At 65.0% G+C, this 112,425-nt stretch carries 108 protein-coding genes (1 of these 108 only partly in view); 77 read left to right on the forward strand and 31 right to left on the reverse strand.

Annotated features, from left to right (window positions below; translation table 11 throughout):
• Window positions 1–123: 123 nt before the first annotated feature.
• Window positions 124–831, reverse strand: a complete 708-nt coding sequence (locus GGD67_RS34135; protein WP_179738911.1) for a type 1 glutamine amidotransferase — start codon at window positions 829–831, stop codon at window positions 124–126.
• A 23-nt stretch (window positions 832–854) separates the two neighbouring features.
• On the reverse strand, window positions 855–1,781 hold the full coding sequence (locus GGD67_RS34140) for a LysR family transcriptional regulator (RefSeq protein WP_179738912.1): 927 nt from the start codon (window positions 1,779–1,781) through the stop codon (window positions 855–857).
• Window positions 1,782–1,932: 151 nt separating this feature from the next.
• On the opposite strand from GGD67_RS34140, the gene GGD67_RS34145 reads away from it, so the two are divergent.
• The 9 genes from GGD67_RS34145 (at window position 1,933) to GGD67_RS34185 (ending at window position 10,913) form a co-directional block, all read left to right on the forward strand.
• A complete protein-coding gene (locus tag GGD67_RS34145; protein ID WP_179738914.1) occupies window positions 1,933–2,889 on the forward strand; it encodes an N-carbamoyl-D-amino-acid hydrolase in 957 nt (318 codons plus the stop codon).
• Window positions 2,890–2,929: 40 nt separating this feature from the next.
• Window positions 2,930–3,757, forward strand: coding sequence for an ABC transporter substrate-binding protein (locus GGD67_RS34150; RefSeq protein WP_179738916.1), 828 nt, complete (start codon window positions 2,930–2,932; stop codon window positions 3,755–3,757).
• Window positions 3,754–4,611, forward strand: coding sequence for an amino acid ABC transporter permease (locus GGD67_RS34155; RefSeq protein WP_026201902.1), 858 nt, complete (start codon window positions 3,754–3,756; stop codon window positions 4,609–4,611). The genes GGD67_RS34150 and GGD67_RS34155 overlap by 4 nt, the downstream gene beginning before the upstream one ends.
• Window positions 4,608–5,372 (forward strand): amino acid ABC transporter ATP-binding protein, encoded by a 765-nt coding sequence (locus tag GGD67_RS34160; RefSeq protein WP_179738918.1) that lies wholly within the window; start codon window positions 4,608–4,610, stop codon window positions 5,370–5,372. The genes GGD67_RS34155 and GGD67_RS34160 overlap by 4 nt, the downstream gene beginning before the upstream one ends.
• 14 nt (window positions 5,373–5,386) lie before the next feature.
• Window positions 5,387–6,202: an ABC transporter substrate-binding protein gene (locus GGD67_RS34165; RefSeq protein WP_179738920.1), complete on the forward strand. Its 816-nt coding sequence runs from the start codon at window positions 5,387–5,389 to the stop codon at window positions 6,200–6,202.
• On the forward strand, window positions 6,189–7,073 hold the full coding sequence (locus GGD67_RS34170) for a polysaccharide deacetylase (protein WP_179738922.1): 885 nt from the start codon (window positions 6,189–6,191) through the stop codon (window positions 7,071–7,073). Before GGD67_RS34165 ends, GGD67_RS34170 begins: the two co-directional genes overlap by 14 nt.
• Before the next feature lie 8 nt (window positions 7,074–7,081).
• Complete coding sequence (locus GGD67_RS34175) at window positions 7,082–7,732, forward strand: aspartate/glutamate racemase family protein (RefSeq protein WP_179738923.1); 651 nt, start codon at window positions 7,082–7,084, stop codon at window positions 7,730–7,732.
• 227 nt (window positions 7,733–7,959) lie between these two features.
• A complete protein-coding gene (locus tag GGD67_RS34180; protein WP_179738925.1) occupies window positions 7,960–9,543 on the forward strand; it encodes an ABC transporter substrate-binding protein in 1,584 nt (527 codons plus the stop codon).
• Window positions 9,540–10,913 carry an amidohydrolase family protein gene (locus GGD67_RS34185; protein ID WP_179738935.1) on the forward strand — a complete coding sequence of 458 codons (1,374 nt, stop codon included), beginning with the start codon at window positions 9,540–9,542 and terminating at the stop codon, window positions 10,911–10,913. Before GGD67_RS34180 ends, GGD67_RS34185 begins: the two co-directional genes overlap by 4 nt.
• Before the next feature lie 177 nt (window positions 10,914–11,090).
• On the opposite strand, the gene GGD67_RS34190 is transcribed toward GGD67_RS34185, so the two are convergent.
• Window positions 11,091–11,990: a LysR substrate-binding domain-containing protein gene (locus tag GGD67_RS34190; RefSeq protein WP_179738937.1), complete on the reverse strand. Its 900-nt coding sequence runs from the start codon at window positions 11,988–11,990 to the stop codon at window positions 11,091–11,093.
• A gap of 271 nt (window positions 11,991–12,261) precedes the next feature.
• Here GGD67_RS34190 and GGD67_RS34195 point away from each other — a divergent pair, with 271 nt between their 5' ends.
• The 10 genes from GGD67_RS34195 (at window position 12,262) to GGD67_RS34240 (ending at window position 22,296) form a co-directional block, all read left to right on the forward strand.
• Window positions 12,262–13,296, forward strand: a complete 1,035-nt coding sequence (locus tag GGD67_RS34195) for an ABC transporter substrate-binding protein (RefSeq protein WP_179738939.1) — start codon at window positions 12,262–12,264, stop codon at window positions 13,294–13,296.
• A 26-nt stretch (window positions 13,297–13,322) separates the two neighbouring features.
• On the forward strand, window positions 13,323–14,363 hold the full coding sequence (locus GGD67_RS34200; protein ID WP_179738942.1) for an ABC transporter ATP-binding protein: 1,041 nt from the start codon (window positions 13,323–13,325) through the stop codon (window positions 14,361–14,363).
• Window positions 14,360–15,235 carry an ABC transporter permease gene (locus GGD67_RS34205; RefSeq protein WP_179738944.1) on the forward strand — a complete coding sequence of 292 codons (876 nt, stop codon included), beginning with the start codon at window positions 14,360–14,362 and terminating at the stop codon, window positions 15,233–15,235. The genes GGD67_RS34200 and GGD67_RS34205 overlap by 4 nt, the downstream gene beginning before the upstream one ends.
• The gene (locus GGD67_RS34210) at window positions 15,232–16,038 is read left to right on the forward strand and encodes an ABC transporter permease (RefSeq protein WP_091956396.1); all 807 of its coding nucleotides are present in this window, start codon (window positions 15,232–15,234) and stop codon (window positions 16,036–16,038) included. Before GGD67_RS34205 ends, GGD67_RS34210 begins: the two co-directional genes overlap by 4 nt.
• 8 nt (window positions 16,039–16,046) lie before the next feature.
• The gene (locus GGD67_RS34215; RefSeq protein WP_179738946.1) at window positions 16,047–17,183 is read left to right on the forward strand and encodes an FAD-binding oxidoreductase; all 1,137 of its coding nucleotides are present in this window, start codon (window positions 16,047–16,049) and stop codon (window positions 17,181–17,183) included.
• Window positions 17,184–17,211: 28 nt separating this feature from the next.
• The gene (locus GGD67_RS34220) at window positions 17,212–17,508 is read left to right on the forward strand and encodes a (2Fe-2S)-binding protein (protein ID WP_018317731.1); all 297 of its coding nucleotides are present in this window, start codon (window positions 17,212–17,214) and stop codon (window positions 17,506–17,508) included.
• Entirely contained in the window at window positions 17,505–18,923 is a 1,419-nt protein-coding gene (locus GGD67_RS34225; RefSeq protein ID WP_179738948.1) for an NAD(P)/FAD-dependent oxidoreductase, read from the forward strand. The genes GGD67_RS34220 and GGD67_RS34225 overlap by 4 nt, the downstream gene beginning before the upstream one ends.
• The gene (locus GGD67_RS34230; protein WP_179738949.1) at window positions 18,920–20,047 is read left to right on the forward strand and encodes an FAD-binding oxidoreductase; all 1,128 of its coding nucleotides are present in this window, start codon (window positions 18,920–18,922) and stop codon (window positions 20,045–20,047) included. Before GGD67_RS34225 ends, GGD67_RS34230 begins: the two co-directional genes overlap by 4 nt.
• Before the next feature lie 124 nt (window positions 20,048–20,171).
• Window positions 20,172–20,519, forward strand: a complete 348-nt coding sequence (locus GGD67_RS34235) for a RidA family protein (RefSeq protein ID WP_027545617.1) — start codon at window positions 20,172–20,174, stop codon at window positions 20,517–20,519.
• A 163-nt stretch (window positions 20,520–20,682) separates the two neighbouring features.
• Window positions 20,683–22,296 carry an ABC-F family ATP-binding cassette domain-containing protein gene (locus tag GGD67_RS34240; protein WP_179738951.1) on the forward strand — a complete coding sequence of 538 codons (1,614 nt, stop codon included), beginning with the start codon at window positions 20,683–20,685 and terminating at the stop codon, window positions 22,294–22,296.
• Between the two features lie 186 nt (window positions 22,297–22,482).
• Here GGD67_RS34240 and GGD67_RS34245 read toward each other — a convergent pair whose 3' ends face one another.
• A complete protein-coding gene (locus GGD67_RS34245) occupies window positions 22,483–23,817 on the reverse strand; it encodes a dicarboxylate/amino acid:cation symporter (protein ID WP_179738953.1) in 1,335 nt (444 codons plus the stop codon).
• 140 nt (window positions 23,818–23,957) lie between these two features.
• Here GGD67_RS34245 and GGD67_RS34250 point away from each other — a divergent pair, with 140 nt between their 5' ends.
• The 10 genes from GGD67_RS34250 to GGD67_RS34295 all read left to right on the forward strand — a co-directional run bounded on the left by GGD67_RS34250 (window position 23,958) and on the right by GGD67_RS34295 (window position 36,265).
• The gene (locus GGD67_RS34250; protein WP_179738955.1) at window positions 23,958–25,277 is read left to right on the forward strand and encodes a solute carrier family 23 protein; all 1,320 of its coding nucleotides are present in this window, start codon (window positions 23,958–23,960) and stop codon (window positions 25,275–25,277) included.
• Between the two features lie 74 nt (window positions 25,278–25,351).
• The gene (locus tag GGD67_RS34255; RefSeq protein WP_179738957.1) at window positions 25,352–26,188 is read left to right on the forward strand and encodes an SDR family oxidoreductase; all 837 of its coding nucleotides are present in this window, start codon (window positions 25,352–25,354) and stop codon (window positions 26,186–26,188) included.
• A 116-nt stretch (window positions 26,189–26,304) separates the two neighbouring features.
• Window positions 26,305–28,104 carry a cation:proton antiporter gene (locus tag GGD67_RS34260; protein ID WP_179738959.1) on the forward strand — a complete coding sequence of 600 codons (1,800 nt, stop codon included), beginning with the start codon at window positions 26,305–26,307 and terminating at the stop codon, window positions 28,102–28,104.
• 74 nt (window positions 28,105–28,178) lie between these two features.
• On the forward strand, window positions 28,179–29,000 hold the full coding sequence (locus GGD67_RS34265) for an NAD-dependent protein deacetylase (RefSeq protein ID WP_179738961.1): 822 nt from the start codon (window positions 28,179–28,181) through the stop codon (window positions 28,998–29,000).
• 141 nt (window positions 29,001–29,141) lie between these two features.
• Complete coding sequence (locus GGD67_RS34270; protein ID WP_179738963.1) at window positions 29,142–31,226, forward strand: hydantoinase/oxoprolinase family protein; 2,085 nt, start codon at window positions 29,142–29,144, stop codon at window positions 31,224–31,226.
• A gap of 2 nt (window positions 31,227–31,228) precedes the next feature.
• Complete coding sequence (locus GGD67_RS34275; RefSeq protein WP_179738965.1) at window positions 31,229–32,887, forward strand: hydantoinase B/oxoprolinase family protein; 1,659 nt, start codon at window positions 31,229–31,231, stop codon at window positions 32,885–32,887.
• Between the two features lie 33 nt (window positions 32,888–32,920).
• A complete protein-coding gene (locus GGD67_RS34280; protein WP_179738967.1) occupies window positions 32,921–33,922 on the forward strand; it encodes a TRAP transporter substrate-binding protein in 1,002 nt (333 codons plus the stop codon).
• 11 nt (window positions 33,923–33,933) lie between these two features.
• Window positions 33,934–34,527 carry a TRAP transporter small permease subunit gene (locus GGD67_RS34285; protein WP_179738969.1) on the forward strand — a complete coding sequence of 198 codons (594 nt, stop codon included), beginning with the start codon at window positions 33,934–33,936 and terminating at the stop codon, window positions 34,525–34,527.
• Between the two features lie 31 nt (window positions 34,528–34,558).
• Window positions 34,559–35,863, forward strand: coding sequence for a TRAP transporter large permease (locus GGD67_RS34290; protein ID WP_179738971.1), 1,305 nt, complete (start codon window positions 34,559–34,561; stop codon window positions 35,861–35,863).
• 117 nt (window positions 35,864–35,980) lie between these two features.
• Window positions 35,981–36,265, forward strand: a complete 285-nt coding sequence (locus tag GGD67_RS34295) for a hypothetical protein (RefSeq protein ID WP_179738973.1) — start codon at window positions 35,981–35,983, stop codon at window positions 36,263–36,265.
• Window positions 36,266–36,743: 478 nt separating this feature from the next.
• Here GGD67_RS34295 and GGD67_RS34300 read toward each other — a convergent pair whose 3' ends face one another.
• Complete coding sequence (locus tag GGD67_RS34300; protein WP_092254634.1) at window positions 36,744–37,388, reverse strand: glutathione binding-like protein; 645 nt, start codon at window positions 37,386–37,388, stop codon at window positions 36,744–36,746.
• Window positions 37,389–37,491: 103 nt separating this feature from the next.
• Here GGD67_RS34300 and GGD67_RS34305 point away from each other — a divergent pair, with 103 nt between their 5' ends.
• A complete protein-coding gene (locus tag GGD67_RS34305; protein WP_179738975.1) occupies window positions 37,492–38,172 on the forward strand; it encodes a TetR/AcrR family transcriptional regulator in 681 nt (226 codons plus the stop codon).
• Between the two features lie 176 nt (window positions 38,173–38,348).
• Here GGD67_RS34305 and GGD67_RS34310 read toward each other — a convergent pair whose 3' ends face one another.
• Both GGD67_RS34310 and GGD67_RS34315 read right to left on the reverse strand, forming a co-directional pair.
• Window positions 38,349–40,316, reverse strand: a complete 1,968-nt coding sequence (locus GGD67_RS34310; RefSeq protein WP_179738977.1) for a methyl-accepting chemotaxis protein — start codon at window positions 40,314–40,316, stop codon at window positions 38,349–38,351.
• Between the two features lie 206 nt (window positions 40,317–40,522).
• The gene (locus GGD67_RS34315; RefSeq protein ID WP_018317749.1) at window positions 40,523–41,488 is read right to left on the reverse strand and encodes a glyoxylate/hydroxypyruvate reductase A; all 966 of its coding nucleotides are present in this window, start codon (window positions 41,486–41,488) and stop codon (window positions 40,523–40,525) included.
• Window positions 41,489–41,628: 140 nt separating this feature from the next.
• Here GGD67_RS34315 and GGD67_RS34320 point away from each other — a divergent pair, with 140 nt between their 5' ends.
• The 4 genes from GGD67_RS34320 to GGD67_RS34335 all read left to right on the forward strand — a co-directional run bounded on the left by GGD67_RS34320 (window position 41,629) and on the right by GGD67_RS34335 (window position 44,408).
• On the forward strand, window positions 41,629–41,997 hold the full coding sequence (locus GGD67_RS34320; protein WP_028138414.1) for a YciI family protein: 369 nt from the start codon (window positions 41,629–41,631) through the stop codon (window positions 41,995–41,997).
• A complete protein-coding gene (locus GGD67_RS34325) occupies window positions 41,994–43,286 on the forward strand; it encodes an RNA polymerase sigma factor (protein WP_179738979.1) in 1,293 nt (430 codons plus the stop codon). Before GGD67_RS34320 ends, GGD67_RS34325 begins: the two co-directional genes overlap by 4 nt.
• Before the next feature lie 138 nt (window positions 43,287–43,424).
• Window positions 43,425–43,964 (forward strand): SRPBCC family protein, encoded by a 540-nt coding sequence (locus GGD67_RS34330; RefSeq protein WP_179738981.1) that lies wholly within the window; start codon window positions 43,425–43,427, stop codon window positions 43,962–43,964.
• A 30-nt stretch (window positions 43,965–43,994) separates the two neighbouring features.
• Window positions 43,995–44,408 carry a VOC family protein gene (locus GGD67_RS34335; RefSeq protein WP_179738983.1) on the forward strand — a complete coding sequence of 138 codons (414 nt, stop codon included), beginning with the start codon at window positions 43,995–43,997 and terminating at the stop codon, window positions 44,406–44,408.
• Window positions 44,409–44,517: 109 nt separating this feature from the next.
• Here the strand turns inward: GGD67_RS34335 and GGD67_RS34340 are convergent, their stop codons facing one another.
• The 4 genes from GGD67_RS34340 to GGD67_RS34355 form a co-directional block, all read right to left on the reverse strand.
• A complete protein-coding gene (locus GGD67_RS34340) occupies window positions 44,518–44,880 on the reverse strand; it encodes a hypothetical protein (RefSeq protein WP_179738985.1) in 363 nt (120 codons plus the stop codon).
• A gap of 537 nt (window positions 44,881–45,417) precedes the next feature.
• Entirely contained in the window at window positions 45,418–45,855 is a 438-nt protein-coding gene (locus GGD67_RS34345) for a hypothetical protein (RefSeq protein WP_018317756.1), read from the reverse strand.
• Window positions 45,856–45,944: 89 nt separating this feature from the next.
• Window positions 45,945–46,733, reverse strand: a complete 789-nt coding sequence (locus GGD67_RS34350; RefSeq protein WP_179738987.1) for an SDR family NAD(P)-dependent oxidoreductase — start codon at window positions 46,731–46,733, stop codon at window positions 45,945–45,947.
• 184 nt (window positions 46,734–46,917) lie between these two features.
• Window positions 46,918–48,582: a PAS domain-containing methyl-accepting chemotaxis protein gene (locus GGD67_RS34355; protein ID WP_179738989.1), complete on the reverse strand. Its 1,665-nt coding sequence runs from the start codon at window positions 48,580–48,582 to the stop codon at window positions 46,918–46,920.
• 314 nt (window positions 48,583–48,896) lie between these two features.
• Between GGD67_RS34355 and GGD67_RS34360 the strand changes: the two genes are divergently transcribed.
• The 7 genes from GGD67_RS34360 to GGD67_RS34390 all read left to right on the forward strand — a co-directional run bounded on the left by GGD67_RS34360 (window position 48,897) and on the right by GGD67_RS34390 (window position 53,820).
• Complete coding sequence (locus tag GGD67_RS34360; RefSeq protein ID WP_018317759.1) at window positions 48,897–49,262, forward strand: nuclear transport factor 2 family protein; 366 nt, start codon at window positions 48,897–48,899, stop codon at window positions 49,260–49,262.
• Between the two features lie 126 nt (window positions 49,263–49,388).
• The gene (locus tag GGD67_RS34365; protein ID WP_179738990.1) at window positions 49,389–49,793 is read left to right on the forward strand and encodes a YciI family protein; all 405 of its coding nucleotides are present in this window, start codon (window positions 49,389–49,391) and stop codon (window positions 49,791–49,793) included.
• 58 nt (window positions 49,794–49,851) lie between these two features.
• Window positions 49,852–50,217, forward strand: a complete 366-nt coding sequence (locus GGD67_RS34370) for a YciI family protein (protein WP_018317761.1) — start codon at window positions 49,852–49,854, stop codon at window positions 50,215–50,217.
• Window positions 50,218–50,346: 129 nt separating this feature from the next.
• Window positions 50,347–51,099: a TetR/AcrR family transcriptional regulator gene (locus GGD67_RS34375; RefSeq protein ID WP_018317762.1), complete on the forward strand. Its 753-nt coding sequence runs from the start codon at window positions 50,347–50,349 to the stop codon at window positions 51,097–51,099.
• 121 nt (window positions 51,100–51,220) lie between these two features.
• Window positions 51,221–51,712, forward strand: coding sequence for a DUF2852 domain-containing protein (locus GGD67_RS34380; RefSeq protein WP_018317763.1), 492 nt, complete (start codon window positions 51,221–51,223; stop codon window positions 51,710–51,712).
• Window positions 51,713–52,117: 405 nt separating this feature from the next.
• Entirely contained in the window at window positions 52,118–53,011 is an 894-nt protein-coding gene (locus GGD67_RS40015; RefSeq protein ID WP_179738998.1) for a peptidoglycan-binding protein, read from the forward strand.
• 107 nt (window positions 53,012–53,118) lie between these two features.
• The gene (locus tag GGD67_RS34390) at window positions 53,119–53,820 is read left to right on the forward strand and encodes a peptidoglycan-binding protein (protein WP_179739000.1); all 702 of its coding nucleotides are present in this window, start codon (window positions 53,119–53,121) and stop codon (window positions 53,818–53,820) included.
• Between the two features lie 91 nt (window positions 53,821–53,911).
• On the opposite strand, the gene GGD67_RS34395 is transcribed toward GGD67_RS34390, so the two are convergent.
• Window positions 53,912–55,075 (reverse strand): acyl-CoA desaturase, encoded by a 1,164-nt coding sequence (locus GGD67_RS34395; RefSeq protein WP_018317766.1) that lies wholly within the window; start codon window positions 55,073–55,075, stop codon window positions 53,912–53,914.
• Between the two features lie 325 nt (window positions 55,076–55,400).
• On the opposite strand from GGD67_RS34395, the gene GGD67_RS34400 reads away from it, so the two are divergent.
• Together GGD67_RS34400 and GGD67_RS34405 are read left to right on the forward strand one after the other, a co-directional pair.
• Entirely contained in the window at window positions 55,401–56,165 is a 765-nt protein-coding gene (locus GGD67_RS34400) for a serine acetyltransferase (protein ID WP_179739002.1), read from the forward strand.
• 128 nt (window positions 56,166–56,293) lie between these two features.
• Window positions 56,294–56,551 carry a hypothetical protein gene (locus tag GGD67_RS34405; protein WP_018317768.1) on the forward strand — a complete coding sequence of 86 codons (258 nt, stop codon included), beginning with the start codon at window positions 56,294–56,296 and terminating at the stop codon, window positions 56,549–56,551.
• 112 nt (window positions 56,552–56,663) lie between these two features.
• On the opposite strand, the gene GGD67_RS34410 is transcribed toward GGD67_RS34405, so the two are convergent.
• Window positions 56,664–57,182, reverse strand: a complete 519-nt coding sequence (locus GGD67_RS34410; protein WP_092254683.1) for a DUF2231 domain-containing protein — start codon at window positions 57,180–57,182, stop codon at window positions 56,664–56,666.
• A 412-nt stretch (window positions 57,183–57,594) separates the two neighbouring features.
• Here GGD67_RS34410 and tolQ point away from each other — a divergent pair, with 412 nt between their 5' ends.
• The 11 genes from tolQ to GGD67_RS34465 all read left to right on the forward strand — a co-directional run bounded on the left by tolQ (window position 57,595) and on the right by GGD67_RS34465 (window position 71,654).
• Window positions 57,595–58,311: a protein TolQ gene (gene tolQ / locus GGD67_RS34415; RefSeq protein WP_018317771.1), complete on the forward strand. Its 717-nt coding sequence runs from the start codon at window positions 57,595–57,597 to the stop codon at window positions 58,309–58,311.
• Between the two features lie 43 nt (window positions 58,312–58,354).
• On the forward strand, window positions 58,355–58,804 hold the full coding sequence (tolR, locus tag GGD67_RS34420; RefSeq protein WP_018317772.1) for a protein TolR: 450 nt from the start codon (window positions 58,355–58,357) through the stop codon (window positions 58,802–58,804).
• A gap of 4 nt (window positions 58,805–58,808) precedes the next feature.
• Complete coding sequence (locus GGD67_RS34425) at window positions 58,809–59,768, forward strand: protein TolA (RefSeq protein ID WP_179739004.1); 960 nt, start codon at window positions 58,809–58,811, stop codon at window positions 59,766–59,768.
• A 41-nt stretch (window positions 59,769–59,809) separates the two neighbouring features.
• Window positions 59,810–61,156, forward strand: a complete 1,347-nt coding sequence (gene tolB / locus GGD67_RS34430; RefSeq protein WP_179739102.1) for a Tol-Pal system beta propeller repeat protein TolB — start codon at window positions 59,810–59,812, stop codon at window positions 61,154–61,156.
• A gap of 252 nt (window positions 61,157–61,408) precedes the next feature.
• Window positions 61,409–63,739 (forward strand): putative bifunctional diguanylate cyclase/phosphodiesterase, encoded by a 2,331-nt coding sequence (locus tag GGD67_RS34435; RefSeq protein WP_018317775.1) that lies wholly within the window; start codon window positions 61,409–61,411, stop codon window positions 63,737–63,739.
• 190 nt (window positions 63,740–63,929) lie between these two features.
• Window positions 63,930–64,655 (forward strand): N-acyl amino acid synthase FeeM domain-containing protein, encoded by a 726-nt coding sequence (locus tag GGD67_RS34440; protein WP_179739006.1) that lies wholly within the window; start codon window positions 63,930–63,932, stop codon window positions 64,653–64,655.
• 320 nt (window positions 64,656–64,975) lie between these two features.
• Window positions 64,976–65,464: a peptidoglycan-associated lipoprotein Pal gene (gene pal / locus GGD67_RS34445; RefSeq protein ID WP_018317777.1), complete on the forward strand. Its 489-nt coding sequence runs from the start codon at window positions 64,976–64,978 to the stop codon at window positions 65,462–65,464.
• 201 nt (window positions 65,465–65,665) lie between these two features.
• Window positions 65,666–66,712: a tol-pal system protein YbgF gene (gene ybgF, locus GGD67_RS34450; protein WP_018317778.1), complete on the forward strand. Its 1,047-nt coding sequence runs from the start codon at window positions 65,666–65,668 to the stop codon at window positions 66,710–66,712.
• A 77-nt stretch (window positions 66,713–66,789) separates the two neighbouring features.
• Window positions 66,790–67,848, forward strand: a complete 1,059-nt coding sequence (gene tilS / locus GGD67_RS34455; RefSeq protein ID WP_179739014.1) for a tRNA lysidine(34) synthetase TilS — start codon at window positions 66,790–66,792, stop codon at window positions 67,846–67,848.
• Window positions 67,849–68,112: 264 nt separating this feature from the next.
• Window positions 68,113–70,038 (forward strand): ATP-dependent zinc metalloprotease FtsH, encoded by a 1,926-nt coding sequence (ftsH, locus tag GGD67_RS34460; RefSeq protein WP_018317780.1) that lies wholly within the window; start codon window positions 68,113–68,115, stop codon window positions 70,036–70,038.
• Between the two features lie 170 nt (window positions 70,039–70,208).
• Window positions 70,209–71,654: a hypothetical protein gene (locus tag GGD67_RS34465; protein WP_179739017.1), complete on the forward strand. Its 1,446-nt coding sequence runs from the start codon at window positions 70,209–70,211 to the stop codon at window positions 71,652–71,654.
• 2 nt (window positions 71,655–71,656) lie between these two features.
• Here the strand turns inward: GGD67_RS34465 and GGD67_RS34470 are convergent, their stop codons facing one another.
• From GGD67_RS34470 to GGD67_RS34485, 4 genes are all read right to left on the reverse strand, one after another.
• Window positions 71,657–72,340 (reverse strand): class I SAM-dependent methyltransferase, encoded by a 684-nt coding sequence (locus GGD67_RS34470; RefSeq protein ID WP_210286741.1) that lies wholly within the window; start codon window positions 72,338–72,340, stop codon window positions 71,657–71,659.
• Between the two features lie 8 nt (window positions 72,341–72,348).
• Window positions 72,349–73,344: a glycosyltransferase family 2 protein gene (locus tag GGD67_RS34475; RefSeq protein WP_091956434.1), complete on the reverse strand. Its 996-nt coding sequence runs from the start codon at window positions 73,342–73,344 to the stop codon at window positions 72,349–72,351.
• Between the two features lie 164 nt (window positions 73,345–73,508).
• Window positions 73,509–75,071, reverse strand: a complete 1,563-nt coding sequence (locus GGD67_RS34480; protein ID WP_179739021.1) for a hypothetical protein — start codon at window positions 75,069–75,071, stop codon at window positions 73,509–73,511.
• Between the two features lie 96 nt (window positions 75,072–75,167).
• Window positions 75,168–76,658, reverse strand: a complete 1,491-nt coding sequence (locus GGD67_RS34485) for a hypothetical protein (protein ID WP_179739023.1) — start codon at window positions 76,656–76,658, stop codon at window positions 75,168–75,170.
• Window positions 76,659–77,064: 406 nt separating this feature from the next.
• On the opposite strand from GGD67_RS34485, the gene GGD67_RS34490 reads away from it, so the two are divergent.
• Window positions 77,065–77,229: a Flp family type IVb pilin gene (locus GGD67_RS34490; RefSeq protein ID WP_018317786.1), complete on the forward strand. Its 165-nt coding sequence runs from the start codon at window positions 77,065–77,067 to the stop codon at window positions 77,227–77,229.
• Here the strand turns inward: GGD67_RS34490 and GGD67_RS39595 are convergent.
• Window positions 77,222–77,512, reverse strand: coding sequence for a phosphatase PAP2 family protein (locus GGD67_RS39595; RefSeq protein WP_246790887.1), 291 nt, complete (start codon window positions 77,510–77,512; stop codon window positions 77,222–77,224). The two genes, GGD67_RS34490 and GGD67_RS39595, sit on opposite strands and share 8 nt — an antisense overlap.
• Before the next feature lie 535 nt (window positions 77,513–78,047).
• Here GGD67_RS39595 and GGD67_RS34500 point away from each other — a divergent pair.
• Window positions 78,048–78,728, forward strand: a complete 681-nt coding sequence (locus tag GGD67_RS34500) for a TetR/AcrR family transcriptional regulator (protein WP_026201906.1) — start codon at window positions 78,048–78,050, stop codon at window positions 78,726–78,728.
• A gap of 151 nt (window positions 78,729–78,879) precedes the next feature.
• Here GGD67_RS34500 and pyk read toward each other — a convergent pair whose 3' ends face one another.
• Both pyk and GGD67_RS34510 read right to left on the reverse strand, forming a co-directional pair.
• Window positions 78,880–80,316 (reverse strand): pyruvate kinase, encoded by a 1,437-nt coding sequence (gene pyk, locus GGD67_RS34505; protein WP_018317789.1) that lies wholly within the window; start codon window positions 80,314–80,316, stop codon window positions 78,880–78,882.
• On the reverse strand, window positions 80,313–80,906 hold the full coding sequence (locus GGD67_RS34510) for a DUF1036 domain-containing protein (protein WP_018317790.1): 594 nt from the start codon (window positions 80,904–80,906) through the stop codon (window positions 80,313–80,315). Before GGD67_RS34510 ends, pyk begins: the two co-directional genes overlap by 4 nt.
• A gap of 177 nt (window positions 80,907–81,083) precedes the next feature.
• Between GGD67_RS34510 and GGD67_RS34515 the strand changes: the two genes are divergently transcribed.
• From GGD67_RS34515 to GGD67_RS34525, 3 genes are all read left to right on the forward strand, one after another.
• A complete protein-coding gene (locus GGD67_RS34515; RefSeq protein WP_179739025.1) occupies window positions 81,084–81,395 on the forward strand; it encodes a DUF1244 domain-containing protein in 312 nt (103 codons plus the stop codon).
• A 196-nt stretch (window positions 81,396–81,591) separates the two neighbouring features.
• Entirely contained in the window at window positions 81,592–81,864 is a 273-nt protein-coding gene (locus tag GGD67_RS34520) for a DUF2312 domain-containing protein (RefSeq protein ID WP_014492426.1), read from the forward strand.
• A 148-nt stretch (window positions 81,865–82,012) separates the two neighbouring features.
• On the forward strand, window positions 82,013–82,438 hold the full coding sequence (locus tag GGD67_RS34525; RefSeq protein WP_179739027.1) for a DUF1801 domain-containing protein: 426 nt from the start codon (window positions 82,013–82,015) through the stop codon (window positions 82,436–82,438).
• Window positions 82,439–82,564: 126 nt separating this feature from the next.
• Here GGD67_RS34525 and GGD67_RS34530 read toward each other — a convergent pair whose 3' ends face one another.
• The 3 genes from GGD67_RS34530 to GGD67_RS34540 all read right to left on the reverse strand — a co-directional run bounded on the left by GGD67_RS34530 (window position 82,565) and on the right by GGD67_RS34540 (window position 88,465).
• Window positions 82,565–84,181: a DUF882 domain-containing protein gene (locus GGD67_RS34530; RefSeq protein WP_179739029.1), complete on the reverse strand. Its 1,617-nt coding sequence runs from the start codon at window positions 84,179–84,181 to the stop codon at window positions 82,565–82,567.
• Window positions 84,182–84,449: 268 nt separating this feature from the next.
• Window positions 84,450–86,621, reverse strand: a complete 2,172-nt coding sequence (locus GGD67_RS34535) for a murein L,D-transpeptidase (protein WP_018317794.1) — start codon at window positions 86,619–86,621, stop codon at window positions 84,450–84,452.
• Window positions 86,622–86,968: 347 nt separating this feature from the next.
• On the reverse strand, window positions 86,969–88,465 hold the full coding sequence (locus GGD67_RS34540; RefSeq protein ID WP_018317795.1) for a sigma-54 dependent transcriptional regulator: 1,497 nt from the start codon (window positions 88,463–88,465) through the stop codon (window positions 86,969–86,971).
• Between the two features lie 127 nt (window positions 88,466–88,592).
• On the opposite strand from GGD67_RS34540, the gene GGD67_RS34545 reads away from it, so the two are divergent.
• The 12 genes from GGD67_RS34545 (at window position 88,593) to GGD67_RS34600 (ending at window position 99,468) form a co-directional block, all read left to right on the forward strand.
• A complete protein-coding gene (locus GGD67_RS34545; protein ID WP_018317796.1) occupies window positions 88,593–90,500 on the forward strand; it encodes a M3 family oligoendopeptidase in 1,908 nt (635 codons plus the stop codon).
• Between the two features lie 99 nt (window positions 90,501–90,599).
• Window positions 90,600–90,824 carry an AbrB family transcriptional regulator gene (locus GGD67_RS34550; protein ID WP_179739031.1) on the forward strand — a complete coding sequence of 75 codons (225 nt, stop codon included), beginning with the start codon at window positions 90,600–90,602 and terminating at the stop codon, window positions 90,822–90,824.
• Between the two features lie 12 nt (window positions 90,825–90,836).
• A complete protein-coding gene (locus GGD67_RS34555; protein ID WP_179739033.1) occupies window positions 90,837–91,232 on the forward strand; it encodes a type II toxin-antitoxin system death-on-curing family toxin in 396 nt (131 codons plus the stop codon).
• 97 nt (window positions 91,233–91,329) lie between these two features.
• Window positions 91,330–91,482 (forward strand): aa3-type cytochrome c oxidase subunit IV, encoded by a 153-nt coding sequence (locus GGD67_RS34560; RefSeq protein WP_018317799.1) that lies wholly within the window; start codon window positions 91,330–91,332, stop codon window positions 91,480–91,482.
• Window positions 91,483–91,619: 137 nt separating this feature from the next.
• On the forward strand, window positions 91,620–92,747 hold the full coding sequence (locus GGD67_RS34565) for a Re/Si-specific NAD(P)(+) transhydrogenase subunit alpha (protein ID WP_179739035.1): 1,128 nt from the start codon (window positions 91,620–91,622) through the stop codon (window positions 92,745–92,747).
• Window positions 92,748–92,758: 11 nt separating this feature from the next.
• Window positions 92,759–93,076, forward strand: coding sequence for a proton-translocating transhydrogenase family protein (locus tag GGD67_RS34570; protein WP_018317801.1), 318 nt, complete (start codon window positions 92,759–92,761; stop codon window positions 93,074–93,076).
• Between the two features lie 38 nt (window positions 93,077–93,114).
• Window positions 93,115–94,512, forward strand: coding sequence for an NAD(P)(+) transhydrogenase (Re/Si-specific) subunit beta (locus GGD67_RS34575; protein WP_179739037.1), 1,398 nt, complete (start codon window positions 93,115–93,117; stop codon window positions 94,510–94,512).
• A 217-nt stretch (window positions 94,513–94,729) separates the two neighbouring features.
• Window positions 94,730–95,527 carry an alpha/beta hydrolase gene (locus GGD67_RS34580; protein ID WP_179739106.1) on the forward strand — a complete coding sequence of 266 codons (798 nt, stop codon included), beginning with the start codon at window positions 94,730–94,732 and terminating at the stop codon, window positions 95,525–95,527.
• Between the two features lie 97 nt (window positions 95,528–95,624).
• A complete protein-coding gene (locus GGD67_RS34585; RefSeq protein ID WP_246784510.1) occupies window positions 95,625–96,959 on the forward strand; it encodes a sodium:proton antiporter in 1,335 nt (444 codons plus the stop codon).
• Window positions 96,960–97,009: 50 nt separating this feature from the next.
• Window positions 97,010–98,107 (forward strand): calcium:proton antiporter, encoded by a 1,098-nt coding sequence (locus GGD67_RS34590; RefSeq protein WP_179739039.1) that lies wholly within the window; start codon window positions 97,010–97,012, stop codon window positions 98,105–98,107.
• Window positions 98,108–98,134: 27 nt separating this feature from the next.
• Window positions 98,135–98,419 (forward strand): cupin domain-containing protein, encoded by a 285-nt coding sequence (locus tag GGD67_RS34595; protein ID WP_179739041.1) that lies wholly within the window; start codon window positions 98,135–98,137, stop codon window positions 98,417–98,419.
• Between the two features lie 92 nt (window positions 98,420–98,511).
• Window positions 98,512–99,468, forward strand: a complete 957-nt coding sequence (locus GGD67_RS34600; protein ID WP_179739043.1) for a hypothetical protein — start codon at window positions 98,512–98,514, stop codon at window positions 99,466–99,468.
• 23 nt (window positions 99,469–99,491) lie between these two features.
• Here GGD67_RS34600 and GGD67_RS34605 read toward each other — a convergent pair whose 3' ends face one another.
• Both GGD67_RS34605 and rpsU read right to left on the reverse strand, forming a co-directional pair.
• Complete coding sequence (locus tag GGD67_RS34605) at window positions 99,492–100,142, reverse strand: tetratricopeptide repeat protein (RefSeq protein ID WP_179739045.1); 651 nt, start codon at window positions 100,140–100,142, stop codon at window positions 99,492–99,494.
• A gap of 271 nt (window positions 100,143–100,413) precedes the next feature.
• Window positions 100,414–100,710, reverse strand: coding sequence for a 30S ribosomal protein S21 (gene rpsU / locus GGD67_RS34610; protein WP_008546194.1), 297 nt, complete (start codon window positions 100,708–100,710; stop codon window positions 100,414–100,416).
• Between the two features lie 261 nt (window positions 100,711–100,971).
• On the opposite strand from rpsU, the gene aqpZ reads away from it, so the two are divergent.
• On the forward strand, window positions 100,972–101,694 hold the full coding sequence (gene aqpZ, locus GGD67_RS34615) for an aquaporin Z (RefSeq protein ID WP_018317810.1): 723 nt from the start codon (window positions 100,972–100,974) through the stop codon (window positions 101,692–101,694).
• 37 nt (window positions 101,695–101,731) lie between these two features.
• Here the strand turns inward: aqpZ and GGD67_RS34620 are convergent, their stop codons facing one another.
• A complete protein-coding gene (locus GGD67_RS34620; RefSeq protein WP_018317811.1) occupies window positions 101,732–102,838 on the reverse strand; it encodes a 5-(carboxyamino)imidazole ribonucleotide synthase in 1,107 nt (368 codons plus the stop codon).
• On the reverse strand, window positions 102,835–103,323 hold the full coding sequence (gene purE, locus GGD67_RS34625; protein ID WP_018317812.1) for a 5-(carboxyamino)imidazole ribonucleotide mutase: 489 nt from the start codon (window positions 103,321–103,323) through the stop codon (window positions 102,835–102,837). The genes GGD67_RS34620 and purE overlap by 4 nt, the downstream gene beginning before the upstream one ends.
• Before the next feature lie 141 nt (window positions 103,324–103,464).
• Here purE and GGD67_RS34630 point away from each other — a divergent pair, with 141 nt between their 5' ends.
• The gene (locus GGD67_RS34630; RefSeq protein ID WP_179739047.1) at window positions 103,465–104,190 is read left to right on the forward strand and encodes a GGDEF domain-containing protein; all 726 of its coding nucleotides are present in this window, start codon (window positions 103,465–103,467) and stop codon (window positions 104,188–104,190) included.
• Here GGD67_RS34630 and GGD67_RS34635 read toward each other — a convergent pair.
• The 3 genes from GGD67_RS34635 to GGD67_RS34645 all read right to left on the reverse strand — a co-directional run bounded on the left by GGD67_RS34635 (window position 104,187) and on the right by GGD67_RS34645 (window position 105,001).
• Window positions 104,187–104,438, reverse strand: a complete 252-nt coding sequence (locus GGD67_RS34635; RefSeq protein ID WP_018317814.1) for a hypothetical protein — start codon at window positions 104,436–104,438, stop codon at window positions 104,187–104,189. The genes GGD67_RS34630 and GGD67_RS34635 overlap by 4 nt on opposite strands.
• Window positions 104,439–104,461: 23 nt before the next feature.
• Window positions 104,462–104,680: a hypothetical protein gene (locus GGD67_RS34640; protein ID WP_026201909.1), complete on the reverse strand. Its 219-nt coding sequence runs from the start codon at window positions 104,678–104,680 to the stop codon at window positions 104,462–104,464.
• Window positions 104,681–104,794: 114 nt separating this feature from the next.
• Window positions 104,795–105,001 (reverse strand): YdcH family protein, encoded by a 207-nt coding sequence (locus tag GGD67_RS34645; RefSeq protein WP_008546179.1) that lies wholly within the window; start codon window positions 104,999–105,001, stop codon window positions 104,795–104,797.
• A gap of 329 nt (window positions 105,002–105,330) precedes the next feature.
• On the opposite strand from GGD67_RS34645, the gene GGD67_RS34650 reads away from it, so the two are divergent.
• Window positions 105,331–105,510: a YdcH family protein gene (locus GGD67_RS34650; RefSeq protein WP_026201910.1), complete on the forward strand. Its 180-nt coding sequence runs from the start codon at window positions 105,331–105,333 to the stop codon at window positions 105,508–105,510.
• Window positions 105,511–105,683: 173 nt separating this feature from the next.
• Here the strand turns inward: GGD67_RS34650 and GGD67_RS34655 are convergent, their stop codons facing one another.
• Entirely contained in the window at window positions 105,684–106,787 is a 1,104-nt protein-coding gene (locus GGD67_RS34655; RefSeq protein WP_179739049.1) for an NAD(P)/FAD-dependent oxidoreductase, read from the reverse strand.
• Window positions 106,788–106,989: 202 nt separating this feature from the next.
• Between GGD67_RS34655 and GGD67_RS34660 the strand changes: the two genes are divergently transcribed.
• The 3 genes from GGD67_RS34660 to GGD67_RS34670 all read left to right on the forward strand — a co-directional run.
• Window positions 106,990–109,677, forward strand: a complete 2,688-nt coding sequence (locus GGD67_RS34660; RefSeq protein ID WP_179739051.1) for an EAL domain-containing protein — start codon at window positions 106,990–106,992, stop codon at window positions 109,675–109,677.
• A gap of 139 nt (window positions 109,678–109,816) precedes the next feature.
• Window positions 109,817–111,295, forward strand: a complete 1,479-nt coding sequence (locus GGD67_RS34665; protein WP_179739108.1) for a glycerol-3-phosphate dehydrogenase — start codon at window positions 109,817–109,819, stop codon at window positions 111,293–111,295.
• 52 nt (window positions 111,296–111,347) lie between these two features.
• Window positions 111,348–112,425 carry the 5' portion of an ABC transporter ATP-binding protein gene (locus GGD67_RS34670; protein ID WP_179739053.1) on the forward strand. The gene runs 92 nt beyond the window's last position, so 1,078 of the gene's 1,170 nt are visible here — the first part of the coding sequence; it begins with the start codon at window positions 111,348–111,350; its stop codon lies off the right edge, out of view.

A 112,425-nucleotide genomic window follows, 5' to 3' on the forward strand; every position in this document is an offset into this window, starting at 1 on the left:
GAGACCTCGCTGGCAATTGCCGTGACCGCGCCCCTCTCTCCTCATGTCCTCAGCCTCCAAGACCGATAACGCAACAGGCCCACAAGGGGAGAAGGGAAGAATCTACGTGGCGACGATTGCGAACTACGTGCGCCTTGCCAAAAACCGCGTGATCGCCCCACCGAGCTTCGCATTATCCATTGGCTCGGTCAGCGATGCGCGTGCCGTCGCCACCACGTCGTCCGGCGCCTTGCCGTCGCGGAGATCGCAGCACACTTGCGCGAACGCCACGTCGAACTCCGGATGCGGCTGCACGGTCAGCGTGGTGCCGTTGGCGTAGAGCAGGCCGGCATGCGGGGTAAAGTCGGACGACAGGATCGTCAGCGCATCGTTCGGCGGCTCGATCACCTGGTCCTGATGCGAGGCGGCGATGGCGACGGCTTCGCCCTCGACGACGCCGTTCTCCGGCAGCACCTGATAGACATGCCGGCCGATGCCCCAGCCCTTCTCGGATTTGCGCACGGTGCCGCCGAGCGCCTGCGCGATCAGCTGATGGCCGAAGCAGATGCCGACCATCGGCGTCTTGTTGGCGTAAGCGGTGCGGACGAAATCTTCCAGCGGCGCGATCCAGTCGAGCCCGTCATAGACGCCGGCCGCCGCGCCGGTGATCAGCACGGCCTCGAGCTTGCCCGGATCAGGAAGCGCGTCGCCATTCGGGATGCTGACGACGTCCACCGTAGCCGTCGGGTCCTCGGTGCGGACCATGCGTTCGAACATGTCCGGGAACGAGCCGTGCTGCTCCCGATATTTTTGCGGGACCTGCCCGGTCTCGATGATCGTGATGCGTGCCATGTGCCCCCGGAAGGTTGCGAAGCTCAGTCGCTTTCTGCCCGATATTGCTGGTGTGACGCTGTACGCTCCAGCAGTGCGCTTTCCTTGCGGACCTCGTTGAGAAAGGCCTTGGCGAGGCGCGACAGCGGCTCGGCCTCCGACCATAGCATATAGGCGACCGCGTGCGTCGTCGGCGTGAACGGGCGGACGACGAGGCCGCTGCCGCCGTTCTGCCGCGGCGAGTAGGGATCGACCACGGCGGCGCCGACGCCGGCGGCAGCCAGCACGCAGGCCGTGTTGCAGTAGCGCACCTCGACGGTCGGCCGAAACGGCGCGCCGGCGCGGGCAAAACTGTCGCGCACGGCTTCACCCAGCCGCGTGCCGCGTTCGAGCCCGATGAAAGGCAGGCCGGACAGATCCGAAGCCGAGATCACGGGCCTGTCGGCCAGCGGGTGCTGCGGCGGCAGCACGCACACCATCTCGCCGGTATGCACCACCTCGTGCGCGATGCCGGGATGATGCGTCAGGCCGAGCGCGAAGCCGAGTTCGGCGACGCGGCTGAGCACACCTTCGATGATCCCCTCGTAGCGCCGCACGTCGAAGAACACGCGCGTCTCCGGGCGGCGCCGCAGGAATCCTGAGAGCGCGGAGGGAATGATGCTGTAGGCCAGCGGCGGCGTCGCCACGATGGCAAGATGCCCGGAGCGGTTCTCGCGCAGATCGCGCACGCGGTTCTCGAGTTTTGCGTGCAGCGCGAAGATCGCCTCGCTCTCCTTGTACAGCGCCATCGCTTCCGCGGTCGGAAACAGCCGGTTGTTGACACGCTCGAACAAGGCGAAGCCCGCCTGCGCCTCCATCGTCTTCAGCGCATTGCTGACCGCGGGTTGCGACAGGGCCAGCTGGTCCGCGGCGGCGACCGTGGTGCGATGGCGGATGACGGCGCGCAGGATTTCGAGCTGACGCAGGTTCATATCACTGCCGATTATACTCAGGGCCAAAACATCATAGCAGAACGAATTGATTTTGCAGCCCCGCTCGCCCGTAATGGCAGCGGATTTGCACGTCGCATCAAAGGGTTCATTCGCCCATTGAGGCAGCACTGCGCACAGATTGGAGGCAAACTTGGTTCGTGTCCTTCGCGCCGCCGCCGCTCAAATGGGGCCGACGCAAAAAGCCGATACGCGCGAGCATACGCTGTCGCGGATGCTTGCATTGCTTGAGGAGGCGGCCGGCCGCGGCGCGAGCCTCGTGGTGTTCCCCGAGCTTGCCTTCACCACCTTCTTCCCGCGCTGGCTGCTCGAAGGCGAGGCGCTCGACCGCTATTTCGAGCGCGGAATGCCGAACCCTGCGGTGGCAAAATTGTTCGATCGTGCGAGGGCGCTGCGCGTCGGCTTCTATGTCGGTTATGCCGAGCAGACCGCGGACGGCCGCCGCTACAATTGCGCGATCCTGGTCGATCGCGACGGCGAGATCCTGGGCCGCTATCGCAAGGTTCACCTGCCGGGTTCGGTGGAGCCGCGGCCGGGCGCACGCTACCAGCAGCTCGAGAAACGTTATTTCGAATATGGCGATCTCGGCTTTCCCGCCTTCCGCGCCGGCTCGGCCTGGGCCCACGCCATCATGGGCATGATGATCTGCAACGATCGGCGCTGGCCGGAATCCTGGCGCGTGCTCGGTCTGCAGGGCGTCGAGCTCGTCTGCATCGGCTACAATTCGGCGGCCTACGATCCCAATGGCGGCACCACCGAAGACGGCGCCCTGCGCACCTTCCACTCGACGCTGGTGACGCAAGCCAACGCCTACATGAACGCGACCTGGGCAATCTCGGTGGCGAAGGCGGGCGAGGAGGACGGCTCCGGGCTGATCGGCGGCTCCTGCATCGTTGATCCCATTGGGCGTATCGTCGCGCAGGCGCAGACGCTCGCCGATGAAGTGATTGTCGCCGACATCGATCTCGATCTGTGCCGCCAGGGCAAGGACAAGATGTTCAACTTCGCCGCCCACCGGCGGCCGGAGCAATACAGGGTGATCACTGAACGTGCCGGGGTCATCGAGCCGGCCGTTCTCGACGCGGATTGATTTCAAACGGCCGGTCGCGGCGCCAGCCAAAGGAGCTGACATGACACGCCTTTCGCATTTCCTCGCCCTTGCAACCCTGGTTGCCGCGACGTCGGCACAGGCGGCCGAGCTTCCGGCCGAGATCAAGCAGGCGGGCACGCTGAAGCTCACGGTCAACTCCACCTACGCGCCGATGGAATATCGCGATCCCGCGACCAATGAGCTGGTCGGGCTCGACATCGATCTGGCGAACGAGCTCGCCAAGCGGCTCGGCGGCCTCAAGATCGTCTGGAGCGAGACGCCGTTCGCCGAGCTGATCCCCTCGCTTCAGACCAAGCGCGCAGATTTCATCATCTCCGGCATCTCGGACCGCGCCTCGCGGCGCGAGACCGCCGATTTCGTCGATTACCTCGCTACCGGCCCGCAGTTCTTCGTGATGGCGGACAATGCGGCCAAGGACGCGACCGATCTCTGCGGCAAGAAGGTCGGCACCACCCGAAGCACCAGCTTCCCGGTCGAGATCGAGAAGTGGAGCAAGCAGAATTGCGAGCCGGCCGGCAAACCTGCCATCCACTACGTTCCGGGCGAGAACTCGATCGACGTCCGCAACCAACTCAAGCAAGGCCGCATCGACGCCGCCGTGCAGGGCAGCGAGACGCTGCCTTACGCGCAAACGCAGGAGCCCGGAAAATACCGCGTCGTCGGCGAGCCCTTCGCCAAAGGTTACCAAGGCATCATGTTCCGCAAGGACGATGCCGCCCTGCGCGAAGTCGTGACGGAGAAGCTCGCCGCCATGATCGCCGACGGTGCCTACAAGGCGGTTCTCGACAAATGGGGCTTAGGTGCGAACGCTGTGGCCCAGCCCATGCTCAACGCGGCGCCGCAATGAAGCCGGCGCCGGCACTCGCGGAAGGTTTCCCCGATCTGTCGGGGCTGAGCATCGCGCGCGAGCCGCATTGGTTTCGCTGGCTCAGCGCCGCGCTGATCATTCTCGTGCTTGCGGCCATTGCGCGCGCGTTTGCGAACGGGCAGATCGAATGGTCCTATGTCAGCCGCTTCCTGACCGCAAAAGTCATCCTCGAAGGCATCGTCAACACCATGGTGATGGCGGTGCTGGCGATGGCGCTCGGCATCGTGCTCGGCATCGTCGTGGCGATCATGCGGCTGTCGCCCAATCCGGTGCTGAAGACGGTCGCCGCCGGCTACACCTGGCTGTTCCGCGGCACGCCGCTGATCCTGCAACTCTTGCTGTGGTTCAACCTCGCGCTGGTGTTTCCAACCATCGGCATTCCCGGCCTGTGGAGCGCGCGCGCCGTCGACGTCATGACGCCCTTCCTTGCCGCGCTGCTCGGGCTCGGCATCAACCAGGGCGCCTACACCTCCGAGGTGATGCGCGCGGGAATGTTGTCGGTCGACATCGGGCAGTATGAAGCGGCGCAGGCGATCGGCATGGGACGGTTGCGCGCGCTGCGCCGGATCGTGCTGCCGCAGGCGATGCGCGTGGTGATCCCGCCGCTTGGCAACGAGTTCATCGGCATGGTGAAGGCGACCTCGCTTGCGAGCGTCATCCAGTATCCGGAACTGCTGCACAACGCCGAAAACATCTACTACGCCAATTCCCGCGTGATCGAGCTCTTGATTGTCGCCGGGCTCTGGTACCTGCTCGTGGTCTCGATCCTGACCCCGCTCCAGATGCTGCTCGAACGCCGTTTTGCGCGCGGCACATTGCGGCTCGCGCGATGACAAAGCCCCTCGTCGCGATCCGCTCCGTCGCCAAGAATTTTGGCGAGTTCCAGGCTCTCAAAAGCGTCTCGCTCGACGTCTGGCCCGGCGAGGTGATGTGCCTGATCGGCGCCTCCGGCTCGGGCAAGACCACGCTGCTCCGCTGCATCAACCAGCTGGCCACGATCGATGCCGGCGGCATCTGGCTCGACGGCGAATTGCTCGGGGTGCGCGAGCAAAGCGGACGGCTGCATCGCCTCAGCGAGCGCGAGATTGGGCGGCAGAGGCTGAAGACTGGTATGGTGTTCCAGCGCTTCAATTTGTTTCCGCACAAGACGGCGCTGGAGAACATCACCGAAGGTCCGCTCCAGGTTCAGGGCCGCAAGCTAGATGAGGTACGCACTGAAGCGCTCGAGCTGCTGCGCCGCGTCGGATTGTCTGCCAAGGCGGACTCGTATCCCGCACAGCTCTCGGGCGGCCAGCAGCAGCGTGTCGCGATCGCGCGGGCGCTGGCGATGAAGCCGATGCTGATGCTCTTTGATGAACCGACCAGCGCGCTCGATCCCGAGCTCGTCGGCGAGGTGCTCGCCGTCATGAAGGAGCTGGCGCGGAGCGGCATGACCATGATGGTGGTGACGCACGAGCTCGGCTTCGCGCGCGAGGTCGCCGACCACGTCGTCTACATGGACCAGGGCGCGATCGTCGAACAGGGCCGCGCATCGGACGTGTTGGGCGCCCCGCGCGAGGAGCGTACCAGGGCATTTCTTTCGGCTGTGATCTGAACGGGAGCGTGTTGATGAAAAGATTTTTGGTTGCGGCGGTGTTCCTCGGCGTCATCAGTTTGCCCGCGATGGCGATCGATCTGCCCGCGGAGATCGCCAAGCGGGGCAGCATCAAGGTGGCGCTGGTGCCGAACTATCCGCCGATGGAGTTCCGCGATCCCGCGACCAATGCGCTGTCCGGCTTCGACATCGATCTCGGCGAAGCCATCGGCCGCAAGCTCGGCGTCAAGATCGAATGGCAGGAGACGAGCTTTGCCGAGTTCATGCCGTCGATCTCGACCGGGCGCGTGGACGCCATCCTGTCCGGCTTCACCGACTATGCCAGCCGGCACGAGATCGCGTCCTTCGTCGATTATCTGCGCAGCGGTCCGCAGTTCTTCGTGCAGCAGTCGCTCAAGGCGGAGTTCAAGGACGCCGCATCACTCTGCGGCAAGAAGGTTGGCGCCAGTCGCCGCACCATGTTCCCGGCGCAGATTGCGGCGTGGAGCGAAAAGAATTGCGGCAGCAGTCCGATTCAGTTCGTCGGCACCGACGGCTCGGCCGACGCCCGCACCCAGCTGAGGCAAGGCCGCATCGATGCCGCCGCCCAGGGCAACGAGACGCTGCCCTACATCATGGATCTCGAGCCCGGCACCTATGCAACGGTGGGCGAGCCCATCGCACAGCAATTCACCGGCATCGCCCTGCCGGTCAAGGAAAAGGCCTTGCAGCAGGCCATGCTGGAGGCGGTCGACGCGCTGATCGCCGACGGCACCTACAAGACCCTGCTTGCCAAGTGGAAACTCACCGACAACGGATTAGAGAAGGCGACCATCAATGCTGGACAGTAAGGCACTCCAGAGCATCCCGCTCGTCCCGGCCAACACCGCAGATCCCGCGCCGGACTATCCGTGGCCGAAGCCGTACAAGTCGGCGATGTTCCTGTCGTTCGACGTGGACGCCGAGAGCGCGTGGACCAGCAAGGACGCAGTGCACGCCCAGCGGCTCATCACCATGAGCTATGGCGGCTATGAGGCCCGCGTCGGCACGCCAAAACTGCTGGAGCTGCTCGACCAGCTCGATCTCAAGGCCACCTTCTTCGTCACGGGATGGTCGGTCGATGCGCATCCCGCGATGGCCGAGTCCATCCTCAAGGCCGGTCACGAGATCGGACATCACGGCTATCATCATCTGCTGCCCGATCCCGGCGATCCCTGGATCGAGGAGGAGCTGGAGCGCGGTTTCGAGGCGCTGAAGCGCCGGCTCGGCGTCAAGCCGACCGGCTATCGCGCGCCCTACGGCGAGTTCACCGAGGAGCTGCGTGTGGCGCTGGTCCGTCATGGCATCGTCTACACCTCCTCGTTCCGCGACGATGTCAGGCCCTATCGCCACCGTCTCGCCGACGGCAAGCCCGGCACGATCGAGCTGCCGGTCACCGCGAGCTATGACGACTGGATGCATGGTCTCTCCGCCCGCTTCAGCCCGCGCTCGATCTTCCCCAAAGAACATGTGCTCTCGATCTGGAAGGACGAGCTCGACGAGGTCCGCGACTGGGGCGCGATGGTGACGACGGTGCTGCATCCGCAGTGCAGCGGCCGCCCGATGCGGCTGCGGCTGCTGCGCGAATTTCTGACTTACGCAAAGTCGTGCCCGGATGTCTGGATCACCACCGGCGAGAAGATCGCGGAGAATTTTTTGCGCCACGAGGCCGGTAACCGCTAGGGAGCGCCATGACCCGTATCCTCGTCATCAACCCGAACTCCTCGGCCTCGGTAACGGCGGCGATCGACGAGGCGGTCGCGCCGCTGCGGATCGCCGGCGGGCCTGAGATCGAAGTGGTCGGCCTCGCCGAGGGGCCGCCGGGCATCAGCTCGCAGCGCGATGCCGACAGCGTCGTCATGCCGCTGGTGAATCGCGTCGCGCGCGAGGATGCCGATGCCTTCGTGCTCGCCTGCTTCAGCGATCCCGGCCTGCATGCGGTGCGCGAGGCGGCCGGCGGTCGTCCCGTGATGGGCATTGCCGAATGCGGCATCTTTCGCGCGCTGATGCTGGGTGAACGTTTTGGCATCATCGCGCTGTCGCCCTCGAGCATCCGGCGCCAGCAACGGATGGTGCGGCTGATGGGCGTCGACGGCCGCTATGCCGGAAGCTGGTCGGTCGGCGCGAGCGCAGCCGAGACCGCAGCTGCAGATATCCGGGGACGGTTGATCGACGCCGGCCGCGCCCTGGTCACGCAATGCCGCGCCGATGTCGTGGTGATGGGCTGCGCCGGCATGGCCTCGCACCGCGCGGCAATTGCGGAGGCGATTGGCGTGCCAGTGGTCGAGCCAGCGCAGCAGGCGGTCGCCGCTGCGATCGGTGCGGTCCTGCTCAACACGTAGAGCGCAATTATGGGACCCCGCTTTGTGACATCGCTCTGGCCGCGCGCTCGCTGCAACCTCTCCCGCTTGCGGGGGAGGTCGACGCGCGAAGCGCGGCGGGTGGGGGCTCTTTCCTCTCGGGGTCATCGCCTGCGGAGACACCCCCAACCCCAGCCCTTCCCCGCAAGCGGGAGAGGGAGCACACCGCGGCCGCGGCTGCATGTCACCGCACTCAGGAGCCTCTCGTAATGTCTATCTCCCGCCGTTCGCTCCTTAGGGCTGCCGCAGCCATGCCGGCGCTTTCGCTGCCGGGCATCGTGCGCGCCGAATCCCAATCCACGCTGCGCTTCATCCCCGTGATCGACCTCGCTTTCGTCGATCCCATCTACTCGACCGCGCAGGTGTCGCGGAACCACGGCTTCATGGTCTACGACACGCTCTATGGCATGAGCGCCTCGCTCCAGGTCTCGCCGCAGATGCTGTCGGGTCATGTCATTTCCGGTGACGGGCTGCAGTGGGACCTCAGCTTGCGCGACGGCCTGTTCTGGCACGATGGCGAGCGCGTGCTCGCGCGCGACTGCGTGGCGAGCATCCGCCGCTGGGCCGCACGCGACGGTTTTGGCGGTGAGCTGATGGAGGCGACCGACGAGCTGTCCGCCGCCGACGACCGCATCATCCGCTTTCGTCTCAAGCGTCCGTTCCCGCTGCTGCCGCAGGCGCTCGGCAAGGCCGCAATCAATGCCTGCTTCATGATGCCGGAGCGGCTGGCGAGCCAGGATCCGTTCAAGCCGCTGACCGAGGTGATCGGCAGCGGCCCGTTCCGCTACCTCGCTGACGAGCGCGTGCAGGGGGCGCGCAACGCCTACGCCAAATTCGAGCGCTATCAGCCGCGAACCGACGGCAAGCCGGATTGGACCGCGGGTCCGAAGATCGTGCACTATGATCGCGTGGTCTGGACCACCACGCCCGACGCCGGCACCGGCGTCGCTGCGCTGCAGACCGGCGAGCAGGATTGGCAGGAGACCACCCCGCACGATCTGCTCCCGATCATCAAGGCCGCCGGTGACATCGAGACGCGCATCCTCGATCCCCGTGGTTACGCCTGCATGCTGCGCCTCAATCACCTGCAGCCGCCGTTCGACAATCCCGCCATCCGCCGCGCACTGCTCGGCGCGATCGACCAGTCCGCGTTCATGACGGCGGTGGCCGGCGTCGATCCCGCCTTCCAGGTCTCGCCGATCGGCTACTTCGCGCCTGGTACCCCGATGGCGAGCGAGGTCGGGCTCGACGTGTTCCGCGGGCCCCGCGACTACGCCAAGGTCAAGGCCGATCTGAAGGCGGCCGGCTATAATGGCGAGAAGATCGTGGTGCTCGTGCCCACCAATTCGCTGGCGCAGAAGCCGCTCGGCGAGATCGCGGTCGATAGCTTGCGCAAGGCCGGCATGAACGTCGAATATGCCGGGCTCGACTTCGCCGTCGTGTTGCAGCGCCAGCTCAAGAAGGATCCGATCGGGCAGGGCGGCTGGAGTGCGGCGGTCGGCAATTGGCAGGGCATCGACTGGCTCAACCCGGCCGGCAACACCAACATCCGCGGCGAAGGCAAGGTCGCCGGCTGGTATGCGAGCGAGAGGATGGGGCCCTTGCGCAGCCAGTGGCTGGCGGCGTCCGAGCTCGCCGAGCAGCAGCGCATCTGCCGTCAGGTCCAGGCGGTGGCGTTCGAGGAGATTCCCTACATCCCGATCGGCCTGTACAAGCAGCCGACCGCCTATCGCAAAGCCATCACCGGCATTCTCGACGGCACCGCCGTCTTCTGGAACGTACGCCCCGCATGAGCACCATCGCAATCTTCGGCAGCTATGTGCTGTCACGGAAAGACGGCGCGCAGGATGTGCTGCGCGACCATTGGGTCCTGATCGAAGGCAAGAAGATCGCCGCGGTCACGCGCGACAAGCCGCGTGCCGATGAGGTCTACGATCGCCCCGGCCGCTTCGTGCTGCCGGGCCTGCTCAATCTGCACAATCACTGTTTTAGCGAGGCGGTAGCGCGCAGCCACACTGAGGACGGCAACGGCCGCAAGAACAACCAGAGCATCGTCTACACGGTGCTGTTGCCGCTGACCAAGCGTGGCGCCGATATCTTGTCGGCGGAAGAACGTATGGCGGTGGCGCGGCTCGGCATCCTCCAGCTGCTCAAGGGTGGCGCCACCACGGTGATGGAGCCGTTCCGGAATTCGATTCCGGAGATGTTCGACGCCGCCGAGGAGATGGGCATCCGCTTCTACGGCGCGCCCTATCTGTTCTCGACGTCGGATGCCAAGGCGGGCCCGGACGGCGTGGTGCGTTATTCCGGCGATGACGGCGCCGCCGACATGGCGACCTGGGATGCGCTCTACCAGCGCTGGAACAAGCGCGGCGATGGCCGCATCGGCCTCGCCATGAGCCCGCACGCCACCGACACCTGCGGCCCCGATCTCCTGAAAGCTTGCGCCGCGCGAGCGCGCGAGCTCGGCGTGCCCATCACGACGCATATGGCGCAGAGCCGCGCCGAGGTCGAGACCATCGGCAAGCGCTATGGCGGCCGCACGCCGGCGGAGTATCTGGACTGGCTCGGCCTGCTCGCGCCCGACCTGATGGCCGCGCATTGCATGTTCAGCACCGACGACGATCTCAAGCTGATGGCCGCGCGCGGCATGACCGTGCTGAACTGCCCGCGCGTGTTCGCGCGCGCCGGCGTCACCGCGGCCTTCAGCCGGTTCGCCGAGCATGGCGTGCGCACCGTGGTCGGTACCGACGGCTACAACACGGACCTGCTCGGCGAGCTCAATGCGGCGTCACTGATCTCCAAGACCACCTCGCAGCGCGCCGATGTCGCCAATTCGCCCGAGTTGATCGAAGCGAACACGATTGTCGCCGCCGACGTCATCAGGCGGCCCGATCTCGGCCGGATCGAGCCGGGCGCGACCGCCGATCTGACCGTCGTCGATCTCACCCATCCGCATCTCCAGCCGCTGTTCGATCCCCGCCGCGCGCTGATCGCGCTCGCCAACCGCGCCAATATCGATCAGGTCATGGTCGACGGCCGCGTGCTGGTCGACGAGGGGCGCTATCTCGGCGCCGACGAAGTAGCGATCACAGCCGCCGGCAGCGCCGCGATCGGCAAGATCTGGGACCTGCCGGAGGCGCAGGCGGCGTTCAACGGCTGAGCGCCGCTGGTGCCACGAAAAAGGTGCGCTCCCTCTCCCGCTTGCGGGAGAGGGCTCTCTCCGACCGGGGACACTCCCGATGCGGAGAGAGCCCCCACCCGGCGCTTCGCGCCGACCTCCCCCGCAAGCGGGAGAGGTTGCCAGCGAGTCTGTGGCTGCATCGTTCCGACCCATGCCCTAGCCCTCGAACTCCATCAGCGCCTTGCGCATGGTCTCGACGAGATCCAGCGCCACCGGCGACGGACTGCGCTGTGCCGGAAATACCGCCGAGAATTCGAAGTCGATGCGCGGCAGGAAGCGCCGCACGACGACGCCGCGCGTGGCAAATTCCTGCGCGGTGAAGGGATCGCAGATCGAGACCCCGAGCCCGGATGACACCATCCCGCACATGATCTCCGACAGCGTGGTCTCCACCCGCAACACGCGGCGGACGTCGCTGCGGTGAAAGACCTGGTCGACGAGGTGGCGGCTCGACGATCCCGCCGACAGCGAGATGAACGTCTCACCCTCGAAATCGCGTGGCTCCAGCACTTCTTTCTCCGCGAGGCGATGTCCGGTCGGCAGCACCGCGACGCGCGCCAGCGCCGGCAGCCGCAGGCTCGGCAGGCCGGAATGGGCAATCGGCACCTCGGCGAAGCCGATGTCGCATTGATTGTTCAAAACCCAGTCGACCACGATCGGCGAGATCACTCCGAAGAAGGCCAGGTTGAGGTTGGGCCGTTCCATCAGGAAGTGCCCGGCAAGCCGCGGCAGATAGCCGTTCGCCAGCGCCGGCAGCGCGGCGATGCGCAGCGAGCCGGTGCGGCGTCCCCGGATTTCTTCGGCCGCAGCCGTGATGCGTTCGAGACCGACGAAGGACCGTTCGACTTCGGTGTAGAGCGCCATTGCCGCGGCGGTCGGCACGAGGCCGGTGCCGCGCCGCTCGAACAGCTCCATCTTCAACAGCGCCTGGAAGTCGCGCAGCAACCGGCTGACAGCCGGCTGCGTCACCACCATCAGCTTCGCGGCCTCGGTGACGCTGCCGGTCAGCATGGTCGCGCGGAAGGCCTCCACCTGCCGCGAATTGATCCGCGCCATTCCAAACATCCATAACATTTAGGCATACAGAGGTTGCCATTATTCATTGGACGATGGAAGTATAGGTTGCGATCTTTTTCATCAGGACTGGAGACAGCCCGCTTTTTCGGCAGATTGGAGGGGTTCAAGCCTCCAGATCGCGCCAAAACCCGCCGAATGGGCGCCGGAGCCCTGTTTGGAGACGGGATTGCGCGGAAGGAAATGCGGAAGAGGCTTCAGCCAGCGAGACTCGTCGGCACGTCACCTCATTCCGGTATGGAGATCGGTCCACATGAAGACTTTTCGCCTTCTGACCGCGGTCAGCATCGCAGCGCTCATTGCCGCCCCCTCAGTCGCTTCGGCCCAGCAAAAGACTCTCTACGTCGCCGGCTATGGCGGCTCGTTCGAGAAGACGATCCGCGACGAGGTGATCCCCGCCTTCGAGAAGGAGAACGGCGTCAAGGTCGAGTATGTCGCCGGCAACTCCACCGACACGCTGGCCAAGCTCCAGGCGCAGAAGGGCAACCAGCAGATCGACGTCGCCATCGTCGATGACGGCCCGATGTACCAGGCGATTCAGCTCGGCTTCTGCGGCAAGCTCGAGGGGCTGCCGGCCGATCTCTACGACACCGCGCGCTTCAAGGACGATCGTGCCGTCGCGATCGGCATCGTCGCGACCGGGCTGATGTACAACACCAAGGTGTTCAAGGAGAAAGGCTGGGCGCCGCCGACCTCCTGGAATGACCTGAAGGACACGAAATACGCCAAGCAGCTCGTGATCCCGCCGATCAACAACACCTACGGCCTCGAAGCGCTGGTGATGCTGTCGAAGATGAACGGCGGCGGCGAGACCAATGTCGATTCCGGCTTCAAGATCTTCAAGGAACAGATCAATCCGAACGTGCTCGCCTACGAGCCGTCGCCGGGCAAGATGACCGAGCTGTTCCAGTCCGGCCAGGCCGTGATCGCGGTGTGGGGCACCGGCCGCGTGCAGAGCTTTGCCAATACCGGTTTCCCCGTCGACTTCGTCTACCCGAAGGAAGGTGCCGCGACGCTGCTGACGACGGCCTGTCCGATCACCAAGCCCAACGCCTCGCCGCTGGCAGCAAGCTTCGTCAAGATGCTGCTCGACCCAAAAATCCAGCTCGTGATGCTGAAGGATTACGGCTACGGCCCGGTGCTGAAGTCGCTGGTGATCCCGCCCGAGCTCGGAAAGATGGCGCCGATCGGCGAGCGTGCGGCCAAGCTCTATAATCCGGACTGGACCGTCATCAACGAGAAGCGCGAGGAGTGGACCAAGCGCTGGAATCGCGAGGTCGAGCGTTGATCTGATCGTCGCAGCGGAGACAGCGTATGGCCTATCTCAAGCTCGATCGGGTCGCCAAGCAATTCGGGGCGCAGACTGTGGTCGACGACTTCAGTCTGTCGGTGGGGAAGGGGGAGTTCATCTCCTTCCTCGGCCCCTCCGGCTGCGGCAAGACCACGACGTTGCAGATGATCGCGGGCTTCCTCGATCCCACCCGCGGCGCCATCCGCCTCGAGGGCAAGGACCTGACTGCGATCCATCCGGCCAAGCGTGGCCTCGGCATCGTGTTCCAGAGCTACGCGCTGTTTCCGCACATGACGGCGGCGGAGAACGTCGCCTTCGGTCTCGAGATGCGCAACGTGCCGCGCACTGAACGAGCCGAGCGCGTTCGTGCCGCGCTCGCGATGGTCGGCCTTGCCGGCTTTGAGGACCGTCATCCCCGCCGCATGTCCGGCGGCCAGCAGCAGCGCGTGGCACTCGCCCGCGCGCTGGTGATCAAGCCGAGCGTGCTCTTGCTCGACGAGCCGCTGTCCAATCTCGACGCAAAACTGCGCGAGGAGATGCAGATCGAGCTGCGCCAGATCCAGCGCACCATCGGCACCACCACGATCCTCGTGACCCATGACCAGAACGAGGCGATGTCGCTGTCCGACCGCATCGTGGTGATGAGCCAGGGCAAGATCGAGCAGATCGGCACGCCGCAGGAGACCTATGAGAAGCCGGCCTCGGCCTTCGTCTCGCAATTTCTCGGCAAGACCAACGATTTTGCCGCGGCGGTCGATCGGACCGCTACGCCAGCGCGGGTGACGGCGGGCTCCTGGAGCGCGCCGGCCCCGGCGGGCCTCAGCGGCCCCGTCACTGTCAGCATCCGTCCTGAAAGAATCGGCTTCGGCAATGCCGGCCTCAGCGCAAAAATCGTCACGCGTATCTTCCAGGGCAATCACTGGCTTTTCCAGTGCGACAGCGAATGCGGCCCCGCGATCGTGATCCGCCAGAATGACGGCAAGGCGCAGCCGGCCGAGGGCGAGGCGGTTCACCTCGCCTGGCGACCCGAAGACATGAGCGTCCGCGCGAGGGCCGGCGCATGAGCGCGGTCGCCGAGGAGCGCAGCCCGCGTGCGCCATGGGCGCTGACGGCGCCCGCCCTGATGTTGTTCGTCGGTGTGCTGCTGATTCCGCTGGCGATGACGGTGATGCTGTCGTTCCACGATTGGGGCCAATACAAGGGCATCGAGCCGGTCTTCATCCTCAAGAACTGGCACGAGATCGCGACCGATCCCTATTACGCCGAGATGTTCTGGCGCACCTTTCGCATCGCGATCCTGACCACGCTGCTCACCGCGCTGCTCGGGGCGCCCGAAGCCTACATCCTCAATCGCATGAGCGGGCGCTGGAAGAGCTTCTTCCTGCTTGTCATTCTCGGACCGCTCTTGATCTCCGTGGTGGCGCGCACGCTGGGCTGGGCGCTGTTGTTCGGCGGCAACAACGGCCTCGTCAACAAGCTCCTGATGTCGCTTGGGGTGATGCGTTCCCCCATTCCCTTCATGTTTACCGAGACGGGCATGATCATCGCGCTCGCACATGTGATGATGCCGTTCATGGTGCTCTCGGTGTGGGCGGCGCTGCAGCGGCTTGATCCGCAGATCGAGAATGCCGCGATGTCGCTCGGTGCGGGTCCCGCCACCATCATCCGGCGCATCATCATGCCGCAGATCATGCCGGGTGTGCTGTCGGGTGCGATCATCGTGTTTTCGCTCTCGGCCAGCGCGTTTGCGACGCCCGCAATCATCGGCGGCCGCCGGCTCAAGGTCGCGGCGACGCTCGCCTATGACGAATTTCTCAACACGCTGAACTGGCCGCTGGGTGCGGCGGTCGCCACGCTCCTGCTGGTCGCGCTGGTGCTGATCGTCGTCGGCAGCAACGCGCTGATCGAGCGGCGCTACGCGGAGGTGTTCCGATGAGACGGAACGGCCCGCTGGCGCTGATCTTCCATACCTTCTTCGTCATCGTCATGGTGGCGCCGATCCTGGTGGTCTGTCTCGTCGCCTTCACGCCCGAAGGCTTCCTGTCGCTGCCGACCAACGGCTTCTCGCTGCGCTGGTTCAGGACGATCGCGAACTATCCCGAATTCATCCACGCCTTCTGGGTCAGCCTTGGCCTCGGCGCGCTGTCATCCTTCGTCGCGCTGCTCTTCGCGGTGCCGGCGGCATTGGCGATCGCGCGCTATCGATTCCGCGGCCGTGATGCGCTGGCCGCGCTGTTCCTCTCGCCGCTGATGATCCCGCATGTCGTGCTCGGCATCGCTTTCCTGCGCTTCTTCACCTCGGCTGGCCTCGGCGGCAGTTTTGCCGCGCTGATCATCGCGCATGTCATCATCGTGTTTCCCTTCGCGCTGCGGCTGACGCTTGCGGCCGCGACGGGCATGGACCGCACGGTCGAGATAGCCGCGGTCTCGCTCGGCGCCGGCGGCTGGACGCTGTTTCGCCGCGTGACCCTGCCGCTGATCCTGCCCGGCGTCATCAGCGGCTGGGCGCTCGCCTTCATCCAGTCCTTCGACGATCTGACCATGACCGTCTTCCTCGCGGCACCCGGCACCGAGACGTTGCCGGTGCGCATGTTCCTTTATATCCAGGACAACATCGATCCGCTGGTGACGTCGGTCTCGGCCTGCGTGATCGCTGTGACCATGACCGCTCTCATTCTGCTTGACCGCTTCTACGGGCTCGACCGCGTGCTCGCCGGCAAAGGCGATACGGGGCGATAGGAGAACTTATGCGAACGGATTACGACGTCGCCGTGGTCGGCGGCGGGTTGCTCGGCTCCGCGATTGCCTGGGGCCTCGGCCGGCTCGGCAAGAAGGTCGCCGTGCTCGACGAAGGCGACATTACCAAGCGCGCCTCGCGTGCGAACTTTGCGCTGGTCTGGGTGCAGAGCAAGGGCCTCGGCATGCCCGCCTATACGGTCTGGACCGTGCAGGCGTCGCAGGCTTGGGGCCGGCTTGCTTCCGAGCTGAAGCAACAGACCGGCCTTGATGTCTCGCTTCAGCAGAATGGCGGCTTCCATCTCACGCTCGGTGAGGACGAGTTCGGCCAGCGAACCGAGCTGGTCAAGCGGATGCACAACCAGACCGGTGCTGCCGACTATAAGATGGAGATGCTCTCCGCATCCGAGGTGAAGAAGTCGCTGCCGCTGATCGGACCGGAGGTTTCCGGTGGCAGCTATTGCCCGCTCGACGGCCACGTCAATTCGCTGCGCACGTTCCGCGCCTTTCACACCGGCTTCAGGGCATTCGGCATCGACTATTTCCCGGAGCGTCCGGTCTCGGCGATCAGCAAGAGCGGCGGCGAATTCCACCTGACCACGCCGAAGGGCGAGCTGCGCGCCGCCAAGATCGTGCTCGCTGCCGGCAATGCCAACCAGACGCTGGCGCCGATGGTCGGCCTCTACGCGCCGATGGGCCCGACCCGCGGCCAGATCGTGGTGACCGAGCGCACCATGCCGTTCCTGCCGCATCCCCTGACCACGATCCGCCAGACCGACGAGGGCACGGTGATGATCGGCGACAGCAAGGAGGACGAGCTCGACGATCGCGCGCTGAAGCATTCGATCAGCGCCGTGATGACCGATCGCGCGCAGCGCATGTTCCCGCATCTGTCGCGGCTCAACGTGGTCAGGAGCTGGGCCGGCATCCGCGTCATGCCGCAGGACGGGTTTCCGATCTACGACCAGTCGGAGACGCATCCCGGCGCATTCGTCGCCTGCTGCCATTCCGGCGTGACGCTGGCCTCCAACCACGCCTTCGAGATCGCGCGCATGGTCGCACAGGGCGCGCTCGAGCCGGAGCTGGTCGGTGCGTTCTCCGCCAGCCGGTTCGGCGACGCGGGGGCTGCGAACAACAGCGGCTATTAGAGAATTTTAAGGAGCCACGAGGCATCCCATGTTTAAGAGATCCGAACAGGACAAACGTCCGCAGGTGCAGATCCTCGTCGACGGCGTTGCCGTTGCCGCGCGCCAGGGCGACACCGTCTCTGCCGCGCTGCTGGCCTCCGGCTTGGACGCGCGGCGTTCGACTGCGGTGAGCGGCGCGCCGCGTCTGCCCTATTGCATGATGGGCGTCTGCTTCGACTGCCTCGTCACCATCGACGGTGTCGGCAACCGCCAGGGCTGCCTCGTGCCTGTCGCTGAGGGCATGCAGATCGAGATTCAGAAGGGCAAGCGGGAGATCGGAAAATGACTGTGGCTCCCAAACGCGAAGCCTATGATGTCGTGGTGATCGGCGCCGGGCCAGCGGGCCTTGCTGCCGCTGCGACCTCCGCCGAAGCCGGCCTCTCGACGTTGCTGCTCGACGAGAACATCGGCCCGGGCGGCCAGGTGTTCCGCGCAATTTCGTCCACACCGGTGACCGATCGCAATCAACTCGGCGCCGATTATTGGGTCGGTGCCGATCTCGTGCAGGCGCTGCGTGCGACCAGCGCCGAGGTCATCCATCGTGCCACAGTCTGGAGCCTCGACCGCAACCTCGAGATCGCCGTCTCGGTCGGCGGCGCGTCCGCCTTCGTCAAGGCGCAGCGTGTGATCCTCGCGACCGGCGCACTGGAGCGACCGTTTCCAATACCCGGCTGGACGTTGCCGGGCGTGATGACCGCGGGCGCGGCGCAGACGATGCTGAAATCATCGGCGCTGGTTCCGGATGGTCGCACGGTGATCGCGGGGCAGGGGCCGCTGCTCTGGCTGCTCGCCGCGCAGATCCTGCGCCTCGGCGGCCGCATCGACCGCATCCTCGACACCACCGAGCGCGGCAATTACCTCGCGGCGCTTCCGCACGCCTTCGCGTTCCTGACTTCGCCCTATTTCGCCAAGGGCCTCGCGATGATGCGTGAGGTGAAGGCGAAGGTGCAGGTCGTCTCCGGCGTCGCGGAGCTCTCGGCGGCCGGCGACGGCCAGCTCGCCAGCGTGAGCTATGTCGCCGGCGACAAGCGCGAGACTATCCCTGCGGATCTGCTGCTGCTGCATCAGGGCGTCGTGCCCAACGTCAACCTCGCGATGGCAGCCGGTGTCGAGCATCGCTGGGACGATCTGCAATTGTGCTGGTCGCCGGTGCTGGATGCCAGCGGCAGCTCGTCGGTCGCGGGTATCGCGATCGCCGGTGACGGCGCCGGCATCGGTGGTGCCAATGCAGCCGTGGTGCGGGGCCGCATTGCGGCGCGTGCAGCGGTCGAAGCGTTGGCACCCGCGGCCGCCGCAAAACTGCCGTCGATGGCAGCGTTGCGTGCCGATCTCACCAGGGCGGAGCGCGGCCGCGTCTTCCTCGACACGCTGTTCCGCCCCGCGCCGCAGTTCCGGATTCCCTCCGGCGACACCATCGTCTGCCGCTGCGAAGAGGTCTCGGCAAAGGACATTCTCGACGCGGTCGCCATCGGTGCAACCGGCCCCAATCAGCTGAAAGCCTATCGCCGCACCGGCATGGGCCCATGCCAGGGCCGGCTCTGCGGCCTCACCGTCACCGAGCTGATGGCGCAGGCGCGCGGCAAGACTCCGCAGGAGATCGGCTATTACCGGCTGCGCGCGCCGGTCAAGCCGATCACGCTCGCCGAACTCGCGGCCGTTCCGAAGAGCGAGGCCGATATCAAAGCGGTGGTGCGCGGATGACAAGATGCGTGGATGCGATCGTCGTCGGCGGCGGCATCCACGGATGCTCCACCGCGCTGCATTTGTGCCTTGCCGGCCTCAAGCCGGTGCTGATCGAGAAGGATTATGCCGGACGCCACGCCTCCGGCGTCAATGCTGGCGGCGTCCGCCAGCTCGCGCGACACATCCCGGAGATTCCGCTTTCGATCCGCTCGATGGGAATCTGGGAGAAGATCAGGGATCTGCTCGACGACGATTGCAGCTTCGAGAGCCACGGCCAGGTGCTGGTCGCCGAGAACGAGGAGGAGCTCAGCGTTTGCCGCGCGCGCGTGGCCGAACTCAATGCGCTCGGCTTCACCCACGAAGAGCTGATCGACGCGACTGAATTGCGCCGGCTGGTGCCGGCGGTGGCTGAAAGCTGTCCCGGCGGCGTGGTCTCACGCCGCGACGGTGCCGCCAATCCGGCGCAGACGACGACGGCGTTCCGCCGCAGGGCCGGACAGCTGGGTGCGACCGTGCGCGAGGGCGTCGCCGCCAGCAACATCCGCTACAGCGATGGGCTCTGGCATGTCGATGTCGGCACTGAAACCTTTGCTGCGCCGGTGCTGGTCAACGCCGCCGGCGCCTGGGCCGGCAAGATCGCGGCTGCGCTCGGCGAGCCCGTGCCGGTCGAGACCGTGGCGCCGATGCTGATGATCACCTCGCGCGTGCCGCACTTCATCGACCCCGTCGTGATCCTGCGCGGGCGCAAACTCTCCTTCAAGCAGTTCTCCAATGGCACCGTGCTGATCGGGGGCGGCCATCTGGCGACGCCCTATCAGGATCGCAACGAGACGGTGCTGGACTGGAAGAGCCTCGCCATCAGCGCCCGCACCGTGTTCGAGCTGTTCCCGGTGATGCGCAGCGCCACCATCGTTCGTGCCTGGGCCGGGATCGAGGCGAAGATGAAGGACGATATTCCCGTGTTCGGGCCGAGCAGCCGTCACAGGGGGCTCTATCACCAGTTCGGCTTCTCGCTGCACGGCTTTCAGCTCGGCCCCGGCGCCGGCGCTGTGATGGCGGAGCTGATCGTCAATGGCGGCACCCAGACCCGCGTCGGCGATCTCGGCATCGACCGTTTTCATCCCACTACGCTCGGAGCATGAGGCCAATTTGTCGGATCAATCCCAAAACGGGCTCGTTCCAACCTCTCCCGCTTGCGGGGGAGGGAGCGCACCGTCTTCGCGATCTCGACCTAATCTCGTCACGCTCTAGCAACAAGAGGACATCATGAGCATCACCCGCAGCATCCGCACGCCCATCATGCACCGCGCCGTCGAGGCCAACGGCTTTGTCTTCCTCGGCGGCACCATTGCCGACGACACCTCGGTCTCGATGGGTGACCAGACCCGCAACATCCTCGGCAAGATCGCCGGCTATCTGAAGGAAGCCGGCACCGACAAGAGCCGCGTCGTCAGCGCCTCGATCTTCGTCACGGATCTCTCCAAGAAGAAGGAGATGGACGCGGCCTGGACCGAGTTCTTCGGCGACAATCTGCCGACCCGTGCCACGGTCGGCGTTGCCGATCTCGGCGGCAGCGCGCTGATCGAGGTGGTGGTCACCGCACTGAAGGGCTGAACGCGACAGGGACGTCGGCGCTCTCCGCGCCGTCGTCCCTCGCGCGGTGCCTTGATCTCGCCTTTGGAAGGTAATACTTAGAGGCTCCCTCAATCAGGACATTCGAGAGCCATGGATTTTACCCCGACCGCAAAGCCAATCCGCCTTGCTCACGGGGAATTCCATGCCTGCTTCAATCATCCTGTCGAATCTGTCGCTGTGCACGCCTGACGGCCGTTCTCTCTTTTCCAACCTCGATCTGACGTTCGGCGCCGAGCGGACCGGCCTCGTCGGCCGCAATGGCGTCGGGAAAACCACGCTGCTTGCATCGATCTCCGGGGAGCACCGTCCCCCCGCGGGACATGTCGCCGTCACCGGATCCGTTGGCTTGCTGCGCCAGGATGTCCAGCTCTCAGCGGGCGCGACGGTGGCCGATCTGTTCGGAGCGCGGGATCAACTCGCGTTGCTTCGCCAGGCTGAGCGCGGCGAAGCTTCGGCCGACGACCTCGCCGAGGTCGATTGGACTCTCGAAGCGCGCTTGCAAGTCGCCCTTGCACGTCTCGGGTTCGATCTCGCTCCCGAGACCGAACTGGAGCGGTTGTCCGGCGGCCAGATCACGCGGGTCCGTCTCGCCGCATTGGTCTTTGCCGAGCCTGACTTCCTGCTGCTGGACGAGCCCACCAACAACCTCGACCAGGACGGCCGCAAGGCGGTGATCGATCTCCTCGCGGCCTGGCGCGGTGGCGCGATCATCGTCAGCCACGACCGCAACCTACTCGAAGCGATGGATGCGATCGTCGAGCTGACGTCGCTCGGAGCCACGCGATACGGCGGCAATTGGAGCCGTTACCGCGAACAGAAAGCCGTCGAGCTCGCTGCCGTCAGGCACGACCTCGCGCATGCCGAGAGACGGCTATTCGAGATCGACGGCAAGGCGCAGGAGGCCGCGGAGAAGAAAGCGCGCAAGGACAGCGGCGGCAGGAAGAAGCGCGCCAAGGGCGACATGCCGCGCATCCTGGCCGGGGCGCGCAAGGATCGCAGCGAGGATACCGGCGGCAAGACCGCACAAATCGCCGAGCGGCAGCGCGCGGAGGCGCTTCAAGCTGTCGACGAGGCGCGCCGGCGCGTCGAAATTCTTCAGCCGCTCTCCGTCAAGCTGCCCGTGACCGGCCTGCCGGCCGGCAGGGAGGTGCTTTGGCTCGACGGCGTCAGCGCCGGCTATCGGCCGGAGCAGCCGGTCCTGCGCGATCTCTCATTCGCCGTCGTCGGTCCGGAGCGCGTCGCGCTGGTCGGGCCCAACGGCTCGGGCAAGACGACACTGCTGAAGCTGATCGCGGGCGAGCTGCGTCCGCTCTCGGGCACCCTGCGGGTCAGGCCGGATTTCGCGCTGTTCGATCAGAAGGTCAGCCTGCTCGATCCCGCGATCTCCATCCTGGACAATTTTCGGCGCCTCAATCCGAAGGCGGGCGCGAACGAATGCCATGCCGCGCTGGCGCGGTTCATGTTTCGCGCCGACGCCGCCTTACAGGCAGCCGGAAGCCTCAGTGGCGGGCAAATGTTTCGGGCGGGCCTCGCTTGCGTGCTGGGCGGGTCATCGCCTCCGTCGCTGCTGATCCTGGATGAGCCGACCAATCATCTCGACATAGAGTCCATCGAAGCGGTCGAAGCAGGCTTGATGGCCTATGACGGCGCGCTGCTCGTCGTCAGTCATGATGAAGCGTTCTTGCAGGCGATCGGGGTCACGCGACGGCTCGACCTCGCCGCCAAGGTCCTGCGCACTCATGGCGGGATCGTCTGATCCCGCCCGGCGGTCCTGATATGGCAGTGATTTTCAAAAACCCGACGCCCTGCCCCCAGCGCGTCGGGTGGAAAAAATGAGTATCAATCCGTGATCCCAACGCAACTGTTGTGACGCGTCCTGCAGCAATTGACCACTCCGGGAAACTACCGCGTCGGAATCGCGCTGAGCCGGCTGGTTTGCAACCTACGATGCTGCACTCCCGCCCGGCTCGAGCGCTTCGCCGATCTCGAGCGGATGGGCCATGGTCTCATGCAGCGCCTCGCGATCGAGCTCGCCTTCGGAGATGCTGATGACGATGCAGGCGACGCCGTTGCCGATCAGATTGGTCAGCGCGCGGCATTCGCTCATGAACTTGTCGATGCCGACCAGGATCGCGATCGACTGGATCGGGATGTCAGGCACGATTGACAGCGTCGCGGCGAGCGTGATGAAGCCTGCTCCGGTCACGCCCGAGGCGCCCTTCGAGGTGATCATGGCGATGCCGAGGATGCCGAGCTCCTGCCAGATGGTCAGATGCGTGTTGGTCGCCTGCGCCAGAAACAGCGTCGCCAGCGTCATGTAGATGTTGGTGCCGTCGAGGTTGAAGCTGTAGCCGGTCGGAATCACGAGGCCGACCACCGAGCGCGAGGCGCCGAGATGCTCCATCTTCTGGATCATCTGCGGCAGCACGGTCTCGGAGGACGAGGTGCCGAGCACGATCAGCAGCTCGTCCTTGATGTAGGCGATGAAGCGGAGGATCGAGAAGCCGGCGAGCCGCGCGATTGCCCCTAACACCACGAGCACGAACAGCATGCTGGTGAGATAGAACGTGCCGATCAGGGCGGCGAGGTTGATCAGCGAGCCGAGGCCGTAGGCGCCGACCGTGAAGGCCATCGCGCCGAACGCGCCGATCGGGGCGACGCGCACGATGATGCGGATGATGCCGAAGAACATCTTTGCGGCCTTGTCGATCGCGTCCGCAATGGGCTCGCCGGCTTTGCCGAGGAAGGCGATGGCGAAGCCGGACAGGATCGAGATCAGCAGCACCTGCAAAAGGTCGCCGCGCGCGATCGCGCCCAAATAGCTGTCGGGGATGATCGCCATCAGATGGGCGACGATGCCCTCTTCCTTGGCTTTGGTGACGTAGGTGGCCACCGAGTTCGGATCGATCGTGGCGGGATCGATGTTGAAGCCGTGCCCGGGCTGGAGAATCTCGCCGACCAGGAGGCCGACCGCGAGCGCGACGGTCGAGACCGTCTCGAAATAGATCAGCGACTTCAGCCCGACCCGGCCGACCCTCTTGAGATCGCCCATCGAGGAGATGCCGTGCACCACGGTGCAGAAGATCACCGGCGCGATCATCATCTTGATCAGCGCGATGAAGCCGTCGCCGAGCGGCTTCAAGGCCTTGCCGAGATCGGGGTAGAAATAGCCGATCAGCACGCCGAGCACGATTGCGATCAGCACCTGCACGTAGAGGATCTTGTACCAGGGCTGATGCCGGCGATGGATGGCTGGCTGGATCGCGACTTGTGTCATAGAGTGGCCCCGGAACGCATTGATTTTGCGTGATTTCGATCTTGCATGGCTTGCATCATGTGATGGTCGCCGCAGAAGCGACAATCACATTTTTGTCTGTTCGCACGAAGATCGATCGCTGCACCGCAACTGGGGGGAACATGTCGACTTCATCAGGCTCCGGCCGGCAACAGCAAGGCTATTTCCCGCGTTGGACGTTGAAGACCTCGGGCGTGATCATGCCGGAGGAGCGGCTGTCATGGGGCCAGACCATCGTCTCCGGTCTCCAGCATTGCGTCGCGATGTCGGGCTCGACGATCATCGCGCCGCTGCTGATGGGGTTCGATCCCAATGTCGCCGTCCTGTTCTCCGGCATCGGCACGCTGATCTTCTTCGTCATCGTCGCCGGTCGCGTGCCGAGCTATCTCGGCTCGAGCTTCGCGTTCATCGCCGTCGTCATCGCGGCCACAGGCTATGCCGGGCAGGGGGCGAATCCCAATATTTCGGTCGCGCTCGGCGGCATCGTCGGAGCCGGAGTGCTCTATGGCGTGATCGCGCTGATCGTGATGTGGTCGGGAGTCGGCTGGATCGAGCGGCTGCTGCCGCCGGCCGTCACCGGTGCCGTGGTCGCCGCGATCGGACTCAACCTCGCGCCCGTGGCGGTCAAGGCGGTGAGCGCGAATGCGTTCGACACCGGAATCGGTCTCGCGACCGTCCTGATCATCGGCGTGGTGGCCGTAGCCGCCCCAGGCTTGTGGCGCCGCCTGCCGATCATCCTCGGCGCGATCGGCGGATATCTTCTGTACCTGCTGTTCGCCAACGGCCTCGGTTTCGGCAAGCCGATCGACTTCGCGCAACTCTCAGCCGCGGCATGGTTCGGCATGCCGAGCTTCACCACGCCGACATTCCAGGCCGATGCGATCTTCCTGATCGCGCCGGTTGCGATCATTCTCGTCGCCGAGAATCTCGGTCACATCAAGGCCGTCGGCGCCATGACGGGCCGGAGTCTCGATGCCTATCTCGGCCGCGCCCTGTTCGCCGACAGCTTGGCTACCATCGTGGCGGCCTGCGGCGGCGGCACCGGCGTCACCACCTATGCCGAAAACATCGGCGTGATGGCGGCGACGAAGGTCTATTCGACATTGCTGTTTGCCTTCGCCGCCATCGTGTCGATCCTGCTCGGCTTCTCGCCGAAATTCGGCGCGCTGATCCTGTCGATCCCGGGGCCCGTCATTGGCGGCCTCTCGATCGTGCTGTTCGGGCTGATTGCGGCGATGGCCGGCCGGATCTGGGTCGAGAACAAGGTCGACTTCGCCAATCCTGCAAACCTGATCACTGTCGCCGTGGCGCTGACCGCCGGGGCGGGCGACCTCACGCTCAAATTCGGCGCGTTCACGATCGGCGGGATCGGCACCGCAACTTTTGGCGCCATCATTCTCTATCAGATTCTGACCTCGCCACTGGCGCGCCGCGCGGAATGAATCCCAGCGATGCACGAAAGGGGATGGAACAAAACGCGCCGTCCGTCGATGATGAGCATCCCCGGAGAAAATCCATGCCGCAAACCGATCGCTCGACCTCCTTTCCCTCGCGCCTCGTCGGCCAATACGCCCTGGTGACCGGCGCCTCGCAAGGCATTGGCCGCGCCGTCGCCATCCGGCTCGCCCAGGAAGGCGCAACCGTCGCCATCAATTATTTCGAGCACGATGAGCGGGCGGAGGAGACGCTCGCGCTCGTGCGGGCCGCTTCGAGTGATCGCGGCCACGGCGCGCCCGATCATCGCATCGTCAAGGCCAATGTCGCCGACGAGCAAGAGATTGCTGCGATGTTCGAGGCGATCCTTTCGCGCTGGAAGCGTCTCGATTGTCTCGTCAACAATGCCGGCTTCCAGAAGGAATCGCCGAGCGAGGCGCTCGACATCGAGACCTATCGCCGGATCATCGACGTCAACCTGAACGGCGCCGTGCTCTGCGCGCAGAAGGCGCTCGCGCACTTCGTCGCGCGCGGCGGAGGGGGCTCCATCATCAACTGCTCCAGCGTGCATCAGATCATCCCGAAGCCGGGCTATCTCGCTTATTCGATCAGCAAAGGCGGCATGGCCAATCTGACACGCACGCTGGCACTGGAATTCGCCGGCCGCGGCATTCGCGTCAACGCGGTCGGGCCTGGCGCGATCGACACGCCGATCAACGCGGCCTGGACCGGCGATCCCGAAAAGCGCGGCGTCGTCACCAGCCACATTCCCATGGGGCGTGTCGGCACGCCGGAGGAGATCGCCGCCGTGTTCGCCTTCCTCGCGTCCGACGATGCGAGCTACATCACCGGGCAGACCCTGTACGCTTGCGGAGGCCTGACGCTATTCCCCGAGTTTCGCGAGAACTGGGCGAGTTGATCTCGGTTTGAAACTGCGAGGATGGCGGTTGGTCCGGGTAGGGGTCTGCGGCGCCGTGTGCTATCGACCGTGGACGACGCTGCCGCTATTGGCAAGCGTCGACACATGAAGGGCTCGTGACCACAAGCATCAACATCAATGCCTACAGCGACGCGCTGGTGGTCCTCGGCACGGCCGGTGTCGTGGTGCCGATTGTCCGCCATTGGGGCATCAATCCCGTGCTGGGCTATCTCGGCGCCGGCGCCATTCTCGGCCCGCTCGGGCTCGGCTCGCTCGTCAAGGACCTTCCGTTCCTGTACTGGTTCACCGTCGCGGACGCGCAGAACGTCGAGGGGATCGCCAATCTCGGCATCGTATTCCTGCTGTTCCTGATCGGGCTCGAGCTGTCTTTCAGGCGGCTCGTCACGATGCGACGCCTGGTGTTCGGGCTTGGCGGCCTGCAGGTGCTGGCGACGTCCGCCATGATCTTTGGCGCGGCGCTTCTCACCGGGCAGAGCTCGGATACGGCCGTCATCCTGGGCGCGAGCCTTGCGCTGTCCTCGACGGCGATCGTGCTCGAGCTTTTGTCCACTGAGAAACGACTTGCGACCACTGCCGGCCGCGCGACCTTCTCGGTGCTGCTGGCCCAGGACCTCGCAGTCGTTCCCATTCTGGTTTTCGTCTCGGTGCTCGGCGCCGGCAGCGGCGACTCGGTGTTGACGCACATCTCCAGCGCAATCCTGAAGGCCGCGCTGGCCGTCGCTGTCCTCACTCTGCTCGGGCGGCTGCTGATGCGGCCGCTGTTCCAGATGGTTGCTGGCACCCATTCGACGGAGCTGTTTGTTGCCGCGACCTTGTTCGTCATCGTCGGCGCAGGGATTGCCGCGCACCAGGCAGGCCTGTCGATGGCGCTCGGAGCATTCGTTGCGGGACTGATGTTGGCGGAGACCGAATATGGCAAGGCCATCGAGGCCACCGTCGAGCCGTTCAAAGGCCTGCTGCTGGGCATCTTCTTCTTCACGGTCGGTATGGCCATCGACTTCCGCGTGTTCATGCGCGAGCCTGGTTGGCTGCTGGCCGCGGTCATCGGCATTCTCGTCGGCAAGGCGATCGTGCTCATCCTCCTCGGCCGGCTGTTCAAGCTCTCCTGGGCAACGGCGGTCGAGATCGGCTTCCTGCTGGGTCCCGTCGGTGAATTCGCGTTCGTCAGCATCGGGATGGCGGTGGCCGGCGGTCTGATCGAGCCTCGCGTGTCGAGCTTTGCCGTCGCCGTCACCGCGGTGACGATGGCCTTGACGCCGCTCTTGAGCATGCTCGGACGCCGACTGGCCGCGAAGCTGGGTCCTGAGCGCTCGCCCGATCCCGAACTGGCGGTTCGGCCGCCCGGCGACCGGGCGCAGGCCATCGTGGTCGGCTACGGCCGCGTTGGGAAAGTCGTCTGTTCGCTGCTCACCAGCCACGGCCTGAACTACATCGCGGTCGATCACGAGGCAGTCGCCGTGGCGCGCGACCGCCGCGACGGCCACAAGGTCTATTTTGGTGACGCGACGGAACCGGGTTTCCTCGAAGCTTGCGGCCTGATGCAGACGACCGGTGTGATCATTACCATCCAGTCGCGGCCGGCGATCGATGCTGTCGTCGAGCGGATCCGGGCGGTGCGGCCGGATGTGCTGATCGTTTCACGTGCGCGGGACGCCGACCATGCCCGCCACCTCTATGCGATCGGCGCAACCGATGCGGTGCCGGAAACCATCGAGGCAAGCCTGCAGCTTTCCGAAGCCGCACTGGTCGGCCTCGGAGTTGCGGTCGGGCATGCGATAGCCTCGGTGCACGAGAAGCGGGATGAATTCCGGCTGACGCTGCAGCAAGCCGCCCGCGTTGCCGGACAAGAGAAAGCGCGTCCGCTCGATCTCACCGGCCGCCAATCCCCGCGATAGCCCATCCGGGGTCGCTATGCGCCGCGGACTGCGATGATCTGGCAAAACCGGCCCGCGCAGACTACATCTGCGCCATGGCAAACGCTCCACGGGCAAGCTCCCCGCTCCAGGATTTCGTCGGCCGGCACGAAAAGCTGTTCGTGCTGACCGGCGCCGGCTGCAGCACCAATTCGGGCATTCCCGATTATCGCGACAGCAACGGCGACTGGAAGCGGACCCAGCCGGTCAACTTCCAGTCCTTCATGTCGGACGAGCATACGCGGCGGCGCTATTGGGCGCGCAGCCTGATCGGCTGGCGGCGGTTCGGCCAGGCTCGCCCGAACGATGCGCATCACGCGCTGGCCCGGCTCGAGGCCAACGGCCGGTGCGGGATGCTGCTGACCCAGAATGTAGACCGGCTGCATCAGTCCGCCGGCCATAGGCAGGTGATCGACCTGCACGGCCGGCTCGACCTGGTTCGCTGCATGGGCTGCGGCCGCAAGACGCCGCGCGATGAGTTTCAGCACGCGCTTGGTCGCGCGAATGCGGCATGGCTGACGCTCGATGCGGCCGATGCACCCGATGGCGACGCTGATCTGGAGCACGAGGATTTTTCGTCCTTCCAGGTGCCTCCTTGCGAAGCCTGCGGCGGCATCCTCAAGCCCGACGTCGTGTTCTTCGGCGAGAACGTACCCCGCGACATCGTCGCCACCGCGAAGGATCATCTGGCGCAGGCTGATGCCATGCTCGTCGTCGGATCCTCACTGATGGTCTATTCCGGATTCCGCTTCGTGCAGGCTGCCGCGCAGCGCAATATTCCGATCGCGGCGGTCAATCTCGGACGCACCCGCGCCGACGATCTCCTGACGCTGAAGGTCGAGGAGCGCTGCGAGGCGGCGCTTGCATTCCTGCTCTGATCGCGCCAGCGCCGAACACGTCTTGCCTATTGCATAGGTGGCAAGCAGAATGGCCGGGCGCGGCGTTGTCCTCGTCGTCCATGGCATGGAAATTGCTGCGCTTTCGACCCCAGTCTTGACGATCAGCGCGGAGAATTTGGAATGCTTGAGGGAGCCGAGGTGCGGCTTGCCGTTGATATCGGTGGCACGTTCACCGACATCGTGCTGGACGTGGGTCAGGATCGCAAGACGCGCAAGGTGCTGACGACGCCGCAGCGTCCCGAACAGGCCGTGCTGGACGGGATGCGTCTCATTCTCGCCGATGCGCGCGCGCATATCAGCGACATCGACGTCTTCATTCACGGCACCACGCTGGCGACCAACGCCATCATCGAGCGCCGCGGTGCCAAGACGGCCCTGATCGCGACCGAAGGCTTTCGCGACGTGCTCGATATCGGCACCGAAAGCCGCTACGACCAATATGATCTCGGAATCGACAAGCCGAGGCCGCTGGCGCCGCGCAGTTTGCGTTTCACCGTGCCCGAGCGCGTCGACGCCCACGGCGCGGTCCGTCTCCCGCTCGACGAAGCGTCGGTGCGTGCACTCGCGCCGAAATTGCGTGAGCTGGGCGTCGCGAGCGTTGCGATCGCCTTCCTGCACTCCTATGCCAATCCCGAGCACGAGCGACGTGCGGCCGCGATCCTGGCCGAGGAGATGCCAGGCATCTCCGTGACGGTGTCCTCGGCCGTTTGCCCGGAGATCCGCGAGTATGAGCGCACATCGACAGCGGTCGCGAACGCCTATGTGCAACCCCTGATCGACGGTTATCTCGCCCGCATGGCCGACGCCTTGCAGGTCGAGCAGTTCCGCGGCGCCATCTATCTCGTCACGTCAGGTGGCGGCGTCACCTCGATCGAGACGGCACGGCGCTTTCCGGTGCGCCTCGTCGAGTCCGGGCCTGCCGGCGGCGCAATCTTCGCGGCGCAGATCGCGGCGCGTCTTGGCGAGAGCAAGGTCCTGTCCTTCGATATGGGCGGCACCACGGCAAAGATCTGCCTGATCGAAAAGTACCAACCCGAGACTTCGCGCGTATTCGAGGTCGATCGCGCTGCGCGTTTCCTCAAAGGCTCCGGCTTGCCGGTGCGTATTCCCGTGATCGAGATGGTCGAGATCGGCGCCGGCGGCGGCTCGATCGCGCATGTCGATGCGATGAAGCGCGTCACCGTCGGGCCCGAGAGTGCCTCGTCCGAGCCGGGCCCGGCCTGCTATGGCCGCGGCGGCCAGCGTCCGGCCGTGACCGATGCGGACGTAGCGCTCGGCATGATCGATCCCGATGCTTTTGCGGCCGGTACGATCAAGCTCGACCCGGAACTTTCGAAGCAGGCGCTGCTGCGCGATGTCGGCGAGCCGCTGGGCCTGTCGGCAGAGACTGCGGCCTATGCCGTGCACGAGGTCGTCTGCGAGAACATGGCGAGCGCGGCGCGCGTCCATGCGGTCGAGCGCGGCGAGATCGTCGGCCAGCACACCTTGATCGCCTTTGGCGGTGCCGCGCCGCTGCATGCGGCGCGCGTTGCCGAGAAGATCGGCGTCTCCCGGGTGATCGTGCCGTCCAATGCCGGTGTCGGCTCGGCCGTCGGCTTTCTTGCCGCTCCGATCGCCTATGAGCTGGTGCGCAGCCGACATGTCCGGCTCGATGATTTCGACACCGAAGCGGTGTCGGATCTCCTGCAGGAGATGGTGACCGAGGCGCGCGCGCTGGTCGAGCCTGGCGCCGCCGGTGCGCCGGTGCGCGAGCGCCGTGCCGCCTTCATGCGCTATGTCGGCCAGGGCCATGAGATCTCGGTCGAGCTGCCGAACCGGCGGCTGACGACGGCTGATCTCGCCGGCCTTCGCCAGAAGTTCGAGGCGGACTATTCCGCGATGTTCGAGCGGCCGATTCCGGGCGCCGCCATCGAAGTGCTGAGCTGGTCGGTGCTAGCGACCACCGAGGCGCGCAATCCGCCCACCGTTGCGGCCGTCACGCGCAAGCCCGCAGGGAAGGCTGTCGGCAGCCGCAAATTCTTCGACGGCCGCGCCGGCGAGCTGATCGAGATCCCGCTCTATCGCCGCGAGGACATGGCGCCGGGCGCGACCATCGCAGGCCCGGCCGTGATCGCGGAGGACGAGACCTCGACCTTCGTCTCCACCAGTTTTGACGCCCATATCGACGGTGCCGGCAGCATCGTCATGGAACGAAAGGCGGCCTGATCATGAGCAAGGCAAATGGCGCGAGCCTGATCGACCTTCAGATCATGTGGCACCGGCTGATCGCCGTGGTCGAGGAGCAGGCGCAGGTGCTGCTCCGCACCGCCTTCAGCCCGATCGTGCGCGAATGCGGCGACCTCTCGGCCGGCGTGTTCGACCTCAAGGGGCGGATGCTGGCGCAGGCGGTGACCGGCACGCCCGGTCACGTCAATTCGATGGCGGAATCGGTCAAGCACTTCATCAACCACTTCCCGATCGAGACGATGAAGGAGGGCGATGCCTACATCACCAACGATCCCTGGATGGGCACCGGTCATCTCAACGACTTCGTCGTCACCACGCCCTGCTTCAAGGACGGCAAACCGGTCGCGCTGTTCTCCTGCACCAGCCATCTCATGGACATCGGCGGCATCGGCTTCGGGCCCGACGCCACCGACGTGTTCATGGAGGGGCTCTACATCCCCATGCTGAAGTTGATCGACCAGGGCGTCGTCAACGAGACGCTGATGGCGATGATCCGCACCAACACGCGTCTGCCGATCGATACCGAAGGCGACACCTATTCGCTGGCCGGCTGCAACGACGTCGGCTGCGAGCGCCTGGTCGAGATGACGACCGAGTTCGGTATCGACACGCTCGACGAGCTCGGCGACTACGTCTGCGACCGTTCGCGCGAGGCGGTTCTCGCCGAGATCGCGAAACTGCCGAAGGGCAGCTGGCGCAACACCATGGTGGTCGACGGCTATGATGCGCCGGTGACGCTGGCGGCGACGCTGACGATCTCGGATGCGGGCATCCATGTCGATTTCGACGGCACCTCCGCGGCCTCGAAGTTCGGCATCAACGTGCCCTTGTCCTACACCACCGCCTACACCGTGTTCGGCCTCGGCTGTGTCGTCGCCTCGCAGATTCCCAACAATGCCGGCTCGCTGTCGCCGCTGACGGTATCGGCGCCCGCAGGTGCGATCCTCAATGCACCCAAGCCGGCGCCGGTCGCCTCGCGCCACATCATCGGCCAGATGCTGCCCGACGTCGTGTTCGGCTGCCTGCGTCAGATCATTCCCGAGCGCGTGCCCGCTGAAGGCACCTCGTGCCTGTGGAATCTCAACGTCCGCGGCCAGACCCGCTCCGGCGTCGGCGGCAATTACGGGTTCTCGATGGCGGTGACATCGAATGGGGGCACCGGCGCGCGCTTCGGCAAGGACGGGCTGTCGGCCACCGCCTATCCCAGCGGCGTGCGCGGCACGCCGGTCGAGATCGCGGAGACGCAGACGCCGCTGATCTTCTGGCGCAAGGAGCTGCGTCCGGATTCCGGCGGGGCAGGGCGCACCCGCGGCGGCCTTGGGCAGATCATCGAGGTCGGTAGCGGCGTCGATGCGCCGTTCGACATCCTGGCGGCGTTCGACCGCATCGATCATCCGCCGCGCGGACGCGATGGCGGCCAGAACGGCGAGGCCGGCTATGTCGGCCTCAAGTCCGGAAAAAAGCTGCGTGGCAAAGGCTTTCAGCAGGTGCCGCCGGACGACCGGCTGGTGGTGCTGACGCCCGGCGGCGCCGGCATCGGTGCTCCCACGACGCGCGATCGTGCGGCGGTCAAGGACGATATCGAAAGCGGGCTTGTGTCCGCCGACAATGCGGCTGCAGTTTATGGGTACGCGCGCTGACATGTCAGTGCGCTTGATCAACGGAGGGGAGCAATGATCACGCGACGGAACTTCACCGCGGGCGCAGCGACGCTGCTCGCCACCGGTCACATCTCGACCCGCGCCCGGGCGGCGACGACGAGCTGGGACATGTCGACGGTCTGGCCCGACGGCAATTTCCACACCCAGAACGCGATGGCTTTTGCCGAAGAGGTGAAGAAGCAGACCGGCGGTGCGGTCGCGATCACCGTCAAGGCCGGTGGCCAGCTCGGCTTCAAGGGGCCCGAGCATTTGCGCGCCGTGCGCGACGGCCTGGTGCCGCTCGCCGACGTCCTCAACATCCAGCAGGTCGGCGACGAGCCCTTCATGGGCGTCGAGAGCATTCCCTTCCTCTGCGGCTCCGTGGACGAGCTCAAGGTGCTGCACAAATATGTGCGACCCGAATACGAGAAGATCGCCGCGCGCAACAACCAGAAGATCCTCTACATCGTGCCGTGGCCGACGCAATATCTGCACCTCAAGGCGAAGGTCGCCGACGTCGAGGGCCTGAAGAACATCAAGATCCGCGTGCCCGACAAGAATGCGGTCGATATGCTGAATGCGATCGGCATGGCCGCCGTGATGATCCCCTGGGGCGAAACGATTCCCGCGCTCGCCTCCGGCGCGGTGGCCGGGGTCTCGACCTCGTCTGTGTCGGGCGTCGACGGCAAGTTCTGGGAATTCCTGAAATATGTCTACCCGACCAACCACGTCTGGTCGTCGCAGATGCTCACCGTCAATCTGGATTCCTGGAAGGCGCTTCCCGCGGATCAGCAGAAGCTCGTGGGCGATATCGCTGCAAAGATGGAGCCGGGCTTCTGGGCGAACTCGCTCAAGGCCGACGTCGACAGCCTCAACCGCCTCAAGGAGGGCGGCATGGAGGTGGTGCCGGTCTCTGGCGCGATGATGACGGATATCCGAGCCAAGACCGCGCCGCAGCTGGATGCCTTCCTCAAGCGCGTGCCGGCGGCCGACAAGCCGGTGCGGGCCTATCTCGCCGAAATGAAGCGCGGCTGAGGGGCGGGATCGTGGTGAGCGTTTCGCCCGAAGCACCGCAAAGCCTCAATGCGGCGGCACCAGTGCCGCTGCGCATCCTGCTCGACGGAATCGACCGTCTCGGCCGGCTCGACGGCTGGATCGGCGGCGGTTGCCTGTTGATGCTGACGTTGCTGATGCTGTGCGAGGTCGCAACGCGCTTCCTCTCGAACTTCCTGCCGTTCTTTCCGCCGACGATCTCGATTGCCTGGGAGTACTCGTCTTATCTGATGGCGGCCTCCTTCACCTTCGGCGCCGCCATGACCTTGCGCGTCGGCGGCCATATCCGCGTCGTGCTGCTGCTGAAGAATGCACCAGTGCCGGTGCAGCGCGGGCTCGAGATCCTCTCGGCGGCCGCCGGCTTCGCCTTCATGGCGTTCCTGACCTCGGCCATGGCGAAGTTCGCCTTTGCCGCGTATACGCGCGGCCAAGTCTCGACCTCCAGCGATACGCCGCTGTGGTTTCCGGAAGCCGTCGTCACCTTCGGCATGCTGCTGCTCACGCTCCAGTTCCTGGCGCGCGCGATCCAGGCCGTGCTCGGCCTGCCGCTGGAGGATCATCGCATGAAGGCCTCGCCCGTCGAATGACAGCCGCGCCCGCACCCGGATTCAAGATCGCATGACCATCGAAGTCGTCGCCCTGTTCGCGATCCTGTTTGCGCTGCTTGCCTGCGGCGTGTGGATCGGCCTCACGCTAGCGCTCACCGCGACGCTTCTGCTCGCGATGTTCCGCTCGATCCCGCTCGACAAGCTGTTGCCGCAATATGCCTGGAACATCCTGACCACGCAGGAGCTGCTGGCGCTGCCGCTGTTCATCCTGATGGGCGAGCTGCTGTTTCGCACCCGCCTGTCGCGCTCGCTGTTTCAGGGGCTGGCGCCCTGGGCCGGGCTTCTGCCGGGCCGGCTGCTGCATGTCAACGTGATCGGCTGCACCATCTTCGCGGCGATCTCCGGTTCGTCGGCCGCGACCACGCAGGTGATCGGCCGCATGTCGCTCAACGAGTTGCTGCGCCGCGGCTATTCGCGCGACATCGCGATCGGCTCGCTCGCGGGCGCCGGCACGCTCGGCTTCCTGATCCCGCCGTCCAACATCATGATCATCTACGGCGTGCTCGGCGACGTCTCGATCCTGAAGCTGTTCACCGCCGGCGTGCTGCCCGGACTTCTGCTCGCCGCAACCTTCATGGGCTGGGTGATGCTGCATACGAGCCTCAAGCCCGCGATGGTGCCGGAGACGGAAGCGAAGCTTTCGCAGGTGCCCTGGAGCGAGCGCTTCGCCGCGCTGAAGGATCTCGCGCCGGCATTGTTCCTGATCGTTTGCGTGCTCGGTTCGATGTATGGCGGGCTCGCGACGCCGTCGGAAGCCGCCGCCGTCGGCGTGCTCGGCGCCGCGCTGGTTGCCTGGGCGCAGGGCTCGATGTCGCAGCAGGTGATGCGCGACGTGCTGATCGGCTCGGTCGTGACCTGCTCGATGATCGCGCTGATCGTGCTCGGCGCCTCGATCCTCGGCAATGCCGCGGCCTTCCTCGGCATCCCGCAGGCCGTCGCCGCCTTCGTCAAGGGGCTCGGCCTGTCGCCCTTCATGTTGATCGTCGTGCTGATCGTCTTCTACCTGATCCTCGGCTGCTTCCTCGACGGCTTCTCGATGATCGTGATGACCTTGCCGATCGTGCTGCCCATCGTGAAGGGAGCAGGATTCGACGAGATCTGGTTCGGCATCTTCCTCGTGCTTGCGGTCGAGATGGCGCAGATCACCCCGCCCGTCGGCTTCAACCTGTTCGTGATCCAGGGCCTGACGGAAGATGGCCTCGGCTACATCGCGCGCGTCACGATGCCTTATCTCATGATCATGATCGGCTTCGTGCTGCTGCTGACGCTCTGGCCCGGCATCGTCACGATTTTACCGCGGGTGCTGTACGGGTAATCGACATCTCGTCGCCGACTTTCGATAGCTCCCCGGCCAGGCCGCCCGGCTCGTCCCACCTACCATCCGTTGTGTTGCCCGACGGGCAAAACACGCCAGCACTGGGTCGATAGCTGCTTGCAAAAATATTCGAATTTACAGAAGTTCGGTTTTGCCGTACAACCGCGCCATCCCGCCTGCCACAAGGGGCGTTTCGCGATCGTCACGAAGCGCGGGCCGGGATGCGGTGGCCGCGACGGCGTCGGCGCGAATGGTGGCTGCAGGGCGGGCAACCGTGAGCAGCGACAGGCGCGATACGACACGGCGCTGACAGCGTCTTCGAATGGCCTCGACGGCGAGCGCACGCCAGCCGTGGAGAACCCAGCGAAGATGTGCGCGGACGGAGAAGTCGTGTGGTCCTGACGCCCGGGGTCTGTGCGTCAAGTCCTGCGGAGATGTCGCGCCAACCGGCGCGCATCGATCATCCGCAAGGCGACGGGGGCAATAGTGCATCGCTCCCCGGGGAGAGCACGAAGGACACCGTGAAAACCATCCGCGCAGGGAAGGCCGGGATGTCCCGGCGTCACCTGTCGTCCACCCCGTGCGCGCTTCTTTAGCACACGCGGGACTTCGGGTGCCAGCCGGCGCCCGGCCTTCCCTGCGCCCTTGCTTTCGAGAGGGCGGAAGAGATCAGCAAAAGCTCGGGCGAAACAAGCCGCGAGGATGAGCAGCCATGTCTATCGTCTATCGCAAAAAAATCGGTCTCGTGCCCCGGATGCAGCGCAGCAGCGTAAGAACGCTGCCGCGCGTCCGGGACACGAGAGAGGCGCGCCAAACGTCGTCCCGGCTTGTCGACCGGGACGACTTGCGCGAGCAAGAGCGAAGGGGTGTTCAGCTCGGCTTACGCCGCCGCCTTCTTGCGCGCGAGCTCGGCCTTGTACAGCTCGAACTCTTCAGCGACCGCCTTCGCGACTGACGGCCGCTGGCGCAGGCGCTCGTAATAGGCCTTCACGTTCGGCCATTTCGCGAGCTCGATCGGCGGCGTCGCCATGGTCCAGTTGATGACCGTGACCAGATAGGCGTCGGCGACGCTGAAATGGTCGAGCAGGAAGTCGCGCCCCTTCAGGTAGTTGTCGAGATAGTCGAGCCGCGACAGGTTCTTCTCGAGGGCATAGGCCTTGGCCTCCTGCGGCGCCTTGCGGTCGAGCAGCGGGATGAAGAGGCCCTTATGAAGCTCGGTGCCGACGAAGCAGAGCCATTGATGCAGGCGGGTGCGTTCGATGCCCTCTGCGGCGCCCAGCCCGGATTGCGGGAAGCGGTCGGCGACGTATTGCAGGATTGCCGCGTTCTCGGTCAGAACCACGCCCTCGTCGGTGCGCAGCGTCGGCACCAGGCCGATCGGATTGACGGCGCGGAAGTCGGAGCCGTCGCTCAGCACGGTCTTGGTCGGCGGGTCGACCTCGAGATAGTTGGCCTCGGCACCGGCTTCATACAGCGCGACGCGGGTTGCCATCGAACAGGCGAGCGGCGAGAAATAGAGATCCATCTGTAGCCTCCTTGGGCAATTCCTGGGATTTCGCTCAACCTGGCCAGATTGATTTTTGTACCATCTTGCATAATATGAGGTTGGTCAAGGATTAATTTGCGAAATGGTACAAAAATCGAAGCCGCCAGCTGCTGCCAATGAGCCCGAGGGCCGCGGCCAACCCGAGCGCGGCGGCCAACCTAAGCGCCGCGGCCGTCCGCGTGCCTACGAGCCTGACGTTGCACTCGGCAAGGCGCTCGACCTGTTCCGGAAGCAGGGTTTTGCCGCGACCTCGCTCGATGATTTGAGCGAAGCGACCGGGATGAACCGACCGAGTCTCTACGGCGCCTTCGGCGACAAGCGCGAGCTCTACATCAAGAGCTATCAACGCTACCGCGAGGACGCGCGGGCTTCCATGGCCGCGATCTTCCGCGAGGAAATGCCGGTGCGTCAGCGGCTGGAGCGCATCTTCGCCTCCGCGCTGAGCATCTATCTCTCAGGCGAGACCGGCCCGCGCGGCTGCTTCACGGTGGTGACCGCGGCGTCAGAAGCCGTTGGCGATCCCGAGATTCGCGCCATGGTGCTCGACGGTCTCACCGAGCTCGACAAGGCCTTTGCGAGCTGCTTCCGCCGCGCCAAGGAGAAGGGCGAGCTGCCGGAGAGCGCCGATCCGGTCGTGCTGGCACAGATCGCATCAGCCACCGTCCACACCATCGCCATCCGCTCGCGCGCGCGCGTGTCGCGCAAGGAGCTGGAGGCGATCGTGAAGGGCGCGATCGACGTGATGGTGGGGGGCAAGGAGTAGGCTGTCGTCCCGGACAAGCGCAGCGAAGCGGAGCGCAGATCCGGGATCCATAACCACGGGGAGGAGTTTGGCGAAGACTCGGAGTTACCAGCTCGCCTAACAACTTCTCCCTGGGGTTATGGGTCCCCGCCTTCGCGGGGACGACAGTGAGTATGCTGCGCGATCCTGCGTCCCAACTACGCCGCGCGAATCTGCGCGAGGAAGCGATCCACCTCGTCCCGCAGTCGCTGCGACTGCTTCGACAGCTCGATCGCCGAACCCAGCACCTCCTCGGCCGCCGTGCCCGTCGCGGCGATGCCGGCGGTGACACCGGAGATGTTCTGCGAGACCTCGCCGGTGCGGGCAGCCGCCTGCTGGACGTTCTGGGCGATCTCCTGCGTCGCCGTGCCCTGCTGGCCGACGGCTGCGGCGATCGCGGCGGAAATTTCGTCGACCTGCTGGATCGTCGCGCAGATCGACTGGATGCCGTCCACAGCGCCTGATGTCTCGCCCTGCACCGCGTGGACCTGGGCGCCGATTTCCTCGGTCGCCTTCGCCGTCTGCGTCGCCAGGGCCTTGACCTCGGAAGCGACCACGGCAAAGCCGCGGCCGGCTTCGCCCGCGCGCGCCGCTTCGATCGTCGCGTTCAGCGCCAGCAGGTTGGTCTGGCCCGCGATGCCGTTGATGAAGGAGACGACGTCGCCGATCTTCTGCGCCGCGTCTGCCAGGCTCTGCACGCGCTCGTTCGAGCGCCGGCCGTCGCTCGCGGCCTTGCCCACCACTTCGGTGGCGTGGGCGAGGCGCCGGCTGATCTCGGTCATCGACGAGGACAGCTCTTCCGCCGCCGCTGCGACGGTCTGCACATTCTCCGAGGCCAGTGTCGAGGCCGACGACACCGCGCGCGTCTGCTGTCGGGACTGCTCGACGATGGCCGACATCGACCGCGCCGTATGCTCCATCTCGACCGCAGCCGAGGACACCGTGGTGACGACGTCGCGGATGCTGGCCTCGAAATTGTCGGCAAGCGCGGCGAAGGCGCGCCGCTTCTCCGCTTCGGACTGCGCCTTGGCTTCCAGCTGCTCGGCCTGAAGCTTGCCAAAGTTGACGGCGTTGTCGCGGAACACCGCGACCGCCTTCACCATCGCCCCGACTTCGTCGTTCGCCTTGCTGGCGGGGATGGTGACGTCGGTCCGGCCGTCCGCGAGCTCGCGCATGACGGACGTGATGGAGAGGATCGGACGCGAGATGCTGCGGGCGATGAGATAGCCGACGATGGCGGCAAGCACGAGCCCGATCGCGGCGATTGCGATCGCGAGCATCCAGGCGCGGTCGGCCGAGGCCTCGTAATCGGCATTGTCCATCACCAGCTCGACGGCGCCGAGCGGCTTTCCGGAAAAATCCTTGATCGGGCCGAGCAGCGCTGCCACCGGCGTGTTGTCGAGCTTGGCCCGCTTCACCGTGAAGCTGCCTGTGGTAGCGCGGCCGTAATCGGCCGCGTCGAAGAAGCTCTTGCCCTTCAGCGTGCCGCCGAACAGCTTGAAGCCCGAGCCGTCGGCGAGGTGGAAGGCGACGTCGACATGGCGGTTGGTCTTGAAGTCGTCGAGGAAGGACTGGCCGAAGGTCAGGCCGAATTCGACCGAGCCGAGATGCTTAGCCCCTTGCGCGATCGGCACCACGCCGCGGATGCCGAGCCCGGCAACGCCGCCTTCGAGGCCGACCACGACCTTGCGATCCTGGTTGGCGACGACGACGGTCTTGCGGAAGCCGGAGAGATCGTCGCCGAATTTCGCGGGCTGGTGCACACGCAGGAACGAGGTCGCCGGCGCCACATGAAACTGGAACTGCTCGACACCGTATTCCGATTTGGTCGCGGCAAAGACCGGCCCGAACAGGGCTATCAGAGCGTTGCGGTCCTGCTTGGCCATCGCATCCTGCGTCGCCGGCATCGCGGCCACGACCGTGCTCATGGCGGCGGCCCGGTGCGATTCCTCGGCGATGCGCGACTGAAGGGCATCATAATGGCTGTGCAGCTCGCGCTGGTCGGCGCGGTCGATGATCCCAGCGATGATCCACATCGCCCCGAGCACCGCAAACAGGGCGGTTGCCGCCGCCGTCACCGCGAGGGCAACCGTGATCCGCATCCTGAGGCCGAGGCTCGCGCGCATGTCCGACTCGTTGTTTGAGCGTTGGTTAACACCGCTTATCAACTTCACGCTAAGAGAGAGTGAACGGGATACCGGCGGAACGCGGTGGTTGTGGGGGGAGGCTGTCTGCCCGACAAGCGGTGTCGTCCCCGCGCCCGTGCGCAATTGCGCACTAGGCGGGGACGACACTGAATATGAGGTGACGGTGCTCGCGAAAATCCCGGCGCCTAATACCCCCTGGCCCGGTCCACCACGTTCTCCAACGCGCCGCCGGCCTCGAACCGTGCGATCTGCTCGGCGACATAGGCCGAGATCGCATCCGCATCGGTGTCGGCTGCGTTGTGCGGCGTCAGCACCACCTTGGGATGGGTCCAGAACCGGCTGTCCGCCGGCTGCGGCTCCTGCACGAAGACGTCAAGCGAGGCGGCGCCCAGCGTGCCGTCGTCGAGGCAGGCGAGGATGTCGGCCTCGTTCTGCAAGCCGCCGCGGCCCGCATTGATCAGCACCGGGGCGCCGAGCGGGCTGTTGCGGTTGAGCTTGGTGAAGACGTCGCGGTTGAGGATGCCGTGCGTCTCCGGCGTCAGCGGCAGCAGGCAGACCAGGATGTCGGTCGCGCGCAGGAACGCATCGATCTGGGCCGAGCCATGGAAGCATTCGACACCGTCGATGGCGCGCGGGCTGCGGCTCCAGCCGGCGACGCGGAAGCCGAGCCGGCGCAGCACGTCGGCCGCATCCGCTCCTAACGTGCCAAGCCCCATGACACCAACCGTGACGGCGCTGGCAGGCCATTGATATTTCGGCTCCCAGCGTTTTGCGCGCTGCGAGTCCCGCAAATAGAGCTCCTGGCGGTGGTGCATCAGTACGTGCAGCACGACATATTCGGTCATGCGGCCGGTCAGATCGGGTACGGCGACCCGGACCAGCGGCACATCGGGCAGGCTCTTGTCCGCCATCAGCGCATCGACGCCGGCACCGAGATTGAAGATCGCCCGCAGATTGGGGAAGGCGCCGAGATCGCCCGGCACCGGCTTCCACACCGTGGCATAGTGCACCTCGGCCGGATCGAGCGTGGAATCCGGCAGCAACACTACACGGCGGCCGCCGCAGACAGCATCAAACCGGGCCTTCCAGCGCTCCGGCAACCAGTTCTGCTGCGTGCTATTGATCAGGACGGCCAGTGTGCCCTTGGTCATTCGAATTGCCTCGTCGGGTTCCGCTTACGAAGGCCCTCCTTGGCACGATCTGCCGGATTTTTCTCGCAAATTTTTTCCGCAGTCCTGTCGGGGCGGGGCATATTGGCGCGTCTTTAGAACAGACGAGGAAAGTGTCGCCTATGCTTTATGCCATCCTTTGCTATCACGATGAGGACTTCGTCGGCTCCTGGAGCAAGGAGCAGGACGAGGCCGTGATGAAGAAGCTCGCCGTGGTGCAGGAGAAGCTCACGAGCCAAGGCCGGCTCGGGCCGGTGGCGCGGCTGCTGCCGACTACGGCCGCTGCTACCTTGCGCAAGGAGGACCCGCCGCTGGTGCTCGACGGCCCCTATGCCGAGACCAAGGAGCAGCTGCTCGGCTTCTACATCGTCGACTGCAAGAATCTCGATGAGGCGCTCGACGTCGCCCGCGACCTTGGCGCTGCCAATCCCGGCGGCGCCTATGAGGTGCGTCCCGTCGGCGTGTTCCGGCCCGGAGGAAACCTGACGTGAGCGAGACCGACACCGGCTGGATCGAGACCGCGCTGACCTCGGCGCGACCCCAGGCGGTCGGCGCGCTGCTGCGTTATTTCCGCGATCTCGACACCGCCGAGGAGGCGTTCCAGAACGCCTCGCTGCGCGCGCTCAAGTCCTGGCCGCAGAACGGGCCGCCGCGCGATCCTGCGGCCTGGCTGATCATGGTCGGCCGCAACGCCGCCATCGACGAGGTGCGCCGGACCCGCAAGCAGCAGCCGCTGCCTGAGGACGACCAGGCGATCTCCGATCTCGACGACGCCGAAGGCGCGCTGGCCGAACGGCTCGACGGTTCGCACTACCGCGACGACATCCTGCGGTTGATGTTCATCTGCTGCCATCCGCAATTGCCGGCGACGCAGCAGATCGCGCTGGCGCTGCGCATCGTCTCGGGGCTTACCGTGAAGCAGATCGCGCGCGCCTTCCTGGTGTCGGACGCGGCGATGGAGCAGCGCATCACCCGCGCCAAGGCGAAGGTCGCCGAAGCCGGGACGCCGTTCGAAGCACCCGGCGCAATCGAGCGCTCCGAGCGGCTCGCCGGCGTCGCGGCGATGATCTACCTGATCTTCAACGAGGGCTATTCGGCGAGCGGCGACACCGCGGAGATCCGCAAGCCGCTCTGCGAGGAGGCGATCCGGCTGGGGCGCCTGCTGCTCAGGCTGTTTCCGAGCGAGCCGGAGATCATGGGGCTCACGGCGCTCATCTTGCTGCAGCATGCGCGCAGTGCCGCGCGCTTTGCCGCCGACGGCTCGCTGATCCTGCTGGACGACCAGGACCGTTCGCTGTGGAATGGCACCATGATCGCGGAGGGGCTGGCGCTGATCGACAAGGCGATGCGCCACCGTCGCAGCGGGCCCTATCAGATCCAGGCCGCGATCGCTGCATTGCATGCCCGCGCGGCGACGCCGGAGGAGACCGACTGGGCGCAGATCGACCTGCTCTACGGCGCGCTCGAGGTCGTGCAGCCGTCTCCCGTGGTGACGCTCAACCGCGCGGTCGCGGTCTCCAAGGTGCGGGGGCCGCAAGCCGCGCTCGATCTGATCGAGCCGCTTGCACCGAAGCTCGCCAACTACTTCCATTTCTACGGCGTGCGCGGCGCCTTCCTGATGCAGCTCGGTCGCAACGACGAGGCACGTGTCGCCTTCGACCGCGCCATCGCGCTTGCCAACACGTCCGCAGAAGCGGCCCACATTCGCATGCACATCGATCGCCTGATCCGGGACAGCCAGCCGAAGGCGGGCGCGCGGCAGGGCGCGAAAGTGAAGTAGACCCGTCGGTCTCCACATCATCGTGTCGGGACAAGCCCGGCCATGACGTGGGGTGGGTAGCGTGCAAAATTTCATTCCGGCAATTGTCGGCTCCTGCCGTTCCCGTTCGTCCTAAGCCCGTACCCACGGAGCCCCTTCATGCTGAAAGCCATTGCCGTCATCGCCGTCGTGCTCGCCGTTGGAATCGCGGGCGTCCTCGCCTTTGCCCTGACAAAATCTGACACCTTCCGCGTCGAGCGGAGCCTCGCGGTGAAGGCGCCAGCCGGAGCGATCTATCCGCAGGTCGCCGATTTCCGCCGTTGGACCAACTGGTCCCCCTATGAGACCCGCGATCCCGCCATGAAGCGCACCTTCGGTGGATCTGAGGGAGGCAAGGGCGCGACCTATGCTTGGGATGGCAACAACAATGTCGGCGCCGGCCGCATGGAGATCCTCGAGGCGACCGGGCCGTCCAAGCTTCGCATCAAGCTCGATTTCGAGCGGCCGTTCGAAGGTCACAACACCGCCGAGTTCACCTTTGTGCCGCAAGGCGATGCTACTCTGGTCACATGGGCGATGTACGGTCCGGCTCCGTTCATGTCCAAGATCATGCAGGTGTTCATCAACATGGACAGCATGATCGGCAAGGATTTCGATGCCGGCCTCGCCAGCCTGAAGAAGCTGGCCGAGAAGCAATAAGCCTCACTGCAAACGAAGAGGAGAGAAACGATGCTCAACGCTTATCTGTTCTATCAGGACACCTGCGAAGCTGCGTTCAACTTCTACGCCAAGGTCCTGGGCGGCAAGATCGACGCCATGATGCGGTCATCGGATGCGCCGCCGGAGATGCCCGCCGCGCCCGGCCGCGAGAAGATGATCATGCATGCGCGGATGTCACTGCCCGACGGCAGCGTGCTGATGGCTTCCGACGCGCCGCCGGAGCATTTCGTCAAGCCGCAAGGCTTTTCGATCTCGCTCACCGTCAAGGACCCTGCGGACGGCGAGCGTAAGTTCAATGCACTCGCCGATGGCGGCACCGTCACCATGCCGTTCAGCAAGACGTTCTGGGCCAAGGGCTTTGGCATGTGCGTCGACAAGTTCGGCATTCCCTGGATGGTGAACTGCCCGGCCGAAGGAATGTGACAGGCGCGAGCCTGCACGATCTGTGGAGCTGCGATCCCCTCTCTCCACTGTCGCGGGAGAGGGGACGCCTGGATTTATCGCGTCATACCCGGATCGGTCGTGAGCTCGCTCAACGGACCGATCCGGTCGCGTCCTCGCTCTGCTGCGGCGACTGAACGCAGCGAGGGCAGATCACGAGCTTGGTGCCGAGCTGCTTGTCGTTCTCGGCTTCGATCTCGTCATGGACCGCCCACCACGCATCCGAATATGGCCGCAAGGTGCCGAGCACTCGTTCCCGCTCCTGATTGGGATCAGCTGCCGCGGGCGCGGGGTTCGTCGCGCGCCGCTTCGCGACATGCGGGCGATGCGAGGCTTTGTTGGGGTCCTGGCCGAGGCCATCCCATGCGATCGGACGACGCTCCTGCGCCGGTGCGACTGCACATCCAAGCAGCGCTGTGCAGAAAGTAAGCAAGATGAAGCCGCGTCGTATCATGCCGGACCCAAAGTTCGATGCGCAATGCGCAAGCTTCCACACGGGAAACTTGCATGCATCGCTCAAATGGAACTTAAGGCAAACGATTGGCGGGCGTGGCCGAGGAATGAACTCACGATTCGCATCACTTTGCGGGAGCAGTGAGGCCGCTTCGTGAAACCATGCGGACTGCATCGCACAACAATTGACGCAATATTGGGCTGTAATCTGCACGTCAGAATCGCTATTGGTGAATCACAAAATCTAAAAAGCTGGGGTGGACGTCACTTGGAAGGGGAGCGACCGATGGCGGCGGCGCTACAGATCAATTTTGCCCTGTGGGGGATGCTTATCTGCGTCAGCATGAAGCTGGGGCCGGTGATCCAGACTCTTTATTGACGGCAGCCAAAGTGTGAAGGCGTGGAGACCCCGGTGCGCACATTGGGTGCGACACAGGGAACCTGCCGTGTGGCCTCGGGCCGGCCAAGCCAAATGCCTTTGATGTGACGCGGTTCACAGAACTCATTCACGTCACATCCGTGGCGGCTGCCACATTCGTCAGCGGCAGCGCGGATAGATCGCGGCGAGATCGCGCCCCTTGAGCAAGAGCAGCCGCGAGGTGAGGCCGCCACGGCGGCTGATCCAGTCGCGCACTGGGCCGGGATAGGCGGCAAGCACCGCGACCGATGCTTCCGGCTCGGCATAAAAGCGCCCGCGCCGGTCGACCGAACGTGCCGCATGGAAGCCGAGCACTGCGCGCTTGGTGACGCAGATGCGCTCGCCCGGCACGATGCTCAGCACCAGGGTACAAGCCGATAGGCAGGGACCATCGATCACCACGCGCTCGCCGCTCTCGCGCACCTTCTCGAACAAATCGAGGAACGGCCCCACCTGTCCGCCCGGAGACTGGATGATGCGGATTTCAGCGGACGCGGGCGCGGTGGCGAGCAGCGCGAATGCAAGCATCAGGGCGTTGAGCAAGGAGATGCGTCGCATGAAGTCTCCACCTAAATCGGTTCCGTAGGGTGGGTTACGCCCAGCGGCCCGCGCAGCGGCAGTGCTAACCCACCCTACAATTTCCGGACCTATCCGTTGCGGCGCTGGCCGCGCAGCGTGGGCAGGCCGATACCTGCCGCATCGAAGCCGCCATCAACGGCCAAAATTTGGCCGGTGATGTAGCTCGCATTTGCCGAGCACAGGAAGTAGATCGCTTCCGCAAGCTCCTCCTCCAGGCCGTAGCGATTGAGCGGAATGGCGTCGTGATAGTCGGCGCGGATCTCCTTGGTATGCACCTGCTTCGCCATCGCCGTGTCGACCGTCCCCGGCGCGACCGCGTTGACGCGGATGTTGAGCGAGGCGAGCTCGACCGCGAGCTGCTTGGTCAGGTGCGCGAGCCCGGCCTTGCTGGTGCCGTAGGCCGAGCGCAGCGTCGAGGCGCGCACCGCCGAGATCGAGGTGATGTTGACGATGGCGCCGCCATGGCCTTCGCGCATCAAGGGAACCGCGGCCTTGGCGCAGAGGAACGGGCCGGTGAGATTGACCTCGAGCACGCGGCGCCAATCGGTCTCGGACGTCTCCATCAGCGGTGCGAACACCGCGATTCCGGCATTGTTGACCAGTGCATCCAGTCGGCCGAACCGGCGCTCGACCGCCTCCATTGCATCGCTCACCGCGGCGGCATCCGAGACGTCGCAGGTCAGCGCCAGCGTCGCCTCGCCTTGGTCGATTTCGGCGACCGCCCGGCCGAGCAACTCGCCCTCGATGTCGAGCAGCGCCACGCGCCAACCCTCGGCCAGGAACTTCTTCGCGGTCGCAAGCCCGATGCCGCGGGCGGCTCCGGTAACGAGAGCGATTTTTTGCGGGGCTTGCGGCATGGCAGAATTGTCCTCGAGTAGCATATGGGCGCAGGAGTGCAGGCTCCTTTTACTGCGCTTTTGTGCTGACGAGGAAGGGGCAGGCGAGGGCTGCGTACAGCTGGCAAAATGCCAAATCCGTCACCCGAGGCGGCCGCTTCTTCGCGGCCCTCGAAGGATGACGAACATGGAGGGGAAGTCGTCCTTACGCCAGCTCCGCCGAGGCACGCTGCATGTTGGCCGACATGTCCGCGGTCACAATGCTCTGCTCCTCGACCGCGGCTGCGGTGGAGGCGATGAACTCGTTGACACCTGCGATCGCGGCCTTGATCGCGGTCAGGGAGCTCGCGACGTCGCCGGAGATGGTGTTCAGCGCGTCGATTTCGGACGTGATCGTGTCGGTCGCCTGCTTGGCCTGGCTCGCGAGATTCTTCACCTCGGAGGCGACCACCGCAAAGCCGCGTCCCGCTTCGCCGGCGCGGGCCGATTCAATCGTGGCGTTGAGCGCGAGCAGATTGATCTGGCTGGTGATGCCCGAGATCATCTCGACGATGCCGCTCATGGCCTGTGCGGCGGCCGTCAGCTTCTGGGCCTGGAGGTCGGCGGACTCGACCCTTGTGGTCGCGACCTTGGACGTCTCGCGCGACTTCGTCATGGTCTCGGAGATCTCGCGGATCGAGGCGCTCATCTCTTCGCTGCCGGCCGCGACCGCATCGATCAGCCCGCGCGCGTTGTCGGCCTTCTTGCGGCCGATCGCCTGCGCGGTGATGTCGGTGGCGTATTTCACCACCTTGTACGGCTTGCCGTTGAGATCGAAGATTGGGTTGTAGGACGCCTGGATCCAGATCTCGCGGCCTCCCTTGGCGATGCGCTTGTATTCGGCGGCCTGGTATTCGCCGCGATTGAGCGCTTCCCAGAACTGGCGGTAGGCGGCCGAATTCTTCTCGTTCGGCTCGACGAACATGGAATGGTGCTGGCCCTTGATCTCGGCCAGCGCATAGCCCATCGCCTTCAGGAAGTTCTCGTTGGCAGTGCGGATCGTGCCGTCCATGTTGAACTCGATCACCGCCTGCGACTTCTGGATCGCGGCGAGCTGGCCGTCATTGTCGGCCGCCTTCATCTTCTGCGCGGTGACGTCGGTGGCGAACTTCACCACCTTGAACGGCTTGCCGTTCTCATCGAGAATCGGATTGTAGGTGGCCAGAATCCAGATTTCCTTAGCCCCCTTGCCGAGCCGCTTGTATTCGGCAGCCTCGAACTCGCCACGGTTCAGCTTGGCCCAGAACGCGGCATAGGCCGGGCTCGCACGGTCCTCTGGTGTCACGAACATGGAGTGGTGCTTGCCCTTGATCTCATCGAGCGAATAGCCCATCGCGCCAAGGAAATTCTCGTTGGCGGTGACGATGGTGCCGTCCATGTTGAACTCGATCACGGCCTGCGCGCGGTTGATCGCGGCGATCTTGCCGGACTCTTCCATGGCCTTGATCTTATAGGCCGTGATGTCGGTGGCGAACTTGATGAAGCTGACCACCTTGCCGTTTTCGTCGCGTAGCGGGGCGTAGGACGCGTGGACCCAGACTTCCCTGCCGCCCTTGCCGAAACGCTTGTATTGCGTGGTCTGGAATTCCCCGCGGTTCAGGCTGGCCCAAAAATCGCGGTAGCGAGCGCTCTCGCGCTCGGCCGGGTTGACGAAGATGCTGTGATGCTTTCCCTTGATCTCGGCAAGTGTATAGCCGCTCATCTTGAGAAGGTTTTCGTTGGCGTCGAGGATGGTGCCGTCGAGACCGAATTCGATCACGGCTTGCGACCGGTCGAGCGCCTCGACCTCCGCGATGGCGTGCCTGACCTTCTTGCTCAGGAAATTGAACACGTAAGCCCCGCAATGCTCGGACGCGATCCGACAGGATCGCCATACCGTTTCCCCTGAGCTGAAAGTTGCATGCTATCCTTGAGCATCGGTAAATTCCGGAACACGCCGCGACGAGCTCCGCGACTCCACGTGCGACGGCCAACTACTTCAACTGACAGCTGCTCTTGGTTTATATGCACGCTGGAGTTCACAACGCGGAGCCGTACTTGTACGGGGGCGCCGCCGAGATATTTTTTCGCGTCGCCTCGCATGGCGGTGTCGGCGCGGTCGAGGGCGAACCGTCTTTAACAAGATGCTCGCTGCGGAGACTATTGATGCCCGACGACCGCGAACGCCTGATCCGCGACCTCTTCGCCGCCTATCTCGCCAACGACCGGCAGCGGGTCGCCGACGCACTGGCCGACGATTTCCGCTTCACCAGCCCGTTCGACGACGACCTCGACAAGGCGACCTATTTCGAACGCTGCTGGAGCGACAGCGGCTGGATCGCACGGCATGACATCGAGCGCATCTTCGTCCGGGGCGAGGAAGCCTTCGTCACTTATCTCTGCCTTGCGACAGATGGCAGGAGTTTTCGCAACACGGAGTTCTTCACCTTCGCAGGCGGCAAGGTCCGGCGCATCGATGTCTATTTCGGCGCTGCCCGGCGGGATGGTCGTTTCCTGCCGCAGCCGCGCTAGGGCCGGGGCCCTCCAGATTATTTCCGCCGGCGTGTCGGTTCCGTGAGAGTTCGTTCGTCTTGAAGGCGAGCGGGCCTGCGCCTCACGGCGCATCCCGGAACCACCGCAGAAGCCAGGATACGACCCATGCGATTCATGATGTTGATGATCCCGCTCGGCTACGAGGCCGCGCCGCCGGACGTCCAGCTCGATCCCGAGCGCGTCGCGGCGATGATGCGCTATAACGAGGCGCTGAAGGACGCGGGCGTGCTGATCACGCTCGATGGCCTGCATCCGCCGTCGATGGGCGCGCGGGTTTCATTTGCGACCGGCGAGCCTGTCGTGACCGACGGCCCATTCGCTGAAGCCAAGGAAGTCCTTGGCGGCTATTGGATGATCGAGGTCGCCTCGCGCGCAGAGGCGATCGCCTGGGCGAAGAAATGTCCGGCTTCGGCCAACGAGATCATCGAGATCCGGCAAGTCCAGGAGATGAGCGACTTTCCGCCCGACGTGCAGGAGGCCGCGGCCGGTTTCGGCGACCTGAAGAGGTAGCCACAGCGATCGCGATGAAATCGCGTCTGTCGTCAGTCAATCAACAAGGAGAGAACCGATGAGCACCGAACACAAATTCCTCGCCGTCTATCTCGGCAGCATGAGCGGCGAAAAGATGAAGGCCTGGCATGCGATGCCCGAAGCCGAACGGAAGGCAAAAGAGCGCGAGGGCATGGCCGCCTGGCACGGCTGGGTCGAGAAGCATAAGGACGTCATCGTCGAGATGGGCGGCCCGCTCGGCAAGACCCGCCGGATCGACGGACGCGGCATTACGGAGATTAGCAATGCGCTGACCGGCTTCACGGTGGTGCGGGCTGCCTCGCAGGAGGAAGCTGCAAAACTGTTCGAGAACCATCCGCATTTTGCGATCTTCCCGGGCGAGGCGATCGAGGTCATGCCCGTGCTGCCGATTCCGCAGATGTAGCTGCGGACGAGGCCAATTCCGGGTGCGATGCCGTCGCTCAGGCCCGGCATCGCCCGTGAAAGTACGGGGTTAATCACGCCCGATTCCTGCTAGTGACCTTCACCGCCGGCTCATGTAAAGATCGTTCACATGAGCTGGCGCAAGGAGCAGCGCCGCGCCGAGCGCGGCTATCACCACGGAAATCTGAAGGAAGCCCTGTTGCAGGCCGCCCTCGGGCTGATCGCCGAGAAGGGCGCGGCCGGCTTCACCTTCGCCGATGCCGCACGCATGGCCGGCGTCAGCGCAGCGGCGCCCTATCGGCATTTCCGCGACCGTGACGAGCTGTTGTCCTCCATTGCCCAGCGCGGCTTCGAGCAGTTCGAGCAGCGCCTGACCGCGGCCTGGGACGACGGGCGCCCCGACACGGTCACGGCGTTCGAGCGCGTCGGCAAAGCCTATCTCGCCTTCGCCCGTGAGGAGCCCGCGTTCTACAACGCGATGTTCGAATCGGGCGTGCCGGTCGATGCCAATCCCGCACTTCAGGCCGCCAGCGAACGCGCCTTCAACATCATTCGCGCGGCAGCCGAGCGGCTCGCGGCGCTGACGCCGCCGGGTACGCCGCGGCCGCCGGCGATGATGATGGCGCTGCACATCTGGTCGATGGCGCACGGCGTGGCTTCGCTGTTCTCCCGTGGCGACGCCGCGCGACGAAAACTGCCGATGTCGCCGGACGAGCTGCTCGAGGCCGAGGTGCTGATCTATCTGCGCGGCCTCGGCTTCCCGACCGACCGTCGTCCTGCGGGCAAGGGCGCCGAGCCGCCGCCGGTGCCCCCGGAGGTGCCCTCCGGTTCAGGCGTGCCGCCCGGCGGCACTCCAGGTGGTCCTTGGGGCAAGCCGAAATAAAATTACCCAAATGATCACGCGGGCGTGTCTGGCGGCCAGCTTGACAAAATCGCGGGATGGTCTAGCTATGTAAATGTTATTTACATTCACAACGGCGCTGGTGCCGTGATGGAGATGGGAAATGGCCTACACCGCTGACGTTAATCGCTGGCGCGGCCCTTCGGACCAATACCAACAGTACGAACGTCCCCGCATGCTCGATACGCCCTGGCATCCCGGCTGGATCGCCGTGACCATCCTCGGCTTCATCATCTGGTGGCCGATCGGACTTGCCCTTCTCTTTTTCACACTCGGGAGCAGAAGAATGTCGTGCTGGAGCCACCAAGATCGCTGGCAGAACAAGATGGAAAAGATGCAGTACAAGATGGACCGCATGCGCGGCCGCATGGAGCGCCGCGGCTTCGGCTTTGGCTTCGGCCCCCCGTCCTCCGGCAACCGCGCCTTCGACGAGTACCGCACCGAGACGCTGCAGCGGCTCGAGGAGGAGCAGGTCGAGTTCAAGAACTTCCTCGACCGTCTGCGTCACGCCAAGGACAAGGAAGAGTTCGACCAGTTCATGGCGCAGCACAAGACGCGTCCGACCCCGCCGCCGACCGACCAGCAGCAGGGCTGACCTTCAAGGCTGACTGACACCTCTCAAAGCCTTCAGGCGCATGCCCCCAAAGTCCTGATGGCCCCGAGCCGCCCGTCTGCGCAACCCGCAGGCGGGCGGTTTGGTTTTTGGGTTCAATCTCTCGCGCGCGCGAGAGAGAGCAGGCGTTGGCCGGTTTCGGCCGCCATCATTGTTCGCATTGCTCGTCGTGCCGGGCCTAGCCCTGTCGCGAGATGCGGGTTGCAATTGATGGCAGCGGCAACTGGCAGTCACTAAACCGGACGTTGCTGCAAAATGCCGCCCGACTGGGGCAATGCGGCCTGTCCCGAAATCGAATCTCCTCTTGCAACCAAAGGGTGCTGTGCATAGTCTAAGTACGTTTTCACTCGATGATATTTCGCTGAATATTTATTAGGGAGTATTTTCGTGCGGATCGTAACGATCGTTCGGAAGGTAGCCCCTCGCTGCTATCCCAATTACCTCAAGGCTTTTGAAGACGGCGACGAAATCTTCGACCGCTTCAAGATCAACACGCCGCTTCGCATCGCGCACTTCCTCGCTCAGGCGCTATATGAAACCGGCCGCGGTACCGTTCTGTTCGAGAGCCTCAAGTACAAAACCACGGCGCGCCTTCTCGAGATTTTCGGCATCGGCCATCATAGCGCGGCCATCCGGCCCGACGAGGTCGATCAATATCTCAACAATGATCGTGCCTTGGCCGAGCGCGTCTATGGACTGGGTAATCCGAAGAAGGCGAAGGAGCTCGGCAATACCAAGCAAGGAGACGGATACAAATATCGCGGCGGCGGCCTGTTGCAGACGACGGGCGGCGCCAACTACCTGCGCATGGGCAAGCTTGCAGGCGTGGACTTCTACAATAATCCGGATCTGATTGTCGCACCCGAAGCGGCTCTGCTTCCCGCCCTGCACGAATGGAATGAGGGAGGCCTGAACGCGTATGCGGATCGGAACGACATCCGTACGATCACGCGGCTCATCAACGGTGGCTACAACGGCCTGAGCGGACGCACGGAGCTCTTCGAGATCGTGTGGAGCGCAGTAGGCAAGAGCGGCGCGAACCAGGTGGCCTGGAAAGCCGCAACCACGTCGGATGAAACGCGCGAGCTTCAGGAGGCCCTGAACGATCTCGGGGCTGAGCCGGCGCTTGTCGTGGATGGACGATATGGTCCCGCCACCGCGCAGGCGGTCGAGTGGTTTCAAAACCACGCCAAGATTCCGGTCGATGGAAATGCAGGCGTGGTGACGCAGGCGGCGTTGAATCTCCGCCTGAATTCCCGGACGGCTTCAGAGCGCCCCTGAGAGCGTGCCGCCTTTTGACGCGCGAAGTTCGCCGGAGCTTCGCGAATAGATGTCTCGATTATTGAGGGCCGAATTTTAGCAAGTTCATTGCGCAGAAGGAATTGAGCATGACCGACGGCGAAAAGATGCTGAAGCTGGCCGAGTCCCGCATCGGCGAGAAATACGTCAATGTCTGCGTTCCCAAGAACAACAAGAACTGGCACGGTCCATGGGACTGCGCGGAGTTCATGTCCTGGCTGGTGTATCAGGTCGGTGGAATCCTGTACGGATGCGTCGACGACAACGGCAATCCTGCAACGGTCGAAGCCTATACGGGCGCCTGGAAGAGCGATTCACAAAAACTCGGAAAGCGCGTGCCGTGGCGGCAGGCAGCTTCAACGGTGGGAGGCATTCTTCTCCGCTACCCGCCCGGACCGGGCATGATGGGGCACATCGTCGTTTGTGACGGCGAGGGCGGCACCGTGGAGGCGATGGGCACCGCTTATGGCGTTCGTCGCGGCAAGGTGTCGGGCCGGAATTGGGATACCGGCGTCTTGCTGCCGAACTTTACGTATGGGGCGGCGGGTGGAGCACTCGACCTGGCTGAGCCGAGCCAGCTGTATGCGCTTGGGCAGCCGAACATGAAGGCGTCCGTCATTCGGGACATTCAACGCGCTTTGAAAGAGCTGGGATTCAATCCGGGGCCGATCGACGGTGAATACAATGACCTGACGGTGGCGGCGGTCGCAGCGTTTCAGGCGACCAAGGGACTCATTGTCGACGGACAGGTAGGACCGCAGACCGCCAAACGGTTGAAGGTCGAACTCTAGGGATCGGCGGGATTCTCTCACCTGCCGCGCGCGCGACGGAAGCGTCCCGGCGCCATGACACGCGCCGGGCTGCATCACATGATCGCCGGCTTCAGCGCGCGGTGGCGAGCTGCGCGTGAACCGAAGCCAGGAAGTGTTCGTAGGCGTGATCCACGATCTCGTTGAGCGATCGCGTTCGTGCGAACATCGCCTTGGCCTCGGCGAGAAACTCCTCGCGGGTCGGTATCTTCGGCAGATGCAGGTGTGTCAGCGCGTCGACGCCGTCATGCGCGCGATTGAGGATGTCGTGCAGCGTTGGCAGCTGCAGCTGGGTCGGGTCGGCGCGGTGCAGCGCCGAAGAGATCGCATGGGCAAGCTTCGGCGCGTCGAACCGCCCGGCAAGCTCGCGTGCGGCCCGATTGATGACGCGGGCGCCGAGCGGCTGCTCGTTGCGCAGCACCTGTTCGGGCGGCGCCTTCATGTTCCAGACGATTCCGAACCAGGACAACACCTTCAGCACGTAATAGGTGACGTCGATCTCCCACCAGCGAAAACCCTGCCGCACGCTGCTCTGATAGGCGTGGTGATTGTTGTGCCAGCCCTCGCCCATGGTGAGCAGCGCCAGCAGCCAGTTGTTGCGGGAGTCGTCGCCCGTCACGTAGCGCTTGCGTCCGTGCACATGGGCCAGCGAATTGATGCAGAAGGTCGCGTGATAGACCAGCACCGTGCTCCACAGGAAGCCGACGATCAGACCCGACCACCCCGCCGCCATGAAGCAGAGCGCTGCAAGCACGAAGGCCGGCAGCAGCTCCAGCCGATGCAGCCACATCAGCTCGGGAAAGACCGTGAGATCGCCGACTTTCACGAGATCAGTCCCATCGTGCTCCCGGTAAAAGATCCAGCCGAGATGGCTGTACAGGAAACCGCGCTGCCGCGGCGAATGCACATCCAGTTCGGTGTCGGAATGCAGATGATGATGCCGGTGCTTGGCCGCCCACCACAACACGCTCTTCTGCGCGGTGCTTTGCGCAAGGCAGGCCAGGATGAACTGAAACACGCGGCCGGTGGCGAAAGCCCGATGCGAGAAATAGCGGTGATAGCCCGCCCCGATCGCAAACATCCGCACGACATACAGCGCCCCACAGATCGCGACGGCCTGCCACGTGACGCCTGACCAGATCGCCGCAAAGCAACCGAGATGGACCAGCACGAACGGTATGGCGGAGGGGTACATGACGTCGTCGTGGTGGTCGTCGGCGGGCGCGTTGGGCAACATGTTTCAGCGTGACCTCAGGTAACGGGGATCCGGGATTTTGCATCGGCAGCATTGAGGGCTGCCGGGTACGAAAAACCCGCGGGTGGCGGACCACCGCGGGGCTTGAGCGAGCTGCTTTGCGTGATCATCCCGGCCAAAGCAGCGTCGGCCGAAAATTCGACTGACTATATGGTCGCGGATGGCTGGCATGCAAGCTCGTAGCCCCACGGGGAGCTGCGGCATGGTGCTCAGGTAGTCATTGCGGCCGCCGCGTGGCGCGCGGGTTGCCCGCAGCCTATATTCGACACGTGAAGGAAGCACCAAAGCACCACCGGAGGCGGCCTTGATGGCAGCTGCGACCGCAACGAATGATCGTCTCTGGCAGAATATACGCGCGGAGGCGCAGCGTGTGTGCGCATCCGATCCCGTCTTCGGCAAGTCGCTTGCCGATGCGGTGCTGGCGCATGATAGTTTTGCCGCGGCTCTGGCCGATCTGATCGGGCGCAGGCTTGGCGGCAACGCCGCCGAACAGGCACGCTTCACGGCCTTTTCTATCGACGCCTTTCGTGGCGCGCCGGAATTGATCGAAGCGGCCGGCCGCGACTTGCAGGCGATCGTGCTCCGCGATCCCGCCGTCGCCGGCCTGTTGCCGCCGCTGCTGCATTTCAAGGGCTATTTGGCGCTCCAAGCCTGGCGCGTCTCGCACCGGCTCTGGCGTCATGACCAGCGCGACGCGGCGCTGCTGTTGCAGAACGAGGCCTCGAACGTCCTGCAGGTCAGCATTCATCCCGCCGCGACCCTTGGATCGTCGGTGTATCTCGACCACGCCACCGGCATCGTGATCGGCGCCAATGTCGTGATCGGCGACGAGGTCACCATCCTTCAGAACGTCAGCATCGGGCGCCATGGCGACTTGCCGATGCGCTCGCCTCGCATCGGCCGCGGCGTCTTCATCGGCTCCGGCGCGACCATCCTCGGCGACATCGAGGTCGGCGATTTCGCCAAGATCGGCGCCGGGACGGTCGTGATCAGTGACGTGCCCGCCGGCTGCACGGCAATCGGCAATCCCGCGCGTCTGACCAACTGCCCCGAACCCGCTTCCGCGGCCTGACGCTCACCGAGAGCGCGACGTTCCAATCCATGCGCCCGCGCAAAAAGACAGGCGCCTTAGAACCGAATCGCGATGAGGCCCGACCAAGCCCCGACGGCGCCTTTTCGCCTGCGCCGACGGGTACGACCATGACCACTATTGTATGCAAGGAGACCAGGCAGCGCATCGCGCTGCTTGCGCGTGCCTCGGACCTGTTCGAACGGTTCGGATGCTTGCTGCCGGTCGCGATCGCGTTCCTCAATGGTTGGCCGACCGAGGTCAAGACCTATCAGGAGTTCGTGGAAAGCGGTGCGTGGCACGTCTTTCTCAGCGGCGCCCTCTATCAGCTTGCCGCCTTCGCGCTTGGGCGCGCTGTTTCGTTTGCGGAAGCGGGGCTGGACCCATGATCCTGCTCCGCGACTTTGCGCTCTTTGTTCTGCCTGTGCTGATCGCGGCAGGCGGCTGGCTCTATGTGCTCAGCCTGCGCCGGCGAGCTCGCCCGTAACGCGATCGCTGGTTTCAGGCGGCGCGACGATGGCTCTCGCCGCCATGCTGGGGCGTGACCGGCTCCGAACTGGTCTGGCCCGGCGCATCCAGCACCGCGACGTGATGACGGTAGACCATCTCCCAGCCCTTCCATCCCGTGAACAGGAGGATGCCGACCACGATCAGGGAGAGCACCACGCCCCACGGCTTGATCGCAGCCTCGGCGCCTTGGGCGTAGCGCAGGTAGAAATTGATCAGGGCCAGCACGACCGCCCCGAGATTGCCGACCATGTGGTACCAGGCATCGTTGAGGCGGCGGATGCGGGGCTCGCTGAAGAAGTCCGTAAAGCCGGCCACGGCCGCGACGAGCGCCATGACGATGCCAGCCCCGATCAGCCACATCGCGGCTCTGGCCCAGAAATTGTCGCCGGTTCCGATGAAGGCGAGATCGGCGATGGGCGCGCCGACCAGACATGCGACCGGGAACGGGATGAGCATGGGGTGGAGCGGGTGATCGCCGATCGCGGCGGTCGTCTTGGGGTTGATGGTCATGGCAGGACCTCGCGGAAAGTGATTTTTGGGACAATTTTTCGGGCGAGGGCTGGTTCCTCCGGACCAGGTGTCCGGACCCAAGCCGATCCAACTGCCTGCGCGGTCTACCTTTCCCGCAGCCAAATTTGCCTGCGGTAACCTCGCATTAACCAACGCCGGGCTCTGGTAAGGGCGGACAGTCGCGCCCAAAGCCCGAAGCCGAGACCCGTCAAGGCCCGGGGCCAAAGGCCCATAGTTTTGACATCTTGGCAGGGAATGCAGACGGCCGGCTTTGGACGAGCCCCTGCACCCAGAAAGACAAGGCTTTGAGCGGGCTTGCCGGCCGCGCCGGTTCTAGCGCGGCCATTGGGGAACCGGCAGCCATTTGCTGGCCGGCACATCGGGTAACGATCGCCTTGAGAGGATACTGCTTATGAATCCGGCCGACGTGGCTCAGTCAGCCCTTCCGGTTGCCGCTTCCGCGGACGTGTCGCTGATCGCGCTGTTCTGGCAGGCTCACTGGATCGTGAAAGCGGTGATGCTGGGACTTCTGTCCTGCTCGGTCTGGGTCTGGGCGATCGCCATCGACAAGATCTTCCTGTTTGCCCGTACCCGCCGCTCGATGGACCGTTTCGAGCAGGCCTTCTGGTCCGGCGAATCGATCGAGGAGCTCTATCGCACCCTCTCGGCCAAGCCGACGCATTCCATGGCCGCCTGTTTCGTCGCCGCGATGCGCGAGTGGAAGCGCTCGTTCGAGAACCAGGCCCGCTCGGTCGCGGGATTGCAGATGCGCATCGACAAGGTGATGAACGTCTCGATCGCGCGCGAGGTCGAACGGCTGGAACGCCGGCTGCTGGTGCTCGCGACCGTCGGCTCCGCCGGCCCCTTCGTCGGCCTGTTCGGCACCGTCTGGGGCATCATGTCGAGCTTCCAGTCGATCGCGGCGTCGAAAAATACCTCTCTGGCGGTCGTCGCCCCCGGTATTGCGGAAGCACTGTTTGCGACCGCGGTCGGCCTTATCGCCGCCATTCCTGCCACTATTTTCTACAATAAGTTCACCTCCGAGGTGAACCGGCAGGCCCAGCGGCTCGAGGGCTTCGCTGATGAATTTTCCGCCATCCTGTCGCGTCAGATCGACGAGCGGGGCTGACGGACGGCATGTATAGTGTGAAGGGCAATTTGGGCACGCGATCATGGCGATGAACGTTGCGAGTTCGTCCGGAGGCGGCGGGCGCCGTGGCCGGCGCAAGCCCGTCGTGGCCGAGATCAACGTCACGCCGATGGTCGACGTGATGTTGGTGCTGCTCATCATCTTCATGGTGTCGGCGCCGATGCTGACGGTCGGCGTGCCGCTCGACCTGCCGCAGACCCAGGCCAAGAGCCTCGAAAACAACGACCAGAAGCCGATCCAGATGTCGATCGACATCAAGGGCAAGGTGTTCATCAACGACGCCGAGATCGCGATCAACGAGCTGGTGCCCAAGCTGAAGGCGATCACCGACGCGCGCGGCGGGCTCGAGGAGCGCATCTATCTGCGTGCCGACAAGAAGGCGGATTACGGCACGGTGGCCAGGGTGATGGGCCAGTTGTCCGGCGCCGGATTCAAGAAGCTCGCCCTCGTCACGGAAGCGGATCAGGGATAGGCCGGTGAAGGTGAACGTCGACAAGACACTTGTTGCGTCGATTGCCCTGCATGTCCTCGTGCTGGGATGGGGCCTCGTCACCTTTAGCAGCAAGGCCTACGTCGCGCCGGAAGAGTCGCTCCCGATCGACATCATCTCCACCGATCAGCTCGCGAAGATGATGGCCGGGCAGAAGACCGGCAAGAAGGAAGAGCCCAAGCCCAAGGTCGAGAAGATCGCCGAGCCCAAGCCGGAGGAAGACGCCGTCGGCAAGGTCACCGAGAAGAAAGAGCTGATCAAGACCAATTCGCAGCCAGAGCCGCCGCCGAAGCCGGTCGAGAAGCCGGTGGAGAAGAAGCCCGAGCCGCCGAAGCCCGTCGCCGAGGCGAAGCCGAAGGAAGAGCCGAAGCCGCAGGAAAAGAAGCCTGATCCGGCCAAGGAAGATCCGATCGCCGAGCTGCAGAAGAAGCTGGAGACCAAGAAGCCGCCGCCCAAGCCCGTGGAGCAGAAGGTTGCGGCGGTGCAGCCGCAGCAGCAGCCGAAGCCCAAGGAGCGCAGCTTCGATCCCGCGCAGATCCAGCGCGACCTCGACAAGCGCGCCGCGACCCGGCACGAGCTCACGGGAACGGCGCTGAACGCGTCGGCCTCGCTGGGATCGGCGACCGGGACTGCTGCCAACAACGTTGCGACATGGCGCGGTGCGTTCCAGGGCGCGGTCAAGCGCTGCTTCACGCCGACCTATAACGGGCAGGATGCCGACCAGTACGAAGCCGACATCGACATTCCCATGAAGATCGACGGATCGCTGGCGTCCGAGCCCATCGTGGTCGCGGTGAGGGGACCGTCGCGGTCGATCGCCCAGGCGGTGGCGGAGAGCGCCAAGCGCGCCATCGTGCAGTGCCAGGTCTACTCGTTCATGCCGAAGCAGCAGTACGAGAGCTGGAAGCTCATTCCGATGACTTTCGGCCTGAAAGATATGTTGTGACATCCGAACAAAAGAATTTTGCAATGAATGACGTCCGATCGATGAACCGCCGCCGCTTCATGACCCTGACCGGATCGACGCTCGCGATGCTCGGGGGCGGACGTGCCTTCGCTCAAGGCCAGGACGGCCGCATCCGCATCGACCCCAATGCATTTCAGCCGATTCCGATCGCGATCACCGGCTTCGTGCCGGGCTCGCCGTCCGACGGCGACGTCGGCAACGGCGTCACGCAGGTCATCACCAACAATCTCAAGCGTTCGGGCCTGTTCGCGCCGATCGACCAGGCCGCCTTCATCGAGCGCATCAGCAACATCGACGTCGCGCCGCAATTCCAGAACTGGAAGACCCTCAACGCGCAGGCCCTCGTCACCGGCCGCATGACGCGGCAGTCAGACGGACGGCTGAAGGCCGAATTCCGTTTGTGGGACGTGGTCTCCGGCCAGCAGCTTGCCGGGCAGCAATATTTCACCTCGCCGGAATATTGGCGCCGCATCGCCCACATCATCTCCGACCAGATCTACGAGCGGATGACCGGCGAGAAGGGCTATTTCGACAGCCGCGTGGTGTTCGTGGACGAAAGCGGTCCGAAGGAGCGCCGCGTCAAGCGGCTCGCGATGATGGACCAGGACGGTGCCAATGTGCGCTACCTGACCCGCGGCTCCGACCTCGTGCTGACGCCGCGCTTCTCGCCGAACTCGCAAGAGATCACCTATATGGAGTTCGGCCAGGGCGATCCGAAGGTCTATCTGTTCAACATCGAGACCGGCCAGCGCGAGATCGTCGGCAACTTCCCGGGCATGACCTTTGCTCCGCGCTTCTCGCCGGACGGCCAGCGCGTCATCATGAGCTTGCAGCAGGGCGGCAATTCCAATTTGTTCGTGATGGATCTGCGCTCGCGCTCGACCACGCGCCTCACCGACACGCCGGCGATCGACACGTCTCCGTCTTACTCGCCGGATGGCACCCGCATCTGCTTCGAGTCCGATCGCGGCGGCAGGTCGCAGATCTACGTGATGGGGGCGGGCGGCGGACAGGCGCAGCGCATCTCCTTCTCCAAGGACGATACCAACGCCAGCTACTCGACCCCGGTGTGGTCGCCGAAGGGCGATTACATCGCCTTCACCAGGCAGGGCGGTGGACAGTTCTCGATCGGCGTCATGAAGCCGGACGGCTCCGGCGAGCGGCTGCTCACCTCCGGCTTCCACAACGAAGGGCCGACCTTCTCGCCGAACGGCCGCGTGCTGATGTTCTTCCGCGATCCCGGCGGCAGTGGCGGGCCGTCGCTGTACAGCGTCGACATCTCTGGCCGCAACGAGCTCAAGGTGCCGACGCCGGGCTTCGCCTCCGACCCCGCGTGGTCGCCGCTGCTGTCCTCGACGGCGGGCTGACAAGAGAACGCTAAAACATCGCGCGTTCAGACGCGCGATGTTGTCGAAAAACGCGCCGATTTTTTCGACTTCTCGGCGCCAAGCAAGCTTTCCTTCACCTTGCGCCCGGCAAGGCTTGCCTAGTTGCTTGATATTTAAGCGGAAATCGGTTCGCTGATACCGAAAAACAACTCGACTTTAACGATGTTCCCTCAGAAAGACTTCATCTGGGCTGGGTAAGACTACGCGCCAAACAGGACGCGTAACAAGCCAATGCAACTGGCCGACCAGAAGCAGAGTGATCGAGACGAGCTGGAGCCGATACTCTACGCCGCTCTCATCAACTCCATGGTGCAGAATTTCTGGGCGATCTTCTTCGGCTCGGCCTCCGCGGCCGTGGCCGCGGTGATGACTGCGTTGAAGACGGGCGATGTCTGGCTGTGGCCGCTCGCGTTCCTGCTGATCGCCATCGGCACCGCGCGCGCGTTCCAGATGCGCGGATATGAAAACCGCACCCAGGTGCTGTCATTCGAAGAGGCCAAGCACCTGGAGCCGCGTTACTGGATCGGCGCGCTGAGTTATGCGGCCGTGCTCGGTGTGTGGGCCTTCGTCGTCATCTACAACAACAACGATCCGGTCGCCGACATGCTCTGTGTGGCCATCGGCATCGGCTACACTGCGGGCGGCGCCGCCCGCAATTACGGGCAGCCGCGGGTGATCCAGTGGCACGTCGCACTGGCCTGCGGTCCGATGTCGCTCGCCCTGCTGCTGCACGGCGGCTTCTACCACATCGGTCTTGCCATCCTGCTGGTGTTCTTCTTCATCGGGCTGAAGAACATCAACCTCAGCCTGCATGCGATCTTCGTCAAGGCGCTGACCTCGAGCTTCCGCGAATCCGCGCTGGCGAGCCAGTTCGACACCGCGCTCAACAACATGCCGCATGGCTTGTGCATGTTCCGCGCCGACGGCCGCCTTGCGGTGATGAACCATCGTTTCGGCGAGCTGATGGCCTTGCCCGAGGACCTCGTCAAGCGCGGCGCCACCGCCGCCGATATCGCGGCGGCCTGCGTTTCCGCCGGGTCGATCTCGGCGGAGAGCGGCGATCAGATCCTGGCCGAGATCGAGCATGCACGGATCTGCGAGATCGTCACCGCGGATCCGGATTCCTCGCGCGGCCGCACCCTGGCCTGGACGTTCCAGCCGATGACCGGCGGCGGCACGGTGCTGCTGCTGGAAGACATCACCGAACGCACCAATGCGGAAGCCCGCATCAGCCATCTCGCCCGTTATGACGAGCTCACCGCGCTGCCCAACCGTGTCAGCTTCCACGACGAGATCGAGCGGCTGCTGAAGAATTCGCATCATGCCGAGCGGCTGTCCGCGCTGCTCTTCGTCGACCTCGACCAGTTCAAGCAGGTCAACGACACGCTCGGTCATCCCTGCGGCGACCAGCTGCTGTGCGCCGTCGCCAACCGTCTGCGCGAGATGCTGCGCCCCGAAGATTTCGTCGCCCGTTTCGGCGGCGACGAATTCGTCGTGTTCCAGCAGAACATCTCCTCGCCCGAGGACGCCGCCGCGCTGGCCCGCCGCATCGTCGAGCGGCTGAGCGAGCGCTACCGCATCGACAATCATTTGGTCGAGATCGGCGCCAGCGTCGGCATCGCGCTGACCTCGCCGGGCGATGCCAGTGCCGATACGCTGCTCAAGAATGCCGACATGGCGCTGTACCGCGCCAAGGCCGACGGCCGCGGCACCTTCTGCTTCTTCCGCGACGAGATGGCGGCGACCGTCGAGGCCCGCCGCATCCTCGAGCTCGACCTGCGCAAGGCGCTCGCCAACGAGGAATTCGAGCTGTTCTACCAGCCGCTGGTCAATCTGAAGTCCGGCAAGATCACCACCTGCGAGGCGCTGCTGCGCTGGAATCATCCGGTGCGCGGCACGGTCTCGCCGATCGACATCATCCCGGTCGCCGAGGACATGGGCCTGATCGTCGATCTCGGCCGCTGGATCCTGCGCCGCGCCTGCATGGAATGCATGAAGTGGCCGGAGGGCGTCAGCGTCGCCGTCAACTTCTCGCCGCAGCAATTCCACCAGCGCGACGTGCTGAGCGAAATCCGCTACGCGCTGGAGGTGTCGGGCCTGCCGGCGCATCGGCTGGAGATCGAGATCACCGAGTCCTCCCTGCTGCGCAACACCCAGCTGACCCACGACATCCTGTCGCAATTGCATGCGCTCGGCGTGCGCATTTCGCTCGACGATTTCGGCACCGGCTATTCCAGCCTCAGCTATCTGCACAATTTCCCGATGCAGAAGGTGAAGATCGACCGATCCTTCCTCGAAGGCATCGACACCGACCGCCCGCTGACGCTGCTGCGCGGCGTGGCGCGGCTGTCCGCCGATCTCGGCATGGCCGTCGTGGTCGAAGGCATCGAGACCAATGAGCAGCTCGATCTGATCAGCGCCGACGGCACCGTCTCCGAGGCGCAAGGCTATCTGTTCAGCCGTCCGGTGCCCGCCGTGCGGATGCGCCAGCTGCTCAACGCCTCGCATGGACGGCGCGGCGAAGGCCAGCTCCACGTCGCCAGCTCGCGCTCCTTCGCTTAAGTCCGTTTCTCAAAACGTCCCAACATTTCAGGCTGTTGCAGGGTACCGTAGTGCTACGGTGGTTAACCCTAACCGTTCGATTGCTTTGCATACTTGTTAAGAAGGTGTTAATAAATCATGGCGCGCGCGCAAGTTGTCTTGCGGGAATTGCCTTTGAATGTCGCGACGTGAGTGTGGGTAAGGAGTTGGAATGCAGTCCTCAGCCAGATCTGTCATTTCGGCTGTTGGACGGGGAGCGGAGCTTCTGACCGACGTCGATTATCATCTTGCGGAAACCGTCGCTGAGAAGGAGGAGATCTACAATCTCCGCTACCGCGCCTATCTGCGGGAGGGCGCGGTCAAGCCCTCCGCCGATGCGCGGGTGACCGACCGCTACGACGAGCTGCCGAACGCGTGGACCTTCGGCGTCTATCTCCATGGCGAGCTCTGCAGCTCGGTGCGCATCAGCGTGCTGACATCGGAATGGCGCGAGTCCACCTCGGCCGATGTCTTCCCCGACATCCTGCTGCCGCGGCTCGACCGCGGCGAGGTCATGATCGACCCGACCCGCTTCGTCGCCGATCCCGACCAGGTCAAGCGGGTTCCGGAATTGCCCTATCTGACGACGCGTCTCGCGTACATGGCCTGCGAGCATTTCAGTGCCGATCTCGGTCTCGCCATCGTGCGTCCCGAGCATCAGGCTTTCTACCGGCGGGTGTTCCTGCACGAGACCATCGCCGAGCCCCGCCTGGTTCCCGGCCTCACCAAGCCGTTCGGACTGATGGCCGCGGATTTCCCGACGTTCCGCAAGAAGGTGTTCGAGCGTTATCCGATCATGCGGTCGACCGCCTTCGAGCGGCGGATGCTGTTCGGGCGCGGCGGCCAGCGCCAGGTGCCGCAGCGACCGGTGCTCGTGGCGGACGCCGCGCACGCCTGAAGTCGGCGGTGGCGCGGATGCGGCTCCAGGTTTGAGCCTGGGCTCGGCCTTTTGCCCGTCACCCTTTACCCGTCGCGCGTCGCCACCATCACGTCCTGGGCCCCAAATTCAGGCGAAAGCCGGCGTTTTTGCCGGGCGGTGCGACTTGCCTTCACCCTCGCGCCACATTTACAACCCATTAACCATGACGGGTGCTTTTCGCTGGTTGGGGGCATTTGATCGGCTGAGGCAAGGTTCCGTCAAGGTTGACGGAACGTTCGCTTAACCAACCCCCTGTAGACCGGACAGCAGTGGACTAACGTGAGCGTGGAGGCTCCGGAATGAAACATCCTATGCGTATCCTCCAGGGATTGAAGCTGGTCGCGGTGCTCGCCGTCGCGCTGTCGATGGGCGCCTGCGCCAACAAGAATGCTGCGACGGATGCGATGGCCAATGCGGCAACGCCTGGCAGTCAGCAGGATTTCGTCGTCAACGTGGGTGACCGCGTGTTCTTCGAAAGCGACCAGACCGATCTGACCCCGCAGGCGATCGTGACCCTGGAGAAGCAGGCGCAGTGGCTGCAGACCTATCCGCGCTACAGCTTCACCGTCGAAGGCCACGCCGACGAGCGCGGCACCCGCGAATACAACATCGCGCTCGGCGCCCGCCGTGCCCAGTCGGTGCGTTCGTTCCTCGCCTCGCGCGGCATCGATCCGAACCGCATGCGCACGATCTCCTACGGCAAGGAGCGGCCGGTCGCCGTCTGTAACGACATCTCCTGCTGGTCGCAGAACCGTCGTGCCGTCACCGTGCTGAACGCGAGCTCCTGACGCCGAGATACTGGCTCTCAGTCAGGCGCCGTTCATCTTCCAAGACCGATTATGCCGGCGCCCTCTCGGGCGCCGGTTTCGTTTCAGCAATCCGTGACAGAATCCCCGTGGTGCCAGACACATTTTTGGCGTACTCCCCTTCAATGTGTGGCGCGTCGCATGTTCCGTCGCAGGCCATTTCGCTTTCGTCGTCAGGGCAAGATGTCATCCAGATTTAAGGTCTTTACAGGCGCCGTGGCCATCGCCGCGCTGCTCCCCTTGTGCACGCCCGTCTTCGCCCAGACCGATGATGATCCCGAGATGCGGATCGAGCGGCTGGAGAACCAGCTGCGCCAGCTCACCGGCCAGAACGAAGAGCTGCAATACCGCAACCGCCAGCTCGAAGAGCGGCTGCGGGCGCTCGAGGGCGGCGCCCAAGGCGCGCCCGGACAGGCGCCCAACGTCGCGGCGATGCCGCCCGCCCAGGTCGGACCAGGTCAGGTCGCGCCCGGCTATCGCCAGCAGCCGCAGCAGCAGGCCGTGCAGCCGAATTACGAGCAGCCGCAGAGCGCCGCTCCGGCGCCGATCATTCAGGAGCAGCCGGCGCCCGGCGCTCCCGGCACGCGTCGCCGCGGCGATGCCTTCGATCCGAGCCAGAACCCGAACGCGCCCGGTGCGCCGCGCGCGCTCGGCGGCGGCCCGCAGCCGATGCCGTCGGGAGCACCAGGCGGCCGCGGCGCCGGCGAGCCGCTCGATCTCGCCAACACCGGCCCCCGTTATCAGCAGCAGGCCGCTCCCCCGGCCGCGCAGCCCGGCTATCCGCCGGCCCAATCCGGCTATCCGCCGCCGGCTGGCGGCGCCGGCCTGACCACCCTGCCGCCCTCGGCGACGCCGCGCGACGAGTTCGACCTCGGCATCGGCTACATGCAGCGCAAGGACTACGCGCTCGCCGAGCAGACCATGAAGAACTTCACGCAGAAATATCCGAGCGACCCGCTGCTCGGGGACGCGCAATACTGGCTCGGCGAGAGCTACTTCCAGCGCCAGCAATATCGGGACTCCGCGGAAGCCTTCCTCGCCGTCACCACCAAATATGAAAAATCGGCCAAGGCTCCGGATGCGCTGCTGCGGCTCGGCCAGTCGCTCGCCGCGCTGAAGGAGAAGGAGGCCGCCTGCGCCGCCTTCGGCGAGGTCGGCCGCAAATATCCGCGCGCCTCCGCCGGCGTCAAAGCCGCCGTCGACCGCGAGCAGAAACGGGTGAAGTGCTGACGTCGGGGTCCTGACAATGCGGATGGTGCTGCGCTAGACATCGTAACCATCCGCCTGCGGCAGTCAGGGCCCGCGTCATGTCAGACGATGACAATTCTCCGATCTCGGCACGCGAGGCGAGGCGGCTCTTCGCCGGCCTGAAGCGCGCGCCGGCGCTGGTGCTCGCCGTGTCGGGCGGGCCGGACTCGGTCGCGCTGATGTGGCTCGCGGCGCGCTGGCAGCGCAGTCTTGCGCGCGGCCCGCGTCTCACCGTCGTCACGATCGATCACGGCCTGCGGCGAGAGGCGGCGCGTGAGGCGCGCGAGGTCAAGCGGCTCGCCACTGAGCTCGGATTGCCGCACCGGACCCTGCGCTGGCGCGGCGCAAAGCCGAAGACCGGACTGCCGGCGGCGGCGCGCGAGGCGCGCTACCGCCTGCTCGCGCAGGCCGCGCGTGCCGTCGGCGCGAGCCATGTGCTGACCGCTCACACCCGCGACGACCAGGCCGAGACCCTCTTGATGCGCCTGTTGCGCGGCAGCGGACTTGCCGGGCTGTCGGCAATGGCCTCCCTCAGCGAGCGCGACGGGATCGTGCTGGCGCGTCCGCTGCTCGAGGTCCCGAAGGCGCAGCTGATCGCGACCTTGAGGCGGGCCGGGATCGGCTTTGCCGACGATCCCACCAACCGCGACACCGCCTTCACCCGGCCGCGGCTGCGCGCGCTGCTGCCGCTGCTTGCGGCCGAGGGTGGCGATGCCCGCACGCTGGTGCGGCTCGCGGCCCGGCTGGCGCGGGCCAATGCGGCGGTCGAGGTGCTGGCCGACGGCGCCGAGCGCTTCCTCCGTTTGCGGGATCGCGGCGATGCGCCGCAGGCTGGCGTTCGAAGCTTCGAGGCCGCGACCTTTGCCGGCCTGCCGGAGGAGGTCCGGCTGCGGCTGCTGCTGCGGGCCATCAACGCGCTCGGGCATGAAGGGCCGGCGGAACTCGGCAAGATTGAATCTCTCCTGGCCGTGCTCGACCAGGCCATCGCCGCAAGCCCTCGCGCAGGCGCAAACGGCCGTCCGGCCATGAGGCAGACCCTTGCGGGAGCCTTGATCAGCCTTGCCGGCGGGCGTATCCACATCGCACCGGCGCCGGCCCGGCGTCGCAAGGGCGGATAGGCGCGGGCGTGGGCGGATCATGACACCGGCCAATTCGGCCCCGTGCCGTCAGGACACCTTAACCAGGCAGGAAAAACCCCGGTCAGGTCGCCATTATTTCAGCGGGAATCGCTCTAAGATGGGATAAATAGTCCCATCTCGTTCCCTTGGCAGCGACCGGGGCGGCACCTAAATTGTATGCGTCTAACGATGAGGATTCCTTGGGGATTTCCTCGTAGAGCCCAAGGATGAGGCCGCGATCCGCGCGACCACGAAGGAAGATCGATGAACGCCAATCTGCGCAATTTCGCCCTCTGGGTCATTATTGTCTTGCTGCTTTTGGCGTTGTTCACGCTCTTCCAGAATCCAGGTCAGCGGGCCTCCTCGCAGGACATCGCCTTCTCGCAGCTCCTGAGCGAGGTCGACCGCGGCAATGTGCGCGACGTCGTGATCCAGGGGCCGGACATTCACGGCACCTTCACCAACGGCTCCAGCTTCCAGACCTATGCGCCCAGCGACCCGACGCTGGTGAAGCGTCTCTATGACAGCAAGGTCCAGATCACCGCGAAGCCGCCGGGCGACAACGTGCCGTGGTTCGTCTCGCTGCTGGTCTCCTGGCTGCCGTTCATCGCCCTGATCGGCGTGTGGATCTTCCTGTCGCGGCAGATGCAGGGCGGCGCCGGCAAGGCGATGGGCTTTGGCAAGTCGCGCGCCAAGATGCTGACCGAAGCGCATGGCCGCGTCACCTTCGAGGACGTCGCCGGCGTCGACGAGGCCAAGCAGGACCTTCAGGAAATCGTCGAATTCCTCCGCGACCCCGGCAAATTCCAGCGCCTCGGCGGCCGCATTCCGCGCGGCGTGCTGCTGGTCGGCCCTCCCGGCACCGGTAAGACGCTGATCGCGCGTGCGGTCGCGGGCGAAGCCAACGTGCCGTTCTTCACCATCTCCGGTTCTGACTTCGTCGAGATGTTCGTCGGCGTCGGCGCGAGCCGCGTCCGCGACATGTTCGAGCAGGCCAAGAAGAACGCGCCCTGCATCATCTTCATCGACGAAATCGACGCGGTCGGTCGTCACCGTGGCGCCGGTCTCGGCGGCGGCAATGATGAGCGCGAGCAGACGCTGAACCAGTTGCTGGTCGAGATGGACGGCTTCGAGGCCAACGAGGGCGTGATCCTGATCGCCGCGACCAACCGGCCCGACGTGCTCGATCCCGCGCTGCTGCGTCCCGGCCGCTTCGACCGCCAGGTCGTGGTGCCCAATCCGGATGTCGTCGGCCGCGAGCAGATCCTCAAGGTTCACGTTCGCAAGGTGCCGCTGGCCCCCGATATCAACCTCAAGACCATCGCGCGCGGCACCCCGGGCTTCTCCGGCGCCGACCTGATGAACCTCGTCAACGAAGCAGCTTTGACCGCCGCCCGCCGCAACAAGCGGATGGTGACGCAGGCCGAGTTCGAAGAGGCCAAGGACAAGGTGATGATGGGCGCCGAGCGCAAGTCGCTCGTCATGACCGAGGAAGAGAAGTTGCTGACGGCCTATCACGAGGGCGGCCACGCCATCGTCGGCCTCAACGTCGTCGCGACCGACCCGATCCACAAGGCGACCATCATTCCGCGCGGTCGTGCGCTCGGCATGGTCATGCAGCTCCCCGAGCGCGACAAGCTGTCGATGTCTCTGGAGCAGATGACCTCGCGGCTCGCGATCATGATGGGCGGCCGTGTCGCCGAAGAGCTGATCTTCGGCCGCGAGAAGGTGACCTCGGGTGCGTCTTCCGACATCGAGCAGGCGACACGCCTGGCCCGGATGATGGTGACGCGCTGGGGCCTGTCGGAGGCGCTCGGCACCGTGTCCTATGGCGAAAACCAGGACGAGGTTTTCCTGGGCATGTCGGTGTCGCGCACCCAGAACGCATCGGAGGCGACGGTCCAGAAGATCGACACCGAGATCCGGCGTTTCGTGGAAGAGGGCTACAACGAAGCGACGCGTATTCTCACCGAGAAGCGCGCCGATCTCGAAGCTCTCGCCAAGGGCCTGCTCGAGTTCGAGACACTGAGCGGTGACGAGATCGTCGATCTGCTCAAGGGCAAGAAGCCGAACCGCGAGTCCGTGCTCGAGCCGAGCACGCCGCGCGCCTCCGCGGTGCCCCCGGCCGGCAAGTCGCCGCGCCCGCGGCCCGATGCGGATCCCGGCCTGGAGCCGCAGCCGCAGGCGTAATCGCGGGCGACAGATGAGATTGCAAAACGCGGCGGAAACGCCGCGTTTTTTGTTGGCCGGCGGTTCGTGGATGCAGGGCGTCCCCGGCGCGAGCGAGGCGCGCGGCTTCCGGGGCAAACGCGGGAATCACTAAAGAAGAACTTAACGCTTGCGGCCTATTTTGGCCCGCCATGACTGACCAGGTCGTCCACAGCGCGGTTCAACCGTTTTCGGCACGTGCAGCGCTCCCTTGGGCCGTGGGCCTCGGCGTCTATGCCCTGCTGCTGATCGTTGGGCCGTGGCTGCTCGGTGATCCCGACAGCTATTCTCATATCGAGGTCGGGCGTTGGATCATCGCCCATGGCACCCTGCCGGAGAGCGATCCCTTTTCGTTTTCGAAGCATGGCGCGCCCTGGATCACGTTCGAATGGCTCTCGGAAATCGTCTACGCCGGAGCCTACGCATTGTCCGGCTGGCCCGGCGTCGTCGTCGTCGCAGCAGCGGCGATAGCGCTCGCCTTTGGCCTGTTCACCTTCTTCCTGCTGCGCGAGCTCTCGCCGGCCCTGACGCTGCTGATGGTGATCGCGGCCGTCATCCTGCTGGCGCCGCATATGCTGGCGCGGCCACATGTGCTCGTGCTGCCGGTGATGGTGATCTGGGCGGCCGCCCTGGTGCGCTGCATGGATCGCGGCGGGCCTCCGCCATACTGGGCGCTGCCGCTGCTGGTGCTGTGGACCAATCTGCATGGCAGCGTCGTGCTCGCGCTCGGGCTGATCGGTCCGGCGGTGCTCGAGGCGCTGCTGCGTGAGGAGCGAAGCGAATGGCCGCGCGTGCTGCTGCGATGGCTGCCCTTCTCGGCCCTTGCCCTCGCAGCGTCCTGCCTGACGCCGCACGGGCCGGAGCCGCTGCTAATGCCGCTGACGACGCTCGGCCTCGGCTCTGCGCTCGCCTGGATCGGGGAATGGCGGCCGCAGGATTTCAGCCATGTCGGTGGCTTCGAGTTGCTGCTGCTGGCCGGCATCTTTGCGCTCGCGCGCGGCGTGACGCTGCCGGTCGTGCGGGCCCTGGTGGTGATCGGCCTGCTCCATTTCGCACTGGCGCAGGTCCGCAACGCGGATCTGCTGGCCATGCTGGCGCCGCTCTATCTGGCGGCCCCCTTGGGTCGGAAATTCGGCGGGCGGATCACGGACGATGCGGAGGGGGCGTCGCGTGGCCTGAATCTGGCCGCGTTCGGTGTTCTGATCGCGATGAGCGGGGTGGCGCTGGCGCGCGACATACGGCCGGCTCCCGTCATCACCCCTCAGGCTGCCGTCGCGCAAGCCGACCTCGCCAAGGCGGGGCGCGTGCTCAACGATTATTCCTTCGGCGGCTATTTGATCTTTGCCGGCATTCCCACCTTTATCGATGGTCGCGGCGAACTTTATGGCGGGCCGTTCATCGACCGCTACAATCGTGCCCTGGCGCTGGTCGACCTCGCAGATTTTCTCAAGCTGCTCGACGAATACGACATCGGCGCGACGCTGCTCGCGCCGCGGACACCGGCGGTCGCGATGCTCGACCGGCTGCCGCAGTGGCAACGCGTCTACAGCGACGACGTGGCGGTCGTGCACAAGCGGCGGGATACGCCGCAAAGATAAAGTCAGACGGTCCCGAAGGCCGCGTATTGGCCGCCGAGCGACACGCCGCTCAGGGCATCTTCGAGGCGACGCGCCGGTTTGGTATCCCAGGGGAGCAGCAGGAAATGGCGGGCGCCGATCTCGCGCAAGCCGCCCGCAGCCATCAGCTTTCGGACTTTGCCGGCACTGAGCAGGACGGCGTCCCGGTCGAACTCACAGCGGGCAACGGCAAGACGTGTCAGCGGGTTGTAGGGATTGTGCTCGATCACGCAGACGAGCCCCCCGGGGCGCACCACCCGCCGCATCTCGGTGATGAAATGCGTCCATTCGGCCGGCACGATATGGTGCATCACGCAGATGGCCGTCACGAGATCGAAGCTGGCGTCCTCGAAGGGAAAACTGCGGCCGTCAAACTCGCGGTAGTCGACCCCGCTATTGGCCGCGCGGGCCTGCGCCAGGCTGGCCGACGAAACGTCGATACCGCTCAAGCAGCCGACCATGCCGTGCAGCAGCGGATGAAGGCTGCCCACGCCGCAGCCGACGTCCAGCATGTCGGGCCTCTCGGTGTTCAGCCGCTGCGCGATCAGACTGCGCAGCAGATCGGCCTTCGCGCGCATGAAGAAATCATGCGGCAAGCCGGAGAAGTCGATCGAGGACTGGACAACGTCACGGTAGTTGGCGTGATAGCCGTCGAAGAGCTCGCTCATGCGCCGGGTCACTCGTTGACGGCGTGGATGGCAGGTGCTGCCGCCGCCTCGTTGCGATCGAAGCCGGCGCGCGTCTGCACCACATAAAGCGGGCGGCGCTTCACCTCGGCATGGATGCGGCCGACATAGAGCCCCACGATACCGGTCATCAGCATGTTGATTCCGCACAGCAGGGAGACGACGACGATCGTCGACGACCAACCGGTGACGAGATGGCTGTCCTTGCTGAGCCACAGCAGGATCACCCAGCCGCCGTAGAGCAGGGCCAGTCCCGAAACCGTCAAGCCGCACCAGATCGCAAGCCGCAGGGGCAGATCGGAAAAGCCGAGCGCGGCGTTCACCGCGAGCCGCACCATCTTGAACAGCGGGTATTTGGTTTCGCCCGCAGCGCGCTCGAGGCGGTGGAAGGCGACCTCGGCCTGGCGGAAACCGAGCCAGGCGATCATGCCGCGTACGAATCGATCCTGCTCCGGCATCTGCCTGAGTGCATCGAGCACCTTGCGATCGATCAGGCGGAAGTCGCCGACATCGGCGGGGATGCCGACCGAGGACATCCTGCCGAGGAGCCGGTAGAACAGATGCGCCGTCGCACGCTTGAACCGGCTTTCGCCTTCGCGCGACAGGCGGCGGGCGTGGACGACGTCGTTGCCTTCCTGCCATTTCGCGATCAATTGCTCGATCACTTCGGGCGGATCCTGCAAATCGGCATCCATCACGATGATCGCGTCACCTTCCGCGGCGTCCATTCCGGCGGTAATGGCGACCTGATGGCCGAAATTTCGCGACAGGCCGATATAGCGAAAGCGCGGATCGCGCTTGGCGAGCGCCTGGAGCACGATCGAGCTGGAATCGCTGCTGCCGTCATCGACGAAGATCGCTTCGGCCGGACCGTCGAGCCGGGACAAGACCAGGTCGAGCCGGCGCAGCAGGACCGGCAGCACGGCTTCCTCGTTGAACACGGGGATGACGAGGCTGTAGCGGATCGATCTGGAATTGGCCGCCATGCGAGAGAATCCGGCTGGGTTGCAGGGGCGGGAGTCTAGTTCGGCGGTGGTTAAGGTCGCCTTGCCGCAACAGTTAAGGATCTAGGGCCCTCGGGCGATTGAGGGCGGAGGCGGAACGGAATGGCGATGCAGGATTAACCATGCGGTGCAGCCGCGGCGTCGGTCTAGGAGCTGCGGCGGATCTTGTAGAGAACAAATCGCCCCGAGGTGTCCAACACCTCCAGCAGATCCGGCAGCGGGTTCGCGGCCGGCGGTCCGAGCACATAGAGATAGTCGTAGTCCCGGTACCAGGTGCGGATGAACGGCGGAACGTCCCCCGGCGGCTGTCTCGTTGCGATCGCCGCAAGCAGCTCCGACGGCACCGGTCCTCCGTAGGGAATGGCAAGCCGGCGCACGGCCTCGCGGGCCCGCACCGGCTGCTTGCCCGCTTCCGTGAAGAGGTTGGGCAAGAATGCGTTGGCATAATGCACGGCCAGCGTCGGCGCATAGTACATCGGATACGAGGTGAGGTCGGCGAAGGGCGGATCACCATTGTCGCCCGTGCTGCCAACGAGAACGCGTGAGCCGCGCTCGATCTTCTGGAACGAGGCGATGATCGCCGCATAGTCGGCGCGGTAAGGCAGCCACACCGCGAAAACGACCGCGAGATTGATCAGGATGATGCCGCTGATCGCGGCGAGCGCAGCCGTTCTCCAGGCCCGGCTGGGCAGCGACAGCGAGCAGAAGGCCGGCAGGATCAGAGCTGCAGCGGGAATCACGCGAAGATCGACGAACGCGGTTCCGAACAGCTTAGAGGGAATGACGAGGTAAAGCAGTGCAAAGCCGATCGCGAGCCAGAGGCCGGCCGGCTCGAGCTTGAGGACGCCGCGCCTTGCAGCGAACAGCAACGAGATCATCAGCGCCAGCCCGGCCACTGCCGATGCCGTCAGGCTGTAGCCGTTCAGGATGCGCAGCGGCCAAATCGGCTTGAATCCGAAGAACCAGCTCGTCCCTTCGCTTCCGATCGAGCCCGCGGTCAATTGCATGATCCCGAACAACACAAGCGCCGGCAGGGCCAGCGCGCCGAGCCGCGCGGCCGCCACCCGGTACGATATTCGCTGCTGACGAATGCGCGAGAGCTCGTAGAGGCCAAGCGTCGCACCGTAGATGCCGAGCGAGAAGAAATGCGCCGCGTAAAGCGCAGCGACGAACAGCACGTTGGCGACGAAGCGTAGCGGCCATGGGCCTTCGGCCAGCATCAGATAGATTGCGATGCCCCAGAGCGCGAGGCCGAGGCCAAACTCGAAATTCACGAAACCCCAGCTGAACGGCAGACAGTAGAGGAAAGCGAGCGCAGCGAAGCCGGCAAGACGGACCCGTCCCTTCCGGGTCCATTCCAGCAGCAGCGCGCCCCCGACGATCAGCAATTGGCTCAGCAGCAGAAACAGCCGCGTGGCGTTCTCGACGCTCATCAGCCGCGCCAGCTGCGGCACCAGCAGATCCATTCCAAGGTTGGGATAGAAGGCCCAGGCCACCTCGTAATGCGGATTGGCATCGGGGGTGCCGCTCTGGCTCAGAATGTACATGCGGGCGAGGTGATTGGGATAATCCACCATCGCAGGAATGGGGGTCAGCAGCACCGGAAGAAAGGAGGCCGCCGCCAGCACCGCAAGAACGGCGATCGCAAGGGACCGCTCCGAGCCGAGCCGAGCCGGGATTGTCAAAATCGGCCTGTCAAAAGAAGACATGTCGCGGGATCGCCGGGGGTTGAGCGCAGTGGTCGCGTCCACGCCGCCTTTGGAAGGACGTCTCACGATTACGCGTACGCGCCTGCAAGTAGGTTCTCACTTCGAAGGCGCCGCGGTCGCGCCGTCCGCATGGTCTCGCACATGGATCACGGCGATGTCGTCCGTATAGATCCGCTTCCAGCCCTTGATCTGGTCGAGGATCTGCGGGCCCGGCGCATCGGCAACCAGGAGCGTCGCATCGATCTTGTACTCGTCGAGCAGGCGCGGCAGCAATTCGGGCTTCTTGCCCTCCGTCGCCTTGAAGAAGTCCATGACGAATTTCTCGCCATAGAGCTCGGCACGGCCGTCAACGAAGACCGGAATATCGCGCGAGATCAGATAGCCGCCGAACTGGTAGGCATTGAAGATGCGCTGCACCTTGCGTTGCTCGAGCACGTCGACGGCCGCAACCGGCGTGTGCGTCGTCGTGAAGGTGAAGCGGTGGTGCGCCATGTAGAGCGACGTCGAGGTCCAACTCGCCGCCACGATCATCAGCGCGCCAAGCGCGGTGACATAGCGGGCGGGCCAGCGCCCGGCCCCGGCGGCGTCAGGCGCCGGGCGCGGGAACATCTCGCCGAGTGGCTTTGCCAGCACCAGCGGCACCAGGAAGGCAAATGCCTCGATGCTCCTGACATGGGTCAGCGCGCTCCAGGTCAGGAACAGGATCAGGAGGATCCGGGGCGCCGACAGCACCAGGCCGCGATAATAGCCGAATGCGATCAAGCCGAGCAGGGCGCCTTCGAATGGGGTGAACGTGGAGAAGTTCGCGGGCATCCATTCGAAGATCAGCGACAGCAGTTCGCCGAGGCCGAGAATATTGGTCGCGCCCAGCAGCGTCCGCCAGCCATACGGCGTACAGCAGCTCGCGATCAGAGCGCCGATTCCGAACAACACCCAGCGCATGAACAGCTGGAGCCGTCGGCCCTTCTCGGCGTGCTCGACAGCCTCGAGCGCGATCGGGCCGATCAGCACGAGGCCCAGCACGAAGCCGCCATGCAAATTCGCCCAGAGCGCCATCAGCGGCAGCCAATACCAGGACGGCGCGCTCTTGCGGTCGGCAGCTGCCATCAGCAGGCCGACCCACGCCACCATGACGGGCAGCGCCAGGATATGCGGCCGCGCCAGCACGTGATGGGCCGACAGCAGCAGCGCCAACATCGCGAACAGCACTGCGCGTGGTGCCTCGATCTGAGCATCGAGCAGATAGACGAAGATCGCGACCGTGACCGCGACCGCGACCGCGGTGAGGATGACGGGACCTGCCCAGTCCCATTGCGCGTGGGAATAGGCGAACAGCACCTGCGACAGCCACGACGTCGAGATCCATGGCGCGCCCGTTCGCGTGAACGAATAGAAGTCGGTGGTGGGCATGGCGCGGTGATCGAGGATCCACTGCCCGATCTTCACCTGCCAGAACGAGTCGGAGTCCTGCAGCCGGGTGTCGCCGAGGTAGAGGAAGAACAGATAGACGCCGGCGCCGACACACAGCGGCACCAGGGCCCTCGCGCGGCTCTGCGCCGCGATGCTGTTGGCAAAGGAAAGTGACATGCCGCCTCGTCGTCCTGTTGTTCTTGTCGGTCGGGCATGATCCGGACCCGGCGGGCCGCGTTGGCGCAAAGTGAGGTGCGGTTTCCGAGAAGATCATGCTCGAGCAATCACCTGAAGCGCGATGAACGATTTATCTCATCGCGCGCCAGTCGGCATTGGACCACGGGCGGTCATAACTTCGGGTAAACCGGCAGGCCACGCCGGTTTCAGGTCCCGACAAATTTAACAGATTGTTTTAGATTTCAATTTACCATCGGCGAATACACGCGAAGCGCTCGGTGTTTACGCAGTCGAATTAACTGCGGCGCAATTCTTTGCCTCTACGTTCGGTTCCATGGTCGGGCGGCGCTGGGAAGCCGAAAAGACCAGATCAGTTGCAGCCTCGTGTACTCATTTGGAGCACTCTATGAAGAACCTCGTTGCGCGTTTCCTCAAGGATGAATCCGGCGCCACCGCCATTGAATACGGCCTGATCGCTGCCGGCATCGCGCTGGCGATCATCACCGTCGTCAACAATCTCGGCACCACGCTGAACACCAAGTTCACCGCGATCTCGACCGGCCTCAAGTAAGACCGGACGAACTGCGAATTTCTGAGAGCCTCGTCGCTGACGGGGCTCTTTTCTTTTGGGCGAGGCCGGCAAGGCCCCTAACGAAGCCGGCGCTGCGGACCCACACGCCGTAACTCCGGTCGAGATAGAATTTCGCGGCCCAGATCGAGGCTGCGGCGAGCGCGGCGCCGGCAGCGACGTCGATGATAAAATGCGCGCCGATCACCTGCGTCGCCGCGATCATCAACAGACTGAGCAGGGCCACGATGCCGCCGATGCCACGCACCGGCCACAGCGCCCACATATAGAGCACGGCCGACGCCGCGTGAAAGCTCGGAAACGAGACGATGCCGGACAGAGAGAACAGCCGGCAAGCTCGCCTTTGACGAGCCGGTGGCCATAGGCGGCCGCGAGTAGCGCCGCGGCGATCGCCAGGGTCACACCTTAGGCGACCGGCTCGAGACTCAGTCCGGTCGAGGGGAGGCCGAGCGCCAGCAGGGTGGCCATCCCGAGAATCGGAAACCAGTTGAGGTGGAAAAGCTGCCAGGCGGTCCGGGAGTCCGTGTCGAGCATGGTGCGCCAAGGTGCAATTGCATTACCACCGTACAGTCACGGACCGTCTTCAAGATCGTGGTAAGAACTGTGGTTATCTGTCTTACAACCAGCGCGCAGTACTTTTAGCGTTGCGGCGCGGCCTCTCCGGTGGCGCTCCCACGCATTTGCATCTTGTCATCCCGCCTGAATAGTTGTTCAGTCCTTGCGGGGCGATTTGCATCTTTTGCGTGACGAAGCGTTTAGCCGCAGGGCGTGCGGCAGGCGTGTGGGACAGGAAGCGCGCCATGGTTTATCGGCGGACGCATCAAGTGGTGAAGCGCCTTGCGGCGCGGCGCAGTGCGATCTTGACGGCAGCGCGGGAGACTGCGGCGGAAGGCGGGATGGCGGCGGTGCAGATCGCGCCCGTCGCGGTCCGGGCCAATGTCGCGGCCGGCACGGTCTACCGCTACTTCCCCTCCAAGGCCGAGCTGATCTCCGAGCTGATTGCCGAGGTCTCCCGCGATGAGCTCGCGGCGATCCGCCGGGCGGCCGATGCCGCGCCGGGGCCGTCCTCGGCGCTGGCGGCCGCCGTCACCACCGTGGCGGTCCATACCCTGTCGCAGCGGCGGCTGGCCTGGGGCATTCTGGCCGAACCTGTTGATGTCGATGTCAGCGCCTCCCGCCTTGCCAGCCGGCGGGAGATTGCCGGCGAGATTGCCGCCCGGATCGACGCAGCCGTGCGTGCCGGTCACCTGCCGGCGCAGGACACCGCACTCGCTGCCACCGCCTTGCTCGGCGCGCTGCATGAGGCCCTGGTCGGGCCGCTTGCGCCTGACAATCTCGATGATCCCGTCAAGATGCGCGATGCGGTGCAGACCGTGACGCTGCTGGCGCTCCGTGCCGTCGGCGTCATGGACGCCCGCGCCCGGGGTCTGGTGGTGCAGCAGACGCTGCTGCCGACCGCGAAGGCGCTCGTTGGGGCGTGAAATCGCGGTGCGCACGAAGCGGCCGGCCTGACAGCGCTCAGGTGGTTGACTGAGCGAGCCTTTTCGCAATACCGCAGCAGGCTCGCCGGCCCCTCCCGCTACTGTGCATGGGGTTGTTTTTCGACTTTTTGTTTGGCGTGCCCTGGCGGGCCTACATGATCGCGTCGCCCTCGGGGCCGACCGAGGCGATGCGCACCATGTTGGTGGTGCCGGGGATGCCGAGCGGCACGCCGGCGACGATGATCACGCGCTGGCCGGCGCGGACGAAACCGTCCCGGAACGCGATCTGCCCGGCGCGGCCGACCATGTCGTCCTGGTCGCGCGCGTCTTCCGCCACGACGCAATGCACGCCCCAGACCACCGCGAGCCGTCGGCCGGCGGTGATGTTCGGCGTGATCGCCACGATCGGCGGCTTCGGCCGCTCGCGCGCCACCCGCACTGCGGTCGAGCCCGATGAGGTCCAGCAGATCAGAGCGGGCAGGTCGAGCGTCTCGGCGATCTGCCGCGCGGCGTCGGCAATGGCATCGCCCGCGGTGGATTCCGGCGCGGGGCGCTGCGCGGTGAGCACGGAACGATAAATCGGGTCGCGCTCGACCTCCTCGCCGATGCGGTTCATGGTCGAGACCGCCTCGACCGGGAATTTGCCGGCCGCCGATTCCGCCGACAGCATGATGGCGTCGGCGCCCTCATAGACGGCAGTGGCGACGTCGGAGACTTCGGCGCGGGTCGGCACCGGCGACTGGATCATCGATTCCAGCATCTGGGTTGCGATCACCACCGGCTTGCCGGCGCGGCGCGCCATCCGCGTCATCTGCTTCTGCAGACTCGGCACGCGCTCGAGCGGCAATTCGACGCCGAGGTCGCCGCGCGCCACCATCAGCGCGTCGGAGGCCTCGATGATGTCGGCGAGACGGTCGATCGCCTGCGGCTTCTCGATCTTGGCCATGACTGCGGCGCGGCCACGGATCATCTTCTTGGCCTCGATCACGTCGTCGGCGCGCTGCACGAAGGACAGCGCGATCCAGTCGATGCCGGTGACGAGCGCCGCCTCAAGGTCGGCGCGGTCCTTCGAGGTCATGGCGGAGACCGGCAGGTCGGTGTCGGGCAGGCTGACGCCCTTGCGGTCGCTCATCTTGCCGCCGACCACGACCCGTGTCACCGCGTGCTCTTTCGAGGTCTCCTCCGCGATCAGGCGCACCTTGCCGTCGTCGAGCAGCAGCGCGTGGCCGGGCCGCAGCGCCGCCAGGATCTCCGGATGCGGCAGGTGGACGCGCGTGGTGTCGCCGGGGGCCTTGTCGGAATCCAGCGTGAAGGTCTGGCCGTTCTGCAGCTGCACCGAGCCTTCGGCGAAGGAGCCGAGCCTGAGCTTCGGGCCCTGCAGGTCGACCAGGATGCCGATCGGCCGGCCATAGCTGCTCTCGACGTTTCGGATCGTCGCCACCAGCTCCCGCATCTTGTCATGCGGGGTGTGGCTCATGTTGATGCGAAACAGGTCGGCGCCGGCCTCGAACAGGCGGCGGATCATCGCGAGGTCTGAAGAGGCTGGGCCCAGGGTCGCGAGAATCTTGATACGGCGAAGACGCCTCATGGCTTATTTCCAGACGGGGGCGAGGGAGCTGGCGGGAGGCCAGGCGGGGCGGGGGGCGTACCACCGGGCGGGCTATTGGGCAAACCCGGAACCCCGCCCGGGCCAACCGGACCGGGGAGGCCGGGTACGCGTTGCTGCGCCGGCTGTTCGTTGGCATCGGTAAGCTGCACCGTCCACGCCCGCTGCTCACCGGTGTCGACCTCGAAATAGCCGGTCCGGTCATAGCCGCGCGCGAGGCAATCCTCGGTGCCGCGGATGGTGAACTCCTTGTCGCGCGAGCACATGAAGGCCTGCCCCGACCACTCGCCGCCGCGGTCATAGTCGATGGCGTAGATGTAATAGTAACGGGCGACCAACGTTCCCCGCAGCAGGGTCTCGCAGGAGCGGGACGAGATGTTCCACCAGCCTTCGGTGGTCCAGCCCTCGGCGTCCTTGTAGCCGAGCGCAATGCCGACCCGGCTCGACGTGTTGTTGCAGAGACGGAAATCGGCGGAGGCCGGGCTGCTCCACAAGCACAGCAGGCCAATCGCCAGCACCGGGACCAACCGGACGAGCATGCGAAGGGGGGAGCGGGGAGATTCGGCGATCATTGTCGCGGAAGCTATATCAGATCATTGACGATTTGGCGTAGGGGCCGGGGAACTGCCTCAAGGCCGGGTTCGGGTCGGTTTGCGCCGGGATATGGCAAAATCTGTGACAGGACCCACCTGATCCCGTAAGGGTGACCTCCATCGGGTCAGGCCCAAGGGGATACCAGGGATACAGCCATGGCAATCGACGACAAAACCAGAACGGAGCTCGAGGCGGCCGCTTTCCGCCGTCTGGTCGATCATCTGAAGTCGCGGACGGATGTCCAGAACATCGACATGATGAATCTGGCTGGCTTCTGCCGCAACTGCCTGTCCAACTGGCTCAAGGAAGCCGCCGACGCCCAGGGCGTCGCCTTAAGCAAGGACGAGAGCCGGGAGGCCATCTACGGCATGCCCTACGAGACCTGGAAGTCGAAATACCAGGGCACGGCCACGCCAGAACAGCTTGAGACGATGAAGAAGGTCCATCCCCACGGGCACGGGCACTGAACGGCCCGGGCGCGCCTCGCCTGAGTCGCACCACACAACAGCTTTCTTGGCCTCGCCGCAGGAAGGTGTGGGCGCGCTGTGGACGAGCGCGATGCTGCCTTGAACGCAGTCGGTACCAACCCTAAGGGTCTACCAGCACGCGCGGTGAGGGATGCCGGCGTCACCTCGTTTTGCCAGTTCCATTGGGAGTACCTAGATGGCCACCTCCGCCGCCGTCCGCGACGACGAGCCCGCGACGAAATTTGCCAAGGACCAGCTCAAATCCATCATCGAGCGCATCGAGCGGCTGGAGGAAGAGAAGAAGGCGATCTCCGACGATATCCGCGACGTCTATGCCGAGAGCAAGGGTAACGGCTACGACGTCAAGGCGCTGCGCACCATCGTGCGCATGCGCAAGCAGGACCCCAACGAGCGCGCCGAGGCCGAGACCATCCTCGAGACCTACATGCAGGCGCTGGGCATGCTCTGAGGCGTTGGCGCCTCAAGCACGACTGCCGTAGCCCGGATGGAGCGACAGCGAAATCCGGGCTCTCGCAGTGTGAAAGCAATCCCCGGATTGCGCCGCGCTCCATCCGGGCTACAAATTGCGCGTGTTTCGTTTGCGAACGGAGTCGCGAATGACTGCGCCACCGCTGCCGCGCGAGGTGAGCCGTGCCTTCGGCGCTCTTCCGGCGTCGATCGGCAAGCGGCTGCTTCAGGTGCGTGCGCTGATCTTCGCGACCGCCGCGGCGCATGAAGAGGTCGGCCGGCTCACCGAGACGCTGAAATGGGGCGAGCCGGCTTATCTAACCGATCAGACCGGCAGCGGCTCGACGATCCGGCTTGGCCGCGTCAAAGACTCCGCGCATGCCGCCATCCTGTTCAATTGCAAGACGACGCTGATCGATAGCTTCCGCGAACGCTTGCCCGATCTGTTTGAATACCGGCAGACGCGGGCGTTGCTGTTGCCGGTGGCGGGCCGGCTGCCAAAGCGGGAATTATCCGTCTGCCTGTCGCTGGCGCTGACCTATCATCTGGACCGGCGAGCGAGGAAAGCGCGGTAGGGCGCTCTCGTAGCCTGGATGGAGCGAAGCGTAATCCGGGGCCGTCGTTGCTCGTGGCGCGATTCCCGGATTGCGCTGCGCTCCGTCCGGGCGACGAGACTGAATTCGTGGAGGTAGCTCGGCGCCTCAGCGCAGCGCGGCGGTGCGCATGACGAACGACGTCGTCTGGAGCTTCGCGGTCGCGCTGCCCGAAAAACTGTCGCAGGACAGGCCGTGCATCGGGTCGTCGACAAAGCCCATCGCGATCACGGCCTGCGGCTTGACGAAATAGCCGCGCAGCGCCGCCGTATCGAGCTCGCCCATCAGCGTGACCGACATCGCGCGGCTGGCGCTCGGCGACAGCATCACGATCTTGAGCCAGATGCTCTCGCTCTTGGCGGCGGAGAGGCGGGTCGCGGTCGCGACCGCGCCGTCGACGCTCTTGCCGACCACCGTGTTGATTTCGGTCGCCTGAGCGATGTTGCGCGACGCGGGACGGGCCGAGCGCGGAATCGGCGCGGAGGCGGCGACGACATTGGCGCGATCGACCGGGGAGGCGGCCGGCGCAAAAGCCAGCGCCTGAAGGGCGGCGTTGGACACGCTCGCGGTCGGTTGCGAATCTGTGGCGGCGGCAAGGGCCTGGCGGGCCTTCAGCGCAGCGATTTGCGCCGGCGTCGCCTGCTGCGGCGCGGCCGGGACATCATCCCAGAAGCCGCGGGCATTGATGATGTCGGCCGGGGTCTCCGGCTTGCCGGCAGCGGGCTTGTCGGCCACCGGCGCGGGCTTCGGCTTGGGCGGTGCAACGAGCTGCGCATCGGCCGAGGCGAGCTGGATCGCGGTGGGGATCTGCGGCTTGGCGCGCGGCGTCGGCACCGGTTCGGCGGGCTTGGCGGCGGCTGCGACCACGGTCGGTGTCGCCGGCTTGGTGGCCGGGGCGGGCGCGCCCTCGTCGTCCTCGTCGCTGCTGGCGGCCGGAGCGGCGGACTTGCTCTTGAACAAGGCGGCGAAGAAGTTCGGCTTGCTGCTGCTGGAGTCGTCGCCATTGCCGCGGCGCTCGATCTCGGCCTTGGCGAGCTCATAGTTCTTCAGCGGCACGCCGTCGGTCGGCAGATGCACCGTCTTTCCGTCCGGGAAGACGCGGGCGAGCTGGTCATGCGTCATCCGCGGCCAGTGCCGGACGCTGCCGGTATCCAGATGCACGAAGGGGGAGCCGGAGGTCGGATAGAAGCCGACGCCGCCGCGCTGGAGGCGCAGGCCGGCGAAGCGGATCTGCTCCAGCGCCACGCCCGGAATGTAGAAGTCCATCGCATGGCCCAGCATGTGCTGGCTGGCGCGCGCCACACCCGAGGAGCGGCGGCGGAGCATGGCGTTGGTGGCGGGGGAGCGGTAGGAGGAGATGATCTGGATCGGCTGCTTGCCGTCGACGTCGCGGTAGACTTCCCAGAGGATATCGAAGAGGCGGCGGTCCATGACCGTCTCGTCCTGGGTGCGCCAGTCGCGCAGGAAGTGGTTGAGCTGCTTCAGCGCCGCTTCGTCATAGCGGCCATCGCGCTTGAAGGTGACGGTCAGGTCTTCGCCGGAATGGGTGTGGTGGAAGGAGAGCGTCTTGGTCTCGTTCAGCGCGGCGGCGTTATGAACCGAGCCTGCGCCCGCAAGCAGCAATACGGCAGCGAGGCCGATCCGCGAACCGGTCTTCACTCCCGCATGGGACAACGACAGCACAGTTAATTGGCGTGCGAGACCAGTCAGCACGTATGAGCCCACCCAGTCGACGAGCGTTCAAATGGACTCTCCCGCCAACCCCGTAGCAGCGCGAAAGAGGATGAACGCTTTCTTAAAGCGAGAAGGTTAATTCGAGGTTGACCTTCCCGCCCCCAAACCAAGTCAGACTACAATCCTAACCCGTTGAGTGTGGCAAAAAAACGCCCGGTACCGGGAGCCAGGTGGACAATGGTTAACGTTAAACGGCCCCATCCATGGGACGGGGCCGTTGATATCGTTGTGAAATTCGAAAAGCCGGGTCCGCGCAGGCTTACCGGGTGAAGACCCGCTGCTGCTGGGGCCGGCGGCCGACCGGAGCCGGCGGGGGCGTCGGCGCCCCGCCTCCGAACAGCCGCTCGAAGAAGTTCGGGCCGGAGGACCCGAAGCCGCCGCCATTGTTGGCCACCGCCACGCCCGAGGGCAGGGTCGTCGCCGGGCGCGAATAGCTCGGCTGCGAGTGCGCAACGACGGCCTCGAGATCCTTGCCGCGGTTGTTCTTCAGGATGTTGATCATGGTCGCGTCGCGGCCATAGACGTCCTTGCGGAACTGCAGCTTGCCGGCATCGTCCACAAAGGCGGTCTGATAGGTGATGTTGACCGGGACCGGGGTCGGGAATTTCAGGTCGATCTCGCTCTTGCCGTACATGCTGCGCACGCGCTCGGGCGTGTACTTCTCGTTCGGCATGGTGATGTTGAGCAGCACGGACGCGTACTGATCCGGGTTCTGCACGCGCATGCAGCCATGGCTGAAGGCGCGATCTTCCCTCGCGAACAGGTTCTTGTCCGGCGTGTCGTGCTGATAGACCAGGAACTTGTTCGGGAAGTTGAAGCGGATGCGGCCGAGCGCGTTGGCCTCACCGGGCGGCTGCGAGATGTGCACCGAGCCGTCGCGGTTCTGTTCGAGCTTGAGGCCCATGCGCTGGAGCACGGTCGGGTCCTGCTGCAACGCCGGCAGGTACTCGTTGTAGACGATCGACGGCGGCACGTTCCAGGTCGGATTGACCGTGATGTACTTCATCGTCTCGGTGAGCAGCGGGGTCGCGTGCGTGCCCGGCTTGCCGGTGACGACGCGGGTGGTCCAGACCTGCTGGCCGCGCTGCATCACCTTCAGCGTGTAGTCGGGAATGTTGAGGATCACATAGGCATCACCCAGCGCGGGCGCGCCGAGATCGCGCGGCAGCCAGCGCCAGCGCTCCATGTTCACCAGCACCACGTCGATCTGCTTGTCGCGCTTCGGAGTGTTGAGCGCCTTGACCGTCTTGTCGTCGAGGATGCCGGTCGCCTTCATCTCGGCGCCGCTCTGGAATTTTCGCACGGCGTCCGCGACCGCTGCGTCATAGCGGGTGTCGCTGGCGTTCTCGGCAAGGCCGAGCTTGGCGCGGAGTTGCGGCACGCGCGGATCTTCCACGACGATCTCAGCCTGCTTCTTGCTGGCCGGGGTGTATTTCAGCGCCGGACCATCGGCGATCTCGATCACCGGGCCGCTGCCTTGACCGCGAAGCTCCGCGAGCTTGGCCTTCAGCTCCTTGTAGAGCTTGTGGGGCGGATTGTAGCTGTCGAGCGCCGCGGAGGCGTCCGCCGCGGTCGTGACCTTGGCGAGCACCTCGTTCGGGTCGACCGGATGCTCGGGATAGAGGATGTCGCCGCTGACCTGGGACCAGTGCATGCGGCCGCTCTGGGCCTGGCGTGCATAGTCGAACATGCTGGCGGTGAGCTTGAGCTCGGCATCGGCCAGCGCATCGGGCGTGCTGGCGCTGGCGAAGTCCGGCACCGGATAGTCGGCGGGATTGAGGCCGTCGGACGCCGCGTCCTTCAGCCGCGCGATGACGCCCTTGGCCGCGGTGGTCAGGCTGCCGCTTTGCGTCCAGACCGGCGCGAAGTCCCGTGCGCCATAAAACTTCTCGATCGCCGCGCGCTCGTTCTTGCGATCGAAATGGCGCGAGGTCTTGGCGCCGATGATGTCCCTGAGCTTGTCGGCGACCGGCTGGTCGGCGGCGGCAACGTTGCTCGCGGCCTTCACGGGCTCAGCGACAGGGGCCGCAGCCGTGGCGGGTGCCGCAGGCGCAGCGGTTGCGGGCTCGGACTTCGCAGTGTCGCTCTTCGGCGCCTCGGGCGCGGGCGTGGTGGCGACGTCGGACGGCTTGGTTTCCACCTTCTCGGGGGCCGGGGCGGGCGCGACGTCAGCCTTTACGGGCGCCTGTGCCGGCTCCTTGGCGGAATCCTGCACCGTGGCGGTGGTGTCGAGCTTGATATCGGAGGCGGTCGGGGGAGGGACGTTGGCCGGCTCGGGGCGCGGGATCGCGGCTTCGATCGCGAGCTCGGCGGCGCTGCTGCGCGCCTGATCCTGCGCCAGGGCCGAGCTGGCCGACACCGTGAGGAAGGTTGCCGCGACCGTCATCAAGACACGGTCGAAGCCCGCACGGTGGTTCAAACAGTCACGCATTGTGTCGCACCCCTCGGGTGAACTGTCCCTCGTGGAACAGCTTTGTTATCGCCTATTGAGCTTCGGCTAAATCGCGCCGGCCTCTCGAAAGTTGCACGCCTGCACGCAACGATTCATACGCAGACGATATACAGGCCCCGGTTTTGCAGCCAGCGCTAACCGGGACAACTCACGCCAAACTGACTTCAAGGGAGCCTCTTGGCAACGGATTGTGCGCCTGCCCAGCGCGCTTTTCCCTGTGTCTGTCACTTCCAAGTCACGGTTCAAGAAGCAGTCGAATTCTGTCGTCATGCGAACGGCTTACAGCCGGTCTCGCATCGCCGCACGAACCCTCGTTCGCATGAGGCTCAGTGCGTCTCCTCGCCGCTTTTCCCGCCATGTCCGGGAACCCCGGCCTCGTCGAGTTTGCGGTAGAGGGTGGACCGGCCGATTTTGAGGCGGCGGGCCACCTCGGACATCTGGCCGCGGTAGTGCGAGATCGCGAAGCGGATGATCTCGTTCTCCATGTCCTCGAGCGCGCGGACGTCGCCGGTGGGGGTCAGCATGGCCAGATTTCCCACAGCCGGGAGCGGCGCGATTGGTATTTCATTGCCCGATACCACCGAAGGGGTCGCCGCCGGCTCGAGCATCAGCGGAGCGGTCGGAATCTCGGTTACGGGATGCGGCTGCGAAGCGAGCAGAGGGAAGTCGCCGAGGCCGAGCTGGTCGCCGTCGCTCATCACCACGGCACGGTAGACCGCATTCTCGAGCTGGCGGATGTTGCCGGGCCAGTCGAGTTGGGCAAGATGGGCCATGGCCTCGCCGCTGATGCCGGTGATCGCGCGGTTCTCCTCGGCGGCAAACCGCGCCAGGAAATGCCGGAGCAGATGCGGGATGTCCTCGCGCCGGGCCCGGAGCGAGGGGATCGTCAGCGGCAGCACGTGCAGGCGATAGAACAGGTCTTCCCGGAAGTGTCCCTGTTTCACCCGCTCCAGCAGCCGACGATTGGTGGCCGAGACGATGCGGACGTCGACCTTGACGGGCTTGCGGCCGCCGACCGCCTCGACCGCGCCTTCCTGAAGCGCGCGCAGCAGCTTGACCTGCGCGGTCAGCGGCAGCTCGCTGACCTCGTCCAGAAACAGCGTGCCGCCATGGGCCTCGACAAACTTGCCCATGTGCCGCTCGGTCGCGCCGGTGAAAGCGCCCTTCTCGTGGCCGAACAGAATGGACTCGACGAGGTTGTCGGGGATCGCGCCGCAATTGACGGCGACGAAGGGCTTGGCCTTGCGCTCGCCACTGCCATGGATGGCGCGCGCGAACATCTCCTTGCCGACGCCGGACTCGCCTTCGATCAGAACGGGAATCGCGGAGTTCGCCGCCTTCTGCGCGGCGCGCATCACGCCTGCCATCGCCTCGGCGCGGGTGATGATGTCGGAGAAGGTCAGCCGGCCCTCGCGGCTGTGCCGGATGCGCTGCAATTCGCCCTTGAGCGCGGAGGCGTTGAGCGCGTTGCGCAGCGAGACCTGGAGCCGCTCCACACCAACCGGCTTGACCACGAAATCGGCCGCGCCGGCGCGCATCGCCGAGATCACGTTGTCGATGCCGCCATGGGCGGTCTGCACGATGACGGGGACGCTGAGACCTGCTTCGCGGATTTTCGCCAGCACGCCCATGCCGTCGAGGCCGGGCATCACGAGATCGAGGATGACGGCGTCGATGGCCGGAGCATCGGGCGCGGTGAGGGCTGCGATCGCGGCGTCACCGGAGTCCACGACGACCGTCTCATAGCCGCATTTCTGCACCATGTTCTCGACCAGCCGGCGGGCTACGGCGTCGTCGTCGGCGATCAAAATACTGGCAGCCATGGTGTTCCCCGCACGCTACTACTATCTGTCTCGAATCGGGGCACTCTGGCCGAAGCCGATTAACGCACTCTTAAACCTTGATGCCCCCGCCCGCCGTCGCGCTTGTTGAACACAGGTTTCCCACACAATGAATTCGCGCTCCAAGCCTGCTCTTAAAAAGTCCGCCCTCCACAAGCCAGCTGCCAAGACATCCGCCGCCAAGAAATCTACCGTCAAGACGAAGTCCTCCGGGTCTTCACGCGCAAAGCCTGCGAGCAAGACCGGCAAGCTTCCGGAGTGGAACCTTGCCGATCTCTATTCCGGGATCGATGCGCCGGAAGTGGCGCGCGATCTCGAAAAGATGGATGCCGACTGCGTCGCGTTCGAGACGGACTACAAGGGCAAGCTGGCGACAGGGACAGCAAACGAAGATGGCGGAAAATGGCTCGCGGAAGCCGTGCGACGCTATGAGGCAATCGACGATCTTGCCGGCCGGCTCGGTTCCTATGCCGGGCTCATCCACGCCGGCGACAGCGTCGACCCTGCGATTTCAAAGTTTTACGGCGATGTGTCGGAGCGGCTGACGGCGGCGTCCACGCATTTGCTGTTCTTCGCGCTCGAGCTCAACCGTGTCGATGACGATATTTTGAACCGGGCCATGCAAGCGCCGGAGCTCGCGCACTACCGTCCCTGGATCGAGGATCTGCGCAAGGAGAAGCCATATCAGCTCGACGACAAGCTCGAGCAGCTTTTCCTGGAGAAGGCGCAGACCGGCTATTCCGCCTTCAACCGGCTGTTCGACCAGACCATCTCCGGACTGCGCTTCAAGGTCGGGGCCAAGGAGCTGGCGATCGAGCCGACGCTCAATCTGCTGCAGGACCGCGACGGCGCCAAGCGCAAGAGCGCGGCCGAGGCACTGGCAAAAACCTTCAAGGCCAATGAGCGCACCTTTGCGCTGATCACCAACACACTCGCCAAGGACAAGGACATCTCCGACCGCTGGCGCGGCTTCCAGGACGTCGCGGATTCCCGCCATCTCAACAACCGCGTCGAGCGCGAGGTGGTGGATGCGCTGGTCGCCTCGGTGCAGGCGGCCTATCCAAAGCTGTCGCATCGCTATTACGCGTTGAAGGCGAAGTGGTTCGGCAAGAAGCGGCTGGCTTATTGGGATCGCAACGCGCCGCTGCCGTTTGCCGCGACGGACGTCATCGGCTGGCCCGATGCGCGCAACATGGTGCTGACGGCCTATCGCGGCTTCTCGCCCAAAATGGCTGATATCGCCGAGCGCTTCTTCACCGATCGCTGGATCGACGCGCCGGTGCGGCCGGGCAAGGCGCCGGGCGCATTCTCGCATCCGACCACGCCCTCGGCGCACCCTTATGTGCTGATGAACTACCAGGGCAAGCCGCGCGACGTGATGACGCTCGCCCACGAGCTCGGCCATGGCGTGCATCAGGTGCTGGCGGCGAAGAACGGCGCGCTGATGGCGCCGACGCCGCTGACGCTGGCGGAGACCGCAAGCGTGTTCGGCGAGATGCTGACCTTCCGGCGGCTGCTGGCGCAGACCAAGAGCGCCAAGCAGCGCCAGGCGCTGCTGGCCGGCAAGGTCGAGGACATGATCAACACCGTGGTGCGGCAGATCGCGTTCTACTCGTTCGAGCGCGCGGTCCACACCGAGCGCAAGAACGGCGAGCTCACCGCGACGCGGCTCGGCGAGATCTGGCTGTCGGTGCAGGGCGACAGCCTCGGGCCGGCGATCGAGATCAAGGCGGGTTACGAGAACTACTGGATGTACATCCCGCACTTCATCCATTCACCGTTCTACGTCTACGCCTACGCGTTCGGCGATTGCCTCGTGAACTCGCTGTATGCTGTCTACGAGAACGCGAACGAGGGCTTTGCCGAGCGCTATCTCGACATGCTCGCCGCCGGCGGCACCAAGCACTATTCCGAGTTGCTACGGCCGTTCGGACTGGATGCCAAGGACCCGAAATTCTGGGACGGCGGTCTGTCGGTCATCGCCGGGATGATCGACGAGCTGGAGGCGATGGGCTGAGGCGGGTAGCTGCTCCAGACGCCAAACAGGGCGTAAAACACCTGTTGAACGGCCTGACTAGAAGTGTTATACATATGTATAACGTCCTCGAGGCAACCCATGAAGATCGAGATCAAGAAAATCGGCAATTCCGACGGTCTGCTGCTGCCGCGCGAGCTGATGCGGCGGCTCGATCTCAAGCGCGGACAGCAATTGCACATCGTGGAATTACCCGGCGGTGGCTTTCAGTTGTTGCCCTACGACCCCGATTTCGAGCGGACGATGGAAATCGCCGACGAGGTGATGGACAAGTATCGCGACACGCTCGCTGCGCTCGCAAAATAGCTTGCTACGCAGATGGGCGATCTCCAGGAGCCGCTCTGGATCACCTACGAGCAGGTCGTCGCAATTCACAGTAGACAACTCCGCCGCTTCGGCGGTGCGCCGGGATTGCGCGACGAGGGCATGTTGCGCTCGGCGCTGGACCGTCCGATCAATAAATGGCGGTACGAGCAGGTGCCGATCGATGAACTCGCTGCAGCATATGCATTTGGCCTCGCGAAAAACCATGCATTTGTCGATGGAAACAAGCGCATCGCCTTCATGGCGATGATGGTCTTCCTCCACAAGAACGGCGTGGCCTTCACTCCCGATCCTGCGGAAGCGACAACCATCATCCTCTCGCTCGCCGCCGGTGAAGTCAGCGAACAGAGCCTCGTCCGCTGGATCCGCGACAATTGGGATTCCAAATGACCTGATTTGCAGGAAAACCGCGTCCCGGTGCCGTTGCCCTGCCCGAAACTTTGCGGTATCCCAGCCCAAGAATTCGACTTTCGACTGGGGACAATCCATGGCTGATCATAGCGAAGTGGCGTACAGCACCGCCGACGGCAACGACTACGTTGCCCACGAGCAGACCTACGAGGGCTTCATCAAGCTGGTGAAGTACGGCACGGCCTCGGTCGCGCTCATCGTGATCCTGATGGCGATCTTCCTGACCTGATCTGTCGGCGGCTGCACACGCCAGCGGCAGCAGCTGCCCAGAATATTTGCATCCAAGCCGGTGCCAAAACCGGTATCGAACGCCGCGGGAGTAACGCTTAGTTTGCGCGCGCGCTGTCCCGCGCCGCCGGAGGACCTATGAAGATCGCCGTTGCCAAGGAAATCGATCCGCTCGAGCCGCGAGTCGCCGCTTCGCCCGATACGGTGAAGAAGTTCAAGGCGCTGGGCGCCGAGATCGCCGTCGAGCCGGGCGCCGGCATCAAATCGGGCCTGCCTGATTCCGAATTCACCGCCGTGGGTGCCACCGTCAGCGCAGATGCGCTGAAGGATGCCGACATCATCATCAAGGTGAAGCGCCCTGAAGCCTCCGAGCTCGCGCAGTACAAGCGCGGTGCGCTCGTCATCGCCATCATGGACCCCTACGGGAACGAGGCTGCGCTGAAGACGATCGCCGATGCCGGCGTCTCCGCCTTCGCGATGGAATTGATGCCGCGCATCACGCGCGCGCAGGTGATGGACGTGCTGTCCTCGCAGGCGAACCTTGCCGGCTACCGCGCCGTGATCGAGGGCGCCGAGGCGTTCGGCCGCGCCTTCCCGATGATGATGACCGCCGCCGGCACCGTGCCCGCGGCCAAGGTGTTCGTGATGGGCGTCGGCGTTGCCGGCCTTCAGGCGATCGCGACCGCGCGCCGTCTTGGCGCCGTTGTCACCGCGACCGACGTGCGGCCCGCGACCAAAGAGCAGGTCGAATCGCTCGGCGCGAAATTCCTCGCCGTCGAGGACGAGGAGTTCAAGAACGCGCAGACCGCCGGCGGCTACGCCAAGGAAATGTCCAAGGAATACCAGGCCAAGCAGGCCGCGCTCACCGCCGAGCACATCAAGAAGCAGGACATCGTGATCACCACCGCGCTGATTCCGGGTCGGCCCGCGCCGAAGCTCGTCTCCGGCGAGATGGTCAAGTCGATGAAGCCGGGCTCGGTGCTGGTCGATCTCGCCGTCGAGCGCGGCGGCAATGTCGAGGGCGCCAGGGCCGGCGAGGTCGTCGACCTCGATGGCATCAAGATCGTCGGCTACACCAACGTCGCCGGCCGCGTTGCCGCCTCGGCCTCCAGCCTCTACGCGCGCAATCTGTTCTCCTTCATCGAGACCATGGTCGACAAGAAAGAGAAGAAGCTCGCCGTGAACTGGGATGACGAACTGGTCAAGGCGACCGCGCTCACGAAAGACGGCGCCGTCATCCACCCGAACTTCCAGCCGAAGGTTTAAGGAGACCCTCCATGGAGCATGCTGCACAGGTCGTCGACCCCTTCATCTTCCGGCTGTCGATCTTCGTCCTCGCCGTCTTCGTCGGCTATTTCGTGGTGTGGTCGGTGACACCGGCCCTGCACACGCCGCTGATGAGCGTGACCAACGCGATCTCCTCGGTGATCGTGGTCGGCGCGTTGCTTGCCGGCGGCGTCGCGAACGTCTCGAGTGGCTCGGGCTGGGCTCGCGCCTTCGGCTTTGTCGCGCTCATTTTCGCCTGCGTGAACATTTTTGGCGGCTTCCTTGTCACCCAGCGCATGCTGGCGATGTACAAGAAGAAGTCGAAGTAAGCGGCCACCTCGGGCTGAAGGATTAATGGGGACCTGAGATGAGCGCCAACCTCTCTGCATTTTTGTATCTCGTGGCGGGAGTGCTGTTCATCCTGTCGCTGCGCGGGCTGTCCAGCCCGGCTTCGTCGCGCCAGGGCAATCTGTTCGGCATGATCGGCATGGCGATCGCGGTCGCCACCACGCTGGCCAACCATCCGCCGGCAGACGGCCTCGCCTGGGTGCTCGTCATCGTCGGCATCGCCATCGGCGGCGCGATCGGCGCGGTGATCGCCCGCCGCGTGCCGATGACCTCGATGCCGGAACTGGTCGCCGCCTTCCACTCGCTGGTCGGCATGGCCGCGGTGCTGGTCGCCGCCGGCGCGTTCTACGCGCCGGAAGCCTTCGACATCGGCACCCCCGGCAACATCCATCCGCAGAGCCTGGTCGAGATGTCGCTCGGCGTCGCCATCGGCGCGCTGACCTTCACCGGCTCGGTGATCGCGTTCCTGAAGCTGTCCGCGCGCATGAGCGGCGCGCCGATCATCCTGCCCGCCCGTCACATCATCAACATCGTGATTGCGGTGGCGCTGGTGTTCTTCATCGTCCGGCTGGTCCTGACCGGCGGCGCGCTCGACTTCTGGCTGATCGTCATCCTGGCGCTGGCGCTCGGCGTGCTCATGATCATCCCGATCGGCGGCGCCGACATGCCGGTCGTGATCTCGATGCTGAACTCGTACTCGGGTTGGGCTGCGGCCGGCATCGGCTTCACGCTCGGCAATTCCGCGCTGATCATCACCGGCGCGCTGGTCGGCTCCTCGGGCGCGATCCTGTCCTACATCATGTGCCACGCGATGAACCGGTCCTTCATCTCGGTCATCCTCGGCGGCTTCGGCGGCGAGACCGCGGCCGCCGGCGGTGGCGGCGGTGAGCAGAAGCCCGCCAAGCTCGGCTCGGCCGACGACGCGGCCTTCATCATGAAGAATGCCCAGAAGGTCATCATCGTGCCCGGCTATGGCATGGCGGTGGCGCAGGCGCAGCACGCGCTGCGCGAGATGGGCGACATCCTGAAGAAGGAAGGCGTCGAGGTGAAGTACGCCATTCACCCGGTCGCCGGCCGCATGCCCGGCCACATGAACGTGCTGCTCGCCGAAGCCAACGTCCCCTACGACGAGGTGTTCGAGCTCGAGGACATCAACTCCGAGTTCGCACAGGCCGACATCGCCTTCGTGATCGGCGCCAACGACGTCACCAACCCGGCGGCCGAGGAGGACAAGACCTCGCCGATCTACGGCATGCCCGTGCTGCAGGTCTGGAAGGCCGGCACCGTGATGTTCATCAAGCGCTCGCTGGCCTCCGGCTATGCCGGCATCGACAATCCGCTGTTCTACCGCGACAACACCATGATGCTGCTCGGCGACGCCAAGAAGGTCACCGAGAACATCGTCAAGGCGATGTAGCACGCGAAGGAAACGGACCGTGGCCATCAACAGGGATTGGCACCGGTCTCATCGCATGCCCCTCAAGGCGACGCGCGAGCAGCGCGTCGCATGGCATGCCGCCCACAAGGCGGCATGCGGCTGCCGGGACGTACCGGCGAGCCTCCGGCCCGACGTCATGAAATTGCTGCGGAGCCGTCGCAAGCCCTGAGCTGAACCTGGGGCCGGCCGCGCAATGATCACCATCGCCAAATGGACCGTCATCCTGCTTGCGACCGTCTATCTCGCCGGGCTCCTCGTGCTCTATGCCCGGCAGCGCGAGATGCTGTTTCCGATACCGACCGCCAAGCGGACCCCGCCTGAGGCGGCAGATTGTCCCGAGGCGGAGGAGCATGTCCTGACCACCTCGGATGGCGAGAAGATCATCGTCTGGCACGTGCCGGCGAGGCCCGGTCGTCCCGTGATCCTGTATTTTCCGGGCAATGGCGACTTTCTTGCCGGCCGTGTCAGCCGCTTCAAGGCCATGACGGCAGATGGCACCGGCCTCGTCGCGCTGTCCTACCGCGGCTATGCCGGCTCGAGCGGCGCGCCGAGCGAGGAGGGTCTGCTGCACGATGCCGCCGCCGCCTACGCCTTCACCACGGCGCGCTACACGGCGGAACGAATCGTCGCCTGGGGCTTCTCGCTCGGGACCGGCGTGGCGGTCGCGCTCGCCGCAGAACAGCGTGTTGGAAAGCTGGTCCTGGAGGCGCCTTATACGTCGACGGCCGACATTGCATCTTCGTCATTCTGGTTCGTGCCGGTGCGCCTCTTGATGCGCGATCCGTTCCCTTCCGACCAGCGGATCACGCGCGTCACGGTGCCGCTCCTGGTGATGCATGGCACCAATGACCTTGTCATTTCGATCGTGTTCGGAGAGCGTCTGTTCGCGCTCGCGCATGAACCGAAGCAGTTCGTTCGCTTTGCGGGCGGCGGACATGACAATCTCGATAGCTTCGGTGCGATCGAAACGGCAAGGCGCTTCATTGGATCCTGAACGGCTCGTCACCCGGCTCCGGGGCATATCCCTCGCCGCCATCCTCGCTTTGTTGCCGCAGCAGGCATGGGCCGCAACCGGTCTCGATGGTGCGGCGATGCGCTGGCCCTATGCGCTTCCCTTTGCCGGCCTGTTGCTGTCGATCGCGCTCGGACCGCTGCTGTTTGCGAAAGTCTGGCACCATCATTACGGCAAGATCGCCGCTGCTTGGTCGCTGGCGGCGCTCGTCTCACTCGTGATTTTTGCCGGAAGCGCGGTCACGCTGGCTGTGCTCGTGCACGCTCTGCTCGCCGAATATCTTGGCTTCATCGTGCTGCTGTTCGCGCTCTATGTCGTGGCCGGCGGCATTCTCATTACCGGCGACATCAAGGCCACGCCAGCGATCAATGCTGGCATCCTCGCGCTCGGCACGCTGGGTGCAAGCATTGTCGGCACCACGGGTGCCGCGATGATCCTGATCCGTCCGCTGATCCGCGCCAACCGGCCGCGGCGCCACAACGCCCATGTCATCATCTTCTTCATCATCCTGGTCGCCAATGTCGGCGGCGCGCTGAGCCCGCTCGGCGATCCCCCGCTGTTCGTCGGTTTCCTGCACGGCGTCGACTTCTTCTGGACCACGCGGAGCATCTGGCTGCAGACCTCGATCGTCGCCGGATTGCTGCTCGCGATCTTCACCGCCATCGATTTCTGGCGCTTCCGCAGCGAACCTCGGCTCAGCGACGCCGGTCCCGCGGATCCGGTCCGCATTCGCGGTCTCGTCAACCTCGTGCTGATCGCAGCCATCGTCGCGAGCCTGCTGGCCTCGGCGATGTGGAAGCCCGCTGTTGCTTTCGACATTCTCGGAACGAAGCTGGGGCTGGAAGACATCGCGCGCAATGTGGCGCTGCTTTCCATTGCGGCGCTGTCGGTGTGGTTGACACCGGACGAGCACAGGGAGGCCAACGGCTTCACCTGGGAGCCGATCCGCGAGGTCGCAAAACTGTTCGCGGGCATCTTCGTCGCCATCATCCCGGTCATTGCCATGCTCAATGCCGGCCACCACGGCGCCTTCGCCTGGCTGTTGTCGGCCGTGACGGCACCGGACGGTGCGCCGCGCGAGGTCGCCTATTTCTGGTTCACCGGCCTGATGTCAGCGTTTCTCGACAATGCACCGACCTATCTGTTGTTCTTCCAGCTTGCCGGCGGCGATCCGCAAACGCTGATGCACGAGCTGTCGGGCACGCTCGCGTCGATCTCGATGGGCGCCGTCTACATGGGAGCGCTCACCTATATCGGCAATGCGCCGAACTTCATGGTCAGCAGCATCGCGAGCGAGAACGGCATCGAGATGCCGAGCTTCTTCGGCTATCTCTTGCGCGCCGGCGCCGTGCTGATCCCGCTGTTCATGCTGCTGACGCTGCTGCCGGTCGCCCCGATCCTGCGCTGGCATTGAATCTGCCGGCCGATTTGCTACTGCTCGTCTTCAGTGATTGGAGCCGGTAGATGAGCGCGCATAATCCGATGCCCCGGTCGGCCTGGATCTTTCCGGCGCTGGCCGTGCTGTTGTTCGCAGCCGTCAGCGCGACGGGCTACGTCTTCACGCTGTCGCTGGGCGGGCTCGCCTTCGCGACCGTGCTGCTCATCATCCTGTTCGGCACGGTGTTCGCCGCGGTTCATCATGCCGAAGTGATCGCCGAGCGGGTCGGCGAGCCCTATGGCACGCTGGTGCTGACGCTCTCCGTGACCGTCATCGAGGTGGCGCTGATCACCACGATCATGCTGGGCGACAAGCCCGCCCCGGAACTGGCGCGCGACACCGTGTTCGCCGTGGTCATGATCGTCTGCAACGGCCTCGTCGGGCTCTGCATCTTCATCGGCGGCCTGCGCTATCGCGAGCAGGGCTTTCAGCTCTCGGGGGCCAACGTCTATCTCAGCGTCCTGTTCGCGCTCGCGACCATCACGCTGATCATGCCGAACTACACGACCACCGCGCCGGGGCCGGTCTATTCGGCGGTTCAGCTCGGTTTCGTCGACGTGGTCACGCTCGCGCTGTACGGAGTGTTCCTCTACACCCAGACCGTCCTGCACAAGGATTACTTCGTCCATGAACGGGCGGACGGCGGCAGCGGCGTGGCGCATCTGCCGGGCCGGATGTTGGTGGTCAGCGTCGTGCTGCTGCTGATTGCGCTGCTGGCCGTGGTGCTGCTCGCCAAGAAGTTCTCGCTGGTGGTGGACGCCGTCGCGGCCAAGATCGGCGCGCCGCCGGCCTTTGCCGGCCTTCTGGTCGCGCTCCTGATCCTGATGCCGGAAGGCGTCGCGGCCGTATCGGCGGCCCGCAAGAACGACCTCCAGAAGAGCATCAACCTCGCGCTCGGCTCGTCCCTCGCCACCATCGGGCTGACCATCCCGGCGGTGGGGGTCGCCACCTACGCGCTCGACAAGGAGCTCACGCTCGGCCTCAGCGCCCAGGGCAGTGTGCTTTTGCTCCTGACCTTCTTCCTGAGCATGCTGACCTTCGGCACCGGCAGGACCAATGTCCTGTTCGGGCTGGTCCATATGGTGGTATTTGCCGTCTACGCGTTCATGGTTTTCGTGCCCTGAAGCGCGACGTCCCAAGAGAGGTTCCAGATGCTTGCCGCCAAGTCCGAGATCCAGGTCGACAACGAGGAGGTCCGGGTGACCGAATGGCGGCTTCCGCCCGGTAGCGCCACCGGGCATCACACCCACGGCATGGACTATGTGATTGTTCCCGTCGTCGCGGGGGAGATGACCATCGTGGCGCCGGGCGGCGAGCGGTCCAAGGCGCAACTGGCAGCCGGGAAATCCTACTTCCGCAAGGCGGGCGTCCAACATGACGTACTTAACGAAACCTCAACCGAGATCGTGTTCCTTGAGATCGAGCTAAAGCCGTAGATCCGGCCTTAACACTTGCCATCGATCCGTCGCAGTTGATCCCTTACAATGCCCTAAAGTTCCCGCATCAGATCGCGCGGGGAGTGGCCGGAATGCTGAAATACCTCGCTAAAATCTCGATGGATATTTTCCCCTCGGTGCTCGCGACGATCATCGGGGCGTACATCGTTAACCACTACATCAACGCCAAGCCGGCGGCTGATGCCCCTGCGGCCGTCGTGGCCCCTGCCGAGGCCGGCAAGAACGGCAAACCCGCCGATGTCGCCAATCTCCCTGCGCCCGGCGTCAAGGCCAAAGGCATCCCCGAGAAGAGCGTGACGGACAAGCCGGCGGCCGAAAAGGCTGCCGATCAGCCGTCCGCCGAGCACAGGGCTGCCGATGTGGCCCCGGCTGAGGCCAGCCCGCGTGGCAAACCGTCGGCGCGCGAGAAGGCGGTCGCCAAGTCGACCCCGGCCACCAGCACACCCGCTCCCGCCGCTCCGGTGGTCGAGGCCAATTCGGCGCCGGCTGCTGCGGCTCCGGCCCCCGACGCCAACGACCTCGTGCGTGCCGCGATCGAGCGCCTGCGCAAGACTCCTGAGGGCAAATCTTCCGAGGGCAAGTCTTCCGAAGGAAAGTCGTCTGCCGAAACCAAACCTGCCGAGGTCAGGCCGTCCGAGACCAGGTCAGCCGAGAGGCCGACTGAGCCTGCCGTGCGGGAAGCAGTCCGCACGCCCGAGGCCCCGCGGGTCGTCAGCATGGAGCCGGCTACGGTCCGTCCGCTGCCGCCGCCGATCACGGTATCGACGCCCTCATCGGAGGCCTATGGCAAGGATGGCTCCTCGCCGGCCAGTCCGCCCTACACGGCCTCGGTCGGCAACGATGATCCGAATCGGATGACGCCGCCGGCTGACATTCCCGTGCCGATGATCGCGCCACCGCTCGATCTGCGTGCCGACGCCGGTGGCTCCATGCCGCGGCCGAAGAAGACCAATGTCGCCGACGAGATGCTGTCGGGCATGAAGTCGATGTTCCACTCGGTTCTGCCGAAGAGCGCCACCCCCGATTAAGGCGGCGCCTGTCGTCAAAACCGTCAGCCGCCGACGCGGGCAAGTCCGCTGCGCGCGGCGTCGTCGCGTGGGCGAAGCGAGACAGCCCTGGTGTAGGACGCCGCCGCCTTGGCTCTGTCGCCCAGCCGCTCATAGGCCTGTCCGCGCGTGGTCCAGACCTGGGCGTTGTGCGGATCGGCCTCGGAGGCCTCATCCAGATCGGCCGTGGCCTCCTTGACCTTGCCGAGCGCGAGATAGCTGGTGGCGCGGCCGAGCAGCGGCTCGACCTTCTGGGGATTGAGTCCGCTCGCAGCGCTGAAATCTGCGATGGCGAAGGCGTGCTGATTGTTGCCCTGGTAGATCAGGGCACGGCCATACAGCGCCTGCGCATTGTAGGGATCGAGTCCGACCGCGCGATTGAACTCGTCGAGCGCTGCCGCGACCTCGCCTGACTTGGCCAGGGATTGGGCTTTTGCAGTGTGGGCCTGAGCTTCGGTGACGTTGCCGGCGCTCACCGCGCCCTCGGCGGGCGCAGCCGCCTGGGGGGCCTCCTGCGGCTTGTCCTTCTCCGGCATCAACGATCCCAGATCGAAGGAGCAGCCGCACAGCGCAATCCCCATCAAGGCCAGCGCGCACGGCTGCCGCCAGATCCGGCGTCGCCGCGCCAAGCCGCGCTGGAGGAAGGGGGAGGCCATCTGCGGTTCGCTCGCGCTAGAGCATGATCCGGACCCGAAGGGCCGCGTTGACGAAAAGTATGAAGCGGTTTTCCCTCGCGACAAAGGCGGAACGCGCTTGCGTAGAGATCAAGGTCAAACAACAAACTAAAGCGCGACGACGTTCAATCCAAATCTCATCGCGTTTGCGTGCCGCATCCGTGGTGCCTGGCCCAAAGAGCAGCGCGCACAAACAATGACGCGGGCCAGAGGCCCGCGTCATCGAAACTGAAATCTTACAAAATTCGGTGAATCAGCGCGGTCCGCGCGGACCTGCACCCGGGCCGCCACGACCGCCGCGATCACCGCCGGGACCTGCGCCGAACACCGGCTTCGGCTTCATCGGCAGCAGGCCTTCGCGCTGCAGCTTCTTGCGGGCCAGCTTGCGCGCGCGGCGCACGGCTTCGGCCTTTTCGCGGGCCTTCTTCTCGGAGGGCTTCTCGTAATGACCGCGGAGCTTCATCTCGCGGAAAATTCCCTCGCGCTGCATCTTCTTCTTCAGCGCCTTGAGGGCTTGGTCGACATTGTTATCGCGAACGAGAACCTGCACGCGGCATCCTCTTCAGTGGATCGGATTTGAATTCTGGTAAGACGAAGGGGATGGCGAAAACGCGCAAGCCCTTAACCTTGAGGGCGCGGATGTATCAGACAATTCCCGGGATGTCCACCGGACAAGCGGGTTTTCGGGCCAAGTTCAGCCATTAAATGAGGCAAAAATACCTCTGTGCGGCCCTGATTTGGGCGATTCGACGCCAGGGATGGGGCCGTTTCCGGAGCTTTGTTCCGGAATCTTGAAAGCAGGGGACTACACATGGATATCAAGAAATACGCTGCTGAAGCCATCGGCACCTTCTGGCTCACATTCGCAGGCTGCGGAAGCGCGGTGATCGCTGCCGGCTTTCCGCAGGTCGGAATCGGTCTGGTCGGTGTCTCCCTCGCATTCGGACTGAGCGTGGTCACCATGGCCTATGCGATCGGCCATATCTCCGGCTGCCATCTCAACCCGGCCGTCACGGTCGGTCTTGCCGCCGGCGGGCGTTTTCCGGCCGGGCAGATCCTGCCCTATGTGATCGCGCAGGTGGCCGGCGCGATCGTGGCCGCCTGGCTCCTCTACGTCATCGCGAGCGGAGCTCCCGGATTCGATGTCAGCAAGGGCTTCGCATCCAACGGCTATGATGCGCATTCGCCCGGCCAGTACAGCATGATCGTGTGTTTCCTCACCGAGGTGGTGATGACCATGATGTTCCTGTTCATCATCATGGGCGCGACCCATGGCCGCGCGCCCGCAGGCTTCGCGCCGCTCGCGATCGGGCTCGCGCTGGTGATGATCCATCTCGTCAGCATCCCCGTCACCAACACCTCGGTGAACCCGGCGCGCAGCACGGGCCCCGCGCTGTTCGTCGGCGGCTGGGCGACGGCGCAGCTCTGGCTGTTCTGGGTCGCACCGCTGATCGGCGGCGCGCTGGGCGGGGTGATCTATCGCTGGCTCAGCGAGGAGCCCACGGGCGTCGTCGCAGGCGCGAAGACGGCCTAATCGCGGAGCGGGATCGCAGCTCGAAGCTGCGGTCCCGCTACTTGCCTTTCGTCGGCCTGACTTCGGTGACGTGGCCCATCTTTCGGCCGGGACGCGGCGCACCCTTGCCGTAGATGTGCACGGTCGCGCCCGGCACGCTCAGCCACTTTTCGTAATCATTGATCTCGTCGCCGATCAGATTGGTCATGGTGACGATTTCGCCGTGGCGCACGGGCTTGCCGAGCGGCCAGCCGGCGATGGCGCGGATGTGCTGCTCGAACTGCGAGACCGAGGCGCCGTCGAGCGTCCAGTGCCCTGAATTGTGCACGCGCGGGGCGATCTCATTGACCAGCACCTTCGGGCCGGTGCCGTTGGCGAGCACGAACATCTCGACAGCGAGCACGCCGACATAGTCGAGCGCGCTTGCGATCTTGCCGGCGATGCTGCGTGCTTCCTCGGCGAGCGCAGGCGGGATCGGCGCGGGCGCGCGCGATATCTTCAGGATGTGGTCGCGGTGCTCGTTCTCGGTGACGTCGAAACACTCGACCTGGCCTGTGACCGAGCGTGCGGCGATCACGGAGATCTCGCGCTCGTAGGGCACGAAGGCTTCCAGGATCGCCGATTTGGTGGCGAGGCTGGTCCACACCTTGGCGATGTCGTCGCCCTCGCGGATGATGGCCTGGCCCTTGCCGTCATAACCGAAGCGGCGGGTCTTGAGCACGGCCGGAAGGCCGATCCTGGCGATCGCCTCGCGCAGCGAGGACACGGAGGTGACGTCGGCATAGGCTGCGGTGCCGATGCCGAGCCGCGTCACGAAATCCTTCTCGGCGAGCCGGTCCTGGGTGGTCTCGAGAATCTTGCGGTTGGGCAGCACGGGTCGGCGCGCGTCCAGCACCATCGCGGCGGCCGATGGCACATTCTCGAATTCGTAGGTGATGACGTCGACGTCGTTGGCGAACAGTTCGAGCGCCTCGACGTCGGCATATTCGGCGCAGGTCGCGTTCAATACGACGTCGAAGGCCGGCGAGTCCGGATCGGGCGAGAAAACCTGGCAGCGCAGGCCGAGCCGCGCCGCAGCCATGGCCAGCATCCGGCCCAATTGTCCGCCCCCGAGAATTCCGATGGTGTCACCGGGCTTCAGCTTCACCTGCCTGGTGTCGGTCACGCCTTGTCCTCCGGGCGCTCGGCGACCGCCTCGGTCTGCGCCTTGCGCCAGGCCGCGAGGCGATCGGACAAGGCCGGGTCGGACAACGCCAGGACGGCCGCCGCCAGCAGCGCGGCGTTGGTCGCGCCGGCCTTGCCGATGGCGAGGGTGCCGACCGGGATGCCGGCGGGCATCTGGACGATCGAATAGAGCGAATCGAGGCCCTTGAGCGTCTTGGATTCGACGGGAACGCCGAACACCGGGAGTTCGGTCAGCGCCGCCGCCATGCCGGGCAGGTGTGCAGCGCCACCTGCGCCGGCGATGATGACCTTGTAACCCGCGGCCTTGGCGCCCTTGGCGAAAGCAAAGAGACGGTCGGGGGTGCGGTGGGCCGAGACGATGCGGGTGTCGGCGGCGACGCCGAGCGCGGCAAGCGTGTCGGCGGCATGCCGCATCGTGTCCCAGTCCGACTGGCTTCCCATGATGATGGCGATCGGCGCGGTCATGACGTTAATTGTGCCCGAAAAACAGAAAGATAGGCCAGATTAACGGTTCCGGCCGGCGGCTCGCAAGGCGATGGCAAGGAGAAGGGAATCCACTATCCTGTCTTGGTGAATCCCCGCAAGCCTTCATTGAGCAGGATGCCCATGAAGAAACCAAAAAGGGCAGGCGCTGCGAAGGCCAAAAAGGGCCGGAAGTCCAGTGCCGGCCGATCGAAAACCGCCCCAAAACGGCCGACCAGGCGGCCGGCGAAGCCGCCGGGGCGTGACGCGTCGGGCGATGATGGGGCCAAGGATACCGTCAGGGCGACGATCCGCGGCTTGCGGACCAAGCTCAAGGAGGCGCAGCGCCGGGTCGCGGAACTGGAAGCTGCGGCCGACACCGATTTCCTGCTCGAGATTCCCAACCGGCGCGGCTTCGAGCGCGAGCTGGCGCGCGCCATCGCCTACATGAAGCGCTACCGCGCCAGCGGGGCACTGATCGTGCTCGACGTTGACAGGTTGAAGCCGATCAACGATTCGTTCGGTCATGGCGCCGGTGACGAGGTGCTCAAGGCGATTGCCGCCACGCTGACGCGGCAGGTCCGCGCCTCCGACGTGGTCGGGCGGCTGGGGGGCGACGAGTTCGCGCTGCTGCTGTGGAATCTCAGCGAGACCGACGCCAAGGCGAAGGCGGCCATCTTCGAGCAGGCGGTCGACGAATTGTCCTTTGTCTTTCGCGGCGAGCACGTGACTGCGGGCGCCTCCGCCGGTGTCGCGCTGCTGGGAGCGCAGTCCGACGCGGGTCGTGCCCTGGAGGAGGCCGATGCCGCCATGTATGTGCGCAAGGCGCACCGGCGGCACGAGCCGCGGATCGGGCTGGTCGGCAGCTAAAGCGCGCTGAGATCCGGCGGTACGTTACCGAATGTCCGCAGCAATTTGGCGTCGCCAAACTCGCCGGTCAGGGGATCGCCGCTGCGGCTGAAGGCGACGGCGCCGATATGGCCGGCGCCGTGCGCCAGCATTTCCGCACGACGCAGGGCGGCAGCCGATGTCTGGCATTCCTCGGCAGCACCCGCAACCGGCGATCCGTCCTCGTCGATCAGGAAGGGCAATGCAACGTAGTAGGTGACGTCGGGCATGGTCGGCTCCGATAGCTGACGGTTCAGGCGGCGCTGCTCTTGCTCCGCATCTTGCTGCGCGAGGTCTCCGGAATGCAGCCGGCGGAAATCGCCGCCTGCAATTCCTCAAGCTCGGCCTCCAGATATTCGTTGGCCATGATCAGCGCCTTGATGGTGCTGCGCAGATTGCCGTCGCACATCGCGATCGCCTGATCGCAGGCCTGTTCATAATGGCTGTTGTCGAGAAGGGCGGCGGTCGACATCTGCATTGTCCTTGTCAGTTGTGCTGGACATTTCCTGGGGGCGCTGGGGTGCTCAAATGTTCCTACTTTGTTCTTTTCGAGCCAAGCGGATTCATCCGCACGCCGGCTCGCAGGTCAGGCGATGATGTCGGGGGTGATCTGGTCTTCGATGAACGCGATGCGGTCTCGTAACAACAGCTTGCGCTTCTTCAAGCGCTGTAACCGCAATAGGTCGGGGGCGGGCGATTGATGCAGTGCATCGATCGCCGCATCGAGATCTCGGTGTTCCTGCTGCAACCGGGTGAGCTCGGCTTCGAGCTCACGCTCGTCTTCATTGGTCATGTCTGCGGTGGCCGAAAACCGATAGGCGTGGGATTAAGGCTGTGGATGCCCTGTGGAAATTATCGTCCTTGCGCGGCGTGATCGCAAGCGATCTGCGACCACCGTTCGCCGATCTCCAGCGACATATTTCCGCTGATCGCCGCGGCGCTGCGCAAGCGCATTGATATCATGGATTTTTCCCGTGCGGTTCCTTTACTCACGCTTCGTTACATATGAATTTTCAAAAATGAAGCTGTCACGACGGTTACCCATCGACAGAACGAATCGCTGATGTACACTTCCTTGTCCGGATCGAATCCTGAGGTTCAACCCTACCGAGGAGGTTTCGAATGACAATTCAGGCACATCTCGTTGAATTGGAGCGGAAGCACAAACTTCTCGAAAACGAATTGCACGAAGCTCTCGTGCACCTTTCAACAGACGACCTGCAAATTGTTGAGTTGAAGCGCCGGAAGTTGATGGTCAAGGACCAGATCGAGCGTCTGAGGCACGGCGACACGCTCCACTAGTGACCCCCGTAACAGCGTAGAGTTGATCGTACCCTTATCCCGCAGGGGTGAGAGCTTTTGCGCTCATCCCTGCAGCAAAGTGCGCACCGTGCAAAGAAGTTTGCGCGGTGTTTCGTTTTTGTCTGAACGCGTCGTCTTGCTGCGAACCGGTATCCGCTTCGCTCGAAAGCGCTTCAGATGTCTGCGAGCTCGGCGACGTGATCTGCGATCGCGAGCGACGACGTCAGTCCCGGCGATTCGATGCCGAACAGATTGATCAGGCCAGCGACGCCGTGATCGCGCGGGCCCTGCATCAGGAAGTCCTGCGTGGCCACCGCGGGCGGTACGATCTTCGGCCGGATACCCGAATAGCTCGGCATCAACGCGCCGTCAGGCAGCGTCGGCCAGTATTTGCGGATCGCCGGGTAGAACCGCTCGGCGCGTGACGGGTCGACCTCGTAGTCGATCGTCTCAATCCACTCGACGTCAGGGCCGAAGCGCGCCTGGCCTGCCATGTCCAGCGTCAGATGCACTCCCAACCCGCCGGGCTCGGGCACCGGGTAGATCAGGCGCGAGAACGGCGCCTTGGCATTGCAGCTGAAGTAATTCCCCTTGGCGAGATAGGCCCGTGGAATTCGGTCCAGCGGCATGCCGTCGATGTTGCGAGCCACATTCGTCGCCGAGAGCCCCGCGGCGTTGACGAGGAGGCTGCATTGCAGCGTCATTGGCGCCTCGCCGCCGGCGTCGATCTCGATCAGGCCGTTCGCCGCCTTGGCGCGGATCAGCGGGGTGTGAAACGCGAAGGCCGCGCCGGCTTCCTCGGCTTCGCCGCGCAGCGAGAGCATGTAGGCGTGGCTGTCGATGATGCCCGTCGAGGGCGACAGCAGCGCGGCGTCGCAGGCCAGCGCCGGCTCCAGCGCGCGTGCCGCCTCGCCTGTGAGCAACTGCATGTCAAGCACGCCATTGGCCTCGGCATGCGCCTTGATCGATTGCAGCTTCGCGGTCTCCTGCGGGCTGGTCGCGACGATCAGCTTGCCGCAATTCCTGTGCGGGATGCCGCGCTCGGCGCAGTAGCGGTAGAGCGCGTGCTTGCCGTCGACGCACATGCGCGCCATCCAGCTCCCGGCGCGGTAGTAGATGCCGGCATGGATCACCTCGCTGTTGCGCGAGGAGGTGATGGTGCCGATCGCCTCGGCCTCCTCGAGCACGATGACCTCGCGCCCGGCCTGCGCAAGCTTTCGAGCCACCGCGAGCCCGATCACGCCGGCTCCGATGACGACGCAATCGACCCTATCCATGGTTGTGCAGGATGTCCGCTGGAAGCGCCGGTGGCGTCAGGCCTGGAGAGAATGCCGCGAGGCCATTCTCCGTTAAGGAAGAATTTATCATGTCAGGGCAATTGCCGTATTTCACGTCACATTTTTCTGTTGCGCGTACAGGCGTTTACCCGATCCAAACGCGTGAAGCCAGACAATCCGACGTTGAAATCGCGGGTGGCTGATGGCTGAGAAGAACTGGCACGAGGGCAGCACGCTTCCGATTGCTGTGCAGGCCGTTGTGTGCCTGGCCGGCACGGTTGCGCCCGCGCGCGCCTTTGCGCTGTCGGACAGCTTCGCCGCGCCGAGCTATCTCGGCCAGCTCGATCCCAACGTGGTTTGGGAGGTCCTGATCGCGGGCATCGTCGTCTGCGCGTTCCTCGCCGCGATCGTGCTGTGGATCCATTCCTCGCTGCGCCGGACCAGGCGCTTGCAGTTGCGGCGCAACGCCTTCGTCTCCTCCGCCATGAACAATCTCAATCAGGGCGTGGTGATGACGGATGCGCAGCGTCGCATCATCTTCTGCAACGACCGCTATCTCGAGATCTACGGCCTGACGCGGTCGGAACTCTGGGCCAATATGGACGGCCATGAGCTTCTCGAGCTCAGGCGCAAGCGCGGGGTGCTTGGCGGCATCTCCGACGATGAGTTCTACGAGAAGGCGGCAAGCCACAACGGCCTGATCACCGAGCTGCCCGACGGCCGGGCCATCCTGGTGAAGTTTTTCGTGCTGCCGAACGGCGGCTCGGTGGCGACGCATCTGGACGTCAGCGAGCAGCGCAAGCTGTCGCGACAGCTCGCTTCCACCAAGCAATTCCTGGAATCGGTGCTGGACCATGTGCCGGCCTGCGTGGCCGCGAAGAACATCGAGGATGGTTGCTACATCTTCGCCAACAGCGCCTATGAGCGATTCTGGGGGTTCTCGCGGGATCACGCCGTCGGCAAGAACGCAGGCGAGCTGTTTGCGCCGGTCTCGGCAGCCATTATCGAGGCGACCGACCGGGCGGCGCTCAACTCCCCGGACGGCCAGTTCCGCAACGAATTCGAGGTCGACCGCGGCGGCGAGCGGCGCATGGTCGCCTCGATCCGGATCGTGGTCCGCAACGAGAGCAACAAGCCCGAGTTTCTGCTGCTGGTGTTCGAGGACATCACCGACCGCCGGTCGCTGTCGCAGGAATTGGAGAGCACCAAGAAGTTCCTCGAGCTCGTGGTCGACAACATCCCGGTGGCGCTGATCGTCGAGCAGGTGAAGGACGGCCGCTATCTGCTCGCCAATCGCAGCGCGGAGACGATCCTCAACCGCCGGCGCGAGGAGGCCACGGGCCTGACCGCGTCCGACATCTTCAACCCCAAGGAAGCCAAGCTGATCATCGCGCGCGACGAGGCCGCGATCAAGAAACGCGGGATGATCACCGAGGAGCATCCGATCTCCACCAAGGACGGCCTGCGGCTGTTCCTGACCCGGCGTGCCACGGTGCTTGGCGATACCGGCGAGCCGCAATATCTGATCAAGACCCACGAGGACGTCACCGACCGCCGGCAGACCGAGTCGCGCATGGCGCACATGGCCTATCACGACGGCCTCACCGATCTGCCGAACCGCGCCGCCTTCCTCCAGGCGCTGACCCAGATGATCGAGGCCTGCGAAGGCACCGGCGAGGAGTTCGCGGTCCTCTGCGTCGACCTCGACGGCCTCAAGGAGGTCAACGACGTCTTCGGTCATGCGCTCGGCGACAAGCTCCTGATCGAGGTGGCCCAGCGGCTCCAGGACTCCGCCCGTGGCGGCGTGGTGGCGCGCCTGTCCGGCGACGAATTCGGCCTGATCATCGACGGCAAGCAGCCGGACGCAGGTCTTGCACTGGCGCAGCAGATTGGCGACGCCGTCGCGAAGGACTTCCAGATCGACGGCCGTGCGGTCCGCGCCGGCGTTACCACCGGCATGTCGATCTTCCCGCACAACGGCGCCGATGGCGCCTCGCTGCTCGCCAATGCCGGTGCGGCGCTGTTCCGCGCCAAGCAGAAGTCGCGCGGCACGATCAGCCTCTACCAGCCCGAGATGGACCATCAGATCCGCGACCGCCGCGTGCTGCACCAGGACCTGTCGGTGGCGATCAAGAACGGCGAGCTTTCGCTTGCCTTCCAGCCGCAGGGCGTCGCCGGCCACAGCGTTGCCGAGAGCGAGATCATCGGTTTCGAGGCGCTGGCGCGCTGGCAGCATCCGGTGCGCGGCCAGGTCTCGCCGGCCGAATTCATCCCGATCGCCGAGGAGAGCGGTCTGATCGTCGAGATGGGCGAGTGGATCCTGCGCCAGGCCTGCCGCGAGGCGGCGTCCTGGCCGAAGCCGCTTCAGGTCGCGGTCAATCTGTCGCCGGCGCAGTTCATGCACGGCGACGTGGTCGGCCTCGTCCATTCGATCCTGATCGAGACCGGCCTTGCACCCGGCCGGCTCGAGCTGGAGATCACCGAGGGTGTGCTGATCGAGGATTTCGACCGGGGCCTTGCGCTGCTGCGCCGCCTGAAGGCGCTCGGCGTGCGCATCTCCATGGACGATTTCGGCAGCGGTTACTCCTCGCTGAGCTACCTCCAGGCGTTCCCGTTCGACAAGATCAAGATCGACCGGGCCTTCATCATCAATCTCGGCCGCAACCCGCAATCGGCTGCGATCGTTCGCGCGGTGATCGATCTCGGCCACGGCCTCGAAATGTCGATCATTGCCGAGGGCGTCGAGACGGTCGAGCAACTCGCCTTCCTCGCCAAGGAGGGCTGTGACGGCGTGCAGGGCTATCTGCTCGGCAAGCCCCTGCCGATCGGGAAATATGCCGGGCTGGTCGGCCGCACTGAACTCATGGAGCTTGCGCTCAAGACCGGTTAGAGCATTTTCGAGCGAAGTGGACACCGGTCCGCGTCAAGAAAAAAGCGTCAGAATAAGAATCTAGAGCCCCGTTCCGATTTCATCGGAACGGAAATGGCTCTAGTGATGATGGGGCGCTTTGCTCCCATTCGACGGCTTCATGGCGGATTACGATCTCGCGATCATCGGCGGCGGGCTGAACGGTGTCAGCCTCGCGCGCGATGCGGCCGGCCGCGGCTTGCGGGTCATCCTGTTCGAGCAGGGCGATCTCGGCGGCGCGGCCTCCTCGGCAACACCGCGGCTGATCCATGGCGATCTGTCGGTGCTGGAGCGGCGCCGGTTCCGGCGGGTGCGCCGGGCCCTGGCCGAGCGCCGGACCTGGCTCCAGATCGCGCCGCATCTGGTCCGGCCGATGCGCTTCGTGATCCCCGCGCATGCCGACGAGCGTCCACCATGGCTGCTGCGGGTCGGCCTTTATGTCTATGACGGTCTCACGAACCGGGGCGGTCTGCCACCCTCGGCGACCATCGACATCACGCATCATCCGGTCGGCAACGCGCTGAAACGCCCGTTCGGTACAGCGTTCGAATATTCGGACTGCGTTGTCGACGACTCCCGCCTGGTGGCGCTGACGGCACTGGATGCCGCTGAACATGGCGCGGCGATCCGGACCGGTGCGCGTTGCGTCCGTGCCGACAGAACCGACATTTGGCGGCTCGCGGTGGTCGATCGTGGCCACCGCCGCACGGTCACGGCGCGAGCGCTGGCCAACGCCACCGGCGGCTGGACGCCAATGGTCGCTGAGACCGTGCTGCGGCAGCCGCAGCCCGCGATGGCGGCCACGCAGATGAGCCAGATTATCGTGCCCAAGCTGTTCGACTCCGAGAACGTCTACGTCTTTCAGAACAATGATGGGCGGCTGATCTTTGCCCGGCCCTTCGAGCGCGACTTCACGCTGATCGGCACGGTCACGCACGCCTTCACCGGCGATCCCGCAATTGTGGCGATGCCGGGGGCCGACGTCGGCTATCTCTGCGAAGCGGCGAGCCGCTATTTTCGTGAGCGCGTCGCCCCGACCGACGTGGTCCGGACGGTCTCCGGCGTCAACCTGACGCTGGCGTCCGTGCGCGGACGCGACGGCACGATGCTGTTCCATGCGCGCCGGCGCAAGGCGCCGCTGCTCACGATGTTCGGCGGCGACGTCACCACCTCGCGCCTGCGCGCGGAGTGGGCGGTGACGAAGCTGACGCCGTTCTATCCGATGTCGCCGCCCTGGACTGCTGAAGCTGCGCTGCCCGGCGGAGATTTCGCCTGGGACCGTTTCGACACCGAAGTCGACCTCGCGCGCGACCGCTGGCGCTTTCTGTCGGAGCCAGAGGCCCAGCGTCTGGTCGGAGCCTATGGCTCGCGGTTGTCCGCAGTGCTAGGCGAGGCAAAGACCCGCGACGAACTTGGCCCGGCGTTCGGCCCCGAGCTGACCGGTGCCGAGGTGCGTTATCTGATGGCCAGCGAATGGGCGCGCTTTCCGGACGACATCCTCTGGCGCCGCTCCAAGCTCGGCTTGACCATGCCCGCGGCGGATCGTGACGCTCTGGCGGTGTTCATGACGGGTGTGAAAGATGCACCGCTAATTGGTTGAGCAAAAGCCGATCGGCCGCTAGCGTGCGGCGGAATCGGGGTTGGCAGGGAACATGACGGACGAATTGCCCAAAACGCACGCCGCGACAGGTGCGGCCGATGGAGACGCATCCGCGGCGGGCCGGCCGCTGCTGCGCATCGAGGGCGTCGTCAAAACCTTTGGCACCTTCCGCGCCGTGGATGGCGTCTCGCTCGACATCAAGGCCGGCGAATTCTTCGCGCTGCTCGGGCCCAGCGGCTGCGGCAAGACCACGCTGCTGCGCATGCTCGCCGGCTTCGAGGCGCCGGACGAGGGGCGCATCCTGCTCGGGGATAAGGACATCGCGCAGGCGCTGCCGCATGAGCGCCCGATCAATATGATGTTCCAGAATTACGCGTTGTTTCCGCATCTGTCGGTGCGCGACAACATCGCCTTCGGCTTGAAGCGCGCCGGCCTGTCGCGCGCCGACACCGCCACCCGAGTGGCCGAGATGGTCGCCCTGGTGAAGCTCGAAGGGCTCGAGAAGCGCAAGCCGGATCAGCTCTCCGGTGGCCAGCGCCAGCGCGTGGCGCTTGCCCGCGCACTGGCGCGCCGGCCACAACTGCTGCTGCTCGACGAGCCGCTCGCGGCGCTCGACAAGAAGCTGCGCGAGAATACGCAAGGCGAGCTGATGGAGCTGCAGCGCCGTCTCGGCATGACCTTCATCGTCGTCACGCACGACCAGGAGGAAGCCATGACGATGGCGAGCCGGATCGGCGTGATGAAATCAGGCAAGCTCGCTCAGGTCGCGAGGCCCCGCGAGCTCTACGAAGCGCCGCGCTCGCGCTGGATCGCGGAGTTTGTCGGCGACGTCAACCTGTTCGACGGCGAGACGAAATTGCGCGACGGTCATCGTCTGGTCATTGGCACACGTGATGCGGGTACGTTGGTGGTGGCGGAGCCGCGCGAACCGGTCGGTGCGGGAAGATTCTCGATCGCGATTCGTCCCGAGAAGATCAAGTTGTCGCGCCGCGCCCCGGTGAGCGAAGCCGGTCGTGAAACCACGATCAACAGCCTGGACGGCGTGGTCGCGGACATCTGCTATCTCGGCGGCACCACGACCTATAAAGTGAAGCTCGATACCGGCGGAATCGTACGGGCCTCGGTCGCCA

The organism is Bradyrhizobium sp. IAR9, from assembly GCF_013408065.1.
In the GTDB taxonomy this organism is placed as follows: domain Bacteria; phylum Pseudomonadota; class Alphaproteobacteria; order Rhizobiales; family Xanthobacteraceae; genus Bradyrhizobium.

Excerpts from the sequence above, each read along its gene's own strand:
- GGD67_RS34135 (WP_179738911.1), bottom strand. The coding sequence starts at position 831 with ATGGCACGCATCACGATCATCGAGACCGGGCAGGTCCCGCAAAAATAT.
- GGD67_RS34140 (WP_179738912.1), bottom strand. The coding sequence starts at position 1,781 with ATGAACCTGCGTCAGCTCGAAATCCTGCGCGCCGTCATCCGCCATCGC.
- GGD67_RS34150 (WP_179738916.1), top strand. The coding sequence starts at position 2,930 with ATGACACGCCTTTCGCATTTCCTCGCCCTTGCAACCCTGGTTGCCGCG.
- GGD67_RS34155 (WP_026201902.1), top strand. The coding sequence starts at position 3,754 with ATGAAGCCGGCGCCGGCACTCGCGGAAGGTTTCCCCGATCTGTCGGGG.
- GGD67_RS34160 (WP_179738918.1), top strand. The coding sequence starts at position 4,608 with ATGACAAAGCCCCTCGTCGCGATCCGCTCCGTCGCCAAGAATTTTGGC.
- GGD67_RS34165 (WP_179738920.1), top strand. The coding sequence starts at position 5,387 with ATGAAAAGATTTTTGGTTGCGGCGGTGTTCCTCGGCGTCATCAGTTTG.
- GGD67_RS34170 (WP_179738922.1), top strand. The coding sequence starts at position 6,189 with ATGCTGGACAGTAAGGCACTCCAGAGCATCCCGCTCGTCCCGGCCAAC.
- GGD67_RS34175 (WP_179738923.1), top strand. The coding sequence starts at position 7,082 with ATGACCCGTATCCTCGTCATCAACCCGAACTCCTCGGCCTCGGTAACG.
- GGD67_RS34180 (WP_179738925.1), top strand. The coding sequence starts at position 7,960 with ATGTCTATCTCCCGCCGTTCGCTCCTTAGGGCTGCCGCAGCCATGCCG.
- GGD67_RS34185 (WP_179738935.1), top strand. The coding sequence starts at position 9,540 with ATGAGCACCATCGCAATCTTCGGCAGCTATGTGCTGTCACGGAAAGAC.
- GGD67_RS34190 (WP_179738937.1), bottom strand. The coding sequence starts at position 11,990 with ATGGCGCGGATCAATTCGCGGCAGGTGGAGGCCTTCCGCGCGACCATG.
- GGD67_RS34195 (WP_179738939.1), top strand. The coding sequence starts at position 12,262 with ATGAAGACTTTTCGCCTTCTGACCGCGGTCAGCATCGCAGCGCTCATT.
- GGD67_RS34200 (WP_179738942.1), top strand. The coding sequence starts at position 13,323 with ATGGCCTATCTCAAGCTCGATCGGGTCGCCAAGCAATTCGGGGCGCAG.
- GGD67_RS34205 (WP_179738944.1), top strand. The coding sequence starts at position 14,360 with ATGAGCGCGGTCGCCGAGGAGCGCAGCCCGCGTGCGCCATGGGCGCTG.
- GGD67_RS34210 (WP_091956396.1), top strand. The coding sequence starts at position 15,232 with ATGAGACGGAACGGCCCGCTGGCGCTGATCTTCCATACCTTCTTCGTC.
- GGD67_RS34215 (WP_179738946.1), top strand. The coding sequence starts at position 16,047 with ATGCGAACGGATTACGACGTCGCCGTGGTCGGCGGCGGGTTGCTCGGC.
- GGD67_RS34220 (WP_018317731.1), top strand. The coding sequence starts at position 17,212 with ATGTTTAAGAGATCCGAACAGGACAAACGTCCGCAGGTGCAGATCCTC.
- GGD67_RS34225 (WP_179738948.1), top strand. The coding sequence starts at position 17,505 with ATGACTGTGGCTCCCAAACGCGAAGCCTATGATGTCGTGGTGATCGGC.
- GGD67_RS34230 (WP_179738949.1), top strand. The coding sequence starts at position 18,920 with ATGACAAGATGCGTGGATGCGATCGTCGTCGGCGGCGGCATCCACGGA.
- GGD67_RS34235 (WP_027545617.1), top strand. The coding sequence starts at position 20,172 with ATGAGCATCACCCGCAGCATCCGCACGCCCATCATGCACCGCGCCGTC.
- GGD67_RS34240 (WP_179738951.1), top strand. The coding sequence starts at position 20,683 with ATGCCTGCTTCAATCATCCTGTCGAATCTGTCGCTGTGCACGCCTGAC.
- GGD67_RS34245 (WP_179738953.1), bottom strand. The coding sequence starts at position 23,817 with ATGACACAAGTCGCGATCCAGCCAGCCATCCATCGCCGGCATCAGCCC.
- GGD67_RS34250 (WP_179738955.1), top strand. The coding sequence starts at position 23,958 with ATGTCGACTTCATCAGGCTCCGGCCGGCAACAGCAAGGCTATTTCCCG.
- GGD67_RS34255 (WP_179738957.1), top strand. The coding sequence starts at position 25,352 with ATGCCGCAAACCGATCGCTCGACCTCCTTTCCCTCGCGCCTCGTCGGC.
- GGD67_RS34265 (WP_179738961.1), top strand. The coding sequence starts at position 28,179 with ATGGCAAACGCTCCACGGGCAAGCTCCCCGCTCCAGGATTTCGTCGGC.
- GGD67_RS34270 (WP_179738963.1), top strand. The coding sequence starts at position 29,142 with ATGCTTGAGGGAGCCGAGGTGCGGCTTGCCGTTGATATCGGTGGCACG.
- GGD67_RS34275 (WP_179738965.1), top strand. The coding sequence starts at position 31,229 with ATGAGCAAGGCAAATGGCGCGAGCCTGATCGACCTTCAGATCATGTGG.
- GGD67_RS34280 (WP_179738967.1), top strand. The coding sequence starts at position 32,921 with ATGATCACGCGACGGAACTTCACCGCGGGCGCAGCGACGCTGCTCGCC.
- GGD67_RS34290 (WP_179738971.1), top strand. The coding sequence starts at position 34,559 with ATGACCATCGAAGTCGTCGCCCTGTTCGCGATCCTGTTTGCGCTGCTT.
- GGD67_RS34300 (WP_092254634.1), bottom strand. The coding sequence starts at position 37,388 with ATGGATCTCTATTTCTCGCCGCTCGCCTGTTCGATGGCAACCCGCGTC.
- GGD67_RS34305 (WP_179738975.1), top strand. The coding sequence starts at position 37,492 with ATGGTACAAAAATCGAAGCCGCCAGCTGCTGCCAATGAGCCCGAGGGC.
- GGD67_RS34310 (WP_179738977.1), bottom strand. The coding sequence starts at position 40,316 with ATGCGCGCGAGCCTCGGCCTCAGGATGCGGATCACGGTTGCCCTCGCG.
- GGD67_RS34315 (WP_018317749.1), bottom strand. The coding sequence starts at position 41,488 with ATGACCAAGGGCACACTGGCCGTCCTGATCAATAGCACGCAGCAGAAC.
- GGD67_RS34320 (WP_028138414.1), top strand. The coding sequence starts at position 41,629 with ATGCTTTATGCCATCCTTTGCTATCACGATGAGGACTTCGTCGGCTCC.
- GGD67_RS34330 (WP_179738981.1), top strand. The coding sequence starts at position 43,425 with ATGCTGAAAGCCATTGCCGTCATCGCCGTCGTGCTCGCCGTTGGAATC.
- GGD67_RS34335 (WP_179738983.1), top strand. The coding sequence starts at position 43,995 with ATGCTCAACGCTTATCTGTTCTATCAGGACACCTGCGAAGCTGCGTTC.
- GGD67_RS34340 (WP_179738985.1), bottom strand. The coding sequence starts at position 44,880 with ATGATACGACGCGGCTTCATCTTGCTTACTTTCTGCACAGCGCTGCTT.
- GGD67_RS34345 (WP_018317756.1), bottom strand. The coding sequence starts at position 45,855 with ATGCGACGCATCTCCTTGCTCAACGCCCTGATGCTTGCATTCGCGCTG.
- GGD67_RS34350 (WP_179738987.1), bottom strand. The coding sequence starts at position 46,733 with ATGCCGCAAGCCCCGCAAAAAATCGCTCTCGTTACCGGAGCCGCCCGC.
- GGD67_RS34360 (WP_018317759.1), top strand. The coding sequence starts at position 48,897 with ATGCCCGACGACCGCGAACGCCTGATCCGCGACCTCTTCGCCGCCTAT.
- GGD67_RS34365 (WP_179738990.1), top strand. The coding sequence starts at position 49,389 with ATGCGATTCATGATGTTGATGATCCCGCTCGGCTACGAGGCCGCGCCG.
- GGD67_RS34370 (WP_018317761.1), top strand. The coding sequence starts at position 49,852 with ATGAGCACCGAACACAAATTCCTCGCCGTCTATCTCGGCAGCATGAGC.
- GGD67_RS34375 (WP_018317762.1), top strand. The coding sequence starts at position 50,347 with ATGAGCTGGCGCAAGGAGCAGCGCCGCGCCGAGCGCGGCTATCACCAC.
- GGD67_RS34380 (WP_018317763.1), top strand. The coding sequence starts at position 51,221 with ATGGCCTACACCGCTGACGTTAATCGCTGGCGCGGCCCTTCGGACCAA.
- GGD67_RS34390 (WP_179739000.1), top strand. The coding sequence starts at position 53,119 with ATGACCGACGGCGAAAAGATGCTGAAGCTGGCCGAGTCCCGCATCGGC.
- GGD67_RS34395 (WP_018317766.1), bottom strand. The coding sequence starts at position 55,075 with ATGTTGCCCAACGCGCCCGCCGACGACCACCACGACGACGTCATGTAC.
- GGD67_RS34400 (WP_179739002.1), top strand. The coding sequence starts at position 55,401 with ATGGCAGCTGCGACCGCAACGAATGATCGTCTCTGGCAGAATATACGC.
- GGD67_RS34405 (WP_018317768.1), top strand. The coding sequence starts at position 56,294 with ATGACCACTATTGTATGCAAGGAGACCAGGCAGCGCATCGCGCTGCTT.
- GGD67_RS34410 (WP_092254683.1), bottom strand. The coding sequence starts at position 57,182 with ATGACCATCAACCCCAAGACGACCGCCGCGATCGGCGATCACCCGCTC.
- tolQ (WP_018317771.1), top strand. The coding sequence starts at position 57,595 with ATGAATCCGGCCGACGTGGCTCAGTCAGCCCTTCCGGTTGCCGCTTCC.
- tolR (WP_018317772.1), top strand. The coding sequence starts at position 58,355 with ATGGCGATGAACGTTGCGAGTTCGTCCGGAGGCGGCGGGCGCCGTGGC.
- tolB (WP_179739102.1), top strand. The coding sequence starts at position 59,810 with ATGAACCGCCGCCGCTTCATGACCCTGACCGGATCGACGCTCGCGATG.
- GGD67_RS34435 (WP_018317775.1), top strand. The coding sequence starts at position 61,409 with ATGCAACTGGCCGACCAGAAGCAGAGTGATCGAGACGAGCTGGAGCCG.
- GGD67_RS34440 (WP_179739006.1), top strand. The coding sequence starts at position 63,930 with ATGCAGTCCTCAGCCAGATCTGTCATTTCGGCTGTTGGACGGGGAGCG.
- pal (WP_018317777.1), top strand. The coding sequence starts at position 64,976 with ATGAAACATCCTATGCGTATCCTCCAGGGATTGAAGCTGGTCGCGGTG.
- ybgF (WP_018317778.1), top strand. The coding sequence starts at position 65,666 with ATGTCATCCAGATTTAAGGTCTTTACAGGCGCCGTGGCCATCGCCGCG.
- tilS (WP_179739014.1), top strand. The coding sequence starts at position 66,790 with ATGTCAGACGATGACAATTCTCCGATCTCGGCACGCGAGGCGAGGCGG.
- ftsH (WP_018317780.1), top strand. The coding sequence starts at position 68,113 with ATGAACGCCAATCTGCGCAATTTCGCCCTCTGGGTCATTATTGTCTTG.
- GGD67_RS34465 (WP_179739017.1), top strand. The coding sequence starts at position 70,209 with ATGACTGACCAGGTCGTCCACAGCGCGGTTCAACCGTTTTCGGCACGT.
- GGD67_RS34470 (WP_210286741.1), bottom strand. The coding sequence starts at position 72,340 with ATGAGCGAGCTCTTCGACGGCTATCACGCCAACTACCGTGACGTTGTC.
- GGD67_RS34475 (WP_091956434.1), bottom strand. The coding sequence starts at position 73,344 with ATGGCGGCCAATTCCAGATCGATCCGCTACAGCCTCGTCATCCCCGTG.
- GGD67_RS34480 (WP_179739021.1), bottom strand. The coding sequence starts at position 75,071 with ATGTCTTCTTTTGACAGGCCGATTTTGACAATCCCGGCTCGGCTCGGC.
- GGD67_RS34485 (WP_179739023.1), bottom strand. The coding sequence starts at position 76,658 with ATGTCACTTTCCTTTGCCAACAGCATCGCGGCGCAGAGCCGCGCGAGG.
- GGD67_RS34490 (WP_018317786.1), top strand. The coding sequence starts at position 77,065 with ATGAAGAACCTCGTTGCGCGTTTCCTCAAGGATGAATCCGGCGCCACC.
- GGD67_RS39595 (WP_246790887.1), bottom strand. The coding sequence starts at position 77,512 with ATGTGGGCGCTGTGGCCGGTGCGTGGCATCGGCGGCATCGTGGCCCTG.
- GGD67_RS34500 (WP_026201906.1), top strand. The coding sequence starts at position 78,048 with ATGGTTTATCGGCGGACGCATCAAGTGGTGAAGCGCCTTGCGGCGCGG.
- pyk (WP_018317789.1), bottom strand. The coding sequence starts at position 80,316 with ATGAGGCGTCTTCGCCGTATCAAGATTCTCGCGACCCTGGGCCCAGCC.
- GGD67_RS34510 (WP_018317790.1), bottom strand. The coding sequence starts at position 80,906 with ATGATCGCCGAATCTCCCCGCTCCCCCCTTCGCATGCTCGTCCGGTTG.
- GGD67_RS34515 (WP_179739025.1), top strand. The coding sequence starts at position 81,084 with ATGGCAATCGACGACAAAACCAGAACGGAGCTCGAGGCGGCCGCTTTC.
- GGD67_RS34520 (WP_014492426.1), top strand. The coding sequence starts at position 81,592 with ATGGCCACCTCCGCCGCCGTCCGCGACGACGAGCCCGCGACGAAATTT.
- GGD67_RS34525 (WP_179739027.1), top strand. The coding sequence starts at position 82,013 with ATGACTGCGCCACCGCTGCCGCGCGAGGTGAGCCGTGCCTTCGGCGCT.
- GGD67_RS34535 (WP_018317794.1), bottom strand. The coding sequence starts at position 86,621 with ATGCGTGACTGTTTGAACCACCGTGCGGGCTTCGACCGTGTCTTGATG.
- GGD67_RS34540 (WP_018317795.1), bottom strand. The coding sequence starts at position 88,465 with ATGGCTGCCAGTATTTTGATCGCCGACGACGACGCCGTAGCCCGCCGG.
- GGD67_RS34545 (WP_018317796.1), top strand. The coding sequence starts at position 88,593 with ATGAATTCGCGCTCCAAGCCTGCTCTTAAAAAGTCCGCCCTCCACAAG.
- GGD67_RS34550 (WP_179739031.1), top strand. The coding sequence starts at position 90,600 with ATGAAGATCGAGATCAAGAAAATCGGCAATTCCGACGGTCTGCTGCTG.
- GGD67_RS34555 (WP_179739033.1), top strand. The coding sequence starts at position 90,837 with ATGGGCGATCTCCAGGAGCCGCTCTGGATCACCTACGAGCAGGTCGTC.
- GGD67_RS34560 (WP_018317799.1), top strand. The coding sequence starts at position 91,330 with ATGGCTGATCATAGCGAAGTGGCGTACAGCACCGCCGACGGCAACGAC.
- GGD67_RS34565 (WP_179739035.1), top strand. The coding sequence starts at position 91,620 with ATGAAGATCGCCGTTGCCAAGGAAATCGATCCGCTCGAGCCGCGAGTC.
- GGD67_RS34570 (WP_018317801.1), top strand. The coding sequence starts at position 92,759 with ATGGAGCATGCTGCACAGGTCGTCGACCCCTTCATCTTCCGGCTGTCG.
- GGD67_RS34575 (WP_179739037.1), top strand. The coding sequence starts at position 93,115 with ATGAGCGCCAACCTCTCTGCATTTTTGTATCTCGTGGCGGGAGTGCTG.
- GGD67_RS34585 (WP_246784510.1), top strand. The coding sequence starts at position 95,625 with ATGCGCTGGCCCTATGCGCTTCCCTTTGCCGGCCTGTTGCTGTCGATC.
- GGD67_RS34590 (WP_179739039.1), top strand. The coding sequence starts at position 97,010 with ATGAGCGCGCATAATCCGATGCCCCGGTCGGCCTGGATCTTTCCGGCG.
- GGD67_RS34595 (WP_179739041.1), top strand. The coding sequence starts at position 98,135 with ATGCTTGCCGCCAAGTCCGAGATCCAGGTCGACAACGAGGAGGTCCGG.
- GGD67_RS34600 (WP_179739043.1), top strand. The coding sequence starts at position 98,512 with ATGCTGAAATACCTCGCTAAAATCTCGATGGATATTTTCCCCTCGGTG.
- GGD67_RS34605 (WP_179739045.1), bottom strand. The coding sequence starts at position 100,142 with ATGGCCTCCCCCTTCCTCCAGCGCGGCTTGGCGCGGCGACGCCGGATC.
- aqpZ (WP_018317810.1), top strand. The coding sequence starts at position 100,972 with ATGGATATCAAGAAATACGCTGCTGAAGCCATCGGCACCTTCTGGCTC.
- purE (WP_018317812.1), bottom strand. The coding sequence starts at position 103,323 with ATGACCGCGCCGATCGCCATCATCATGGGAAGCCAGTCGGACTGGGAC.
- GGD67_RS34630 (WP_179739047.1), top strand. The coding sequence starts at position 103,465 with ATGAAGAAACCAAAAAGGGCAGGCGCTGCGAAGGCCAAAAAGGGCCGG.
- GGD67_RS34635 (WP_018317814.1), bottom strand. The coding sequence starts at position 104,438 with ATGCCCGACGTCACCTACTACGTTGCATTGCCCTTCCTGATCGACGAG.
- GGD67_RS34640 (WP_026201909.1), bottom strand. The coding sequence starts at position 104,680 with ATGTCGACCGCCGCCCTTCTCGACAACAGCCATTATGAACAGGCCTGC.
- GGD67_RS34645 (WP_008546179.1), bottom strand. The coding sequence starts at position 105,001 with ATGACCAATGAAGACGAGCGTGAGCTCGAAGCCGAGCTCACCCGGTTG.
- GGD67_RS34650 (WP_026201910.1), top strand. The coding sequence starts at position 105,331 with ATGACAATTCAGGCACATCTCGTTGAATTGGAGCGGAAGCACAAACTT.
- GGD67_RS34655 (WP_179739049.1), bottom strand. The coding sequence starts at position 106,787 with ATGGATAGGGTCGATTGCGTCGTCATCGGAGCCGGCGTGATCGGGCTC.
- GGD67_RS34660 (WP_179739051.1), top strand. The coding sequence starts at position 106,990 with ATGGCTGAGAAGAACTGGCACGAGGGCAGCACGCTTCCGATTGCTGTG.
- GGD67_RS34665 (WP_179739108.1), top strand. The coding sequence starts at position 109,817 with ATGGCGGATTACGATCTCGCGATCATCGGCGGCGGGCTGAACGGTGTC.